The following is a 107,972-nucleotide window of genomic DNA, read 5'->3' on the forward strand; positions in this document are numbered from 1 at the left end:
TTCTCATGCTGGCCTTTGCCCTCTTGGCCCTGGGCTGGAAGGAGGACGCCAAGGGGTTTCTCCTGGGGGCGGTGCTGGGGATAGGGTTGGGCAAGGCCCTGCAGGGGGTGGGGCATCCCCAGGCCCAACCGCCCCGGGCCGAGGTCTTTGCCGCCGTGGCCCTGCTGTGGCTGATGGTGCCCGCCCTGGGGGCCATACCCTACTGGATCTCTGGGGGGCTGGGCTACCTGGATGCTCTTTTTGAGGCTTTTTCCGGCTTCACCACCACCGGGGCCACGGTGCTTGCGGATTTTGGGCAGTTTGGCCAAAGCCTCTTTCTTTGGCGGAGCTTTACCCAGTGGATGGGGGGCATCGGCATCGTGGTGCTCTTCCTGGGCGTCTTTCCCCAGCTTCAAGTGGCGGGTCGCCAGGCCTTCTTCGCCGAGAGCACGGGGGTGGAGAAGGAGAGGCTCACCCCCAGGCTTCGCCACACCGCCCAGGCGGTCTTGCGGGTGTACCTGACCCTTACCGCTTTGGCCTTTTTGGCCTACTGGTGGGCGGGCATACCCGTCTTTGAGGCCTTGGCCAACGCCCTCACCACCACCCCAGCGGGGGGGTTCAGCCCCAACCCGCAAAGCTTCGCCACCTACCCCCTCCTTGCCCAGTGGCTGGGTAGCTTCTTCATGTTTTTGGCGGGGGTGAACTTCCTGCTGCAGTACCGCCTTTTCTTCGGGCGGGAGATCAAGCCCCTCCTCAAGGATGCGGAGTTCCAGGCCTATGTGTTGCTGGTGCTCCTGGCGGGCTCGCTCCTATCCCTTTACCTGTATACCCACCACATGTATGGCCTCGAGGCCAGCCTCCGCCACGCCTTTTTTCAGGTGATCTCCATCATCACCACCACCGGCTTCGCCAGCGTGGACTTTGCCCAGTGGGTGGTACCGGCCCAGGCCATCCTGGTGATCCTGATGTTTGTGGGGGGAAGTGCCGGCTCGGGGGCGGGAGGCATCAAGGTGGTGCGCTGGCTTCTCCTCTTCGGCCTTCTCCGGCGAGAAATCACCCGCACCCTTCACCCCAGGGCGGTCCTTCCCCTGCGCCTGGGCCACCGGGTGGTTCCCGAGGAGGCCTTGTGGCAGGTTTCCGTGTTCATTTTCCTTTACACCCTTCTCTTTGGTTTCGGTACCCTGACCCTGGCGCTTTTGGAAGGGGATTTTGTGAAGGCTTTTACCGCCAGTGCCCAGGCCATCGGTAACATCGGCCCAGGGCTAGGTTCGGTGGGGCCTATGGGTTCCTATGCTGAGCTTCACCCCCTTTCCAAGCTGATTCTGATCCTGCAGATGTGGGTGGGCCGGATTGAGATCCTGCCGGTGGTGCTCCTCTTTAGCCCGGAACTATGGCGGCGCTTGCGCTAAGCGGGGAAGGCCTGCTGCCTGGAATAAGGCCGTTATGCTTCCCTAAGGGGGGCGTTGGAGCCTCGAGGAGGAGCGGGTATAATCCCCTTTGTGAAGGTACTGGGACACCTTACCGCTATGCCCGAGCTTCCCGAGGCCCTTAAGGGTTTAAGGAAGCTGGCCTATAACCTTTGGTGGAGTTGGAACCCAGAGGCAGCCGAACTCTTTCAGGAGATAAACCCCCAGCTTTGGAAGCGCTTCCGTGGGAACCCGGTCAAGCTTCTTCTGGAAGTGGACCCGCCCCGTTTGGAGGTCCTCACCGCCACCAGTTACCCAGCCCGGGTCCAGGCGGTGGTGGCGGCCTTGGACAGCTATCTAAAGGATCGGGAGAGGAAGGAAGGGCCGCTAGTGGCCTACTTCTCGGCAGAGTATGGGTTTCATAGCTCCTTGCCCATCTACTCCGGGGGGCTTGGGGTCCTGGCGGGGGACCACATCAAGGCGGCCAGCGACCTGGGCTTGAACTTGGTGGGAGTAGGGATTTTCTACCACGAGGGCTACTTCCACCAGCGCCTGTCCCCGGAGGGGGTCCAGGTGGAGGTTTACGAAACCCTTCACCCAGAGGAGCTTCCCCTTTTGCCTGTGCAGGATCAGGAGGGCCACCCCGTGAGGGTGGGGCTGGAGTTTCCGGGCCGCACCGTATGGCTCGGGGCCTATCGGGTGCAGGTGGGGGCGGTACCTGTCTACCTTCTCACCGCAAATCTGCCCGAAAATACTCCCGAAGACCGGGCCATCACCGCCAGGCTTTATGCCCCAGGCCTGGAGACGCGCATCCAGCAGGAAATGGTTTTGGGCATTGGGGGAGTGAGGCTTCTCAGGGCCTTGGGGCTTAACCCCCAGGTCTTCCACATGAACGAGGGGCACTCCGCCTTTTTGGGGCTGGAGCGGATACGGGAACTGGTGGCCGAGGGGCATCCCTTTCCTGTGGCCCTAGAGCTGGCCAAAGCGGGAGCCCTTTTCACCACCCACACCCCCGTGCCTGCGGGCCATGATACCTTCCCCTTGGATCTTGTGGGCCGTTACCTGCATGGCTTTTGGGAAAGAATGGGCACGGACTGGGAGGGGTTTGTGGCCTTGGGTTTGGAGGAGAAGCCCTGGGGCAAGGTCTTTTCCATGTCCAATCTGGCCCTTCGGACCAGCGCCCAGGCGGGAGGGGTTTCTCGTCTCCACGGGGAGGTTTCCCGGGAGATGTTCCACCATCTATGGCCGGGGCTTTTGCGGGAGGAGGTGCCCATTGGCCATATCACCAATGGGGTTCACACCTGGACCTTCCTGCATCCCAGGCTTCGCCGCCACTACGCGGAGGTCTTCGGCCCGGATTGGCTAAGGCGGCCCGAGGACCCAGCCACCTGGAAGGTGGAGGGGTTGGGGGAGGAATTTTGGCGCATTCACCGGGACCTCCGGGCGGATTTGGTGCGCGAGGTGCGCCTGCGCCTTTACGAGCAACGGCGTAGAAATGGGGAAAGCCCAAGCCGTCTACGCCAGGCGGAACGGGTTTTGGATCCGGAGGCGCTTACCGTGGGTTTTGCCCGGCGGTTTGCCACTTACAAGCGGGCGGTTCTCCTTTTCAAGGACCCGGAGAGGCTTCTAAAGCTTCTTCAAGGCCCTTATCCCGTACAGTTTGTCTTTGCGGGGAAGGCCCACCCCAAGGACGAGCCCGGTAAGGCTTACCTTCAGGAGCTGGTGGCCAAGATCAAGGAGTATGGCCTCGAGGACCGCATGGTGGTCCTGGAGGACTACGACATGTACCTGGCCCGGGTCTTGGTGCACGGCTCGGACGTCTGGCTCAACACCCCCCGCCGGCCTATGGAAGCTTCCGGAACCAGTGGAATGAAGGCCGCCCTGAACGGGGTCTTGAACCTGAGCGTTCTAGACGGCTGGTGGGCCGAGGCCTATAACGGCAAGAACGGCTTTGCCATCGGCGATGATCGGGTTTACGAGAACGAGGAGGCCCAGGACATGGCGGACGCCCAGGCCCTGTATGACGTGCTGGAGGGCGAGGTCCTCCCCCTTTTCTACGCTAAGGGTCCTGAGGGCTACTCTTCCGGTTGGCTTTCCATGGTCCACGAGAGCCTGCGCACCGTGGGCCCTCGCTTCAGCGCCGCCCGCATGGTGGGGGAGTACCTGAGGCTATACCGCCAGGGCCAGGTCTGGGCGGAGAGTGCACGGGGCCATGAGAGGGTGCTTCAAGCCTTTCATCGGGCATTTCCCGCCTTCTATACCCTGGGCCTCAGGGCCGAGGCCCCGGGGGACCTAACCCTAAACGGCGAGCCCGTGCAGGTGCGGGCCTATGTGGAGGGGGAGATTCCCGAGGCCCTAAGGCCTTTTTTGGAGGTCCAGCTGGTGGTGCGCCGTTCAGGGGGTGGGCTGGAGCTGATTCCCATGACCCAAGGGGAGGGAGGAAGGTACGCGGTTTCTTACCGGCCCTCGCGCCCAGGAAGTTATGCCTATGGGGTGAGGTTGGCCCTTAAGCATCCCATCACCCATCGGGTGGAGTGGGTGCGCTGGGCTTAACGGCGCATGGGAAAAGGGGCCTCGGTTGCCTCGAGGCCCCTTGGCCGTGGCCCCTTTTACTTCTCGGGGAGGGTTTGCAGGTAGGCAAGGAGGTCTTGAAGTTGGGACCGGAGGAGGAAGGAGAACCCAGGCATGACAAAGTTGCCAGGCTGGCCGTTGAGGATCTTGTGGAGGGTCTCCTGGGGATTTGCCTTGGCTAAGGTCCCCACGTATTCGGGGTTCTCCGGGGTGAGGAAGTTGATGGCCCGGCCGTCTTGACCATGGCAGGAGGCGCATACCCGGCAAGGTGCTTGTCTCTTTTCTTGACCCTCGAGGCCTAGCCGGTATAATCAGCCCGTGTTACAAAGGAGGTGGGGTGTGAAAAGGTGGCTTTTGGTGCTTGGGGTACTGGGTCTAGCCATGGGCTTGGCCCAGGTGCGCACCCTGGACCAGATTAAGCGTTCGGGGGAGATCCGTATCGGTACGGAAGGAGAGTTTCCTCCTTTCAACTACTTTGACCAGAAAAACCAGCTCACCGGTTTTGAGATTGACCTGGGGAACGCCCTTGCCAAGAGGTTGGGGCTAAAGCCCGTTTGGATTACCCAGGCCTTTGATAGCCTTCTCATTCAGCTGAACCAAGGGCGGTTTGACTTCGTCATTGCCTCCCACGGCATCACCGAGGAGCGGGCCAAGGCCGTGGACTTCACCAATCCCCACTACTGCACGGGCGGGGTTATCGTGAGCAAGAGGGGTGGGCCAAAGACGGCCAAGGACCTCCAGGGCAAGGTGGTGGGGGTGCAGATTGGCACCACCTATATGGAAGCAGCTCAGAAAATCCCCGGCATCAAGCAGGTGCGCACCTATCAGAAGGACCCCGATGCCCTGCAGGACCTGTTGGCTGGCCGCCTGGATGCCTGGATCACCGACCGCTTTGTGGCCAAGGAGGCCATCAAGGAGCGCAAGCTGGAAAATACCCTCCAGGTGGGGGAGCTGGTCTTCCAGGAAAGGGTGGCCATGGCGGTGGCCAAGGGCAACAAGAGCCTGCTTCAGGCCCTTAACCAAGCCCTTGCCGACCTGATGAAGGACGGCACCTACGCCCAGATCAGCAAGCAGTGGTTTGGGGAGGACGTGCGCTGCAAGTAGGCCTCGTGTGGGCCCGGGGTAGTAGGATGCCCTGGGCCCTTTTCCTGCCTTAACCATGCCCCTTTGGTTGCGGATTCCCCTGCTCCTTGCCCTCCTCATCGGGGGGTATTTCGGCTTGTTTGCCCTTTTGGGCGTGGCATTGGAGCGTTATTTCCTCCTCATGGGGTTTGGTCCCGAGCGGGCCGCCTCCGCGGGCGCGGCCATGGCCCTGGGGGCGGAGATCACCCTAAAGCTCACTTTGATCTCCAGCTTGGCGGGGCTGGTCATCGGTGTGTTTGCCGGGATGTTCCGCCTCTCTCGCCGCCTTTGGGTGCAGCTTCCCGCCAGCTTCTACATCTGGGTCACCCGCGGCACACCCCTTTTGGTGCAGATCCTCTTCGCCTACAATGCCTTGCCCCTTTTGCTTCAGCCCCTCTGGCCCGCGGCCCAGCAGGTTCTCACCCCTTACTGGGCGGCTTTCATTGCCCTTTCCTTCAACGTGGGGGCCTACAACGCCGAGGTGGTGCGGGCGGGGATCCAGGCCATCCCCAAGGGGCAGTGGGAGGCTGCCTGGTCCTTGGGGCTTACCCCAGCGGACACCATGCGCTTTGTGATCCTGCCCCAGGCCTTGCGCATCGTGGTGCCCCCTTTGGTGAACAACGTGGTGGCCCTTCTCAAGGACTCTTCCCTGGCCAGCGTGATCGCCCTCACCGAGCTAGCCCTTTCCGGGCAGCGCATCATCTCCGCCACCTTCCGGCCCGTGGAGGTGTACTTGGCGGTGGCCGCCATCTATCTGCTCCTCACCACCATCCTCACCTTTTTTACCAACCTCCTGGAGAAACGCCTCCAGGTGGCCACGCGTTAGGGCTTGCGGCCCGGGGGAAGGTATGGGTATACTGCCTTGGGCGTTAAGGAGGTGTGGGTTTATGCGGACACGGAACCTGTTGTTGGCAGGGCTTGCCTTTCTAGGTCTGGGCCTAGCCCAGGAGTTTATCACCATTGGCTCGGGTTCCACCACGGGGGTCTACTTCCCCGTGGCCACGGGTATGGCCAAGCTGGTGAACGATGCGGGTGTGGGCATCCGGGCCAATGCCCGTTCCACTGGCGGAAGCGTGGCCAACATCAACGCCATCGCCGCCGGGGAGTTTGAGATGGCCTTGGCCCAGAACGACATCGCCTACTATGCCTACCAAGGGTGTTGCATCACGGCCTTTGACGGCAAGCCGGTGAAGGGCATCCGGGCCTTGGCAGCCCTTTACCCCGAGGTGGTGCATATCGTGGCCCGGGCGGATGCGGGCATCCGCACCGTGGCCGACCTCAAGGGCAAGCGGGTGGTGGTGGGCGACGTGGGCTCGGGCACTGAGCAGAACGCCCGGCAGATCCTCGAGGCCTACGGCCTCCGCTTTGAGGACCTGGGCCAGGCCATCCGGGTGAGCGCCACCCAGGGCATCCAGCTCATGCAGGACAAGCGGGCGGATGCCCTTTTCTACACCGTGGGCCTGGGGGCTAGCGCCATCCAGCAGCTGGCCTTGACCACGCCCATCACCCTGGTGGCGGTGGACCTGGCCAAGGTGCAGGCCATCGCCAAGAAGTACCCCTTCTACGTGGGCTTCAACATTCCCGGGGGGACCTACAAGGGGGTGGACGTGACCACGCCCACGGTGGCGGTGCAGGCTATGCTCATCGCCTCGGAGAAGCTTTCCCCCGATACCGTATACAGGTTCATGAAGGCGGTCTTCGGCAACCCGGAGGCCTTTAAGAAGATCCATCCCAATCTGGAGCGTTTCTTCAGCCTCCAGAAGGCGGCGAAAGGTCTTCCCATTCCCTTGCATCCGGGGGCGGAGCGCTTCTACAAGGAGATTGGGGTCCTCAAGTAGGCGCTTGGCTAGACCCTGGGGGCCCCGCCTGGGGCCCCTTTTGCCTGGAGGAAGCATGGACAATGCCTCGTTGCTGGTGGAGGAAAGCGAGCTGGGGGGGCGGAGGCCCAAGGGAGGTAGCCGGTACCTCCTCTTCGGCCTGGGAGTCATCTGGAGCCTTTTCCAGCTTTGGGCCACCGAGCTGGGTACCCTGGACCCCATGCGGCTCAGGGCGGTCCACCTAGCCTTTGCCCTGGCCTTAGCCTTTCTCGCTTACCCGGGGAGGCGGGGTCCGAGGGATCGCATTCCCCTACTGGATTGGGTCCTGGCCCTTCTTGGGGTGGTGGGGGCCCTCTACGTGGTCTGGGATTACTACGGCATCACCCAGCTCAGGGGGGGTATTCCCAGCCACCGGGATGTCTACCTGGGGACCCTAACCCTTCTGGTCCTCTTCCTGGCGGCCTGGAGGGTGGTGGGGCCGGCTTTGCCCATCATCGCTTCGGTTTTCGTCCTCTACGCCCTCACGGGGCCCAAGGGGCTTCTGCCCTTTACCCTTCCTCCCTGGCTCCAGCTCCATGCGGGCAGCCAGTGGGGCCAGCTCATGGGGCAGCTTTACACCACCGCCGAGGGCATCTGGGGGGTGCCCTTGGGGGTTTCCGCCACCTTTGTCTTCCTTTTCGTCCTGTTTGGGGCCCTTTTGGAGAAGGCGGGGGCGGGGCACTTTTTCATACAGGTGGCCTATGCCCTTCTGGGCCACTTCCGCGGGGGGCCGGCCAAGGCGGCGGTGGTGGCCAGCGCCCTCACGGGGGTGGTCTCGGGGAGCTCGGTTTCCAACGTGGTCACCACCGGGACCTTCACCATCCCGCTGATGAAGCGGGTGGGCTATCCGCCGGAGAAGGCGGGGGCGGTGGAGGTGGCCAGCTCCTCCAACGGCCAGCTGATGCCCCCGGTGATGGGGGCGGCCGCCTTCATCATGGCGGAGTTTTTGGGGATTCCCTATAGCCAGCTGATCCTCATTGCCTTGATCCCCGCGGTGTTAGCCTACGCCACCTTGTTCATCACCGTGCACCTCGAGGCCCTTCACCTGGGCCTGAAGGGGGTGCCGCGTTCGGAGCTTCCTCCCGTGGGCCCCATTCTGCGTTCGGGTTTCCACTACCTGTTGCCCCTTGTCTACCTGATCTACGCCCTGGTGGGCTTGCGCCTTACGCCCGAGCGGGCAGCCCTGAACACCGTCTTTTTCATGCTACTTCTCATCCTTCTCCAGGAGGTGTGGCGGGCCCGGAGGAGTGGGGTGGGCTTGGGCTTTGGCCTGGTGCGGGGTGGGAGGCTCATCCTGGAGGGCCTCGAGGCGGGGGCCAGGGGCATGGTGGGCATCGCCTTGGCCACGGCCAGCGCCGGGGTCATCGTGGGCATCGTCACCATGACCGGGATTGGCTTTGGCCTCACGGACATTGTGGAGCGCCTTTCGGGGGGAAACCTTATCCTGGTCCTGATCCTGGCCCAGATCACCAGCCTCCTCCTGGGCATGGGCCTTCCCACCACCGCCAACTACATCGTCATGGCCTCCTTGGTGGTGCCGGTGGTGCTCCAGTTGGCGGAGAAGGCCGGGTATGCGGTGCCTCCCGTGGCCGCCCACATGTTCGTCTTTTACTTCGGCATCATGGCCGACTCCACCCCTCCCGTGGCCTTGGCCGCCTATGCCGCCAGCGCCATCGCCAAGTCGGATTTCTGGAAAACGGCGGTCCAGGGTTTCGTGTATGAGCTTCGCACCGCCCTGCTTGCCTACATGTTCTTCTTCAGCCCCAAACTTCTTCTTCTGGGGGTGGAAAGCCTGGGAGAGGGGGTGGGGATCGTCCTTTCCGCCCTTTTGGGCATGACCGCCTTCAGCGCCAGCCTGGTGGGCTTCCTGCACAAGCGCACCACCCTCCTGGAGAGGGCCCTTCTCATGGCGGCCGCCCTCACCCTGGTGGTGCCCGGCCTCCTTACGGATGCCATAGGCCTGGCGCTCTTCCTCCTGGTCTACGCCATACAGCGGGTGAGAAAATGAAAGCGGTGGACCCCATCATCCGCATCCACAACCTGCACAAGTGGTTTGGCCCCCTGCACGTGCTCAAGGGGATCCACCTGGAGGTGGCTCCTGGGGAGAAGCTGGTGATCATCGGCCCCTCGGGCTCGGGGAAGAGCACCCTGATCCGGTGCATCAATCGTCTGGAGGACTTCCAGGAGGGGGAGGTGGTGGTGGACGGGCTTAACGTGAAGGACGAAAGGGCCCTAAGGCAGGTGCGGCGGGAGGTGGGGATGGTCTTCCAGCAGTTCAACCTGTTTCCCCACCTGACGGTGTTGGAGAACATCACCCTGGCCCCCATGCGGGTGCGGGGGTGGCCGAGGGAGAAGGCGGAGGGCAAGGCCTTGGAACTTTTGGAGCGGGTGGGGATTCTGGACCAGGCCAGGAAGTACCCAGCCCAGCTTTCAGGGGGGCAGCAGCAGCGGGTGGCCATCGCCCGGGCCTTGGCCATGGAGCCCAAGGTGATGCTGTTTGATGAGCCCACGAGTGCTTTGGACCCGGAGATGGTGGGGGAGGTGTTGGACGTGATGCGGGACCTGGCCCGTGGGGGGATGACCATGCTGGTGGTGACCCACGAGATGGGCTTTGCCCGGGAGGTGGCGGACCGGGTGATCTTCATGGACGGGGGCCAGATCGTGGAGGAGGGGAGGCCGGGGGAGATCTTCACCCAGCCCAAGGAGGGGAGGACCCGGGCCTTCCTGGAGCGGGTGCTCCACCACTAGCCATGCCTGGTCCTAGGCTTGGCCAGGGGCTTTGGGAGGCCTTACGAGCCCTGCAAGACCCCAAGGCACCCCCGGCCTTGCGGTTAAGGGGACTGAGGCTCTATGCGGGATTTCTCCTCTCCCTTCAAGGGCTCTTGCTCCTCCTTCTGGCCTGGGTGCTTCCCCGGGCGGCGCACCCCTTTCTGTGGGCCTTGGCCTTAGGAGGAGGCGCATGGCTTCTGGCCCAGGCCCAGGGGACCTTGGGACAGGAGGAGCCCTTGGCTCCCTTGGTGGCCGTGGGTTTGGGGGCCGCCCTTTTCTTTTTCCTGGGGGTGATGGGCCTTCTTCTTTGGCCTGGGGGCTCCCTGCTTTGGGGATTGGGGATGGCGGGCTTCGCCTACCTCTGGCGCCGGGCCGCCTTAGCCTTAACCCAAGGGGGCTAAGGCCGGACCCTCAGGGCGAGGGCTAGGTCTTTTAGGCGAATCTGGGCTAAGGCGCGGATTTCCTTTAGGCGTTCCTGGGCCCGCTTTCTGCCAAGCTCATAGACCAAGGGGATTTTTTCGTGGTCAAAGGTGTCAATGGCCATGGGGGGATTGAGGGCCAGGACCAGGTCGGCCTCTCGCAGGGCCCGGTCCTTCAGCCGTCTGCGGCTGGCCTCGCCCGCAAGGAGGGCGGCTTCCAAGGCGGTCTTAGGGCCTTCCTGGGGTGGGGGGTTGGATACGTCCACGGCCACCACCTTGGGAAAGAGGGCCTTGGCCGCCCCTACGGGCACCTTCTCGGCCACATCCCCGTCCACCAAAAGCCTACCTTCCCAAGTTACCGGGGGAAAGAGGCCGGGTATGGCCATGCTGGCCAGGACGGCCCTCCACACGGGTCCCTTGCGGAGGACGATGGTCTCCCCGGTGAGGAGATCCGCCGCTTGGATGGCCAGGGGGATGGGGCTATCCTCGAGGCGGGCTTCCCCAAAAAGGCCCTGCAATCCCGTGGCGAGCCTTTCCGCTTCAAAAAGGTGGGGACGGCGGAAGGCGGAGAATAGCTTGGCCAGGGTCCGGAGGTTACCGCCTCGGCGGAGGCCGGCGATCTCCCGGTCAAAGATGGCCTCGTGTACCCTCCAGGGGTCCTTGTGGCCAAAGGCATAGGCGGCAGCGGCCAAGGCGCCCGCAGAGCTTCCCGCAAGCCCCCGGATGGGGATTCTGGCCTCCTCCAACACCGCCAACACCCCCAGGTGGGCGTACCCGCGGACACCACCGCCACCTAAGGCTATGGCTACGCCATACACGGCTAGTAACCAAGACCCAGTTCTTGGGCTTCCTCGGTCAGCTCCTTGAGGATTCTTTCACCTTCCTGCCGGCTCCTTTCTTTGTACGCCAGCAAATCCCGAGCTTTAATCCGCCTGTGGGTACCTACCTTACGGTACGGTATCTTGCCCTCTTCTAGAAGACGGATAAGGTAGGGCCGGGAAATCCCTAGCAAGTCCGCGGCTTGTTGCGTGGTGAGCTCAGCTTCAAGAGGGACGACCACCACGGGCTCTCCGCTAGCCAAGGGCTCGAGGTAGCGTTGCAGGGCCTCTAACAGGCCAGGGGTCAAAGGGAGGGTATAGTCGCTGATCCTAAGCGCGTTGCCTTGAGAAAGGGCGCTCAGAAGGGCGCGGATTTCCTTCTGTTCTGCTGGATTTACCGACACGGGCACCAACATAGCAACCCCATAGTAGCATATAAACGCAACAAACGCAACACCCTATCTAGAGCATATTGCGGAACTCCTTTACGGCCTGCGCGAAGCGTCTCAAGCCGGATCGCTCAAGGCTAGCCAGAAAATCCTCTTGGCTCAAGGGGGGGTTCTTCAGGTGCGCTCTTTGCTCCCTTAACACATCCAGGAGCTCTTTGGGGATTCCCCTTTTTCTGATGAGGAGATCCATAATCTCCATCAGGTATTCGTCGGGATGGTAGGCTATAAGGTCCCAACGTTCCAGAATCTCCTGGGGGAAATCCTTTGTATTAAAGGTCAGGATGGCCTCGGCCTTGCCCACTATGGCTGCGGCCACCACGTGGCGGTCGTTTTCGTCAGGAATATCAATGTACGCAAGCAGGTACTCGTAATCGGTTACTAGGGGCTCCTGACTTTCCAGCGCATCGGCCATTCGCAAGGGTATCTTCCTTAAGCCTTGTAAGCTGAGTTCGGGCCGCCTTTTTACAAGGTTTTCTATCCACTCATCGTGGACCTTCTGGTTCCAACGTAAGCGAATAAGGCCTTTTAGGGCCAACCGCATGAAAATGTCTCGGATAGGAGCGGGATAGAGAACGCACGCATCTAAAAAAACCACGTGGGGTAGGGGTGGGCGGTTCATGGGATTTATGATATAGGGGCATGCGTGGTCGGCCTAATCTTGACCAAGTGAGCGGAGTACTGGGGGCCATTGCCCGCAGGCGGGCCGAGGAGGTGGTGCCCCGCCCCCTTCCCCCTTTTCCCGAAACCCTGCCCTCCTTCCGGGAGGCCCTTCTCCAGCCAGGGCTTTCCGTCATCGCCGAGGTGAAGAAGGCGAGCCCTTCGCAAGGAGCCATTAGGGAGATAGACCCCGCCGAGGCGGCCCAGGCCTACGCCCGGGGTGGGGCCAGGGCCATCAGCGTCCTTACGGAGCCCCACCGCTTTGGGGGTAGCCTCGAGGACCTCCTTCGGGTCCGCCAGGCGGTGGACCTACCCCTTTTGCGCAAGGACTTCGTGGTGGACCCCTTCATGCTAAAGGAGGCCCGGGCCTATGGGGCCAGCGCCGTCCTCCTCATCGTGGCCCTCTTGGGGGAGCTCACAGGGGCCTATTTGGAGGAAGCAAAAAAGCTTGGTCTGGACGCCCTGGTGGAGGTGCACACGGAAGAGGAACTGGAGCTAGCCCTCGAGGCGGGGGCCAGTATCGTGGGCATCAACAACCGCAACCTCACCACCTTGGAGATTGACCTGGCCACGGCCCCGAGGCTCGGCCGTTTAGCCCGGAGGAGGGGGTTTAGCGGGGTCTTGGTGGCGGAATCGGGGTATTCCCGCAAGGCGGAGCTGAAGGCTTTGGAAGGGCTCTTTGATGCTGTTCTCATCGGCACCAGCCTCATGCGAAGCCCAAGCCTGGAGGAGGCCCTAAGGGCCTTGGTAGGATAACTCCATGTTGCTGATTCCCGCCGTGGACCTTAAAGGGGGCAAGGCGGTCCGCCTCTACGAGGGGGACCCTGAAAGAGAGACCCAGTACGGGGACCCGGTGGCCGCCGCCTTGCGCTGGCAGGAGGAAGGGGCTAGGCTTCTCCACCTGGTGGACCTGGACCGGGCCTTGGGGAGGGGGGATAACCTCGAGGCCCTTCGCCGCATCGCCCAAGCCCTCCGTATCCCCTTCCAAGTGGGGGGTGGGATCCGATCCTTGGAGGCCTTGCGGGAGATTCTCGCCCTGGGCGCTTCCCGGGTGGTGGTGGGTACGGTGGCGGTAAAGGATCCTGCCCTCTTGGAGGCCATGCTGGAGGCGGTGGGTCCGGCCAGGTTGGTGGTGGCCTTGGATGCCCGGGGCCTCGAGGTGGTGGTCTCGGGTTGGCTGGAGGCGGCCTCCCTTTCCGCCCTGGACCTCTTTAGGCGTTGGGAAGCCATGGGGGTGCGCACGGTGATCTACACCGATGTGCGGCGGGATGGGACGCTGAAGGGCCTGGACCTGGAGGTGGTGGCCCGGGTACGGGAGGCTTGGCCCCACGAGCTCATTGCGGGCGGGGGCATTGCTGGCCCGGAGGACCTTTTAGGCTTAAAGCGCCTGGGGGTGGAAGGCGCCCTTTTGGGCAAAGCCCTCTACGAGGGGCGGGTGCGCCTAACCGACTACAAGGAAGGGGTAATCTAAGGCCATGAAGCTGGCGAACTGGGTTTTCCTTCTGGCCACCTTGGGGGTGGCGGGTGCGGGATTTTACCTGTACCTGGCCTTTCCCTTCCTGGAGGTGCCCACGCCTTGGGGACCCTGGCCCCTTTACTATCTTCTTCCGGGGGCCTATGCCCTAGGCGTGTTGGTGGGGGGGGTTTATGCCCTTGCCCTTTGGCTATGGGGCGTGGGGGAGAGGCGCGCCCTTCTAAGGGAGGTGCGGCGGCTTCAGGGGGAGATCAACGCCTTAAAGCGGGAACGCATAGAGGAGATTCCCAAAATCCCCGATCGGGAAGAGGTATAGCCATCCCCGCGCTGCGGGGCTAGAGGAAGGAGGCTTAGGAGGTGGTATGAGGGATCGGGTGCGCTGGCATCTTCTTCCCCTGCCGCCTGTGAGGGAGTGGCGGGAGTTGATGGAGGCTTTGGGGGTGGGGCCTGAGGCCGCCTTGGCCTACTGGCACCGGGGCGTGCGCCGGCCGGAGGACCTGCAACCCACCTTGGGCCTTCTTCCCCTGCGGGGCCTGTCGGAGGCGGTGGAGCTTCTCCTGGGGGCGCTAAAGGGGAAAAAGCGTATTCGTGTCCATGGGGACTACGACGCCGACGGGCTGACGGGAACCGCCATCCTGGTGCGGGGCCTCAGGGCCTTGGGGGCGGAGGTCCACCCCTTCATCCCCCATCGCCTCGAGGAGGGGTATGGCATTCATCCCGCCCGTATTCCGGAGCACCGGGAAGCGGCGGACGTTTTCCTGACGGTGGACTGCGGTATCGCCAACCACGCCGAGGTTCGGGAGCTTGTGGAAAACGGGGTGGAGGTCCTGGTAACCGACCACCACGCGCCCCGCGATACCCCTCCTCCGGGCCTGATCCTCCATCCCGCCTACACCCCGGACCTTAAGGAGCACCCCACGGGAGCGGGGGTGGCCTTTTTGCTCCTTTGGGCCCTTTATGAAAGGTTGGGCCTGCCCCCACCCCTGGAGTATGCCGACCTGGCAGCGGTGGGCACCATCGCCGACGTGGCCCCCCTTTGGGGGTGGAACCGGGCTTTGGTGCGGGAAGGGCTTGCCCGCCTTAGGGAGTCCTCCATCCTTGGGCTTCGCCTACTGGCGGAAAGCGTGGGCTACACGGGGAAAGCGGTGGAGGTGGCCTTCCGCATCGCTCCCCGCATCAATGCGGCAAGCCGTCTGGGGGAGGCGGAGAAGGCCCTCAGGCTTCTCCTCACCGAGGACGAGGAGGAGGCCAGGGGCTTGGTGGAGGAGCTCCATCGGCTGAACGCCCGCCGCCAGGCCTTAGAGGAGGAGATGCTCAAAAGGCTCCTCCCCCAGGCGGACCCCGAGGCCAAGGCCGTCGTCCTCCACGACCCCGAGGGGCACCCGGGGGTGATGGGCATCGTGGCGAGCCGTATCCTCGAGGCCACCTTGCGCCCCGTCTTCATCGTGGCCAAGGGGAAGGGCACGGTGCGGAGCCTTCCGCCCATCAGCGCCGTGGAGGCCCTAAGGAGTGCCGAGGACCTCCTTTTGCGCTTTGGCGGCCACCGGGAAGCCGCCGGGTTTGCCTTGGACGAGGCCCGCTTCCCTGCCTTTAGGAAACGGGTTGAGGCCTTTGCCGCCTCCTTTTCCGACCCCGTGCGGGAAGTGCCTCTTGTAGGGCTTTTACCCCCTTTGGCGTCACTTCCGGACCTTTACCAAGCCTTGTTGGCCTTAGAGCCCTTTGGGGAAGGGAATCCCGAGCCCCTCTTCCTCCTCCAAGGCTCCCCGGAGGAGGCCCGCTCCATGGGGGAGGGGAAGCACCTCGCCTTCCGCCTGCAGGGGGTTAGGGTGGTGGCCTGGCGCATGGGGGAGCGGGTGGATTCCTTGCCCCCTGAACTTGAGGCGGCGGTGTTGCTTATGGAAAACCGCTGGAACGGCACCCTGTCCTATGAGGCCCAAGCCCTGGACTTCCGGGAGCCGGGGGATCTGGAAGGCGGGATACCCCCCTTTGCCTATCCCATCCTTTTGCCGGAGGCCTTGGCCAGGGCCAAGGCGGGGGAAGGGGTTTATGTGCCCGAGGATAACCTCGAGGGGCTGGAGTACGCAAAAAAGGCGGGGTTCCGTTTGCTGCCCCCCAAGGAGGCCTCCCTTTGGCTGGGCCTGCCGCCTTTTCCCGTGGAGATGTCCCCCGTTTACGTGGCCTTAGGAACGGCCACCCAGAGGCGACTCGCCGCTTGGCCTATCCTGGACACCCCAGAGGACCAGCTTAGGGCCTTGGTGGGGCAGAGGCTTCTCTTCGCCTACCAGAGGAAGCACGCCCCTCTTTTCAGCGAGGCCCTTTTGGCCTACTGGGCGGTGGGGCAGACGCTTTTGCCTGAAGAGGGGGTGAAGGGTGTATAAACAACCTCGGGAAGTACATGAGGCCAGGATCTACACCCAGGCCTACCGGGTCTACGGCCTCATCTACCTGGTACCGGGGGCCGGTACCGCGGATCTCCTAAACCAGGAGAGGTCCTATCTGCCGGTTACAGGAGCGCTCCTTTACGCCCCAGGCTATGCCCACCCCCCGGAGGCCAAGGACCTTAAGGCCAGCACGGGTTTTCTCGCCCTGCGGAAGGAGCGGATCCTGTGGGTGGTGGGTGGCAAACCCAGCGAACCCCGCACCAGCCCCAGCCTATTGGAAAGGCGGAAGCTTGCCTTCCTCTACGGGGACTACCTCCTTGCGGGCGATCTTCTGCTTCCCCGGGGGGTGCGGCTTTCCGACCACCTTTCCCAGGCTAAGCCTTTTCAGAGCCTTCTGGAGGCTAAACTCTACGCCCTCGTCCCCGGAAAACCCATTGTGGGCCTCGAGCCCACGGAGAGCTTTTCCTTCATCACCGTAAACCTACGCCTAGCCGAGGCGGTGGCCGAGGCCCCCGGGGAAGCCCAGGACCCCCGGCTCACCCTATTTGGCTGAGGGCTTCCCGGATCCGCTCCATCTGGGCCAGGTTTTCCCTAAGCCTTTCCTCCTCCGCCTCCACCACCTCCTTGGGGGCTTTTTCCCGGAAGCCAGGGGCGGAAAGCTTCCTCTGGCTCCTTTGCACCAGGTCCGTAAGCTCCTTAAGCCGCTTTTCCTGACGGCGCTTCCACTCCTCCACATCCAAGAGGCCTTCTAGGGGCATGCGCACCGTCACCTTGGGCATGGCCTTCACCAGGGCTTTCCCAGGACGGTTTTCCAGGAGCTCAGCCCGGGATAGAAAGCGGAACACCTCTAGGTTATCCCAAAGGGGTGCGGCCTCTCCTTCCACGAACACCCGCACCTCCTGGGCCAAGGGAAGCCCGGCTTCGGCCTTTAGGGCTCGTACGGCGGTCACTGCCTGTTTCAGGACTTCAAATCGGGCTTCGGCTTCCTGGTCCGTGGCCGTGGCCTGGGGCCAGGCCTCCAGGGCAAGCTCTTCCTTTCCGGTGAGGGCCTGGTAAAGCTCGCTGGTGAGGAAGGGCATGATGGGGTGGAGGAGCTTGAGAAGGGTGGCGAGGGCGTCCTGCAGGGTCATGAGGGTGTGGGCATTCCCTGCCCTGAGGGCTGGCTTGCTGGCCTCCAGGTACCAATCGCAGAACTCGCTCCAGACCAGCTCGTACACCTCCCGGGCCGCCTGGGCCAGGTCCAGGCTTTCGTAGAGGGCGGTGATCTCCCGCACACCCCGGCCTAGGCGGCTTTGCATCCAACGGTCCGCCAGGGTAGGGGTGTCGGTTTGCCCTTGGAAAGATTCCCGGCTTAGGAGGACGAAACGGGCGGCGTTGTAGAGCTTGTTAGCGAAGTTCCTGGCCATCTCCAGCCACCGGAGGTCCAGCCGGATGTCCTGGCCCCCCGTGGCCAAGTAGGTGAGGGCGAAGCGCAGGGCATCGGCCCCATAGCGCTCCACCATCTCCAAGGGGTCTATCACGTTCCCCTTGGACTTGGACATCTTCTGGCCCTTTTCATCCAGCACTAGGCCGTGGAGGAGCACGGTCTTAAAGGGCCGTTCCCCCCGGAAGTGGTAACCGGATACCTCCATCCGGCTCACCCAGAGGAAAAGAATGTCGTAGCCCGTCACCAGGACATCGCCCGGATAGAAGGCCTTGAGGTCTTCCGTCTCCTCCGGCCAGCCCAGGGTGGAAAGGGGCCAGAGGGCCGAGGAAAACCAAGTGTCAAACACGTCCTCGTCCCGCTTGAGGTTAGGGCTTCCGCAGGTTTCGCAGGTGCTGGGGTCTTCCAGGTAGCGCTCAGGGCGGGGGACGTTAACGGCACCGCAATCCTGGCAGTACCAGGCAGGGATCTGGTGCCCCCACCAAAGCTGGCGGGAGATGTTCCAGTCGCGCACGTTTCTCAGCCAGTCCAGGTTGACCTTTTTCCAGCGTTCGGGTACGAAGGCGATCTCATCCCTCTCCAGACCCCTTATCACCTTCTCCGCCAGGGGTTTCATGGAAAGCCACCATTGGGGGAAGATGGCGTACTCCAAAGGGGTGCCGCACCGGGAGCAGGTGGCCATCTGGATGGTGTACTCCTCCTCCTTGAGGAGGTGGCCTGCCTCCCGGAAAAGTTCCACCGCCTTTTTCCGGGCCTCAAACCGGTCCAGGCCCAGGAGGGCCTCCGGCACCCTTTCCCCTTCCATCCGGCCTTCCAGGTTGATGACGGAAACCGCCTTCAGTCCGTGCCGTTCGCCGATCTCGTAGTCCAAGGGGTCGTGGGCGGGGGTGACCTTAAGGGCCCCGGTGCCGAACTCCCGCTCCACGGCGCTGTCGGCCAAAATGGGTATCCAGATGTCCGTGAGGGGGATGCGGGCCCTTTTGCCGATGAGGTGCCGGTAGCGCTCGTCCTCGGGGTGGACGGCGATGGCCTGGTCGGCGAAGACCGTCTCCGGCCTCACGGTGGCGATGGCGATGCTTCCCCCTCCTTCCACCGGGTAGGCCAGGGTGTACAGCTTGCCCGGGGTGGGCTCGGTTTCCACCTCCAGGTCCGAAAGGGTGGTCTCGCACCGGGGGCACCAGTTCACCAGGCGGGGGGCGCGGTAGGCCAGCCCCTCGTGGTAGTAGCGGCTAAAGGCGTAGCGCACCGCCTTGGAGCGGGCCTCGTCCATGGTGAAGGCCTCCCGGCTCCAGTCGGCGCTGGCCCCCAGGCGCTTGAGTTGCTTCAGGATGGTTCCCCCGGACTCCTCCTTCCATTCCCAGACCCGTTTCAAGAAGGCCTCCCGGCCCAGGTGGTGCCGGGTCTTCCCCTCCTTAAGCAGAAGCCTTTCCACCACCACCTGGGTGGCGATGCCCGCATGGTCGGTGCCGGGTAGCCAGACGGCCTCGTAGCCCTGCATGCGCTTATAGCGGATGAGGGCATCCTGCAGGGAGTTGTCCAAGGCATGGCCCATGTGCAGGCTACCCGTAACGTTGGGAGGAGGCATGAAGATGACAAAGGGCGTTTTGCCGCTTTTGGGGTTGGCCACAAAGGGGTTGTTCGCCCACTTCTCCGCCCACTTGGGTTCCACGGTTTTGGGGTCGTAGGCCTTGGGTAGGTCCATGCTGTCGGATAGTTTACCCAAGCCGGGAAGGGTTTGGGGTGCGGGGATGGGGCCCATGGCAAAGGCCGCCCAGGCGCCCATGCCCTTTGCCACCTATTTGCGGGTTCCCCTCACGCTATGGCCGGGGCCAGGAAGGTCCCTAACCTCCTCCAGAACCTGGCCTGTAAGGAAGGGTGATCCTACCTTGCCCGGAAGCCACCCTGGACCTAATGGCCCCCTACGAGGGGGTGGAGCCCGAAAGGGCGTAGAGGTAGTAATGGCCCTCTCCCAGGTCAAAGAAGGCCTCCTCATAGGCTAGGCCTTCAATGGCGGTGTCTGGGGGGATGGTCAGAGGGGTTTCCCCCACCCATAGGCCCTCAGGGGTAAGGCGGAGGATGCCTTGGGCCAACTCCTGAGCCTCCGCCTCGGGGTCGTTGAGGGGCGTGTAGAGGAGGCGCACGGGAAGGCCTTCCAGGCTATGGAGCACGTTGCTCCTGTCTCGGAAGGGTGCCCGGTGAAGGAGGCGTTCCTCCACGGGGGCGATCTCGCCCAAAAGGGCGTAGCGGTCCAGGGGCAAAAGGGCCTTGCCGCTTTCCAGGAGGACCAGGAAGCGGGTACGGTCCTCCTCCGAGAGGAGGACCGGGGCTTTATGCGGGCCCACCTTGGGGTCCTGGTCCAGCCTCTCCTTTTGCAGGAGGGCTTTGGCGGCTTCCAGAGCCTCCTCGCGGGTTTTGTAGAGGCTATAGGGGTTTACCTTGAAAAGGAGGTCATAACCCCGGGGCCCCTGGACCAGCCAGGCCAGGTGGAGTTCATAAAAGGGTTGTTTTTGCCATTCAGGGTACATGCCGCCTCATTTTAGGCCAAGGGGGTCCTTTGGGTTAGAATCGTGAGTCCACCCCTTGCCCAAAAGCCTCCCCGGGTATACCCTGAGCCCGGTATGGCGCTTACGGAAGAAAGGGTCCTCGAGGCCCTGCGCACGGTGATGGACCCCGAGCTGGGGAAGGACCTGGTCTCCTTGGGCATGGTGGGAGAAATACGGCTGGAGGGAAGCCGGGTGGACCTCCTTATCCGCCTCACCACCCCCGCCTGTCCCCTAAAGGGCCAGATTGAGGCGGATATAAGGCAAGCCCTCCATCCCTTGGGAGTGGAGGAGGTGCGGGTGCGCTTTGGCGGAGGGGTGAAGGCCCCCGAGCAGTACCCCATCCCCGGGGTGAAGCACGTGGTGGCGGTGGGCTCGGGCAAGGGCGGGGTAGGCAAGAGCACCGTGGCCGCTAACCTGGCCCTGGCCCTTCTCCAGGAGGGGGCCAGGGTGGGGCTTTTGGATGCCGACCTCTACGGGCCCAGCCAGGCCAAGATGTTCGGCCTGGAGGGGGAGAGGCTTAAGGTGGACCAAAACCGCAAGATTCTGCCCCTCGAGGCCTTTGGCCTCAAGGTCCTCTCCATCGCCAACATCGTTCCTCCGGGCCAGGCCATGATCTGGCGGGGGCCCATCCTCCACGGCACCATCAAGCAGTTCTTGGAGGATGTGAACTGGGGGGAGCTGGACTACTTGGTGGTGGACCTTCCCCCTGGGACGGGGGATGTTCAGCTTTCCCTTACCCAGCTCACCCAGGTTTCGGGCGGGGTCATCGTCACCACTCCCCAGGAGGTGGCCCTGATTGATGCCGAAAGGGCTGCCGACATGTTCAAGAAGGTGCAGGTGCCCGTGCTGGGGGTGGTGGAGAACATGAGCCACTTCCTCTGCCCCCATTGCGGTAAGCCCACCCCCATCTTTGGGGAAGGGGGAGGCAGGCGGCTTGCGGAGAAGCTCAAGACCCGCTTCCTGGGGGAGATTCCCCTCACTCTGCCCTTGCGGGAAAGCGGGGATCGGGGAAGGCCCATCCTGGTGGAGGATCCGGAGGGCCTCGAGGCGGAGGCCTTCCGGAGGGCGGCCCGGGAGCTGGCTGCTGCCTTGAGCGTGCAGGCCTTTATCGCCCTGCCCATGGCCTAAGATGGCCTTAGTCCTGGAGAGCACCAAGGAGCGGGTTCTAGACCTCTTGAGGCTCAGGCCCCACACGGCCAAGGAGGTGGCGGAGGCTTTGGGGGTGAGCCGGGTGGCGGCCTTAAAGCACCTCCGGGACCTCGAGGCCCGGGGCCTGGTGCGCTCGGAGGTGAGGAAGTGCCTGGGCCGAGGCCGGCCCTACCGCCTTTACGTGGCCCAAGACAGGGAGGCCCCCTACGCCGCCCTGTGCGGGGATGTGCTTAAAGGGGTGGAAAGGGTTCTGGGCCGGGAGGGGGTGGTGCGCCTTCTCTTGGAAAGGAACCGGAGGCTGTTTGCCCCCCTGAATCTGGAGGCCCTGTCCTTACGGGATCGGCTTACCCGCCTGGCCCAGTTCCTTCGGGAGCAGGGCTACGAGGCGGAGGTGGTGGAGGACGAGGGGAAGCTGTACCTCTGCCAGAAGCGTTGCCCCAAGCTGGCCCTTTCCCGGGAGCACGAGGCCCTTTGCCAAAGTGAGCTTCTCGCCTACCAGGAGTTATTGGGCCTGCCTCTTCAGCGGGAGGAGAGGCTGGCGGAGGGGGGGAACTGTTGCCGTTACCGGGTAGAATAGCGGGGTGTGGGTTTACCGCCTCAAGGGCACGGCGGCAGAGCTGGACCCCCTGGTCCCGGAACTCTTCGATCGGGGGGCCCGGGGCCTCGAGGAGCGGGAGGGGGAGGTATGGGCCTATTTCCCCGCTCCCGTGGACCTTCCCTTTGGGGGGGTGTGGGAGGAGCTCCCCGACGAGGATTGGCTTGCTGCCTGGCGCAGGGACCTTAGGCCGGTAAGGGCGGGGCCCTTTTGGGTCTTGGCCCCCTGGCATTCCCCCGAAGGCCAAGGCATCCCCTTGGTGATAGAGCCGGGAATGGCCTTCGGCACCGGGCACCACGAGACCACCCGTCTGGCCCTTTCCGCCTTGGCCCGCCATTTGCGCCCTGGGGAGAAGGTGCTGGATTTGGGCACGGGCTCGGGCATCCTGGCCATCGCCGCCGCGAAGCTGGGTGGGGAAGCCTTGGGGGTGGACATTGACGAAGCCGTCCTCCCCCAGGCGGAGGAAAACGCCAGGAGGAACGGGGTTAGGGTGCGCTTCCTCCGGGGAAGCCTGGGGGAAGCCCTACCCTATGGCCCCTTTGACCTTTTGGTGGCCAACCTGTTTGCGGAGCTTCACCAGGAGCTGGCCCCCCGGTACCGCCAGGCCCTGGCCCCTGGGGGAAGGCTTCTCCTCACGGGGATCCTGGCGGAAAAGGCCTCCTGGGTGAAGGAGGCCATGGCGAAGGCGGGACCCACCTTTCTGGAAGAGGAGAGGGAGGGGGAGTGGGTCCTCTTGGCCTACAGGGGGTAAGGCATGCGCCCGCACCGCGCCTATAGCCCAGGCCTTACCGGGGTGCTCTCCTTGAGGGAAAGCCGGCACCTCCTCGAGGTCCTAAGGGCCCAGGTGGGGGACCGGTTCACCGTCTTTGATGCCGAACGGGAGGCCTTGGCGGAGGTGGTGGAGCTGGGCCCCCCGGTGCGCTACCGCATCCTGGAGGAGCGCCGCCCCGAAAGGGAGGTGGGGGTGGAGGTGGCCCTTTACCCCGCCCTCCTCAAGGGCGATAAGCTTTCCGAGGTGGTGCGCGCGGCCACGGAGCTAGGGGCCACCCGCATCCAGCCTCTTATCACCCGGCATAGCGTGCCCAAGGAGATGGGGGAGGGAAAGCTAAGGAGGCTTCAGGCCATCGCCGTGGAGGCGGCCAAACAGTCAGGAAGGCTTAGGGTGCCCGAGGTGCTGCCGCCCATTCCCCTAGGTTCCGTCCCTCCGGTGGAACAGGGTATGGTGGCCCATCTGGGAGCAAGAAGCCTGGTGCGGGAGGTGTTGGGCCTTGGAAAACCCCTGGCCTTGGCCGTGGGGCCGGAAGGGGGGTTTGCCGAGGAGGAGGTGGAGTTTCTTCAGGAAAGGGGCTTTACTCCGGTTTCCCTGGGCCGCAGGATTCTGCGGGCGGAAACCGCGGCCATCGCCCTCCTCGCCCTTTGCACGGCGGGGGAGGGGAGATGAGGCTAGGGTGGCTCTTGGGGGTTCTTCTCCTCCTGGCGGGGTGCCGCTACACCTTCTTGCCTCTGGACCCGGGTAAACCCTTGCCGCCGGAAAGGCCTTTTGTGGTGGCCCGCCTGGAGCAAGGCGCGGGCGAGGCCCACCTGCTGCTCCGCGTGGAACGCCTTCCCCGGGCGGGGTACCTTCACCTTAAATGGTTCCGGGAGGAGACCTTGGTTCAGGAGAGGGCCTTGTTCCTGGAGAAGGAGGGTCTTTATCGGTTGAGCTTTCCCCTGGGGGAGGGGTACCACCGCCTGGTGGGGCTTTGGGAAGGCGGGGTGCTCTTCCAGCTGGACCTGGGAACCCCCAGCCTACCGGACCCCGATCAGGAGGAGGAAAAGGGGAATCGTTAGGAAGGATAAAAAGGTGGAAACCACCACGCTCCTCGCCACCCGGTTGGCCTCGCTGCCGAACTCCCGGGTGAGGAGAAAGGCGTTCACCGCCACTGGGGTGGCGGACTGCAACACCAGGACCTGATGTTCCAGGCGGGGAAGTCCAAGGGCGAGCCCGACTCCAAAGGCTAGAAAGGGTGCCAAAAGGAGCCTTAGGAAGCTGGTTAGGCCCTCAAAGGCCCCGATGGCAAAGCGGGTTTGGCCCATTTGCATTCCCAGGGTCAGGAGAAGGACGGGGATGGCGGCCTGGCCCATGAGGCGCACCCCTTCATCCAAGCGGAAGGGGAGGCTAATCCCCAAGGCTTTTAGCATCAGGCTCAGGAAAAGGGCGTGGAAAAGGGGTAGGCGTAGGGTGAAAAGAAGCCCCTCCCTAAGGCTTCCGCCCCGGATAAAGGCCGGTCCCAGCCCGAACATCACCACGCTGGAGAGGATGAAGTAGACCACGGCCCGCCTTAAGCCCTCCTCCCCTAGGGCGAAATAGACCAGGGAGAGGCCCATGTTGCCGGAGTTGGGGAAGAGGCTACTCACTAAAAGCCCCTTGGTGACGTCGGGGGAAAGGCGGAGGAGCTTTCCCGCTCCCTGGATGGTCAGAAAGAGGAGAACGTAGGTAAGGGTAAAGCCTAGGGTCAGTCCCCAAAGGCCTTCCCGGGAGTACTCCGCCCGGTACATGGCGTCAAAGATGAGGGCCGGCACCAGGAGGTATAAGGTAAGGCGGCTTAGGGTGGTGAGGTCCATGGGGATGCGCTTGCCCAACAGGTAACCGGCCAAAACCACCAAGGCCACGGGGAGCACGGTGTTGAGGAGAGCCTGCATGTGGGGCATTCTAAAGGCATGGGATACCTGGCTCTTTCCCAGGCCCTAAGGAAGGTCCTCCTCCGGGGGGGGGTGGCCCCCAGGCGCCAGGTTCTAACCCTTCCCCAGGGGCAGTTTCTGGTGATGCCCGCCGCCGACCAGGAGGTGGCCCTTTGCAAGCTGGTTACGGTGGAGGCTTCCCGAAGGGAAGAGGATGGGCCTCAGCGCCGGCCTTCGGTGCAGGCGGAGGTCTGGGCCAAGAGGCTGGATACCGGGGAGGTCTTCCACCTGCCGGGAGAGGAGATCACGAAAAGGCGCACTGCCGCCCTTTCCCTTTTGGCGGCTAGGCTTCTTGCGCCGAGGCAAGAGGGGGCGCTTCTTTTGCTGGGGCCTGGAGCGCAGGGGGAAGCCCACCTCGAGGCCTTCGCCGAAGGTCTTCGCCTGACCAGGGTCTTTGTGCGGGGAAGGAGTCGGGACAGGTTGGAAGTTTTTATGCGGAAGGTCCGAGAGATAGGCCTTTCTGTTGAAGAATGGTTGGGCGAGGAAGTGCCCGAGGAGGTGGCCTTCATCGTCACCGCTACACCCAGTCCCGCCCCGGTACTACCGGAGAGGGTACCGGAGGGCGCCTTCATCGCCGCCGTTGGCAGTTTCCGCCCGGAGATGCAGGAGGTCCCCCGGGCCCTGGTGGAAAGGGCTGCCGTCTACTGCGACACGGAGGACGCCCTCGTGGAGGCGGGGGAACTTCAGGGCCTTTCTAAACCCGTGGTCACCTTAAGGGAAGCCCTCTTGGGCAAGCGGGCGGAAGGGGATCCCGTGCTGTTTAAGAGCGTGGGCCACGCACTTTTTGACCTGGCCGCGGTGCGGCACCTCATGGGCTTGGATTAGAAGCGAACCACGATCTTTCCGGTATGACCCCGGTCTATGAGGGCCTGGAAGGCGGCCTCAGCCTCTAGGAAAGGGAAAACCGCCCCCACCACGGGCTTGAGCTCACGGCCCAACCGGGGCAGGAGAAACCCCAAGGCTTCCTGCACCAAGGCCTGTTGCCTGAGGAGGGGAGCCAGCCAAAAGCCCGTGACCGTAAGGTTTCGGCGCATGAGGCGCAGGGGATTCAGGGAAGCGGCCTCCCCCTCTGCGGCCCCGATATAGACCAGCCTTCCTCCCGGGTTCAGAAGGGCCAGGCTTTCCTCCAGAAGGTTGCCGCGCACCTCCAGAAGGATGTCCACCCCGCCGAAGGCCTTGGCCTTTTCCGTAAGCTCCCCATAGGTGGCGGTGGCCTCGGCGCCTAGGGTTTGGGGGAGGGCCAGCTTCTCGGGCCTCGAGGCGGAGGCCAGCACCCGCAAGCCCATGGCCTTGGCCACCTGCACGGTGGCAGTTCCCAAGGCCCCTGCCGCTGCCTGCACCAGGACCTTTTCCCCGGGCTTGGCCCCCGCCTGCCGCAGGGCTAAATAGGCGGTGAGGAAAGAAACCGGGTAAGCGGCGGCTTCCTCAGGGGAAAGCCCCTCTGGCACGGGGAGAAGGGCCTCCCTGGGCACAGCTATCCGCTCTGCTAGAGCCCCATGCCCCATTAAAGCGGCAAAGCGCTGGCCTGCCACCCGACCTACGGCCTCCATACCGGGCACGAAGGGCGGGTGGACGCGAGTGAGGTACCCACCAAGGCGCATAAGGTGGTCGGCAAAGTTCAGGCCCACCGCCTCCACCTCCAACACCACTTCTCCAGGGCCCGGTGTGGGGTCGGGAAGCTCTTTAAGGACCAATGGACCACGCAAGCGTTCTTGCACCCAGGCGCGCATGGGGGGAGTTTACCCCTTTACGGAACCAGCTAGAAGGCCCCGCAGGAAGTACCGGCCCAGGAAGATATAGACGAAGAGGGTAGGTAGGGCAGCCAGGATAGCCCCGGCCATGGGCAGATTCCATTTCACGGCTTCACCCCCTGCCAGCTGGGCCAGGGCCACAGTGATGGGCTGGCTTTCCGGCCGGGTTAAGGTCACGGCGAAGAGGAACTCGTTCCAGATCTGTGTGAACTGCCAAATGGCCACCACTACGAAGGCGGGAGCGGAAAGAGGTAGGATCACGTGCCGAAAGATACCGAAGAATCCCGCTCCGTCTATGCGGGCTGCCTCTACCAGCTCATCCGGGATTTCGCTGTAGTAGTTCTTGAAGATCAGGGTGACGATGGGAATTCCGTAGACCACGTGTACCAGGATGAGGCCCCAGAGGGTGCCATAGAGGCCTATGGCCTTCACGAACTGGAAGAGAGGGATCAGGATGCTTTGGTAAGGGATGAACATGCCGAAGAGCATGAGGGCAAAGAGGAGGTTAGATCCCCTGAAGGGCCATTTGGCCAGGACGTAGCCGTTGAGCGCTCCCACTACAGCAGAGAGAACGGTGGCAGAAAGAGCCAGGATCACGCTGTTTTGGAACTTGGGGCGGAAGGCCTCCCAGGCCACCCTGAAGCTTTCCCAGTATACGGGATTGGGCCAATGCCAGACCGTGTCCAGGGTGATTCTGGCAGGCTCCTTTAAGGCGGTGAGGATCACCAGGTAGACGGGAAGGAGGAAGAAGAGGGTGGCAAGGAGGAGAAAGGTGTATAGAAGAATCCGGCCCATCAGCGCCTGACCTCCTTCTTCAGCTGGCTCGCCAGGTAGGGGATGACCACCATGGCCACCAAAAGCAATAGGAGTATGCCGATGGCAGCACCCTTGGCAAACTGGTTGCCTCGGAAGGCCAAAAGGTACATGTAGATGGCTGGCACGTCGGTGGGAGCATAGTCTAGCCCGGCCATAGCGAAGATAAGGTCAAAGATCTTCAAGGCAATGTGGCCTAGGACGATCAGGGCGGAAAGTGTGATGGGGGCGAGGAGGGGAAAAATAACGTACCGATAGGTCTGCCACTCGCTGGCCCCATCCACCTTGGCGGCCTCCAAAATTTCCACGGGGATGCCCCTCAGGCCCGCCAGGTAAAGGGCCATGGTGTAGCCCGACATCTGCCACACCGCTGCCAGGATCACCCCCACCAAGGCCAGGCTGAAGCCGTGGGGCTCGGCGTAGGGAAGAAGGCGGATGTTCCGACCCAGGGTTAGGGCCCAAAGGAGAAGCAGCCCACTGGATAGGAGACTCCAGAAAAGACGCTTTCTTTCGCCTCCGCGGTGGGCTTGCCAGGCAAGGTACAGAAGGGTTAGACCCACGGCCAAGGCTGTGTAGAAGGGGAGTTGATTCCAGTCGAAGACCAGCACCTGTTGCCTTGTGGTGAGCCAGGGAAAGTTAAAGGGGGGAAAGCCAAAGAGAGTGGGTAAAACGTTGACCCCACCTTGGGGTTGCAGAAGCCAACGCCAGATGGTGCCTGTTACCACGAAGGAGAGGGCCATGGGAAAAAGAAAAACCGTGCGGAAAAAGCCTTCCCCCTTAGGGCCTCGGTCTAGGGCTATGGCCAATAGAAGGCCTAGGCCCAGGGTTCCCGCCATGAAGAAGAGGGTAAAGAAGATCAAGTTGACCACGCTCTGGCGGAACCGCACGTCCACAAAGCCGCTAAAGAGCTCGCGGTAGTTCTCCAGGCCCACGAACTGGAGCTCAGGTCTCAGGGCCAAAGCTTGAGTGGGGTTCTTACCCCAGTCGCTGAAGGAAACCCAGAGGTTTTGCCCGATGAAGCCGTAGACAAAGACGCCTACCGCCACCAAGGAGGGGAGGAGGACCAAGAAGGCTGTGATACGGTCACGCATGCCATCTCCGGAAAAGCCCGTGGGGGCTTTAGCCCCCACGGGCCGAGAGGCGTTACCGGCCCAAGCCCACCTGGTTGGCGATGGCCTGGGCGGCGTTGGCTGCCGCTTGCGGGTTCTTGCTCTGCAAGAAGATCTCCATCACCGTGCCGAACTGGCTCATGAAGCTTTCGGGTGCCACGGCTCCGTGCACCAAGGAGCCCACGATGCGATTGGACTGCCAGTCCTTCATGGCCGACTGACCATAGGCGTTGTATTTGGCAGGGTCAGAGTCCAACCGGGCGGCGATGGAGCCTTTTAAGGGGTTAAAGGTGTCCTGACCTTCCTTGGAGCCCACCAGCTTGAGCCAGTTGATGGCGTTCTGCCGGTTCTTGGCTCCCTTGGGCAGGCCGAAAGAATCGGAGAGCATCATGAAAACCCCGGAGGTGCCTGGAGAGGGTGCCCAGGCGAAGTCGGTGCCGGGCTTGAGCTTAAGGGTGGTGCTCATGTAGCCAGCGGCCCAGTCGCCCATGATGTTGAAAGCAGCTTTACCCTGGACTACCCGGTCCACCGCCTGCTGCCAGGACAGGCCTGCGGCGTCCTTGTTGGCGCAATCCAGCACCTTGCCGAAGGTGTCCCAGACCGCCACCGCCTTGGGGTCGGTGAACTTGAGCTTGCCGTTCCAGAGGTTGGCCCAGCCGTCAGCCCCCAGGGTGGCCAGGGCTACGCTTTCCCAGAGGTGTTGTTGGGTCCAGTTCTCCCCCAGGGCTAGAGGTGCCTCCAGGCCTTTCCGCTTTAAGGTCTGGCAGGTGGCGAGAAAATCCGCCCAGGTCTTGGGTGGCGTTACCCCCCACTCCCTCAGCTTGGCAGGAATGTACCACATGACGTTGGAGCGGTGGATGTTGACAGGCACGCTCCAGATACCTCCCTTGTAGGAAAGGAGATCGATAAGACCCTTGGGGAAGGCTTGGAGCCAGCCCTCCTGCCGGAATAGGCTGGTGAGGTCCTCCATGCGGTCTGCCACCACCCAGGTGCCGATGAGCTCCTGCCCCGCGTGCACCTGGAAGGTGTCGGGTGGATCCCCACCCAGCATGCGGGTTTTCAGTACCGCCTTGGCGTTGACCCCAGCTCCTCCCGTCACCGTAGCGTTGATGACCTCCACGCCGGGATACTTTTGCTTGTAAAGCCGGATGAGGGCCTCGAGGGCTGGTCCCTCGTCCCCTGCCCACCAGGAGAAGATCTCCAGCTTACCCGTCTGGGCCAGGGCGCTGAGCCCCAAGGCCACGCCGATCGCCAAAAGCCACTTCCTCATACCTACCTCCATTGCGACGTGGGCTTTCCGCCCACAGGCCGCCCAGCTCAAAAAACCTCACCAGAAAGAGGCTAGCCCCACCCACCGCTGGGGCCAGGTGGCCATAGACGGAAGGTTGGACGGGTAAGGAGCGGTGGGCCTCCAAAAAGGCGTGGGCCTCCAAGGACTGGCGCATGGGGTGTTCCAGATGGGGGAAGAGCTCGGCTGCCTTGCCTCCCACCACCACCCGACCCGGGTCGTAGGCTACCGCCAGGTTGGCGAGGAACCGCCCTAAGACCTCGCCCAGATGGTGGATGGCCTTGAGGGCCAAATCCTCCCCTTGCTCGGCCAGGTGGAGGAGGGCCTCCAGAACTTCGGCCTTGCCCCCAAGGGCCCGGTAATGCTCCAGAAGTGTTCCGAGGCCGAGCTCAGTTTCCAGGCACCCTATCCGGCCGCAGGCGCAGGTTTTATTCCCCTGGCCGAGCCAATGTCCAAGTTCCCCAGCAGCCCCGCTGGCTCCGCGCAAAACCCGGCTTTCCGATACCACCCCAACCCCCAGGCCCGTGCTGAGCACCAGATAGGCTAAGTTTGCCTCCCCGTGGAAGAAGACCTCGGACAAAGCCGAGGCCTTGGCATCGTTTTCCAGGGCCGTGGGCAAGGGGAAATCGACGAGCAAGGGCCTCAGATCCAGGTTTCTCCAACCCAGGTTAGGGGCTAGGAGGAGGCGGTCTTCCACCACCACCCCGGGCAGGGTTAGCCCCAGGCCCAATGGGCCAGGCACATGGGCAAGCACCTCCTGTAGAAGCCGTTCCAGCCGTTCTTTGGGCCCGGCCTCCCGGGAGTGGTTCCACTCCTTGGCCCAAAGGACCTCCCCCCGCCAGTCCAGGGCCAAAAGGACCGTTCCCTCCACCCCTAGCTCCGCCCCTAGGGCGAAGCGGGCACCGGGGCGCAGGTGTAGCAAGGTGCCGGGTCGGCCCACAGGGGGAGAGGTAAAGGCCCCTTCCTCCAAGAGGCCTTCTTGCAGGAGTTCGTCCACCAGGCGGCTTACGGCGCTTTTAGCCAGGCCCGTAAGCCGGGAAAGGCCTGCGCGGGTAAGGGGACCCCGCCTCAGGTGGGCCAGAATGGCCCGGCGGTTGAGTCTGCGGATTTCTTGCGTATCCCCTTTGCGCATCCCGATTCCTTTGCCAAGCCTTTTAGTTCGTTCTCAGGACTAAGTAAATCACCCGGCCCCGGATCTGTCAAGCCCTTGTCTTTTCGCTCCCTAGGGTTTAGGCTGCCTTTAAGGCCCGCTAGGGCCCAAAAGCCAGGTCCGTTGCCCTGGTGCCTGGGCGCGTAGTCCAGGCTTAAAGTGGGGAAGTCCGGTGCAACTCCGGCGCTGTCCCGCAACGGTAACCGGTCCCGCTTCGCGCCCTTCTTTGCAGACCGGAAGCCCGAATACCTGCCAGGGCCGCCCGCAAGACCCCTAGGCGGGCACCTCACGCGGATGGGGGAGCGATAGGGGTTTGCAAAGCCATTTGCACCCCTGCCGCTTTCCGGCAGGGGTTTTCCCTACCTCCCCCGGGCCTGGCCCTAGCGGCCTTAGGGAGGTAGGTATGAGGAGAGTTTTTGCGGCAATAACGGTCCTTTTGGCCCTGGCCTTTGCCTTTCCCCTCACCTTCACCGACGACCTGGGGCGCACGGTTACGCTCAAGGCTCCTCCCAAGCGCATCGTCACCATGCTCCCTTCGGTGACGGAGACGGTTTGTGCCTTGGGGGCTTGTGAGCGGATCGTGGCCACCGACGACTACTCCGATTGGCCCGAGAAGGTGAAGGCCTTGCCCAAGGCGGGGGGGCTTTACAACCCGAACCCCGAGCTCATTGTGTCCTTAAAGCCGGACCTGGTTTTGGTCTCCAAATACGGCCGGCTTTATGAGACCTTGGAGCGGGCGGGGCTGGTGGTCTTTGCGGTTAAGACGGAAACCTATGAGGACATCTTCCGCACCACCCGTACCCTGGGCAAGCTTCTTGGCCTCGAGGGCCAAGCGGAACGCCTGGTGGCCCAGATCCAGCGGGAGGTGTACCAGGAGGAGTCCCGGGCGGCCAAGGCCAAGACCCGGCCCCGGGTGTACTACGAGATTGACCCCACCCCTTACACCGTGGGTCCCGATAGCTTCATCGGCGTCCTGATCCAAAAGGCCCGGGGTGTGAACATTATCCCTAAGGAGCTAGGCCTTTTCCCCAAGATCGCTCCGGAGTTCGTGGTGGAGAGGAACCCCGAGGTGATCGTGGCCACATACCCGGGTGCTCTGGAAACCATCCGGGCCAGGCCTGGGTGGAGCCGGGTGCAGGCGGTCCAGACGGGGCGCATCTGCGTGTTCACCGGGGGCCAGGATAACCTTCTCTCCCGCCCGGGCCCCCGGGTGGCCCAGGGGCTTAGGCTCTTGGTGGATTGCTTCCATGGGCGTTAGGCCATGATCCAAGCCCTCCCCCTGGCCTTTAGGCGGAGCCTGGTCTTCCTCTGGTTACTTTTCCTCCTTCTTCTGGCCCTGGTGCTAGGGGTGGCCCTGGGGGCGGTGAACCTGCCGCCAGGCGAGGTGCTCCAAGCCCTTTTGGGCCTCAAGGAGAATCCCATCGTCACCGAGATGCGGCTTCCCAGGGTCTTAGGGGGAATGCTGGTGGGGGCGGCCTTGGGCGTGGCGGGGGCCAGCTTCCAGGGGCTCTTCCGCAACCCCTTGGCCGACCCCTACCTCATGGGCTCGGCGGCAGGAGCGGCTTTTGCCGTGACCCTGTTGGCCTCCTTGATGGGGGGATTGTCTCCCGCCTTTGCCCAGCACGCCATCTTTCAGGGCTTGCCCCTCTCCGCCACCCTCTTCGGGTTCCTGGGAGCCCTTTCCGCCACCCTCCTTACCCTGGTCCTGGCGGGGGGGGCGGCCCGGACGGGGGAGCTGGTGCTGGCGGGGGTGGTGGTGGGGAGCGTCCTGACGGGGGCCACCACCTACCTGATGCTGCAGGATGCCGACCGGGTGCGGGCGGTCTTTGCCTATACCCTGGGCAACCTGGCCTTTTTGGGCTGGCCCGGGGTGAAGGCCCTTCTTCTTTTCTTCCTGCTGGCCCTTCCTCCCCTTTTGCTCCTAGGCCGGGTGCTGAACGCCTTGCAGCTGGGGGAGGAGGTGGCCAAGAGCCTGGGATTGCCCCTCGAGGGTCTTAAGCTCCTTCTCCTCCTTGCCGCAAGCCTTTTGGTGGCCGCTGCCGTGGCCCAAGCGGGGATCATTGGTTTCGTGGGCTTGATTACCCCGCATCTCCTTCGGCGCATCTTGGGGGAGGACTACCGCCTGCTTTTGCCCGCTTCCGCCTTGGGGGGAGCGGCCCTCCTCGCGCTGGCGGACCTTTTGGCCCGCACCCTTACCCGTCCGGCGGAGCTTCCCGTAGGGGTGGTGACCACCCTTCTCGGGGGCCCCTTCTTCCTTTACCTCATGTGGAGGCGGCGTGGAAGGGCTTGAGGCTAAGGGCATCGTGGGCCCCTATGCCCTCTTGGGGGTGGACCTGGCCGTACGGCCGGGGGAGTGGGTGGCCCTTTTGGGCCCCAACGGATCAGGGAAAAGCACCCTTTTAAGGGTTATGGCGGGGCTGCTGCGGCCCAGGTCGGGGAAGGTGTTGCTGGAAGGCAGGCCCCTTTGGGCCTACGGTAGCTATGCCCGGGGCCAGCTCCTTGCTTACCTGCCCCAGGGGGGTCCCTACCCCGAGGGGCTTTTGGTGGAGGAGGTGGTGCGCCTGGGGAGGCTTCCCCACCTGGGCCTCTGGGGAAGGGAGGGCAGGGAGGACCAGGAGGCGGTGGCCTGGGCCCTGGAGGCCACGGGTGCTTCCCGTTTTGTTGGCCGGTACCTGGGTAGCCTTTCCGGGGGAGAACGGCAAAGGGTCCTTTTGGCTCGGGCCTTGGCCTCGAGGCCCCGCTACCTGCTCCTGGACGAGCCTACCACTTACCTGGACCTGGAGTATCAGGGGGGGCTTTTGGCACTGCTCCGAGGGTTAGCCGCCAAGGGCATGGGAGTCCTTGCCGTTCTCCACGATCCCAACCAGGCGGCCCTGGCCGACCGGGTGGCGGTGCTCAAGGGGGGAAGGCTTTTGGCGGAGGGAGGGCCGGAGGCGGTTCTTGCCGAGCCCCTTCTCCAAGGCCTCTATGGCCATGGGGTTCGGGTGGCCCACCTTGGGGGGAGGCCCCATGTCTACCTGGACGGATAGGGCGAGGCTTTTCATCCGCGGCCAGGCCTTGTTGTTAGACCTAGGGGAGGAGCTGGCTTTCTATACGGAGTCTGGGCCTAGGAGGGCCCGGTATCTTCTGGTGGGCAGGCTGTCCCTTCCGGAAAGGTTGCGGCTCGGCCTACCCTGGGAAGGGGTTCTCCACTACCCCTTGCCGGTGGATCCCTTGGCTTTTGAGTGGGAGGTGCAGACCCTGGTCCTACCGGGGCTTAGGGTGTACCTGGGGGGGCCTCCCCTTTTCGTGGAGACCCCCTACTACGCCTGGCGGCTTTAGGCGACCTATGGGCGGGGCCTTTTGCCCTTGACAGGGGCTAGGGGTGGGAGTAGGGTAGACCTACCAACCGTTCGGTCGGGATCGGGAGGTGGAGGATGCGGCTTAAGGACAAGGTGGTGGTGATCACCGGGGCGGCCCACGGCCTGGGTCGGGCCACCCTGGAGCTGTTCGCTCGGGAGGGGGCCAGGCTGGTGGCGTGTGACCTGGAGGAGGCCCCCTTGCGGGAAGCGGCGGAGGCCACGGGGGCCTTGCCCATTCCCATGGATGTGGCGGATCCCCTTTCGGTGGAAAGGGGGTTCCGGGAGGCCCTTCAGGCCATGGGCCGCCTGGATGGGGTGGTGCACTATGCCGGCATCACTCGGGATAACTTCCATTGGAAAATGCCCTTGGAGGACTGGGAGACCGTCCTAAGGGTAAACCTCACGGGGAGCTTCCTGGTGGCCAGGGCGGCCTCCGAGGCCATGCGGGAGAGGAACCCGGGCTCCATCGTCCTTACCAGCTCCCGGGTCTACCTGGGCAACCTGGGGCAGGCCAACTATGCCGCTTCCAAGGCGGGGGTGGTGGGGCTTACCCGTACCTTGGCCCTGGAGCTTGGGCGGTACGGCATCCGGGTCAACGCCCTGGCCCCTGGCTTCATTGAAACCCGCATGACCGCCAAGGTGCCGGAGAAGGTGCGGGAGAAGGCCATTGCCGCCACCCCTTTGGGCCGCTCGGGGAAGCCTTTGGAGGTGGCCTATGCCGCCCTCTTCCTGGTCTCCGACGAGTCCAGCTTCATCACCGGCCAGGTGCTCTTCGTGGATGGGGGGAGGACCGTCGGGGCGGCTCCCGCTTGAGGGGGAAGCATGGACTTTGCCCGACTGGAGGCCTTTTTGAGGGGGCAGGTGGCCGAGGGGCGGATCCCCGGGTATGTGGCCCTGGTGGCCCGGGGGGGAGAGGTGTTCTACCAAGGCGTCGGTGGATACTTAGACCCAGGAAAGGGCCTTCCCATGCGGGAGGAGGCCCTTTTCCGCATTTACTCCATGACCAAACCCTGGGTTTCCGCCCTGGCCCTCACCTTTGTGGAGGAAGGCCTCCTTTCCCTTCAGGACCCAGTGGAGGAGTACCTTCCCGAGTTTTCCCGCCTTCAGGTGGGGCGGGAGGTGGGGGGGGAGGTGGTCCTGGAAGCGCTAAAGGCTCCGGTTACCGTCTACGACCTCCTCCGTCACACGGCGGGCTTCACTTACGGGGTCTTCTTCCGCTCCCCGGTCAAGGGGCTCTATCTGGAGGCGGGGGTGGACCGGTTTGACCTTTCCCGGGAGGAGTTCTTGAAGCGGCTTTCTGCCCTACCCTTGCGCTTCCAACCGGGTGAGGCTTTTGAATACGGCCTTTCCAGCGATGTACTGGGGCACCTCCTGGAAGCCCTTTCTGGGAAAAGTCTGGCTGAACTTCTGCGGGACCGGGTGTTTTCACCATTGGGCATGCGGGATTCTGGTTTCCAGGCCCACGACCCCGCCCGTTTGGCCCAACCCTTTTCCAAAGACCCGGAGACGGGTAGGTCTATCCGCCTCATCCCCGTGGAGGCGGAGCCGCCCCGGTATGCGGGGGGCTTGGGTGGCGTGAGCACGGTCTTGGACTACCTGCGGTTCCTGGAGGCCCTACGCACGGGCCGGGGCCTCTTACATCCCCGCCTTTGCCGCCTTATGACCCAGGACCACCTGGGCCCCCTGTACGAGGCGGGGTTGCGGCGGGGCCTCGAGTACACCCCTGGCCCCGGCTACGGGTTTGGCCTGGGGGTGGCGGTCAGGTTGGGTCCGGCGGGAATGGCCCCGGGCAATCCAGGAGACTTTTACTGGTGGGGGTTTGCCGGTACCTACTTCTTCGTGGACCCCAGCCAGGGCCTTTCCGCCTTGCTTTTCACCCAGGCTCCAAACCTGCTGTCCATCTTGGAGCCGGAAAGGGCCTTGCACTCCCGCCTAGGGCAGAGGCTTCACCTGGCCTTCCGCACCTTGGTTTACGCTTCCCTCTAGGGGCTCCACCCCTACGCATGCGGCCAGTTCTTGGGGGAGCAAGTAGTCTTGTCCTTCTACCCGCACCCGCACGCCTTCCTCCTGGGCCATCACCCGGACCCGGGCCCCTGGCACCAGGCCGAGTCGGGCGAGAAGGTTTAGGGTGCCTCGGTCTTGGACTAGGGCCCGGACCACCCGGGCTTCCCCTAGGGGGGCCTGGGAGAGAGGCCGGGTTGAGGCCTTGGGCAAGGCCAAGTCCTTGGTGGGGATGGGATCCCCATGGGGGTCAAAAAGGGGGTGGCCCAAAAGCTCCGCAATCCTTTCCTCAAAGGCCTCGCTGATCACATGTTCAAGCCTTTCCGCCTCCTGATGGACCTCCTCCCAGCCGTAGCCCAGGGCCTGGTGCAAGTAGGCCTCGAGGAGCCGGTGGTGCCTTAGGACCTCCAGGGCGATCCGCCGCCCGGCCTCGGTGAGCCGGGCCCCCTGGTAGGGGGCGTGCTCCACCAGGCCTAAGGCGGTGAGCTTCTTAAGCATCTCCGTCACCGAGGGAGGTTTAACCCCCAGGCGCTCGGCAAGCGCCTGGGTGGGCACCGGGCCTTGCCGCTCCGCCTCCAGGAGGAAAAGCTGCTTCAAGTAGTCCTCCTGGGCCTCGGACAGGGGAGGGCGTCCCATCCTCCCCAAGGTAGCACGAATCCCCCAGGTTAAAGGAGCTGCTCAGCCCAGGGGGGTGGACCCAGACCCAAAAGACCCTTAAGCCCCATGGCCGCTTCCACCCCCTGGGTGCCGTAGTTGTTGTTAAAAATGACGAAAACCGCTTTGGCCTTCTCCGCCAGGGTACGGGTGGCCTGGGCGAGGTCTTCCAGCTCCTCCGCCGAATAGCGCCAGTTGAAACGCTCGTAGGGCTTGAGGTGGGGGCCCTTCCAGGATGCCACGTTTCTTCCGTGGCAGCGGAGCACCGCCACGGGATGGGTGGGCTCCAGGACCCGAGGTGGGGCCTCGGGGTGGGGTGGCGCGTCCACGCTCACGTGGATGAGGCCCAAGCGCTCAAGCTCCTTCTTTACAAACCCCCAAGCCACATACCACTTGGGGTTGCGGAACTCCACCGCCACCCGGTAGCCTTGGGTCCTTTCCGCCAGGTGCTCCAGGTACTGGAAGCTTCGGGGCTTGGGTTCGGTCCAGGGGGGGAGGCCAAAGTGCAGGTAGCCCAGCTTGCCCGCCTCCCGTAAGGGTTCTATGGCGGCAAAGAAGCGGTTCCACGCTTCCTCCACCACCTCCTTGGGCACTTCCCGTTGGGAGAGGTGGCCTTCCTGCCGGGGCAACAGGATGCGGAGGTCCTTGGAAAGCGCAGGGGCCTCGAGGCCGTGCCCCGTGAAGGCAGAAAAGGCCTTCACGTGGAAGAGGAAGCCCGGTGGGGTCCTTTCCGCCCACTTGGCCACCACCTCCCGTCGGGGCAGGGCGTAGAAGGTGCTGTCCACCTCCACGGTATCAAAGTGTTGGGCGTAGTAGCGGAGGCGTTTTTCCGGATGGTTTCGCACCTCAGGAGGGTACCAGCCGGAGTTAAGAAGGGTCTCATCCGTCCAGCTGGCGGTGCCTACCCGAACCTCCCCCATGCCTCCATGGTGGCAGGAGGGGCGTCCTAGGGCAAGGGTTCAGATTGCCTTGGCCGCGGCCCTTTGCGCCTGGCGGGCCAGGTTGAGGAGCTCGTAGGCCAGGGCTTCTAAGGCGCCAGGTTTTAAACGGAAATGAGTCCAGCGTCCCACGCGCACCCCCTCTACCAGCCCCGCCTCGCGCAGGATCCTGAGGTGGTGGCTCACCGTGGGCCCGGAAAGCCCAGTCTTCTCCTTCAGGTGGCAGAAGCAGACCCCGTAGGCGCTTCCGCACCGGGGGTCAAAGGCGGTGTGCTCGTCGGGAAGCTCAGCCAGAAGCCGAACGATGGTGAGGCGGGCGGGGTGGGCCAGGGCCTCGAGGCGGCCTTGCACGAGAGCCTGCTCCATGCCTTCCAGAATAGCAAAAGGGCTTCTTTGACAAGGTAAAGGAAAACGGGTTATGAATGCTAGGGGTGTATTTTTATGTGTGAAAACTGCCCTTCGGGACGGGCTTAAGGCCGTGATACCCCTGAGAAGTATTTGAAACCGTTTGCTTATGGGTTGACAAATGTCCCTGACATTTGATAGCTTTCAATTGCACCCAAGGAGGTGTAGCTATGACACAAACCCTTTCCCGTAGGCGGTTTGTAAAGCTCACGGCGGCGGCCACCGCTCTCTTCACCGCAGGGGGCAAGGCCCAGTTGGGGTACGCCCCCAGCCTCACCTACCCGGCGGTGAAGGTGGCCAATGTTTCCCAGGTGAAGACGGGCCAGCCCGTTACCTTCAGCTACCCGGATGCGTCCAGCCCCGCCATCCTGGTGAAGCTGGGCAAGCCGGCTGTTGGGGGTGTGGGTTCTGCGCGGGACATCGTGGCCTTTTCCGCCCTCTGCACCCACATGGGCTGTCCCGTCCAGTACGAGGGGGGGAGGTTTATCTGCCGGTGCCATTACTCCATGTTTGACCCCGCCAAGGCCGGCCAGACCTACCAGGGCCTGGCCAGCTCCTGGCTCCCCCAGATCCCCCTTCGTATTGACGGCAAGGGCGACATTTATGCGGTAGCGGTGGCCGGCCTTATTTGGGGCCGTGTCAAGAACGTTTAGGAGGTATAGAGTATGGCGCTCATTCCAAGAAGGGACCAGCTTCCCATCCCCCCCAAGAACGCTCGGGTACACAACACCGTCTGCCAGTACTGCAACGTGGGTTGCGGCTACAAGGTGTACGTTTGGCCTGTGGGGCAGCAGGGCGGCCTGAAGCCTGACCAGAACGCCTTCGGCCTGGATCTTTCCCAGGCCCAGCCGCCTTTGGCTGGTCAGAGCTACACGGAAACCATGCATGCCGTCACTGTCGGCCGGGATGGCCAGCAGTACCACGTGGTGATTGTGCCGGCCAAGGATAGCCCCATCAACCGGGGTAACTACTCCATCCGTGGCGGCACCAACGCCGTTACCGTTTGGAGCCTGGACCGAGGCACCCAGGACCGGCTTGAATACCCTCTCCTTCGGATTGGGGATCAGTTCCAGGCCATCACCTGGCAGGATGCCCTCACCTTGGTGGCCGGGGTCATCAAGGGCATCCGCGACCGGGACGGCAACGACGACAACATCGCCGTGAAAGCCTATGACCACGGGGGCTCAGGCCAGGGCTTTGAGGACAACTACGGTCTAGGCAAGTTCTTCTTTGCCGCTCTTTCCGTGAAGCACATCGCCATCCATAATCGCCCCGCCTACAACTCCGAGGTCTGGGGAAGCCGCGAGCGGGGTGTGCACGAGCTTAACTACACCTACGAAGATGCTCGCCTGGCCGATACCATCGTTCTCTGGGGGGCTAACACTTATGAGACCGCCACGGTTTTCTACGCTGAGCACATGCTCCCCAACATCCAGGGGAACACGGTGGCGGAGAAGCAGCAGGCCTTTGAGAAGGGAGAGCCCGCCGAACCCGGTTACCTGATTGTCGTTGACCCCCGGAAGATCTCTTCCTACACCATCGCTGAGACCGTGGCCAAGGACCGGGTTCTCCTCCTCCGGCCCAACCTGGGCACGGACTACATCCTGGCCAACGCCATCGCGCGGGTGGTTTGGGAGCGGGGTTACTACGACATGGCCTACCTGCAGGCCCGCACCGACATGGGGCTCTTTGAGGAGTACAAGCAGAAGAGCCTCAAGCTCCAGGTGCCCTACGCCGAGTTCATGGCCCAGGTTGAGCGGATTACAGGGGTGCCCCGGGCCCAGATTGAGAAGGCCGCCGACTGGATTGCCAAGCCAAAGGCCGGCAAGTTCAAGCGCCGCACCCTCACCATCTACGAGAAGGGCGTCATCTGGAACATGAAAAACTATGACCAGGTGGCGGCCATCGTGCAGCTGGCGGTCCTCACCCACAACATCGGCCGTCCGGGCACGGGTTGTGGCCGCCAGGGTGGGCACCAGGAGGGCTACGTGCGGCCCCCTGCTCCCACGCCGGGTTCCATCTACCGGGGCGGCCCTCCTGTAAACGTGGACAAGTTCCTGGTGGAGGGTAAGGGCAAGTTCTACTGGGTGGTGGCCACGGATCCTTACCTTTCCACCCCCAATGCCCAGGTCTTCCGCAAGCGCATCCACGAGCGCACGGAGAAGCTCACCAAGGCCTTGGGCCAGGGGGGGGAGCCCGGGACCATAGGGGAGCGGGTGAAGAAAATCCTGGACGTGCTCTACTCCGATCCCGATGCCCTCTTCATGGTGGTCCAGGACATCTACATGACGGAGGTTGCCCGCGATGCCCACCTGATCCTTCCTGGTGCAGCTTGGGGTGAGGCTAACGACACGTCCATTAACTGCAATAGCCGCTTGCTCCGCCTTTACGAGAAGTTCATGGACCCTCCCGGCGAGGCCAAGCCCGACTGGGAGATCTTCAAGCTGGTGGGCCTCCGCCTTGCTGACCTCTACCGGGCCGAGGGCAAGGCCCAGGAGGCGGCCAAGTTTGAGTTCGGCAAGAACTGGAAGACCGATGAGGATGTCTTCCTGGCTGGGGCGGAAGAGTTCGGTGATAATCGTGTGAGCGAGGAAGACGAGGCCAAGCTGGAGCCGGAGAACTACAAGGGCGTCACCTATAAGTTCCTTAAGGAGGTGGGCCAGCAGGGCATCCAGACCCCCGTGCGCCGGGATCCCAAGACTGGGAAGCTGGTGGGTACGGTGCGCCGTTACACCCACAAGTTCGGTACCTCCGACGGCAAGTTCAAGTGGTACGGTACCGACGACTGGGAGGGGTATCCCGCCGAGGTGGCCAAGTACCTTGAAGGGGAAAAGGCCAGGCAGTATCCCTTCTGGGTCACCACCGGGCGGGCCCAGACCATCTGGCAGACGGCCTACCACGACCGCCGGTTGCCGGAAAAGGCCGTGGCCTTGCCCCTGCCTTATGTGGAAATCCACCCTGAAGACGCCAAGCGGCTTGGCCTCCAGTCCGGGGACCTGGTGGAGGTGTACAACGAGGAGGGGAACGGCACCTTCATGGTCTACGTGACGGACGCCGTCAAGCCGGGCTTGATCTTCTTGGTGATGTACCACTGGCGGGGTACGTCCAACTCCCTAATCTCCGGCTACACCGATCCCAAGACCACCATCCCCTGGTACAAGGGGACCCGGGCCAACCTGCGCAAGCTTGCGGGAAGCATCCCCTCGGTGCAGCAAACGGCAAGCCTCCTGCAGCAGAACAAGTTTGACTAACCCCTAACGCTCGCCTATCCCCGCCCCGAAAGGGGCGGGGGCCTCCTTTTCCTCAGGGCCCAACCTGGGGGCGCCAGGACTTGGCCATAGGGCGGCCCAGGTTTTGCGGGATCTCCGCAGGCTGCTTTCCGGGTGGATTCAGGTTGATCCCAAGGGTGAGGATGGAATCCCGGGGGAAAAGGTCGGATGGGCGAGGGCTGAGGGATAGCCCGTCAGGAGGGGGGTTCTGAAGGGCCAGGGCTACGTTCCCCCTATGGGTTCCGTGGGACAATGGGCGTATGGGAGCCTTTTGGCCTCGGCCGAGGGTGGTGGTGAGCGCCTGCTTGGGCTTTTCCGCCGTGCACTATTCGGGGGAGCTGATACCGGATCGGATTGTGGCCGCCTTGCGGGAGCATGTGGACTTCATTCCCGTGTGCCCGGAGGTGGAGATCGGCCTAGGGGTCCCCAGGCCCACGGTGCGGCTGGTGCGAGGGGGGGAGGGGGTGCGCATGGTCCAGCCCCTTACCGGGGAGGACCTCACCGGGAGAATGCAGGCCTTTAGCCAGGGGTTTCTTGCCTCCTTAGGCCAGGTGGAGGGGTTTATCCTCAAGAACCGCTCTCCTTCCTGTGCCCTTAAGGACGCCAAGGTCTATGCCTATGCGGACCGGGGTGGGGCGGTGGCCAGGGGGCCGGGACTTTTCGCAAAGAGGGTGGAGGAGGCCTTTCCCCTCCTGCCCAAGGAGGACGAGGGTCGGCTCACCAGTGCCCGGATCCGGTCCCACTTTCTCGCGCGGATTTTCGGTTTGGCCCGGCTTAGGGAGGTACGGGACCTGGGAGGCCTTATGGCGTTTCATGCCCGGTATAAGCTCCTGCTCCACGCCCACCACCAAGCTGAGACTCGAGGCTTGGGAAGGCTCTTGGCGGAGGCTAAAGGGAGACCCTTCCAGGAGGTGCGTGGAGCCTATGAGGAGGGGTTTATCCGAACGACCCGGCATCCCTTTCGCCTTCCCTCCATGGCCGATGCCCTGCTCCACGCCTTTGGGTACTTCAAAAGGGCGCTTTCTCCCAGGGAAAAGGCCCATTTTCTGGACCTCTTGGCGGACTTTCGGGGAGGGAGGGTGCCCCTCGAGGCCCCCTTGGCCCTCCTCCGTTCCTGGGCCGTGCGCTTTGGGGAGGATTACCTGGAGGCCCAGGCCCTTTTTGAGCCCTACCCCAGGGCCCTCATGGACCTGAGGAGCTCCTAGGCTCAATGCGTCCCCGGGCTTCCTTTGGGCCCTTGGCCCCGATGGCGAAGAGGGCGGTGCGCATCTCCCCTAGGTAGTCCTCCAAGAAGGCCTGCACGGCCTTAGGGCCCTCTAGGGCCGGTTTTAGGAGGGGCCTGGCCACGGCCACCAGGTCCGCCCCCAAGGCTAGGGCCTTCACGGCGTCGGTTCCCGTGTACACCCCTCCAGAGGCCACCAGGGGGATGTGGGGGAGGACCTCCCGCACCTCCTGGATCGCTTGGGCCGTGGGAATGCCGATCTCGCAGAGCTCGGGGTGGCGCACCTCCCCGTAGCGCACCCACTCCTCCACCCGGGCCCAGCTGGTGCCCCCGGCCCCGGCCACGTCTATGGCGGCGAGGGGAAGGTCCTTAAGGGCCTTGGCGGCTTCGCGGCCGAGGCCGTGCCCCACCTCCTTCACCATCACCGGGAAGGGGAGGGGAAGAAGGCTCTCCAGCAGGCCAAGAAGCCCCCGGAAGTCCGTATCCCCTTTTTGCACCGCCTCCTGGAGGGGGTTGAGGTGGAGGGCCAGGGCGTCCGCCTCCAAAAGCTCCACCAGCCGAACCAAGTCCTCCCGGCGGTAACGCCTTAGCTGCACCACTCCCAGATTGGCCACAAGGAGGGCCTTGGGGGCTACCTTGCGCACCCGAAAGCTCCTTAATGCTTCGGGCCGTTCCAGCACCACCCGGCCCGAGCCCAGCATCATCCCCACCCCCAGGGCCTCGGCGGCCTCGGCTAGGGCCAGGTTGATGCGTTCCCCAAGGGCTTCCCCCCCGGTCATGGCCCCGATGAGGAAGGGGGCCTTTAGCTCCTTGCCCAGGAAGGGGGTGGTGAGGTCCACCTGGGAAAGGCTTAGGCCCGCCAGGGCGTGGTAGAGGAGGTGGTAGGAAAAGTCCCGCCAAAGGAGTTCAGAAACCCCTTTCCTCGCCCCTTTCCCATCCCGTTTTAGCGCTTCCCAAGCGGCCTGTCGGGGGGAGAGGACTCCCAGGGTGAAGTAGGGGGAGAGCCTCGAGCCCCCCTCCCCATCCAGCCGGTCCCGCTTTAGGTGGTAGACCTCAATCCCCTTCTCCAGAAACCGGCGAAGCCTCTCCCAGGCGGCGCTTTCCCCGGGCTCGGGCAGGGAAAGTCCCGGGTCTTCCTTAGGGATCTCCCCTTCCTCTGGGGCTCGAGGCAAGGCCTCCGGGGCGGGAAGGGGGGGGTCTATTCCCTGAAAATGACGGCTAAAGGGGGTGTAGACCCGGTAGGGCCGGGGGAGGTCAGGAGGGATCAGATGGGGGGCAGGGAGGAGGTGAAGGGGAACGGAAAGGGCCTCCCGCACCCGGGCATCCCGGTACCGCCCGTACGGGGTGTAGGCCTTCAGGGCATACACTCCTTTGGCCCGAAGGCGGCGGGCAATCTCCGGGACCCTTTCCCAAGGGTAGCCCTGGACCACCCATAGGCTTCCCCCACGCCGGTGGTACTCCTCCCTGAGGGCGCGGACGTTTTCCAGGAACCAGGCCCGGCGCCGGGGCGTGGTCTTTAGGTTATTGGGGTCCAGGACCACCAGGCCCACCACCGGCCCCTGGGCTAGGGCTTCCAAGAGGGCGGGGTGGTCGGCGAGCCGCAGATCCCCTCGGTGCCAAACCAGGTATATGGGAGGAGGCTACCCTTCCCTGGGTCAGAGTTCCGTGGCCAGGGACGCTTTTTGCGACATCCTGAAGGCCTGGGGTAGAAGCCAAAGCCTTTCCCAAGGCTTTAGATGGGCCCTTTGGCGCAGGTTGTCGTATCCGGAAAGCCTTAGCTTGTCCAAAATGGCTTGGTACTGCAAGGCGGCGAGGGCTACGGCTCCCTTACCCACCCGAAGGCCAGAAAGGCCCTTAAGCCCCTCCTGGTAAAGGAGGCGGGCCCGGCTTTCCAGGTGGGCCATGAGGTTTTGGTACTCGGGTGTAATCCGGCCCTCCTCCAAGTGGACCAGGGATACGCCAAAGCGCTCCAGGAGTTCTGCCGGAAGGTAGACCCGGTCCCGCCCCAGGTCTTCCCCCACATCCCGGAGGATGTTGGTGAGCTGCATGGCCTGGCCCAGGAGGATGGCCCTTTCCTCCACCTCTTACCACCAGCGATAGGGGCCATCATCCGGCCCACGGTGCCGGCCACCTGGTAGCAGTAGCGCAGGAGCTCCTCCTCTGTTTTTAGGCGCACGGGCTTCAGGTCTAGGCGGAAACCTTCCCGCATGTGCGCAAAGGCCTCTTTGGGTATAGGCTAGCGGGCTAGGGCCCAGGCCAAGCCCTTTTCCCATTCCGCCCGAGGTGTTCCCGAAAAGGCGTGTTCCACTCCCTGCCACCAGGCTTCCAGGGCCTCCTTCCCAGCGTTGGGCCCGTCCACGGCTTCATCCCCCAAGCGGCAGGCGGCGTAGACGGCCCACGCCCCTTTGCGCTCCTCCTTGGGGAAAAGGAGGCTTCCCCAGTAGAAGGTGGCGGAATGGCGGCGGAGGACGTGGGCTAGGGCCCTCCAATTAGGCTCCATTAGGCTCCATAACCTTTTTACCATAATTCCACAAGGGAAGAAAGACTTTTGTCCCTGCTACACTTTGCAAGTGGACAGTACCTTGACAAAATCTATACATCCCCTTATTCTAAGGACATGACCCAGGCTGGGGTGTACACCATCGCCCAAGTGGAAGCCTTGACCGGTCTTTCCGCCGAGGTGCTGCGGCAGTGGGAGAGGCGGTATGGCTTCCCCAAACCCGAGAGGACCCCTGGGGGCCATCGCCTCTACCGGCCAGAGGAGGTGGAGGCCCTTTTGGTGATCCGCCGCTGGCTGGAGGAGGGGGCCTCCCCCCAGGCGGCCATCCGGCGCTACCTGGCCCAGGAGTCCAGACCTGAGGGGCTTCCCCAGGAGCTCCTTTCGGCCCTTTTGGAGGCGGATCTCCCTCGGGCTGAGGCCCTTTTCCGCCGGGGAGTCAAGCTCCTGGGGCCAGAAGGGGCCTTGAGGGGCCTCCTGGTGCCGGTGCTCAAGGAGGTGGGGGATCGGTGGCATCGGGGAGAGGTGAACGTGGCCCAGGAACACCTGGCCACCCAGTTCCTCCGCTCTAGGCTCCAGGAGCTTTTGGACCTGGCGGGGTATCCCCGGGGCGCACCCCTTCTGGTCACCACGCCCCCTGGGGAGCGGCACGAGCTGGGGGCCATGTTGGCGGCCTACCACCTCAGGCGGCGGGGATTTCCCGCCCTGTACTTGGGGCCCGATACCCCCCTCCCTGACCTCAAGGGTCTGGCGCAAGAGCTTAGGGCGCGGGCGGTGGTGCTTTCGTGCCTGCTTCCGGAGACCCTTAAGTCCCTTCCCGAGGGAGCCCTCGAGGATTTGGCCCCCCTGGTTTTGGTGGGCGGGCCGGGAGCGAATCCCGAGGAGGCTAAACGGCTTGGAGCCTGGTATGTGCAGGACCTGGAGGCCTTGCCCCAGGTGTTGGAGGAGGCAGCATGAAGCGGTTTAATCGTAAGGAGACGGTGTTTTTGGCCGGGGATCGGGCGGACACCCTGTACCGTCTGCAGTCGGGGTTGGTGCGCATCGTGGAGCTCCTGCCCGACGGGCGCACCCTCACCCTGCGCCATGTGCTTCCCGGGGACTTTTTCGGCGAGGAGGCTTTGGAGGGGAAGCGTTACCGCTATGCCGCCGAGGCCATGACGGAAGCGGTGGTGGAGGGCATGGACCCCAAGGGCATGGACCATGAGGCCCTGCACCAGGTGGCCCGCAACCTGGCCCGGCAGATGCGGCGGGTACAAGCTTATGAAGCCCACCTTCAGTCGGGGGAGCTTCGGGCTAGGATTGCCCGTTACCTCCTCTTCCTCTCGGACACGCCGGCCTTCTTCCGCGATGAGCACGGGCTTTTCGTAACCGTTTCCCATGAGGAGATCGCCGATGCTACCGCCTCCACGCGGGAGTCCGTTTCCAAGATCCTTTCGGACCTGCGGTACGAGGGGCTCATCACCACCGCGTATCGCAAGGTGTACCTCCTAAACCTGCAGGCCCTGGAAAGGGAGGCCCAGGGGATCCTCGAGGCGGCCTAGATGCGGGTCCTTGTGGTGGGGGGTACAGGGTTTGTGGGCCGCCACCTGGTGGCCCTCCTTCTGCAAAGGGGCCACATCCCCCTGGTTCTCTCCCGCACCCCCCGGCACCTTCCCCCTGGGGCGGTCCACCTCCCGGGGGACATCACCCGGCAGGTGCCGGACCTGGGAGGGGTGGAGGCCGGCATCTACCTGGCGGGGATCATCCGGGAAAGGGGCCAGACCTTCCACCAGGTTCATGTGGAAGGAGTAAGGAACCTCCTGCAAGGTCTAGAGCGAGCTGGGGTGAAGCGGGTTCTCCACATGTCGGCCCTAGGGGCCAGGCGGGGGACGGGTAGCCGTTACTACGAAACCAAGGCCGAGGCGGAGGAGCTGGTGCGGGAAAGCGGCCTAAGCTACGCCATCTTCCGCCCGAGCCTGATCTTCGGTCCAGGGGATGAGTTCTTCGGCCAGGTGCTTAGGGGTTTGGTGTGCGGGCCCTTGCCCTTCGTGCCCCTCATCGGGGATGGGCGGTTTCCCTTCCGCCCGGTGTACGTGGGGGATGTGGCCGAGGCCTTCGCCCAGGCCTTGGACAGGGGCCTCGAGGGCACCTTTGAGCTGGTGGGGCCCAAGGAGTATACCTTCCGTGAGCTTCTTATGCTCACCATGGAGGTCCTGGGGCGGAAAAAACCCCTTTTGCCCATCCCCTTGGTCCTCATGGACCTCGTGGTCCCCCTGCTTTCCCTCCTTCCCTTCTCCCCCCTCACCCGCGACCAGTACCTTATGCTCAAAGGAGGGAATACCGCTCCCTTCCCCGAGTACTTAAGGGACCTCCTCCCTTCGCCCAAGGCCCTAGGGGAGATCCTACCCACCTACCTCAGGTGCTAGGCAACCCGGTGGGTCTGCTTTCGTTTTCCAGCCGGCAGGCGGGGCGGAGGCGGACTCCTAAGGCTGTGCCTAAGAGGGCGAATACTCCCCAAAGGGGACCGTGCAGGCTAAAGGAGGCCGTGCCCCCCAGATAGGCCCCGATGTTGCACCCTCCGGAGAGCCGGGCGCCGTAACCCATCAGGACCCCCCCGAGAAAAACCCCCAGGTGGGTGGTCCAGGGGATTTGGCGCAGGTCCCGGAGCCGGAAGGCTCCGCCTAGGACAGCTCCTAGGAAAGCTCCAAGGAAGACTCCGAAGTTGGTGACGCTGGTGGGATCCTTGAGGAGGCTTTGCTCCAGCCTTTCCGCAAAGGCAGGGTTGTGGAAAAGGGCCCAGTCCAGCACCGGAAGGCCCATGGCCTGGGCCAGCTTTCCCCCCCAAAGGGCAAAGGCAGCCGTGATGCCCCAGGGCCGGCCCAAGAGGAGGAGGATGCAGAGGCTACCCAAGGCTAAAACGCCTGCCCCCACCACCAGGCTCCATGGACCGAAGAGGGGATGGGTGGCCTCCCTTCGCCACAGGGGTTCCACCCGGCCCGTCCGCTGTCTTTCCACCCAGCTAACCCCAAGGTAGAGGAGGGACAAGAAGCCTAGCCATAGGACCAAACCCAGGAAGGGGGAAGGAAACCAATGCAGGGCGCTTCCCGGATTCCAACTGGGAAGGGTTTGCCAGTAGGGCAGGTGGTAGACCCCCAGCAAGGACCCCACCATGAACCCCAGCAGGACCAAAACGCCTCGGCTGTCTCCACTTCCCGTGTGGTAAAGGGTACCCGAGGCGCAGCCATCCCCCAGCTGCATGCCGACGCCAAAAAGGAAGGCCCCCACCGCCAGGGCTATGCCTACGGGCATCACAAAGCCCTGTACCGCCTGGCCAAGAGCTTCGCCTTTTGCTAGAAAGGGGAAGAAGAGGAGGCTAGTGAGGGCAAAGAGGAGGAAGTGAGCCCTTAAGAGGCGGCTTTCCCCCGTGAGGAGGAAGCGGCGGAAGCCTGAGGCGAAGCCGAACTTAGCGTGGAAAAGGGCAAGGCCCAGGAGTATCGCCACCCAGAAAGCCAGTAAGAGCCGGGAGCCAGAGGCTTGGAGGATGCTGTAGGAGAGGCCTAGGGCCGAGAGAAGAAAGAGGCTGAGATAGAGGTTTCGGCTCGATCGTAGGCCGCGCATGCGTTACAGTATACCTATGAGTATATAAAAGTCAAGGGTATAAATAGGCTGGCAAGGGGATGTAGGAGAGGCCTCTTTTGGGCCCTTTTGCCAAAGGCATGGGTATCGCGGGCCCTTTAGAGAGCCCGCGGGAGCGCGTGCGGCATAGCCATGAGTTCAGGGTTCGGAGTCCGAGTAAGGATTAAAACGCGAAGTCTTCGAGATACCACCGCTCGGTCTTCTTGTGCTCCTCCTTGGGGTCCATTTTCCCAGCGTAGGCCAACATGACGATCACCTTCTTCCCGGGTACAATCTCCACGTCGGTGGGTTCTCCGGTCTTCAGCTTGCGGCTGAACTCCACCACCCAGGTATCGTTCTCATAGGTGGCCGCAGCGGCCAAGATGGAGTTTTTACCCCCCTCTTTTTCGTCGGCCACAGGGGCTCCTGTCCGCTTGGTCTGGTACATATCCAGGGCCACCAGCTTGCCCCCATCCATGTAGAAGATGTATTGGTCGCCCCCCTTCTTCTTGTCGGTCTTTTCCGACAAGAAGCCGATGCCAATCCAGCCCTTGCTCTTGCCCTCGAGGGCCAGGTAGAGGGTATCCCCTACGACGCTCCAGTAGAGGGTAATGCCGCTTTTCTCGTGCTTATAGGTTTTGGCGTACTCCCCGCTTGCAATCCTTCCATCCACCTTGGGAGCCTGGGCTCCCGCCACGCCTAGGGCCAACACCAAAAGCCAGATCCATCGTCTCATCTTCCCATCACCCCCTTAGTCCTTTATGGTGATCCCCACCACGAAGGCTACCGCGCCCACGTGGGTGTGGGCCAAAGCTGCTAAAACCGGCCGGCTTCCCTTGAAGGCCTCGAGGAAACCGGAAAGGCTCCAGAGGCTTACCTCGGCATCCTGGGCGTTCCAAACCAGGTGGTAGTAGGCCCCGATGATGCCGGCGAGCACGCTCACCAGCATCCAAAGCAGGAAGGGATAGCGCACCCACTTGCCCCGGTGGAAGAACATGAGCAGGGTCAGGGGAAATCCCACCAGGGAAACAAAGAAAGGAATTCGGCTCTGCCAGCTATCCGTCCAGTGGTCCAAAACCCAGTGCTCCATGCCGTAGAAGACAAAACCCACCATGGCGATGAGAAGAAAGGTGGAGCGAAGAAACTCCAGAAGCCTTTCCTCCTCGGTTTTGGCTTTGATCAAGGCTTCTACCATATCCCCCTCCTACCTGGCCCGGTAGATGGCCAGAAGCCCGGTTACCCCCATATGGGTGAAGGCCATGGCCGCCAGCACCGGGCGGCTTCCTGCCATGGCTTGCATGGCGGCTTCAAAGTTCCAAGCCACCTCGCCCTCAAAGTTCCAAAGCAGGTGAAAGTAGGCCCCCAAGACCCCTGTGAACACCGAGGCCCACATGGTAAGGATGAAGGCCCAGCGCACCCAGGGAGTCCTACGGTCAAAGAGCATCCACAGGGTGAAGACAAAGCCGGGGATAGCGACAAAGAAAGGGATCTTGCTCTGCCAACTTTCCGTCCAGTGGTCCAGAAGCAGAAGCTCCACCGGATACATCACCCATCCCACCAGGCATAGGAGGAGCATGACCAGGCGGATGAACTCCAAAGCCCATTGGGTTGTGGTGTTTGCGCTTCTAAAGGCGGGTATCATCCTTCACCTCCTTAAAGGTTATCCTGGGTAGCCCAGGAAGGATGTCCCCCGGGAGCAATCCCGGGGGACATTCCTAGACGGGAATCAGGTTAACCCGCGTTTCGTAGAAGACCACGCTCCCTCCCACCACGTCGGTGAGGGCCATGTCCTTGAGGTAGGGGTCCAGGCGCATGGCGGCGTTGGCGTGAATGCCCTTGGCCCGCCTGGGGTCTCCTTTCACCACCTGGCCGTTGATCACGATGTCGCTGGCGCCATAGGCCCAGTGGCCAAAGCCTAAGGGGAAGGCCACGCAACCGGGCCTAAGCCCTTGCACCACCTTGACCTTCCCCACCATAGGCTTCTTGCCGAAAGGCCCCAGATCCCATTCCCCTTTGGGGTTGGTGGCGGAGACCACCTTGACCAGCTGGCCATCCCGTAGACCAAGGCGTGCCGCATCCTGGGCGTTGACCAGGATCTCGTTCTCGGGTTTGATGGCCAGGAGCCAGTAGTTGCTGATGGTACGGCTCTTGGTCTGGAGGATGTTCTTGTGGGTGAGGAGGGTCAGGCCATATCCAAGGTCGCGGAGCTGGTTGCCCAAGACATCCTGGTAGGGGAGGAAGTAAGCGGGCAAGGGCCAGTAGGGCTTCCCCGTCATGGGGTGGAGGGATAGGGCCTGCTTTTCCAGGAAGAGGTTGACCTGCTTTCCGTAACGGTTGGCCACCAGATCGCCTGGGGCGTAGGCCTTGTGGAACTCCTGGAAGCGCCCGCCCCGGTTCAGGAGGTAGACGGTGCGGCGGAAGAGGCTCTCGTCGCCGATGGCCTTGCGCCAGCGTTCCTCAGCAAAGACCGTGGGGGGAAGGTGACGGCGGGCTTGGCGGAAGACCTCGAGCTCCTCCTCACTGGCCTCAGGAAGGGCATCCGACCCATCCGCTTTCTCCCCAAAGGCCAGATTGGCGGCCAGCTTCAGGTAGAAGTGGTCGGGGTGGGTGAAGGGCATGCCATTGGCGAACCCCTTTGCCCCGAAACCGGGCAAGCCTAGGTGTTCCGCCAAGGCCATGAGGAAGCTTTCCAGGGAGATGGGCATCTTTTCCCCGAAGACTTCCACTTCCTCGGGAATGGGGGCAATGGTGGGCTGCCGCACGGGCTGCACCTTCCAGATGATGGAGGGGTGGCTCCCGTGGAACTCCCAGCGTTCCAGGTAGGAGAGGTCGGGGATGATGTAGTCGGCGAAGAGGTAGGTGTCCCCCACCACGATGTCAAAGGCCACGATGAGGGGGATCTTGTCCGGGTCCAGCATGGCCTGGATTTGTTCGCTACCCCCGGGGAGGGCGTAGGCGGGAGAGCCCATGTAGTGGAAGAGGATCTTCACCGGATAGGGGTAGCCTTGGGCTGCGGAGGGCAGGATTTCCTGGTAAACATCGGAGGCATGGGGATACCAGGGCCGCTTGGCGGGGAAGCCCGCAAAGAGGGTGGTGTCCTCATACTTGACCTCATGGCGGATGAGGCTAATGCCGAAGGGAGAGAGGGGCTTGGGATGAAGCTTGCCCATGGGGAAGGGACCGCCCGCCCTGCCCCCGGTGATGTCGTAGGTGCTGGCCTGGACAAACCCGCCTTGGTGGTCGATGTTGCCCAGGAGGGCGTTCACCGTGAACCAAGACAGGGCATTGTAGAAGCCGTTGGTGTGCTGGCTGGCTCCTCGGTGGACGTCCACTACGGCCTTCTTGCCATATTGGGCAAGTTTTTCTGCCAGGAAGCGGATGTCCTCCTCCTGTACCCCGGCGAAGGCTGCCCAGGTCCTCACCTGGTGGCGGAAGGCTTCCTCTTTGATCAGCTCGAGGGCGCTCTTCACCGGAATGCCGTTCAAGGTGGTGTTCACCCAGAGGTCGCCAAAGACCGGCTGGCCCTCGTCGTTGGGGTTGAAGGCCGCGGGCCGGCCCTCCTGTAGGACCACAGGAGCGTCCAGCTCCACCTCCTTATCCCCCACCTTGGCCTTAGGCTTGGCGAGGCCCAGGTCGCTGGCCCTAAGAAGCCTTTCTGGCTTGCCGTCTTTGAGTTTCACCAGCCAGGTGGCGTTGGTCCAGCTGCTTTCACCAATGGCCTTGGCCGCGGCCCTATTGGCAGCGGAGAGGAACTTGCGGTCTATCTTGCCCCACTCCATTAGGAGCCGGATCACCCCCATGGCGATGGCGGCGTCGTGGCCGGGTTTGGGAGCGATCCAGCGGCTGGCACCCTTTACCGCCTTTTGCGCCCACGGGTCCACGATGGCGTATTCCAGTTCCCCCTTGCTGGCCCGTTCCGTGATCCAGCCCACCCTTAGGGGAGGGCCATAGTTTCCCTCAAAGACGTTGGCCCCCACGAACACCACGAAGCGGGCCTTGGATAGGTCCGCTTGCCAGTAGAACTTGGCCCCACCCGACCAGGAAAGCTTCCCGGTGGTATCAAAGGTGGGTTGTTCGCTCATGGCCTTGCCGGTGAAGTACAAGGAGCCCTGGCAGACGGTGGTGTGGCCGTGGAGGTTTACGGTACCGAAGCTTTGCGAGAAGAACCAGCGAATGAAGTCCGAGCGGCCTGCCTTGAGCCGGCCCCAGGCGAAGACCACCTGGTTGTTCTTGGGGCCGAGGTCGGGGTGATCGGGGTCAATGAGGGTGTGGAGATGCTCCTTGAAGTCTTCCTTGAACTTCTCCACCAGGGCCTTCTTCTTCTCCCGATCCTTTTCCGCCCAAATGGCCCTCACCGCCTGGGCCATCCGCTTCATGATCTCCGGGTCCCTGAGGGCCCAGAGGTCCTTAAGGCCAGGGTAGACCCGGTCATCCCCCAGGTGGGCAAAAAGTTTCCCACCTTCCACTATTTCCTTAACCGCTTGGTGGAAGGGAATCTCTTCCCACTTGCCGCTTCCCCTGGGGCCTGCCCGTTTGAGCACCTTGCGGATCCGGTAAGGATCGTAGGTGGTTTGGATGCCCGCCTGGCCCTTGGGGCAGAGGGCCCCATCCACCTTGGCCAGGGTGTGGATATCGGTGTTGAGGGACAGATGGGGGCGGAAGGTCCAAGGGGAGAGGGGGTTGCCGTCAATCTTGGCGGCCACGCCCTCGTAGAGCTTCACCTTGATGGGGCAGCCGGTGTTGCACTGGAGGCAGGTAGAGTAGATGGTGTTTTCTGGAAGTTGGATCTCGTAGGCTTCCATGCCTTGGGCGCTTTGCTCCTGCAGTGCCAGGCCCACAGGTCCCAGCAGAGCGCCTGCGCTGGAAAGTTTCAAAAGCTCGCGCCGGGAAAGCTTTTCCATGCTCACCTCCTAAACCAGGTAGTAGACGCGGGGTTTGGTGCCCGCTTCTTCCTTTAGGCGCATCACGTTGGGTTTTCTGATAAGTTCGGAGACTAAGGAGGAAGGGTCCTCGAGGTCCCCAAAGTAGGTGGCCCGGCCGATACACGTGACCACGCACTGGGGTAAAAGGCCCCGCTCGATGCGGTGCAGGCAGAAGTGGCACTTGCGCACCTTGTCCATGGGGCCGGCCTCGTCATCCCGGTTGACCTTCTTCCCCCACTCGTACACGGGTAGCTCCTCGTAGGGCATCTGGCCTTGGCCCGGGGTGTTTTCCGTCCAGAAGTAACCGTCATCCTTGTGGCGGGAGTTGTAAGGACATGGGGGGATGCATTTTTCACATCCCACACAAAGTTCGTAGTCAATTTCCACAATCCCGTCCTCACGTTTCCAGGTGGCGTCGTAGGGGCATGCGGGAACGCAAGGGGGTTCATCGCACTGCATGCAAGGTTGGGGCACGAAGCGGTAGGTGACGTTGGGGAAGGTGCCGATCTCTTCCTCGCTCACTGGCCGGTAGACCACCCCTGGCGGCAAGCGGTTTTCTGCCATGCAGCTCACCGTGCAGGCGTGGCAGCCCACGCATTTCCGCAGGTCTATAACCATCCCCCAGCGGCGGTTGGGGTTTTTGAGGGCCCGCCCCAGCTCCTTTTGCATGCGAAGAAGGGCGTCCTCCTCTTCGGGTGTAAGGGGTGTGGTTGGAGCCTGGGGAAGACCTTGGGCTAGGCCGGGTGCCACCATGGAGGCGAAGACAGCGCTGGCCATCTTGGCCAAAAAACGCCGCCGCTCCAGGGAAGCGTCCGGTCCTGCTCGCATTTCCTTATCCATCCTCCACCTCCTCTCGCCCTTACGCTAAGGCGGATGAGTTGGGCCAGGTAGCGGGGTATGGACGGACAACTCTGTCGGGTGGGTTTCCGACAGTCCTGGGGACATCTATACTCCTGGGTGCTCACTATCTTGGGGGTAGTGAGGCCAGCCTGGTTTGGGCTTGTTTTCCTGGCGGGTTGCCATGGGCTTCCGGATGTGGCTTTGGGGCCGCCTTATGCCCCCAAAATCCAGGAGGCGGATGTGCGTGTGGTGGTGGCAGGAATGCTGTCACCTGCAGAACAAGAGCCCTACCGGGTTTTTCTGCAGGGTTGGGGCAGGGCCTTGGGCCTAAGGGTAGAAGTGTTTGGGCGTCGCACCTATGCTGAGGTCCTCGAGGTGTTGCGCCAAGGGGAGGCCCACCTTGGGTTCCTTTGTACCCTGGCGGCGGGACTGGGGGTGGATAAGGGATTTGTGGAGCCCATCCTGGAAAGCGATGCCCTTTTCCCATACCAAAGCGTGGTCGTAGTTCGCAAGGCCGATCCCTATGTTGCCCTGCAGGACCTTAGGGGTCGGCCATTTGCCTTTACTGATCCCCTCTCAAACACCGGCCACGCCTGGCCGAGGATCCTAGCCTCGGGACTAGGTGAGGATTTCTTCTCGCGGGCCTTCTTCACCTACAGCCACGACCGGGCCCTTGTGGCCGTCTTACAGGGCTTGGCAGAGGGAGCGGCGGTGGACCGGATCCGGTATGAGACCTTAGGCCTTAGGGGCCTCAGGGTGTTGGCTAGCGGACCGAAGGATCCTGCACCGCCAGTGGTGGTGCCCGCGGGGTTGCCACCAGAGGAAAAGGAGCGTTGGGTAGCGTCCTTGTTGGCATATGCAGGTACGGAGGAAGGCAAAAGCGCTTTGAGGGCTCTGGGGCTTAGGGGCTTCCGCAAAGCGGAGCCCGATCGGTACCGGGCCGTATATCTAAGGGCCAAAGGGGTTTTGCCATGAGGCTTAGCCTCCAGCTCCTGTTCACCGTGCTCTTGGCCGCCACGGCCACGGGAGGAGTTCTGATTGTGGGAGGAGGGGCCTTCCTTTATACCGAAGGGGAGAAGACCCTCCGGCAGGAGGTGCGCCTGGCAGCTCGGGACTTGGCCACCCTAATAACAGACGATGTACTTTTGCGTGACTTCCTTGCCATCCAGAGAAAGCTTTCCTTACTCCAGGAAAGATACCCGGCTTTCGCCTATGCCTACGTCCTAGACCCCCAGGCCAGGATTATGGCCCATACCTTTGCGGATGGTGTTCCCCAAGCGTTGACTGCTTGGGGAGGGGAGGTGGTGCTAAGGCTTGGGGGGAAGGTGGTATACCAGGCGGAGGCTCCCCTCTACGGGGGTGAGGCCGGTTGGGTCCGCTTGGGGTTGTACCAAGCTCCCCTGTGGGAGCAGGTGGGGCGAGTTGTGCGCACGGGCTTTTTCGGTCTTCTTTGGGCCGTGGGCCTGGGCGTAGGGCTTGGGTATTTTCTTCTAACCCGGACCCTCGAGCCCCTTTACCAGATGGCGGAAGGCGCGGCCCGTTTGGGTAAGGGAGAAATGGTCCGGTTCCCCGAACCTGGAGGGGAACTGGGTTTACTGGGTCGGGCCCTGAACCGCATGGGGGAGGAGGTGAGGAAGCGGCAGCGAGAGCTTACCCTCCTCAACCGGATCCTGGCGGAAAGCCATGCCCTTCGGGTGGAGGAGCTGGTGGACCGGGTCCTTTCCCTTTTGGTGCGGGAGTTGGCCTTTACCTGCGGGGAGTTTTGGCTGGAGGGGAGGGTGCTGAGGAGCCGGGGCTGCCCGGAGGCCTGCCCCGCCGGCGAGGCCGGGGGTTTGGCGGAGGAGGCCTTGCGGCGGGGGCAGGTGGTGGGTACAAGGGGCGCTTTGGCGGTGCCGGTGCCTCCCAGGGGAGCGTTGATTCTCTATGGAAGCCCCCAGGTGGAGCCTTGGCTGCAGGGTCTTCTGACTGCCCTTTCGGGCCCCCTTGCCACCGCTTTGGAGAATGCCCGCCTGTATGAGCTTTTGGAGGAGAAGGATAGGCAGCGGGCTGAGCTTTTGCGGGCATGGCTGAGAACCCAGGAGGAGGAGCGGAAGCGTATCGCCCGGGAACTGCACGACGAGGTGGGCCAGGCCCTGACGGGGATTATCCTGGGCTTGGAGGGGCTCGCGGGGGAAAAGGCATCGGCTTTAAAGGAGCTGGCCCGTTATACTCTGGCTGAGGTGCGGCGGCTGGCCCTGGACCTCAGGCCCAGCGTTTTGGACCACCTGGGCCTCGAGGCGGCCCTGCGCCGGTATGTCCGGGAGTTTAGCGAGCGCACGGGTATTGCGGTGGACCTTTCCTTCCACTTGCGTAGGCCCCTATCCCAGGAGCTGGAGATCGTCATCTACCGGGTGGTGCAGGAGGCCCTCACCAACGTGGCCCGCCACTCTGGAAGCCCCAAGGCGGCGGTGGGGGTGTTGGAGATGGGCGGGGAGGTCCGGGTTTTTGTGGAGGACGAGGGGAAAGGTTTTGAGCCCGAGTCGGTGGGTCTAGGGCACCAGGGCTTACTGGGCATGCGGGAACGGGTGGAGCTGATTGGGGGTAGGCTTCTTCTGGAAAGTGCCCCTGGAGAGGGCACCCGTATCCAGGTGCGGCTTCCCTTGGAGGTAGTGGCGTGATCCGGGTGGTGTTGGTGGAGGATCATGTGTTGGTGCGTTCGGGCATCCGCCATCTTTTGGAGGCTCGAGGGCCCATCCGTGTAGTGGGGGAGGCCAGTACGGGACAAGAAGCTTTGGCCCTTTTGGAAACGTTGGAGGCGGATGTGGCCATTTTGGATGTCTCCCTTCCCGACTGCACGGGCATTGAGCTTTGCAGAACGATGCATCAACGTTTGCCCCAGCTCAAGCTTCTCGCTCTTTCCATGCACGAGGACCTGGAGTATGTGCGGGGATTCCTACAGGCGGGGGGCTACGGGTATGTGAGCAAGGCGGCGGTAGATAAGGAGCTTTTGGATGCCGTGTTGGCCGTGGCCCGAGGGGAACGGTACCTTAACCCCAGCCTGGCCATGCGCCTGGCCATGGAGATGGTGCGGAAGGAGGAGGAGGAGGGAGCCCTTTCTCCCCGAGAGGAGGAGGTGCTCCGCCTCCTGGCCCAGGGGCTTTCCCATAAAGAGGTAGCGGAGCAACTCGGCATCTCAGAGAAAACCGTGGCCACCTACCGAGAGCGAGGCATGGAGAAGCTGGGGCTGAAAAGCCGAAGCGACCTCCTACGGTATGCGGTCAAAAGGGGTTGGTTGCGGGGCCCGGCATAGGGGTTGCCCGGAGGAGGGCCAGGGCCCCAGGGGGCAGACCCTTCTCCTTGCCCTTGGCTTCCACCATCACGTGGGCGGGCCGGGGAAGGGCTTGGAGGAGCCTTTCCCAATCCTCCTCCTGCACCTGAAAGGCGTGGGCCCCCGGGCGCTTTTTGGGGTCCTGGCTGGAGAGGTGAACCTTGGGCGTCCCCTTCCAGGTGGCGAAGGCTAGCCTCAGCCCTTCCTCCAGGGAAAGCCGCCCCGGATTTAGGGTGTGGTGGAGGGTATCCACCACCACGGGCACCCCTAGGGCCTCGGCCGCCCTCAGGACCTCCTCCACGGTCCAGAGGCGCTCGTCGTTTTCCAGGGCGAGGAAGCGGAGGATTTCCCCCTCCCCCTTGAGGTTTTCCACGAAGCGGCGCAAGGTGGCGTCACGGTCCCCATAGGCTCCGCCTAGGTGGAGGACCAGTACCCCGTCTTGGGCCTGGAGGAGGTCTAGGACCTTCGCCGAGTAGCGGAGTTCCGCCAAGGAACGGGCCACCACCTCCGGGTTTGGGCTTCCGGGATTCACATACTGGCCGGGGTGGAAGGAGAGGCGCTGGCCCAGGGTCTGGGCAAGGTTTCCTAGCCGGGCGAGCTCCTCCCCATGAACCCTTTCCCAGTCGTAGGGAAAGCGAGGATGGGAGGCAAAGGGGATGAGGTGCTGCCTGATGCGGAATAGGCGGAAGCCCTCCTGGTGGTTCCAGCGCAGAATCCTTTCTAGATCCCTAAGATTCGCCGCCACCTTGGTCCGCACCCGGGCTTCCTCCAAGGAGGCCAGGAGCAGGGTGTGGTTGGTGCTGGCCCTAAGGGTTAGGTTCTCGCACGGGTAGCCGAGGCCTATCATCGCCTTACCTGGGCTTGCAAAAAGACTTCCACCTCGTCCCGGACCTCTAGGAAGAGGAGACGGGGCCTTTCCAGCCCCCACTCGGAGAAGCGGGTGCGAAAGCCTCCTCGGAAGGTCCCGTTCTCAGGGCTTCCCTCCGGTACCCCCTCCAGGCGCACGGGAAGCTTCCTGCCGGCCATTTCCAAGTCCCCTTCCACGAGGAAACGCGCTCCTTGATAATAGGCCCGTTTTGGGTAGGGGCAGGCCTGGGGAAAAGCCTCCGCCTTGAGGATTTCCTTGGCCTTCTTGTCCCTCTCCCCATTGCCGGAATCCCAGGCCTTCCGTTCCAGGCAAACCTGGCCTGAGGCCTTATCCCCATCCCAAAGCACCACGCCCCGGGCCGTGGGGTTTTTCCCTTCCCAACTTCCCAAAGGGTAGTATCCCCGGTAGCGAACCTCCCCCATGACCTGGTAGGGGGCTTGGGCCAGGGTGAGAAGGGGGAGGAGAAAGGGAATAAGCCGCCTCATGGCCTGAACCTCCAGGTTTCCCCTAAGGTGGCGTAGTCCCGAAACCCTAGGAAGAGGATGGGCCTTTCCTTGGCCTTGGGGCTGCCCTCCACGTGGACCACGTCCCCTAGGAAGAGGGCATGATCCCCTTCCAGGGGCCATTCCGCCACCTGCAGCTCAAAGGTGGCCAAGGCTTTTTCCGGCACCCAGGTGTGGGCCAGGTTCCTGGCCTTGCGTAAGGCCACCCCAAGCTTTTCCGCCTTTCGTACCTTGCGGCCGGAAAGGTAGCCGGATCGCACCACCCATTCCCGCTCCTCCCAAGGGAGGAAGCAAAGGGCCCCTTCCCCGAGTTCCCTCAAGAGGGTCAGGGTGTGGTTTCCCCGGTCCATGGCGAAAAGGATGCGGAAGGGTTTCTTGGAAACAGGGGTCCACCAGGCCAGGGGCATGAAGTTCTCCCCCACCGAGAGGAGGGCCAGCCGCATGGGGTAGAAGAAGGCGCGATAGGTGGCCATGGGCTATACCTCCAGAACCTCGGGGGGCGGCTCCCTTAGCACCCCTTCCACCACTTTTTGGGCTGCCTCTTCTGGGGTAAGAGCCCCTTTGGGCGGACCTCCCAGGGGAGCCCAAAGCCCTGTGGCCACCGCGGGGAGCCGGACCAAGACCAGCCGGACCCCTTCCCGTCTGAGCTCCTTTCGCGCCGCTTCCAGATACCACTCCAAAGCCCCTTTGGCGGCGGCGTAGGCGGCAAAGCCAGGCACCTGGACGTAGGTGGGGTAGGCGCCGAAGAACACCGCCCTCCCCCCCTGCCGGAACCGGGCGTGTTTCAGCAGAAAGGCAGCGGAGAGGAAAGGGTTTGCAGCATGCGTTCCAGGAGGTCGCGCCCCGTGTCGCGTACCGGGCTCCTGGCCGCTAGGCCCACGGCATGGAAGAGCATGTCCAGCTCCCCCGCCTCCGCCAATAGGGCCTGGGCCTCGAGCTCATCGGTAAGGTCTGCGGGTAAGGCCTTTCCCCTTACCCTTTCCACCAAGGCCTGAAGTTCCCGGGCCTTCCGGCCCGATAGGAGAAGCTCGTGGCCCTGAAGGGCCTGGGCGAGGCCTGTACCCAGCCCGCCTGTGGCGCCCAGGATGAGGATGCGCATGGCACCACCCTACCTCCTTTCCAAGTAGGCCTCTGTGGCCCAAAGAAAAAAGGGCCCTGGGCCCTCCCAGGTGGATGGGACCCATGCCCTAGGCAGCCTTGGCCTCGGCCGCGAAGCCCTCCTCGAGGCTCTTGGCGCGAGCGATGGCGTAGACCAAAAGGCCGTAGATGGGCTTAGCCGTAAGGTCGGCTAGGTTGTAGCCCACCTGGATGGCCACCTCCTGGCCTGCCCCGCCCGGCAACCAGGTTCCCAGGGCATAGGCGATGGGGTAGAAGCCCCAGGACATCAGGGCGTGGGATCTGGGGAACCGTGTGGGCGGAATGGGGGTGGGGGCTACCTCTATAGCTTGGGCCAAGGTCTCCTGGGGGAAAGCCCTATAGCCTAGGGGGCGTGCGGGCGGTGGTGGTGGGGGCAGGGATCGGGGGACTGGTGGCGGCGCGGCTCTTGAGGAAGGCGGGCCTTGAGGTGGTGGTCCTGGAGGCTCACACCTACCCGGGTGGCTTAGCGGGAAGGTTTTACCACAAGGGCTACCGCTTTGATGCGGGGGCCACCTTGCTCTCCGGCCTAGCGCCCGGCGCCCCCCTGGAGGTGGTGGGCCGCCTCGGGGGGCTAAGCTGGCCGGTGAAGCCCTTGCCCCAAGGCTTCCCCCTCATGGAGGTTCACCTGCCTCAGGGCAAGGTGGTGCGCCCCGTGGGCCGTGAGGAGGAAAAGCTTGCCCAGAAGGAGGCGTTTGGCCCCAGGGTCCTGCCCTTTTGGGATTGGCAGGAGGACAGGGCGAGGAGGCTTTTGGCCCTGTCCCCGTGGCTGGCCTGGCCTCCAGAGAGGGAGGAGGTTCTCCCCTTGGCCCGCCTCCTCCCGGGTCTTGCCCACCTTCTTCCTGACCTATGGCGGCGGGTTTCCGCCCGGGCCACCGACATCCTTGGTTTTCGGCGTTTCCTCGAGGCCCAACTTCTCATCAGCGCCCAATCCCAAGACGCCTATGCCCTGTACGCGGCCATGGCCCTGGATCTTCCCCACCTAGGCCCCGCCCTGGTGCTAGGGGGCGTGGGCCAGGTGGCGGAGGCCTTGGCGGAGGGTTTAGAGGTGCGCTACCGGGCCCGGGTCCTCCGTCTCCTGCGGGAAGGGAGAAAGGTGGTGGGTGCGGAGGTGGCCTATGGGGGCCGGAGGCGAGGGGAAAGGGAGGTGGTGAAAGGGGAGGTCTTTCTCCTGAACGTGCCCCCAAGGCCCCTTTTGGGTTTGCCCGAGGCGGTCCCCCGGGATGCCTGGGGGGCTTTTGTGGTCTATGGGGTCTTGCCCTTCGCGGTCAACCCTCCCTTCTACCGGCAGAATGCCAAGGAGAAGCCGTTTGCTTTCTTGTCCCTGCGCCCAGAGGGGAAGAAGACGGTCTTCTCCCTCTCCCTCCACACCCCCTTGGACCCCTGGCTGGGTGTTTCCGCCCCGGAGTACGCACGCCTGAAGGCCCTCTGGCAGGAGAGGGCCCTTTCCTTGGGGGAAGGGCTTTTGCCGGGGTTGAGGGAGGCGGAGCTCCTCTTTGCCGCCACTCCCCATACCTACCGCCGCTTTGTGGGCCGGGCCTGGGTGGGCGGGTATCCCCAAACCCATCCCTGGCGGTTCCCTCGGGTGCGGGTTTTGGAAAACGCCTTCCGGGTGGGGGAAGGGGTGTTTCCCGGGCAGGGGATTCCCGCCGCAGCCCTCTCTGGCCTGCGCGCCGCCCGGCTGGCGTTAGCCCATTTGGGCTTCAGAGAAGCCCTAGCCCCCTTAGATATGCCAGGATGGCCTGTGCCGTCCGGCCCTCCCGCTCCGTAAGGATGTCCAGGTGGGTCAGGCCCTCCAGCACCCACACCTGGGCTTGGGTGCCAGGGAACACCTTTTCCAGACGAAAACCCTGGGGGTTAGGGACCAGGCCCCTTCCCGCCCCCAGGGCCAGGATGGGGTAGGGGAGGGCCTTGGGGACAAGCCCTAGCCCCGTGTGGGGATACCCCGCCGTTTCCAAGAGGAGGCGGAAGGGGAAGTACCACTCGGAAAAGCCTGTCTGAGGGCGGGCATAGGACCGCAGGAAGGCCCGGGGGTCCGTGGCCTCCTCGGTGTCCCGCCACTCCACCACCCATCCCCTAGGACCCCGAACCGTCTGCACCAACCTTCCCTGGAGAAGGCCAAGGAGGCTCAAGCCCTCCCGGGCCCAGGCCCGGCCTACGCTCACGCTGAAGGTGGGAAGGAGGCTATAGTGGTCGTCCACCTTGATGAGGGCCTGCGCCTCCCGGGTGGCCCGGTAAGGGCCCCAAGGCACCACCTCCAAGGGTCGTTGGGCCGCCACGAAGGCCTCGGCCTCCGCCAGGGCCAGGTCCTTGGGGGAGAGAAAGGGGAGTCTAAAGACGGGGTCCGCTTGGCCCGAAAGGAGGGCCCTAAGGCTAGGGAAGGGGCCGAAGGGGGTAGAGGTTCCCTCCCAGAAGGCTTCCGGGGAAAGAGGGGTATCGGGTAGGCCGCCATCCAGGAGCACGAGGCCCGAGAGCCTCTCCCCATGGGCCCAGGCATAAAGGGTAGCCAGGCTGGCCCCCAGGGAGTGGCCGGCCAGGACCACCGGGGCCCTCTGACGGGCGGCCTCCACTGCCAGGTCCGGGTCGTTGAGGTGCACCTCCAGGCCCCATTGGCGCAAGGGGGTCAGGTCGGGCTGGGGAAGGTTTCCGTAGTAGGCCAGGGGGTCCTCTTGGAGAAACCCCTGGCGGTCCTCCAGCCCATTCGCCCGCCTTTCCCAGGCCCAGACCTCGAGGCCAGGGGCCTCCCGCCGCAGGTGCTCAGCCAGGAGGGCGAAGTTGGTGCTTCCCCCGAGGAGGCCGGGGATCATGAGGAGTACGGCCTTCGGGTTTTCGGCCTTGTAGACAAGGGCATAGCTTTGGTCGTAAAGGCCGTGGCCGGTAGGGGTTCCCGGCAGGGGGAGGTATTCTTGAGCTAGGGCTAGGGAGAAGGCCAAGGCCAAGGGAAGGCCGCGCATGGTCCTATTTTCCCTTCAAACCGGGTCCCCCTTATCGCGCTGGGCCACAGGTCAGCGGGCTTCGGCCAAAAGTAGGCCCAGAGCTCCCAGCACCCTTAGTTCGGCCAGGAAACCCTGTTCCTGTACCAGGGCCAAGAAGGCCTGGGGTTCTGGCCGCCAAAGCCCAAGGGAGGGCCCAGGGCCCAGGAGAAGCATCCCGAAAAGCCGTCCTCGCGACCGGAGGACCCGCCGGGTTTCCCCAAGGGCCCTTACGGGGTCATAAAACTCGTTCCAGGTGGGGCCTATGGCTACTCCGCCTAACGAGGCGCTACGGAAGGGCAAGGCCTCCCCGTGGGCCAGGAGGTAGGGGCCGGGGCGCTGCCGCCTCGCCACCTCGAGGAAGACGGGGGAGGGGTCCACGCCTATGGCCTCATCCCCCAGCGCTGCCCGGTAGAGTCCTGTGCCGGTGCCCACATCCAAGAAGGGGGGTCCCGTAGGGAGGAGCCAGTCCCGAAGGAGCGCCAGCTCCTCCCCAAAGGAGAGGCGGCCACGGGAGAGAAGACCCGTGGATCGCATCCGCCAAAGGTCGTAGAACTGGGCTACGGGAGGGAGGCGGTTCAGGGCCCAAAGGTGAGTCTTTCCCGCCCACCCCTTAGGTCCAGGAAGCCTCGGGCTACGGGGAAATGGAGGTGGCAGGCAGGGCATCGGCTGGTCTCTTCCGTCTGCAACCGGGTACGGCAACGGGGGCAGGCCAAGAGGGGGGAAAGCCAGGGGGGAAGGCGAGGCTGTTTCATAGAAAAGGCCGCCCCTTTTGGGGAAAGGGGCGCCGGGCTATTCCGTCCTAGCGATTTCCACCCAAGGCAGCGGCGTCCACCACCGGCACCACGGTGAGGGTGCCTGTCCGCGCACTACCCACGGCGAAAACCGTGTAGGTTTTGCCGCTCTCCAGCGTGACACCGGGTAGCTCAAGGGCCACGGTGGCCGTTCCCGTCACCCGGACCTCGAGGTCGTACGTTCCAGCGGCCACCACCAGGTACTGGCTGGCCCGGGGGAAGGGCAGGTTAGGGAAAAGAACCGGGCCCCCTTTCACCGCCACGTCCACCGCTGGGGCGTCCGGGGAGGTGTGCACCACCCGCACCCGGGCAAAACCGGCCCGGGGGAAGAGGCCAGCTAGGGCATCGGTGTAGACCTGCGGCCGGATATTGGCCAGGAAGCCTGTGGCGGCCACGGTGTAATAGATGCCTTCTTTGAGGTCCAGCTCGGCATCTATGACCACGGGGGCCTCCTGTCCAGCGGGGACCACCTGGACCCGTACCCGGGCTGCGGGTAGGGGGATATAAGGGGTAACCTCCTTAAAGGCCAGGCCGGTTATGGCCCGCTGCCCGTTTACCAACACGTCCACGGCCGGGGCATCCGGGGACAGGTGGGCTACCCTCACCATAGCCCCCTGGGCCAGGCCTAGGCCCTGGGTCGCTACCGCCATCGCCAACAGAAAGAGGATCTTTTTCATGCGATTACCTCCCATAGCAGTATCGGGTTTTGCCGGCCGTATAATCTTTGTCCAAGATACAAATAGCTTTCGCGCCCCTTCCCTAGGGAAGGGGCGGAGGACTTTTGCTGGGTTAAAGGGGCTTGGCCGCCTGCATCTTGGCGTAGAAGGCGTGGGTTAAGGCGATGGCCAGAGCATCCGCCAGGTGGCTGGGTTTGGGGGCTTCCTTGAGGCCTAGGATGCCCCGCACCATCAGGGCCACCTCCTCCTTCCCCGCATGCCCATGTCCGGCCAGGGCCTGCTTCACCTGCATGGGGCCATAGGCGTAGACGGGAACCCCGGCCTCAAAGGCCGCCACCAGCACCGCCCCCAGGGCCCAGCCCACCTTGTAGGCCAGCTCGTTTTGCCGGTAGAAGTACTGCTCCTCCACCGCCAGGGCTTGGGGGTGGAAGCGAATGAGGGCCTCCTTCACCCGGGCGTGGATGCGGCCCACCCGTTCCTGGGCGGGTTCCTTATGGGAAGTCCGCACCACCTCCCCGTGGAGGAGACGGGCCTTGAGGCTTCCCTTGGGCTCCACCTCCACCACCCCCAGGCCCAGATGGGTGATGCCGGGGTCTATGCCCAAAACCACCATGCCCTAGGGGCCTTAGTTGCCCTTTCTGGGAGGGTAATCCGCATCCCCGTAGCGGATGAAGGCGGGGATGTCAAAGTTGTAGGGGTCGGCGTGGGTGGGGAAGTCCACCGGCCTAAGGGGTTTGGGTACCACGGTGCTTTCCCCAAAGCCTGCGGCGATCAGGATCACCCTCAGCTCATCCTGGGCCCGTTCATCGTAGGTGACCCCATAGAGGATGTCCACATCCTCGTTGCCCGTGGCCTCCCGCACCCGCTCCACCACCTCTGCGGCCTCCATAAGGGAGAGATCCTCTGAACCCACCACGTTGAGGAGAAGCCTTTTGGCGCCCTCAATGGAGCGTTCCAGGAGGGGGCTATGGGTGGCGGTCTTGGCGGCCTCCTCCACCCGGTTCTCTCCCCGACCTGCCCCAATGCCCATGAGCACCTGGCCCGCTCCCTCCAGTAGGGTTTTTACATCGGCGAAGTCCACGTTGATGAGGCCCGGGAGGTTGATGACGTCGGTGATGCCCTTGACCCCGTGGTAGAGCACCCGGTCGGCGATGAGGAAGGCATCCCTTAGGGTCACCTTCTTGTCCACGGCGGCGAGGAGGCGGTCGTTTTGCACCACCACCATGGCATCCACCCGTTCCCGAAGGCGCCTGATACCCTCTTCGGCGGCTTTTAGGCGCTTGGGGCCCTCAAAGCTAAAGGGCCGGGTGACCACGGCCACGGTGAGGGCCCCAAGCCTTTTAGCGATATCCGCCACCACCGGGGCGCTTCCGGTTCCCGTCCCGCCCCCCATGCCCGCGGTGAGAAAGACCAGGTCGGCCCCGTCCAGGGTCTCGCCGATAAGGTCCTCGGCCTCGAGGGCCGCCTTCTCCCCAATCTCGGGGTTGGCTCCAGCCCCAAGGCCCCGGGTGAGCTTCTCCCCCAGCTGGATGCGCACGTCCGCCAGGCTTTTGGCCAGCACCTGGGCGTCGGTGTTGGCGGCGATGAACTCCACCCCCATGAGCCCCGCCTCAATCATGCGGTTCACCGCATTGTTCCCCGCTCCCCCGAGACCGATGACCTTGATGACGGCTCCTTCCATCTCTGCCTCCTCTTCCCAAACCGAAATCAGAATAGGTTGTTCAGAATCTCCTTGATCCGCGCCCAAAGGCCCTCACCCTTCGCCTTTTCTTCACGCTTTTCCCTTCTTTCCCTGGCCCTTCGGGGCTCGGGTGCGGGCATGGGCAAGGTGGTGGCGTAGCGAACCAGGCCCACGGCGGTGGCATGGCCAGGGGTGGCCACCACGTCGGTGAGGCCGGAAACCCCAAGGGGCTTGCCTACCCGTACGGGAAGGCTATACTGCTGCCTTGCCAGGAGGTCAAAGCCCTTAAGGAGAGCGCTACCTCCGGTGAGGATGACCCGATTCACCTTGATCTCCAAGGGCCCTAGGGCCTCGTCCACCGACTGGCGGGCCAGGTGCAGAATCTCCCGCAAACGGGGGCGGATGATCCGGGCCAGTTCAGGAGCGGGTACCTCGCCCAAGGACCCACCTTCCTGATTGATCTCCAGCACCAGTTCGGGATCAGCTAGTTCAGGCAAGGCGGCCCCGTACTTGCGCTTCACCCTTTCCGCCTCCTCAAAGGGGATCTTCAGGAGCTGGGCGATGTCCTGGGTCACGTGGTCCCCACCCAGGGGCAGCACGGAGGAGTGGGCCAGACGGCCTTCGCGGAAGACGGCCACCTCGGTGGTGCCCCCGCCCACGTCCAGAAGAAGGACCGTCATGTGTTCCTCTTCGGGGCCTAGCACGCCGAGGCCGCTGGCCAGGGGTTGGGCCACCAGGGCCTCGATCTCCAGCCCAGCATCCTCCACCGCCCGGCGCAGGTTGGCCAAGGGTCCCCGGCCTGCGGCCACCAGGTGCACGTCCACCTCGAGGCGCACCCCGGCCATGCCCACGGGATCCCGGATCCCCTCCTGGCCGTCCACCTTGAACTCCAGGGGAAGGGCATGGAGGAGTTCCAGCTCGCTGTCAAAGGGATAGGCCTTGGCCTGCTCTATGGCCCGCTCCACGTCGGCCATGCCGATGCTTTGGCCTCGGCGGATGGCGGCTAGGCCATGGCTGGTCACGCTTTTCAGGTGAGGGCCCCCCACTCCGAGGATGACCCGCTCCACCTTGACCCCCGCCACCCGCTCCGCCTGGTGCACGCTTTGGCGGATGGCCTCCGTGGTGCGCTCCAGGTTAACCACCACGCCCCGCTTCAAGCCCTGGGAGGGCACGCTGCCCTCGCCGATGATGTCCAAAACGCCGTCGGGGGCCAGTTCCCCGATCACGGTGGTGACCTTGCTGGTGCCGACGTCCAATCCAGCGATAATCATGGGCTTTCACTCACCCCCCAAGAATACAGGTAAACCTTCCCCTTTGCTCGGCCCGCCTGGGCATACTCTACTAGAAGTCGAGCCTCCGGAGCAAAGGCCACGCCCTGCGGTGTTTCCACCCAAAACCCGGCGGGGGTGTAGCGCAGCCGGGTGGCCTCGGGGTAGGCGCGGGCCAGGGCCAGCAGGTCCTGGACGGGCAGGGGGCCTTGGCCCTCCACCTGGGGACCCTTGGCCACGTGGGCCCCTCCGGGAAGCACCGTCCCGTCGGTGGCCAGGGCGTTGCCGTCCGCCAGGGGGAGGAGGGGTTCCCGCTCCCTCAGGATCAGGCGGACCTCCCCTATCCGGGGCTTCTCCAGCCGGACTTCCGCCACCCAGGGGTCCTTACGGAGGGCCTCCAGGCGGCCATTCCCCACCCAAAGCCAGGGTTCGCCGGCATAGAGCCGGGTGCGGGCCAGGATCTCCTCTTTTTGGAGGTGGCGGTTGCCTTCCACCACCACCTTGTCCACGGGGAAGAGCACCAGGCTGGCCACGTAGAGGGTGGCGGCGAAAAGGGAGGCCAGCACAAGCTTCATCCTTACCATCCTAACCCCCCGGTGTGAAAAATCGGATAAGGGTTACGGCCATACCTCCCACTCCAGCTCTAGGGGCAGTTCCTCCTGGATGCGCTTAAGGAGTTCCAGCACGTCCTTGGCGGTGGCTTGCCCGAGGTTAACGATAAAGTTTCCATGTTCTAGGGATACCATGGCGTCGCCCACCCTTAAGCCCTTGAGCCCCCTCTCGTCGATGAGCCGGCCCGCGGAGTGGCCCGGTGGGTTTTTAAAGGCGCAGCCGGCGCTTTTGCGCTTGGGTTGGCCTTTTCTGGCGGCGTCCACCTCGGCCATGCGCCGCCTTATCTCCTCCAAGGGGCGTTCCTTGAGCCTCAGGCGCACCCGGGTCACGATCCCTCCCTGAGGAAGGCGGCTTTGCCGGTAGCCGAAGCCCAGCTCCTCAGGGAGATAGATGTGGAAGCGGCCTTCGTGGAAGATCTCTACCGCTTCCAGGGCCTCCGCCATCTCCCCGAACCGGGTCCCCGCATTCATCTTGACCGCACCCCCCACCTGGGCGGGGATGCCGAGGAGGCCCTCCAGGCCGGAAAGCCCTTGGCGGGCTGCTTCCTGCACCAAGAGGGGAAGGAGGACCCCCGCCCCCACCCAGCCCTTTAGGTCGTAGGTGGCAAACTCCCCAGCCAGACGGATGACCCTTTCCGGGACCCCTTCGTCCATCACCAGCAGGTTGGAGCCATTGCCTAGAATCCGGTAAGGGGCTTCCGTGGCCTGTAGGAGGTCCTCACGGGTCTCCACGGTCCAAAGCTCCGCTGGCCCTCCGATGCCCAGCGTAGTGTAATCCTTAAGAAGAACCCGTTCCACCCTCATGCGCAAGCCTCCAGGCCAGCTCCGTCACATCCCCTGCCCCCAAGGTAAGCCAAAGGTCCTTTGGGGTGGCGCTGGCTTGGGCGTAGGCCAGGGCCTCCTCCTTTTCCAAGAAGCGGGCGTTCGTTCCCAAGAGGTGGAGGCGCTGGACAATCCTTTGGGAAAGTTCCTCGGGGGAGAGGCCCACCCTTTCCCCGGCGGTGTACACGGGAAGCACCACCACCTCCTCCGCCAGGGCCAGGGCCTCGGCGAAGTCCTGCCAAAGCTCCAGGGTACGAAGGAGGCGGTGGGGTTGGAAGAGGACCCGCACCCGCCGCCCCAAAAGCCTGGCCGCTTCCAAGGTGGCCCGTACCTCCGTGGGATGGTGGGCATAGTCGTCCACCACCCAGGCCCCCCCCACCTCGCCCACCTTTTGGAAGCGCCTTTCCACCCCCGGAAAGCGGGCCAGGCCCTCGAGGATGGCCCCCGGTTCCACCCCGAAGGCCAAGGCGGCCAAGGCAGCGGCCAGGGCGTTTTTCACGTTGTGCTGGCCGGGAACCTGCAGGCGAGCTTCCCCCAAGGCCTCTCCCCGGTAGACCAAGAGGAAGCGGCTCCCGTGGGGGCTAAGCTCCAGCCCCTCGGCCCAAAGATCCCCTCCTTCCCCGAAAAACCTTCGGGGAAGCCCCTGGGAAAGCCGGCGTAGCCTGGGGTCAAAACTGGGAAGGATGGCCAAGCGGGCCTTCTCCAGATACCCCCGCATGGCCTTCTCCAACTCCTCCAGGCTTGTGTGGTAGTTGGGGGCCCTTTGCCCGGGGGGGGCGATGTGGTCCGCCTCCAGGTTGGTGGCCACAGCGATATCCACCCGCACCTCCCGGAAAAGGGGGTCGGACTCGTCCACCTCCGCCAGGCGGGGGCCAAGGCCGAAGCGGGCGTTGCCGGGAAGGAGGGAGAGTTCACCCCCGAGGAGCACCCAGGGGTCCAGCCCCGCAGCCAGGAGGATGCTGGCCAGCATTCCCGTGGTGGTGGTCTTGCCGTGGGTGCCGGTGACGCCCAAGGAGGGTGTTTGCCCCAGGAGATGGGCTAGAAGTTCCATCCTGCGCAAGACCCCCATTCCCCTGCGCCGGGCCTCGGCCACCTCCGGGTGGTCCAGGGGAATGGGGGTGGGGACCACCAGGGTATCCTCCCCTTGGAGGTGGGCCGGATCATGGCCCCTATGGACCGGGACCCCCAGGCTCTCCGCCCGCCGGCCGGGAGCCAGGTCGCACCCGGTTACCTCTATGCCTTCCCCCAACAAGAGGCGGGCCAAGGCGCTCATGCCCACCCCCTCGAGGCCCATAATGTGTACCCGCTTCATAGGAACTCCTCCAACCAATCCGCCAGCCTTACCGCCGCACCCTCAGGGGAAAGCCGGGCCATGCCCTCCCGGTAGGGTTCGGGATGGGCCACGATCCTTTCCACCTGCTTGCCCAGCTCGGCCAGCTCCCCAAGCTCCGCCCCCCCCGCCTTTTGGTAGGCGTGGGCGTTGGCTACCTGGGCGCCCCCGTCCAGGCTGGGGGAAAGGGGAAAGAGCAAGGCGGGCAGTCGGTGGTAAGCGGCCTCCGCCAGGGTGCCCGCCCCGGCCCGGGCGAGGAGGAGGTCGGCGGCGCTCATGGCCAGGGGAGCGTCCACGAAACCCGCGATCCGATAGCCCGCTGCTTCCAGGTGCCGGTAGCGCTCCACCCAGCGCTCGCCCACCTGGTGGAGCACGGGAAGGCCCAGGGGCTTCAAGAGGGGCGGAAGCTTTTCGTTGAGTTCCAGGCTCCCTTGGCTTCCCCCCAGGACGAGGAGGAGGGGTTGGTCCTGGGGAAAGCCTAGCCGGGCCCTGGCCTCCCCTTTGGGGTAGCGCACCTCCCGCACGGGGTAGCCCGTGACCCGGGCCTTGCGGGCCAGCCTAAAGTCCAGGGGCACGGGCACGGATAGGGCCAGCCCCTGGGCCAAGGGCGCGAGGAGGCGGATGGCCAGACCTAGCTTGGCGTTTTGTTCGTGAAGGAGGACGGGAATCCCCTTGAGCTCCCCCACCATGGCCCCGGGAAACCCGGCGTACCCCCCCGTGGAGAGGATGGCTTGGGGTTTTTTCTCGCCCAAAAGCCGCCAGGAGGCCTTGAGGCCTTGGAGGAGTCTCCAGGCTTCCTGGGCGCGAAGGGCGCTGCGGTCCAGCTTGCCTGTGGGAATCAGGGCGTGGGGAAGGGAGGTTTGCGGGAGGAGGCGGGCCTCGAGGCCCCCTTGGCTTCCCAGGTAGAAGACCTCCCGGCCCCGTTTCCTGAGCTCCTCCGCCACCGCCAAGGCGGGGAAAAGGTGTCCCCCGGTTCCACCCCCGGTCAGGAGGACCACGGCTGCACCCCCTTTCGCGGCGCTTCCCGGGCCAGGCGCATCATCACGCCCACGGCGAAGCCGGAAACCAAAAGGGAGCTTCCCCCATACGACACCAGAGGAAGAGGAACCCCCGTGACCGGCAGAAAGCCCACGGTAACCCCGATGTTGAGGGCAGCCTGCAGGGTGAGGTCAAGGGTAAGGCCCAGGGCCACCAACCCCAGGGGCCCGGGGAGCCTAAGGGCCAGGGAAAGGCCCCGGGCGAAGAGGAGGAAGTAAAGCAGGAGGACCATGAGCCCTCCCAGCCAGCCGGTGGCGAAGACCACGCTGGCGAAGACCATGTCGTTGTGGGCCTCGGGCAGGTGGGGCAGGTTGCCCGAGGGACCCTGGCCAAAGGGGCCGGCCAGGACCAAGGCCTTCTGGGCCTGGAGGACTTGGTAGGCGGTCTGGGTGGGGTTGGCTTCTCCCTGAAGATAATCCAGGAAGCTGGTGAAGCGTTCGGAGACGTAGCGGAAGCGGGCTAAGTAAACCCCGGAAAAGGGGGCCAGGGCCAAGGCCCCTGCCAGGCTTACCATGATGAGCCGCCGCCAGGGCACCCCCGCCAGGATGAAGAGGAGGGCCCCCAAGGTGACCAGGAAAAGGGCGGTGGCAAAATCGGGTTCCACCAACACCAGGCCTGCGGTGAGGCCCACCAGGGCTGCGGCCCCCACGATGGGGTAGTCATTCCCCTTCCGCCCCACAAAGGAGGCCAGGTAGAAGACCAGGGCCACCTTGGCCAGTTCCGAGGGCTGGAAGTTCAAAGGCCCCAGGTCCAGCCACCGCCGCACCCCGCCCGGCCCGTTGCCCACGAAAAGGACCAGGAGGAGAAGGCCCAAGGTGGCCAGGAGGAGGAGGCGGGCGTGGCGAAGAAGCTTCTCAGGAGGCAGGACGAATCCCAAAGCCAGGGCAACTAGGGCCAGGGCGATGCGCAGAAGATGGTTCGGGAGAAGGTCAGGCTCGGCAACCCCCACGCCCAGGAGGCCGAAGGCCAGGAGGAGAAGGGTGCTCAGGAGGAGGATGGGGTCCATGGCTCACCTCCCAGAGCATAGACGGCCTCCCGGAAAGCCTGGGCACGGTCCTGGTAGTCCTTGAACTGGTCAAAGCTGGTCGCTAAGGGGGCTAGGAGAACGCTCCCTTTGTCCAGGCGCTTGAGGGCTTCCGCCACCGCCCGTTCCATAGCCTTGCGGCCATCCGCCTCGAGGATGGCCACCACCTCCACCCCGTCCCCCAAGGCTTGCGCCATCTTGGGACCATCCCGGCCGATGGCCAGCACCACCCGTACCCGGGAAAGCAAGGGGCGCAAGGGGCCTAGGTCCGCCCCCTTGTCCTCCCCCCCCAGGATCCAGGCAATGGGCGAGGGGGCGGCTTCCAGGGCCGCCTGGACGGCGGGGGTGCGGGTGGCGATGGAGTCATCGATAAAGACCACCTCTCCCTTGCGGGCGAAGGCCTGAAAGCGGTGGGGAGGCGAGGGAAGGGTCCTTAGGCTAGCCTTCAGGGCCTCCTCGTCCAAGGGCTTTCCCAGTAGCTCCAGGTAGGCCCGGGTGGCGGTGAGGGCCGCTTGCAGGTTGGTTTCCCTAGGGCTTTCGGCGGGCAGGAAGGGGTAGAGCCGGGCGGGGGAAGCCTCGGCCGCCTGGCGCACCCGGGGGTCTTCCTGGTTGTACACCAAGGCATCCCCTGGGGTCAGGTTTTTGAGGAGGTTGAGCTTGGCCCGGTGGTAGGCTTCCAGGCTCCCGTGCCGGTCCAGGTGGTCCACCCCCAGGTTGAGGAGGACCGCCACCCGGGGGCGAAAGGCATGGATCCTTTCCAGTTGAAAACTGGAAAGCTCGGCCACCGCCACCTCGGCTTCGTCCACCACGCTCACCAGGGGGGGGTCCACGTTGCCGCCCTCCAAGGCCTTCAGCCCTTGCCCCCTTAGCAGGTGGGCAGTGAAAAGCGTGGTGGAGGTTTTTCCGGCGGTACCGGTGATGCCGATGATGGGGGTGGAAGAGAGGCGGTAGGCCAGCTCCGCCTCCCCGAGGATCCGGGCCCCGCGTTCCCCCAAGGCCCTCAGCCGGGGATGGGAAAGGGGTACCCCGGGGGCGGCCACCACCTCGCGGTAATCCCCTTCCAACTCCCAGTCGGGGGTGAAACCCAAGGCCATGGCCTCTTGGACCTCTTCTACCTTCGGGTGGTCGTCGTAAAAGCGGGCGGGAAGGCCCCGTCTTTTTAGGTAACGCAGCACCCCAAGCCCGCTTCGCCCAAGGCCGTAGACCAGGATCATGCCCCACCTCCCATAAAGGCCAAGGCGGTGGCCAAGGCGGTGAGGATGGCGAAGCGGAAGACGATCTTGGCCTCCTCCCAGCCGGATAGCTCCAGGTGGTGGTGCAGGGGGCTCATGCGCAGAAGCCGCCTTCCCGTCTTGCGAAAGTAGAGGACCTGGATCACCACCGAGAGCACCTCCAGCACGGGCACGATGGCCGCCAAGGGTAGGAGCCAAAGCTTGCCCGTGAGGGCGAAGAGCCCCGCCACCATCCCCCCCAGGGCCTGGCTTCCCGTGTCCCCCATGAAGACCTTGGCCTTGGGGGCATTGTGCCAGAGGAACCCCAAAAGGCTCCCCAGGAGGGTTTGGGCGAAGGGGTAGGGGTAGAAGGGGAGGAGGAGGATGGTGGTGATGCTGGCCAAGAGCCCGTCCAGGCCGTCGGTGAAGTTGAAGGCATTGGCTGCGCCCACCACCGCCAGCAGGATGAGAACCACGTCCAGGATAGGCCAAGGGGTGTAGGCCACCTGCCGCACCGCCCAAAGGGCGAAGACCAGGGCCATGAGGGTTTGCAGGGCCAGCTTTTCCCGCGCCCGCAGGGGGCGGGCCAGGCTTCCCCCTAGGTCGTCCAGCAGTCCAAGAAGGGCAAAGCCCAAACCCAAAAGCCAAAGGCCAAGGAATCCATCCCTCCCCAGAAGCCAGTAGGCCAGGAAAGCGGCCAGGAGGAAGGCCACCCCTCCCATGCTGGGGGTACCCTCCTTGGCCAGATGGCTTTGGGGCCCATCCGCACGCACCTTCTTGCCTAGGCCCAGGCTTCTCATGAATACGATCCAAACCGCCGTGAAGAACCAGGAGAGGAGGAGGGCTAGGGCCATACCACCTCCTTGCAGGAGGCCGTCCGCATGCTGGGAACGAGGTAGAGGGTTTCCTCCCAGGTGGCGACATCTTGGGCTTCCGCCACCGGTTTGGCCCCCTCGGGCCGTACCACATAGACCCGGTTTCCTATAAGGGCCACCACCCCGCAGATCCCTGCCTGGGCCTTGCGGGCGGGGTGGGGGAGGGAGAGCCTGTGCCCATCAGGATAGAAGTAGGCTTCCTCTCCCAGGGCCACCACCCGTCGCTCCCAGACCACCACTTGCTGGAAAGCGCCTTGCCTGAGGAGCTCCCCTTCCCGGTAGAGGCCGGTTTTTCCCACCCAGAATAGCCCTTCTTCCGTCCAGACGCCATCCCTTGCGGGATAGGGAAGGAGGTTTCCCTCCGCATACACCGCTTCCCCCAGACCCACTACCCCTTTCCCCCCCGAGGCCCTTAGAAAGCGGGGGACGCTGGGCAGGGGTAGGCTTTCCAAGTGGCCGTCCTGGTAGCGTAGGAGTTGGTAAGGGTAGGCGGCGTAAAGGCTGGTGGCGTCGGCATCCAGGAAGAGGGGAGATCCTGGCAGGGCCACCTGGAACCGGCCCGTGACCAGGCCCCCTTGGGCAAACCCTCCGGGATACGGCAGCACCGGGGGTGGGGCCTGCAAGGGGGCACAGGCGGGAAGCAGGGTTAGGGGAAGCAACGCCGTCAACCGTCCCATAGTTCCAAAAGCCTTTCCAAGCCCACACCTCTTGAGGCCTTCAGATAGACCAGGTCGCCGGCCTGTACCCTCTCCTTGAGCCACAGAAGGGCCTCCTCGAGGGTTTCCACCGCCTCGCCGCCCAGGGCCGCCTGGGCCTTGGCGTAGCTTCCCACGTAAAGGGGGCTAAGGCCCAGCCGCAAGGCTTCCTCGGCCACTTCCAGGTGGAGCTTCAGGGCTTGGTCACCCAGCTCCAGCATCTCCCCCAGCACCGCCCACTTGCGCCCAGGCTGGGCGGCAAGCCAGGCCAGCCCCGCCCGCACCGACAGGGGGTTGGCGTTGTAGGCGTCGTTCAAAAACACCACTCCGTCCTTCTCCCGCCGCTCCATCCGTCCAGGGGGGAGGACCAAGTGAGCGAGGCGCTCGGCCACCTCCGTGGTATCCTGGCCCAGGACCTCCGCCACCCCCAAGGCAGCCAAGGCGGCCAGGGCCGGGCCCATGCCGGGATAGGGCACCCGCACCTCCCAGGGGCCGTAGCGGAAACGGCTTTCCGTGGGGAGGAGCCGCAAGTCCTCTCCCCGGAAGGTGGCCTCGCCAAAGCCGTAAGTGGGGAGGTCCTGGTCCAGGCCAAAGCGGCCCAAAACCTCAGCCGCTTGCAGGCTCACCACGGCCTGGGGAGCGGAGAGGAGGCCTACTTCCTCCCGCACCACCCCCTCGAGGCTGCCAAAGGCCAGAAGGTGTTCCTCCCCTAAGGCGGTAAGCACCGCAAGGTGTGGCTTGGCTAGGCCCATGAGCTCGGCCATTTCTCCCACCCGGTCCACCCCCAGCTCCACCACGCACCCGGGGGCCTTTGGGTCAAGCCCCAGGAAAAAACGGGCCAGGGGAGGGGCCGTGTTCTGGTTTCCCTGGGGCGCAGGGAGGCCGAGGGCCTGGGCGATGGCCTCCTTGGTGGTGGTTTTACCGGAGCTTCCCCCCACGGCCACCACCGTTCCCGGAAAGAGGTCCCGCAACCTTTCCCCGAGGGCCAAAAGGGCCCGGTAGGTGTCCTTTACCTCCACCGTGGCCGGTCCGGGTTGGTCGGAGAGGACCAGGTGGGCGCCTCTAGCTAGGGCTTCTTCCGCAAACACCCGGCCATGGGTGTTCCTTCCGGGTAACGCCACAAAAAGGCTTCCCGGCTGGACCTCCCGGCTGTCCCAACGGAGGTCGTGGACGGGTTTTCCGCCGGGGTGAAGCCTTCCCTTTGTGGCCCCGGCCACCCATTCCGGCGTTATTTCCCTAACATGATGTACATACACAAGCTACTCACCGCCCTTCAGCATAGGGGGGTACGCCGCGGTATGCCAAGAGCCCGGCGGCCACCTCCCGGAAGATGGGGGCCGCCACCTGGCTGCCGTAGACCTCCCCCTTGGGGTAGTGGATGGCCACCACCACGGTGTATAGGGGCTGGTCGCCGGGTACGAAACCGGCAAACCAGGCGGTAAAGACCTCCTGGGAATAGCGGCCATTCACCACCACCTGGGCCGTGCCGGTTTTCCCCGCCAGGGGATAGCCGGCAAGCCGGGCCCGGGGCGCAAGCCCCTCCTGTAGGGCCTGGCGGATGGCCCGAGCGGTGGCCTGGGAAAAGACCTGTTCGGACCTCGCTTCCTGGTGGGTAAAGAGCCGGGGGGAGCGGTAGGTGCCATCAACCAAGGCGTTAAAGGCGGCTGCCAGGTGCAAGGGGGTTACCAGGAAACCCTGGCCGAAGCTGTGGTTGGCGTAGGCGGCGGGGCTCCAGGCGTTAGGGGGGTTAACCACCGGAGCGGCCACCCTTACCCCGGGGAGGGGAGAGGGATCGGTGAGGTGGAGCCTCTCCATGTACCGGTAGAACACCTGCTTGGGCAAGGCCTCGGCCAGCAGGCTGATTCCCACGTTGGAGGAGTAACGAAGCACCTCGGCCAAGGTGAGGACCGGGGGATGGGGGACGGCGTCCCGGATGCTCCATCCGTCCACCACCCGGTGCATGGGGGCTTCCACCCGGGTGGCCAGGGTGGCCTTGCCCTCTTCCAGGAGCATGGCCGCGGTGAAGGGTTTCATGGTGGAGCCCACCTCCAGGGGTACCAGGAAGGCGTGGTTTCGCCAGGAAACGTCCTTGGCCGGGTCCTTCCTGGGCGCTAAGGGGTCAAAGGCGGGCCCGTTGGCCACGGCCCTGAGATTCCCGTCCCGATCCATGACCACAAGGGCGCCGAAGGCTCCCCGGCTTCGCGCTAGCCCTTCCCATAGCGCCCTTTCCGCCATGGCCTGGATCCAGGGATCCAGGGTGAGGGTGAAGGACCGGCCCGCCTCGAGGGCCGCGTTTAAGTCCCGCTCCAGCCCCTCCAAGCCCCGGCCCGAGCCCCGTTCCCCAAAGCCCAAAAGTTGGCTGGCGCTTGTCCCCAAGGGGTAGTAACGCCCCTCCTTTAGGCTTAGGGCCAGGGGGGTACCGTCCTGGGCGTAGAGGGTACCCCTGAGCCCAGGGGCTGGAGGTGGAGGCGTGAGGATCCTGGGGGGATGGGTTACCAGGCTGTAGAGCCCTAGGGCGAAGAGCACGAGCCAAAGGGCCAGCCCTAAAAAGACCCAGGATACGCGGCCTAGGCTTAGGGTCACCGCACCCACCTCCCCTGGCTCATGGGCAGGAATCCCTCTTTCTTAGCCCAGGAGAGCACCCGGTGGGGCTGGTTAGCTTGCCACCTTTCCTTGAGCAGGGCTTCCTCCTGGATGCCCAACTTGGCCAACTCCTCCTCCATCTTGGCCAGGTGGGCCTTTTCCAGCTGGTTGCGGTGGCCCAGGGCGAAGACCAAAAGGAGGGCCAGGAGGTAAAGGAGGCCGAAGCGCAGGGCTGTGGCTGGGCTTCCCTGGAGGCGCATCAGGCCACCTCCTTTTCCGCGGCCCTGAGCTTGGCGCTGCGGGACCGGGGGTTTCCGGCTATCTCCTCGGGGCTCGGGGTGATGGGCTTTTTGGTGAGCACTTTCAGGTTGCTTTCCTTCAGAAAGCGCTTTACCAGACGGTCTTCCAGGGAGTGGAAGGTAATGACCACCAGCCGTCCCCCAGGGGCCAGGACCTCCTCGGCTTGCCTGAGGAATTCCTCCAGCGCACCCAGCTCGTCGTTCACGTACATGCGAATGGCTTGGAAGGTCTTACGGGCGGGGTGGCCGGCCTTGCGGAAGCCCACCGCCTGCCGCACGGTCTCGGCCAGCTCCAAAGTGGTGCGGATGGGGGTTTTGCGCCTTCTTTCCACGATGGCCTTGGCGATGCGGTAGGCCTGCTTCTCCTCCCCCAGGTCCCGCAAGATGCGGTGGAGGTCTTCCAAGGGCAGGGTGTTCACCACCTCGTAGGCGGTGGGGCCTTCCTCCCCCATGCGCATGTCCAGGGGGCCTTCCTTCTGGTAGCTGAAGCCCCGCTTGGGATCTTCCAGGTGGAAGCTGCTTACCCCCAGATCCGCCAGGATGCCCGCCACCTGGTTAACCCCGGCCTCTTCGAGGACCTCCTTTAGGTGGCGGAAGTTGCGCTGAAAGACCCTAAGCCCAGGAAGGTTCAGGGTCCTTGCCCGGGCCACGGCCTCGGGATCCTGGTCCAGGCCGATGACCAGGCCCCCCCGCTCCAGGATGCCCTTGGCGTGCCCGGCTCCCCCCAAGGTGGCGTCCACGTAGACTTCTCCAGGGCGAATCTGAAGCCAATAGAGAGCCTCTTCGTACAGAACGGGAATGTGCTGGGTAATGGCGTTCATAATCTCCTATCCAATAAGTCCTCGCAAGGCCTCGGGGGCCGGTGGGTTTTGCATGATCTCCTCTATGGTCTTCCACCAGCGCTCCTGGCTCCAAATCTCCAGCCTCCCCGGGGCTCCGGCGATCACCACCTCACCCCCTTCCTGGAGGCCGGCGAACTGGCGGAGGGGAGGGGGAATCAGGACCCGGGAAGCATTGTCCATGCGGGTCTTATAGGCTCCGGAGTAGAAGAAGCGCACGAAGGCCCGGGCCTGGGCGTCGGTGAGGGGGAGGTTGACCAGCTGCTCCTCAATCTTCCGCCAGCGATCGGAGGGGAAGACATAGAGGCACCCCTCCATCCCCCGGGTGAGCACCAGGCCGTCCTCGAGGAAATCCCGGAAGGGGCCGGGGATCACCACCCGCCCCTTGTCGTCCAGGCTGTACTGGTACTCGCCGAAGGGCATTTCCCACCTGGTCCCACCCTCTGGGGCTTTTGGAGGTTCGGGTTACCCAAAAGGTCCTTACCCACAAGAGGGTTTTCCTTAGGGAGTATAGCATAGATCTCCCACAGTTTTCCACCATCTCCCACCCTGGTCCCACTTACGTCCCACTCTTGCCACCAGAAAAAACCCCAAGCCGAAGCTTGGGGAGCCCCAGGACAGGGCGTAAGCCGGGTTCTGTTTTCGGCGGTCATCTCTCTGGGACCGGCGTCGCCGCCGGCCTCAAGCAGCCCATCCCAGGGGTTCTGGCGGGCCGGGCAAGCCCTTCCCCTCTACTGGGCCTTGCACCGGGTGGGGTTTGCCGTGCCGCCCCTGTTGCCAGGAGGCGCGGTGGGCTCTTACCCCACCGTTTCACCCTTGCCCGCACCAGGCCTAGCCTGGCCGCTGGCGGTCTTTTCTCTGTGGCACTTTCCGTCGGGTTACCCCGCCCAGCCGTTAGCTGGCACCCTGCCCTATGGTGCCCGGACTTTCCTCACCCGGGAGGTTCGGCTCCCGGGCGCGACCGCCCCCCTGTCCTGGGGCATCCTCCATTCTAGCCCGGTTTTGGGGTAAAGTGAAGGGGTGCGGGTTCCTTGGTATTGGCCCTTAGAGCAAAGGGGGGTGTAGGGGGTTATAATCCCCCGGTTTTTGGACCGGGGATACATGGGTCAGCGAAGCTACATTAACTCCCCCACGTGTCCCGCAGAGGCACATGGCACATTTTGTGGTAGGTGTGCTATGATATGCCCGTGGACCGGAAGCACCGTCCACCCGTGGCAGAGCTTGAGCATTGCGCTCGCCTGCCGATACGGAGTCAAGGTTTTTTCTGGGCTCGGACGGAGCCTTCAGGGATGGGCACTGTGCAAGCAGTCTCATCATTCCTGAGAAGCCTCGTTCTTCAGAACGGGGAGTCGTCACTGCTCCTTCTCCTGGCCTTGGTGGGGCTTGGGGTTTTGGGGGTGATCTGGCTTCTTATGGCCCTGGCCGTAGGCCTCGGGGCGGCTTGGGTGGCCTGGGAGCGCCTCCGCCGAAGTCTCTTCGGCCCCAGGTGGCGGCGTCTGCCCCCGCCGTAGGCTTGCGGCAAGCCAGGGCAAGGGTTAAACTAGGAGGCGGTTTTGCGCACGGCCAAGACCGTGCGAAAGGAGGCGAAACGTGAAGGAAGGCATCCACCCCAAGCTGGTTCCCGCCCGCATCATCTGCGGTTGCGGCAACGTCATCCACACCTACTCCACCCGGCCCGAAATCCACGTGGAGGTTTGCAGCCACTGCCACCCCTTCTTCACGGGGCAGCAACGCTTTGTGGACACGGAAGGCCGCGTGGAGCGTTTCCAGCGCCGTTACGGGGATTCCTACCGCAAGGGGCGCTGAGGCTACGCTTACGTTGGGGAAAGACGAGGCCCTTCGGGGCCTCGTTTCCTCTTCCTAAAAGCTTCAGGAAGAGGGTTTCCTTGCTTGGTCCTCCCTGGCGTACCTCCAGGGGAAGCTGGGCCCAGGGGTCCTAATGGCCCCCGGGAGCAGGCGGTCTTCGCCCTCGGGCAGCTGCCTGCCTTCTGGGCCGGGGCCAAGGTGGCCTTCTGCCGCATGCCCTGGAGGTGCTGGTGGACACCTTGACCTGAGGTTCAGGGGCGTGGCCTGGGGTTACCCTATCCCCGGGTAAAATCCAGGGCAGGATGCCTCCGGTAGTGCACCGCCAAGGTTGGATTGAGGTCATAGCCGGGCCCATGTTCTCCGGCAAGAGCGAGGAGCTCATCCGCCGGGTCAAGCGGGCCCTTATCGCCCGGCAGCGGGTTTTGGTGTTCAAGCCCAGGCTGGATACCCGCTACCACGAAAGCCAAGTGGTGAGCCACGACGGCCAGCGGGTGGAGGCCATCCCCGTGGGCGAGGCCAGGGAAATAGAGGCGTACCTATCCCCCTGGCCCCAGGTGGTGGCCGTGGACGAGGTGCAGTTTCTGGATGCCGGCCTTTTGCCCTTGGCGGAGGGACTGGCCCGGCAGGGGGTGCGGGTGATCCTGGCGGGGCTGGACCTGGACTTCCGTGGGGAACCCTTTGGCCTCATGCCGGAGCTTCTGGCCCGGGCGGAGTTCGTGGAGAAGCTCACCGCCATCTGCGCCCAGTGCGGAGCCCCGGCCACCCGTACGCAGCGCTTGGTGGACGGCAAACCGGCCCGGTACACGGACCCCATCATCCTGGTGGGGGCCAAGGAGCACTACGAGCCCCGGTGCCGGGCCTGCCACCAAGTGGACTACTGAGAGAGGGGCAGGCTGGCCCCCTGGCGCTTTTTAAAGCGGACCTCCAGAACCCCCTGGCGCAGGCTGGCTTGGGCGGTGCCTTCCTCTATGGGCCCGGGGAGGTCCAGGGTACGGCGGAAGGTGCCCATGGGCCTTTCCTCCAGGAGGTAAACCCCAGGCGAGGGGTGGCGGATGCCCGCCAGGGTGATGCGGCTTCCCTCCTCCAGAAGCTCTAGGTCTTCGGGACGCACGCCAGGTAGGTCCACCAACAGGATATAGTGCTCCTCGTCTTCCAGGAGGTCCACCCTAGGGGTCCAGGCGGCGGGTTCCTCCCCGGTGAGCTGGTAGGCCAGCTCGGCGATGCGCTCCTGCAGCTCTTTTAGCTTACGCAGGGTTTCCAGGCGGTCTAGGCGCTCCAGCATGCCCTTAGCATAAGGGATGTGCAGGCGATACCGGTTCTGGCGGGGCCTACGGGAAGCGGTAAGACCCTCCTGGCCTTGAGGCTTGGGGAGGAGCTTCCCCTCGAGGTGGTTTCCGCCGACGCCACCATGGTCTATCGGGGTCTGGACATCGGCACGGACAAACCCACCCCGGAGGAGAGGCGGAAGGTGCCCCACCACCTGGTGGACATCCTGGATCCCTCGGAGGTCCTGAGTGTGGTGCGCTGGGTGGAGCTGGCGGAAACGGCCATCGCCGATATCCTGGCCCGGGGAGGCATCCCTTTGGTGGTGGGGGGGACGGGGTACTACATCCGGGCCCTTTCCCAGGGGCTTCCCACCCTGCCGCCACCCGATCCCCAGGTGCAGGAAGCCCTTTGGCGGGAGCTGGAGGAAAGGGGTCTGGAGGCCTTGGTGGCCGAGCTTTACCGGATGAGCCCGGAGGATGCCCTGCGGGTGGATAAAAACCCCAGGCGGCTGGTGCGGGCCTTGGAGGTGGTGAGGCGCACGGGAATCCCCCCTGCCCGCTTTCCCCCTCGCCCGCCCCGGTTTGCCTACAGGAAGCTGGTTCTCTGGCCCGAGCGCGGTTGGCTTTTCCCCAAGCTGGAGGAAAGGGCCAAGCGCCAGTTCGCCCGGGGCTTGGTGGAGGAGGTAAAGGCCCTTTTGCAGCGGTACCCCACCATGCCCACCGCCCTCCAGGCCATTGGCTACAAGGAGGTGGTGGGGTACCTGAGGGGGGAGTACGGCCTGGAGGAAGCCCTGGCCCGGGATATCCAGGCGGTGAAGGCCTACGCCAGGCGGCAGTACACCTGGTTCCGGCGCGAGCCCGGCCACGTCACCTACTTGCCGAGGGGTGGGGAGGAGGCCTACCTAGGTTTTCGCGACTGGCTTAACCTTCACTTCCGGCTATAGTAGGGGCATGTTGGCCCACGAGATCCGCGCTAAGGTGGCGCAAGGGGAGGTATCCCCCCTGGAGGTGGCCCAGGTTTACCTGGAGCGGATCCGCTCCTTGGACCCAGGACTGGGAGCGTTCCTTACCGTAAACGAGGGGGTACTGGAGGAGGCCCGTGCCCTGGACCCCCGCCTTCCCCTTGCCGGCCTTCCCGTGGCCGTGAAGGACAATATCGTTACCAGGGGGATGCGAACCACTGCGGGAAGCCGGCTTTTAGAGGGTTTTCTACCCCCTTATGAGGCCACAGCGGTGGCCCGGCTAAAGGCCCTTGGCGCACTGGTCATAGGCAAGACCAACCTGGATGAGTTCGGGATGGGTTCCTCCACCGAGCACTCCGCCTTCTTCCCCAGCAGGAATCCCTTTGACCCTACCCGGGTGCCCGGCGGGTCCAGTGGGGGAAGTGCGGTGGCGGTGGCGGCGGATCTGGCCCCTTTGGCCCTGGGCTCGGACACGGGGGGAAGCGTGCGTCAGCCCGCGGCCTTCTGTGGGGTTTACGGCCTCAAGCCCACCTACGGCCGGGTAAGCCGCTATGGCCTCATCGCCTACGCCTCCAGCCTGGACCAGATCGGTCCCATGGCCCGCTCGGTGCAGGACCTGGCCCTCCTCATGGACGCCATCTCCGGCCCCGATCCTTTGGACGCCACCAGCCTGGACCTCAGGCCCAGGTTCCAGGAGGCTCTGGAAGCGCCCCTGCCCTCCCTGCGGCTTGGGGTGGTGCGGGAGGGGCTTTCCGGGAACAGCCCCGGGGTGGAGGGAGCTTTGGAGGAGGCCTTGGCGGTTTTCCGGGGTCTGGGGTTTTTCGTAAAGGAGGTTTCCTGGCCTTCCCTGCCCCTGGCCCTCAACGCCTACTACATCCTGGCTCCCGCAGAGGCCAGCTCCAACCTGGCCCGCTACGACGGGACCCTTTACGGTTTCCGGGCGGAAGGGGAAGAGCTTTGGCGGGTGGTGGAGGAAACCCGGGCCCGGTTTGGCCTCGAGGTCAAACGCCGCATCCTGGTGGGCACCTTCGTGCTCTCCAGTGGCTACTACGAGGCCTATTACGGCCGGGCCCAGGCCTTCCGCAGGCGGATTAAGGCGGAGGCCCAGGCCCTTTTCCAAGAAGTGGACCTCCTCCTTCTTCCCACCACCCCCCACCCTGCCTTTCCCTTGGGGGGGAGGCCCGATCCCCTGGCCATGTACCGGGAGGACCTCTACACCGTGGGGGCTAACCTGGCGGGCCTTCCCGCCTTATCCTTCCCCGCGGGTTTTGAGGATGGCCTTCCCGTGGGCCTCCAGCTTTTCGCCCCCTGGGGTAGGGATGAGCTCCTCCTGCAGGTGGCCCTGGCTTTTGAAAAGGCTACGGACCGGGCTTTCCTTCGTACCCCTTTAGGCGAGGCTTTCTAGTGGATGCCTTCTTCCGCCACCGCCTGGCTACCCGCCTAGCGCGAAGGCTTCGGGCCGAGGGCAGGCCCTTGCCCCTTCCCGTCCTGGGGGAGGCCCTGGGCCTTAGGGGTCCGGTGGAGCCGGTGGTGCGGCCCCTTTTGGACGGGCGCTTCCTCTTGGGGGAGGAGGTGGGGCTTTGGGAATGGCATTACCCTTTTCCCCATCCTGGGGAGGCGGTGGTGGTCTTGGACCTGGAGACCACGGGGCTTTCCCCTGGCCTCAACGAGGTGATCGAGCTGGGCCTGGTGCGGCTGGAGCGGGGAGAGCGGAGGAGCTTTCAGAGCCTGGTACGCCCAAGCCGCCCTCCCAGCCCCTTCATTGAGAGGCTTACCGGGATTCGCGCCTGGCAGCTGGAGGAGGCCCCTTCCCTCCAGGAGGTGTTGCAGCAGGCCTACCCCCTTTTGCAAGGGGCCACCTTGGTGATCCAGAACGCCAGCTTTGACCTGGGCTTCTTGCGGCCCGCCTTGGAGGGCATGGGCTACGCCCTGGAGAACCCGGTGGTGGACACCATCCGCCTGGCCAAAAGGGCCATGCCCGGCCTCAAGCGCTACGGCCTGGACGCTCTTTCCCAAGTCTTGGAGCTTCCTCCTAGGGAAGCCCACCGGGCCCTGGGGGATGTGGAGCGCACCCTTGCCGTGGCCTTTGAGGTGTATTATATGCTCACTTCAGGGATTCCCCGCCCTTTGACGGACTTTGGGAGGTGATATGACCGCGCGCTATGTGCTGACCAGCACCTGTATTCAAACGGGCACCATGGCCTTGACCGTTTCCCTCCGTCAGCATCTCCTCGGCAAGGAGCGGGTGCGCTTCGTGGACGAGGATGGGGAGGTGTACGAGGGGGAGGTGGATTGGAAACAGGGGGTGGTGCGGGGGCTTTTGCCCTACTATCAGAAACGCCGCCTTGCTGTGAACGAAACCATCCTCCTCCACTTCCGCGGCGAAGAGGTGGAACTTAAGGCCGCTCCCAGGGGCCTGCCCCGGCTCGGACAGGCGGAGTCCAGGGAAGTGGCCCCGCCCGAGAAGCGGGAAGCCAGGCCGGTCAACTCCGGGAAGGACCCCAAGGAGATGGGGGATCCCAAGCCGGAGAAGCGGCGGGTGCGGGTTACTCCCTATCCCAGAGAGGTTCTTTTCCCCAACGAGCCGCAAAGGGCCTTGGAGCCTCCGGGGGTTACCGAGGAGTTGAGGCGGCTGGGCTTCCTCCTGGAGGGAGGCCCGCCCTGGGTATACAAAGCCCCTTTGGGGCGCCGCCAGGTGCATTTGGTACTGTTGCGTCCAGGGGAGGGGGAGCCGGCCCTGCTGAAAACCTTCCGACAGCAAGGGGCTTACGTGGCCATTTTGGCGCCGGAGTCGCAAAAGGAGGGGGTGCCGGAAGGGGTAGGATACCTTTCCCCGGAGGCGGTGAGCCGCCTGGTGCGTCTCAAGGCCCGCTTCCCCCTTTCCCCCTTGGACCTGGAGGATCTGTTGCGGGAAGGGTTTGTGGACCTCGAGGCGGTGGAGTCCCTGGAGGACCGGCTGGTGGCGGAGCTTTCCGAGCGCGGAGCCTTCGCCGCCTTCCTCCTTTTGCTCTCCCGGAAGTCCATGGGGGAGGTGTTTTTGCTGGCGGACTTGGAGGCGGAGGCCCTGGAGGAGGGCCTTGTCCCCGAGGTGGTGCGCCAGGGGGTGGAGGTACTTTCCCAGCCTCCCTTTCTCCTGCTCAAGCGCCTCTCCCCAGGGGAGTTCCTGCTCAGACAGGGGGTGGAAGAGGCGCTTTCCGACCTCCAGGCCTTCGCCGAGGGATTGAAGGGCCGGCTCAGCCGTGTCCGTGGGGTTTTTTGACGGGGCTGGCCTCGCCCAAGGCCAGATCAAAGCTTTGCCGGGCCCTCTCCTTTAGGGCGGCCACCTTGTCCCAGTCGGGGTAGCGGCCATACATGGCGGCCTTGGAAAGCTTAATGGGGTCGCCGGGAAGCTCTTGGTAGTAGGCGCCGGTTTCCTTGGCGAAGGCGGCCACTTTGGGGTCGTAGGAAAGGGCCGCGAAGGGGGTGCCCGCGGCTGCCGCCAGGATAAGGCCATGGAGGCGCATGGAGATCACGTACCCCGCCTGAGCGGCCAGGTAGAGGACCCGCCTGGGGTCCGAGGTGGCCTCAATACGGTGGAGATAGAACACCTTGGCCACCTCGTCGTCGTAGCCGGGTTGGAGAAGTAGGACCAGGACCCTTTTCCCCTCGTGGAATAGGTGGTTGGCGGTGATGTAGAGGTTTCTTAGGGCTTGTTCCCCCACCCCGGCCCTAGGGATAACCAGGACCAGGTCCTCCTCCCGCTTTACAGGGGGTGGGGTAAGGAGAAGGGCGGGGTCGGCACCCAGGGTGGGGGATAGGCCCAGGCGCTTCGCGTATTCCCAGGAATCCTGGTCCCGAAGGATCAGGGGTACCCCTCTTAGGGCCCGCGCCACCTGCTTTTCCCCCCAAGGGGAGAGGGGGCCTAGGGACTGGTTGAAGACCACCACCTTCTTGCGGAAGAAACGCGCGGCCCGGAGCACGGACAGGTAGTAAAGAAGGCTTAGCGAGCTGGTGGCGTCCTGCAAAAGCCCGCCCCCGCCCAAAAGCCAGAGGTTCGCCTGGAGGAGGGCTAGGGGATTGAGCCTGTGGGCGGCCCGGATACCGTGCTCCTTGGCGGTTTGCTTGGGGTCGCCGGAAAGGGCCAAGACCCGGTGCCCCCGGGCCTTCAGCTCCCGGGCGATGGCCTCGAGGATGGCCTCGTCCCCCGCGTTCTTGAACCCGTAGTACCCCGCTACCCCAACCACCATGCCCGAAGCCTCCTTACCAGCATAACCCCGAGAAGCCCTAGGAGGAGGCCCAAGAGGGCACCGTTCACCACCCGGAAAAAGGAAATGGGAAGGGGGGTGTGGAAGTGGCTGAAGGTGTTCAGGATAGAGGCCACCCCCAGGGCGGCGAGGAAGAGGAGGCTGTTTTGCACCCACCTGGGCCAGGGGAGGAGGAGGGCTAGGGGAAAAAGGGCGTGGCCGAAGACCTCTTTGAAACGGGGCCGGACCATGACGTCCTGGAGCCAACTTCTAAGCTTGAGCTCCAGTTCGGGAACGAGGGGGGCATCATTGCCCCGGCGCAGAAGGGCCAGGGCCAGGAGAAGAAGGGCGAGCCCTGCCAAGGCCACCTCTCCCAGGCGCAAGGGATGGAGGAAAAGCCGGGTTAGGGTTTCCTTGTAGTTCCCCCTCATGAAGCTAAAGGCCACCAGGAGGGGGGGCGCCAGAAGGGTGAGGGAAACGCCCCTGAAGGCTTGAAGCCCCAACACTGTTTCTGGAGTGGAGCCCAGGGCCGAGAGGAAAACCGCCCCCGCCAGGGCGTAGCCTAAGGCGCGAAGCCACATCCATAGGCCATTCCGGGGGCCGAGGAAGCCCAGCACGGGGAAAACCAAGGCGGCGAGAAGGGCCCCCGCTTGGCTCCCCGCATACCCCAGGGCCAGGAGAAGGAGAAGGAAGGCCACCCAGGGCCCGTAGATGGGTAACCCCAGGGCCAGGAGGCCTAGCCCCGAGGCTACCCCCACCCAGGCGGCATGGCGAAGGGGGCTTGGGGTGAATCCCCGGACCCGGGGCTGGCCCAGGGGGATGTGGCTGGCTTCTAGGCCCTCCCGGATCCGCTTGAGGAAGCGTTCCGTGTCCTGGCGGTAGGGGTAGGGCCGGAGGTAGAGGAGCTGGTGGCCCCGTTCCCGAGAGGCCAGCACGTACTTGTCCGCAGCCTCCTCGGGGGTTAGGGTGAGCTGCCACTCGTATCGGAGGCTGAATAGCCTAAGGGTGCCTTTCTCCTGGTAGGCGGTAAGCCCCGGCTGGGGAGTCCCCTCAATGAGGGCCACGGGGACTGGGACTAGGTCCTTGGCATCCTCCAGGCGGTGGGGATAGCCCAGGGCCTCGAGGCCCGCGAAGACCACGGCATCCGCCTCCTTGGGGACGAGGGGCAAGGAGGGGTCCAGGCGCCGGTAGCGCTGGTTGATGGGACGCACCACCACAAAGAAGCCTGCCTCCTTGGCGGCCCGGATCTCCTCCAAGGGATAAAAGGCGGGGAAGGCCTGGACATCCAAGGGGAATCCCAGCCAAGGGCCAAGCCGTTCGGTAGGTAGGTCATAGGCTGTGGCCAGATGGGTTACGAGCCAAGGCTCCCCCTTGAGGTAGAACCACCCGGGTTTAGCGGGAAGGCCTGCCTCCAAAAGCTCTCTCCCACCCCGGTAGAGGAGTACCCCTTGGCTTACCCAGTCCTTTACAAAACGCTCCGGGAAGGCCACACCCCCGATTCCCAAGGCCCGGTAAGCCTCCAGCACCTCCAGAAGGCTTTTCCCTTGGCTTTGGGCTTCTTCCCGCAGGGCCTCCGCATCCACCACCAGCACCACGGGGCCGGGGCGCTCCGCCTGGAGCCGGGGTTTTAGGGCCAGGAGGGAGGGGATGAGGGCCAGCAGGAGGAGGGCATTGAGGAGGAGTTTCATAGATCCCCCAGGGATGTTGGGTGGGCCCAGGCCTGGGTTAGGGAGCAAGCCAAGGTGGTTCTGCTGCTGGTGTTTCCGTTGGTAATGCCTCCAATAAAGAGCTTATCCCGTCGGCTCACCCTTTCATGATAAAGGGCGGGGAGGGTTTCTCCCCACCCCCTCTCCGTCCCAGAACTAGCGGCTCACGGTAGCCTTTTCCTGGGCGTGGCCAATGGTCTCGTCGCTTCCCGCGTCAAAGGCGTGGAGGCGGGAGGTGTCGGCGAGAAGCTCCACCCGATCCCCAGGCTTCACCGGGGCGTGGCCGTCCACCTTGGCCACCAAAACGGTTCCGTCCACGCTCACGTGGATCTCCGTTTCTGCTCCCAGGGGCTCGGCCACCTCCACCTCGCCCCAGATGACGTTCTCCTCCTCGGGGATCACCGTGTAGCCCTTAAGACCCAGGTGCTCGGGGCGGATGCCCATCCAGACCTCCTTGCCCCCGTAGGGCCTTAGAGCCTGGGCCAGGACGGGATTGGCCCGGACCCGGAAGCCTGGGGCCACCAGATACACCCTTTCCCCCTGCACCTCCACCCCAGCCCGGATGAAGTTCATGGAGGGGCTGCCAATGAAGCCGGCCACGAAGCGGTTCGCCGGGAAGTCGTAAAGGTTCAGGGGGGTGTCCACCTGCTGGATCTCCCCATCCTTCATGACCACGATGCGCTGGCCTAAGGTCATGGCCTCCACCTGGTCGTGGGTCACATAGATGGTGGTGACCCCAAGCCGCCTTTGCAGCTTGGCGATCTCCGCCCGCATCTCCACCCGGAGCTTGGCGTCCAGGTTGGAGAGGGGCTCATCCATGAGGAAGACCTTGGGCTCCCGCACGATGGCCCGGCCCATGGCCACCCGCTGGCGCTGGCCGCCGGAGAGCTCCCGGGGCTTGCGGTTTAGGAGGTGCTCAATCTTGAGGATGCGGGCGGCCTCCTTCACCCGGCGGTCGATCTCCTCCTTGGGGTAGCGCCTCAGGCGGAGGCCAAAGGCCATGTTCTCGTAGACGTTCATGTGGGGGTAGAGGGCGTAGTTCTGGAAGACCATGGCGATGTCCCGGTCCTTGGGAGGGACGTCGTTCACCAGGCGGTCGCCGATGTAGATGCGCCCCTCGGAGACCTCCTCGAGGCCGGCGATCATGCGCAGGGTGGTAGTCTTGCCGCAGCCCGAAGGGCCCACGAAGACCACGAACTCCCCGTCTTCGGTTTCCAGGTTGAAGTCCTTTACCGCCACCACCTTGCCGAAGCGCTTCCAAACGTGCTCCAGTCTAACCTTGGCCATGCTTTACCTCCTAGGCCCCGCGCTTTGAGCCCGCAAGGTAGCCCTTTGGGCTGACCTTGGCCCATCGGGGGTTCTTGGGCATTCTACACCACCCCAGGGGCCTCGTACGGACCCTGGGGGAGCTCCAGCATCTTTTTACAGAACTTTCACACACGGGTGGATAATGTAAGCTGGTCCGCGGACTCCGACCGGTGCGATTCTCTGATTCTGGAGGTGGGAGGATGTTAAAAGGTTTTCGGGACTTTATCATGCGGGGCAACGTGGTGGATCTGGCGGTGGCCGTGGTCATCGGCGGCGCCTTTGGCCAGGTGGTGAACTCCTTGGTGGCGGATGTCCTCACGCCTTTGATTGGGGCGTTGGGTGGTGCTCCGGATTTTTCCGCCATCAAGCTGGGGCCTATAGCTCTTGGGAAGTTCATCAATGCGGTGGTGAACTTCCTGGTGGTGGGTGCCGCCATCTACTTCTTGATCGTGGTGCCCATGCAGGAGCTTGAGAAGCGGCGCAAGAAGGCGGAGGAGGCGGCGCCACCCTCTCCTCCTGAGCCCCCCGAGGAGGTCAAGCTTCTTCGGGAGATTCTTGAGGAGCTAAGGCGGAAGGCCTAAGCCGGTTCCAGAGAAAGAGCGCCAGGTACCCCAGGCCGATCTCGGGCCTGGGGTTTGCCGTTACGGTGAGGGCAAAGGCGTGAAAGAGGAGGCTTTCTATGGCGTGGCGGGGGGATCGTAGAAAAAGGGCTTTTAGGGCAGGGCCTTGCCGCCAGGCGAGGAGCCCCAGGTAAGGCAGGTAGGGCCAGGGCCCGGTGGGGTAGCCCAGGGCGGAGAGGCCCAGGGCGCCAAAGGCCAGGCCCCGGAGGAGGGGCAAAGGGTCTTTGGCCAGGGAATGGAGGGTGTCCCATGGGAGGGTTTCCTCTCCTGGCCAGGGCGTCTTTAAGAGCAGCAACCTTTTTCCCTCGTGGCCTCCCAGGTAGGTGAGGGGATCAGGGGCTACGCCGAGGGGAAGGAGTTGGCCTGGGTGCTCCAGGAAGGCTTGGTACAGGAAAGGGTCTAGGGGCGTGCCGTCCACCAAGAACCAGGTGTGGGGCTTTCCGGAAAGGAGAAAGCCTAGGGCCCGCTCTACCTTATGTCCTCTGCGGGCCAGGATACCCGGCCAGGCCTCTGGGGGTTCCCCAAGAAGCACCTTGCGCCAGGGAGGGGCGGGGTTCAGGGGATAGGTATCCAGGTGGAAGCGGACCTCCACCGCCTCTTCCGCCTCGAGGGGAAACCGGGCCAGGAGGTTGCCCCGGTCCTCGTACATGGCTTCGGCTCGCCGGGATAGGAAGAGATCCCCGACCTTTTGCCCGGGGAGGTCCTGGGGCAGGGGAAGGAGGTACGTGTCGGAAGCAGGGGCCCGGAAGCGCAGGCGGAAATACGGCATACCCTGAGGGCCCATGGTACCACGTGGGGCTTGACGAGGGTGGACCAGGGTTTTAACATGGCCATATGTTACTTTACACATATGCACAAGGAGAGGGATATGCCAAGCGCCCTGCACCGCTATAAGGCGGCCTTCTTCAAGGCCTTGGCCCATCCCTTGCGCCTGGCCATCCTGGACGCTTTAAGGGAAGGGGAGAAGAGCGTTTCCGCCCTCCAGCGGGAGCTTGGGGCGGAGCAGTCCGTGCTCTCTCGGCAGCTTTCCCTGCTTCGGGAGCGGGGGTTGGTGGAGGCCAGGCGGGAGGGGCAGATGGTTTACTACCGCACCCGGGATCCGGAGGTCTACGCCTTTTTGGACCTGGGACGGCGGATCTTTGAACGCCACCTCGAGGCGGAGAGGGAGCGTCTGGACGCCCTTAGGGAGGAGGAATGAGCCCCCTTTGGACCTTCTTGCCCCTGGGCTTGGCCGTGGTGTCCGCTGGGACCCCCTGGCGTTTCCGGGGGCTTTCCCTCTCCCTGGGCTTGGCGGGCCTAGCGTGGGTGGCGCTGGGGGGGATGGGTTGGGCTTTGGGATGGGGTGCTCCTTTCCTCTACCTCCTCCTCCTCGGGGCCCTGACCCTGGGCCTTGCCCCTTACCTTCCTGCGTATTTAGCCCATCACCCTCGTGAGGCGCACCTCTATAGCCTTCTTATTCCCCTTTTCTTGGCTAGCATGGCGGGGGTGGCCTTGACCTCCCCGGGGTTCGGCTTCCTCTTTTTGTGGGAGGGCATGGCCCTCTTGGGTTATTTCCTGGTTGCCCTCGAGGGGCCGAACGCCCTGGTGGGGGGCCGGGCCTTTTTCCTGGCTAGCCGGCTTTCTGGGGCTGGGCTTTACCTGGCCTTCCTGGGGCACGGGCATCTGGGGGCTGACTGGGTCTGGGCGGGGCTTCTTTTAGGCTTTGGGGTGAAGGCAGCCCTCTTCCCCTTCCATGCCTGGTTGCCCCAAGCCCACCCGGTGGCCATCAGCCCGGTGTCGGCCCTGCTCTCTGGGGCCATGACTAAACTGGGCCTTCTGGGGTTGTACCAGTCCCAGTACTGGTTCGGTCCCCCTCCGCCTTGGGTGGGATGGGCCTTGGTTCTTCTGGGGCTTTTGGGTGCGGTGTATGCCCTGGTGCGGGGTCTGGGGGAGGAGGACCTAAAGGGGGCTTTGGCCTACTCCAGCGTGGAAAACCTGGGCCTCATGCTTTCCGCTTTGGGGGCGTATTTTCTTAAGCCTATGCCCTTGCTCCTGGGGGCCTTCTTCCTCCAGCAGGTGGCCCACGCCTTGTTCAAAGGGCTTCTTTTCCTGGGGGCAGGGGCTCTGGAGGAGCGGCGGATTTCCCACCTGGGTGGGCTTTTCCGTAAGGCCCCTGGTCTCGGAGCTTTGGCCTTAGGGGGGATGGTGGCGGGGGCTGGCCTGCCTCCTGGCCCTGTTTTTCTTGCGGAGTGGCAACTTTACCAAGGCTTTTTGCAGGGGCCTTTCCTGATGCCCCTGGCCGCCGGGGCCTTGGCCTTGGTGGGGGCCTTGGCCCTTTACTTTTACGTGCGCCTTTTCGGGCTGGCCTTTTTGGGGTTGCCTCGAGGCGAGGCGGGGCTCCACTGGGCCAGGGGGATGCGCCTGGGGCTTGGCGCGTTGGCAGGGCTTCTCCTCCTTGTGGCCGTGGCGCCTGGGCTGGTATTGGATCCCCTGGGGATCCACACCTATCCCAACGGGTTTCTCTTGGTCCTCCTTGGCCTTTTGGCCGGTGTCTTCTACCGTAGGATTCGGCAACTGCCCCAGCGGGTGTACGGCACCTGGGACTGCGGTTTCCAGCCCCTAACCCCCAGGATGCAACCCAACGGCCTGGGTTTTGCCGAGCCCGCCCTGCGCCTGTTCCCCTTTCTTCGCCTTAGGGTGGGGGAACATCCCCGCTTGGAGGAACCCTTGGCCGAGGTATACGCCGGCGTGGGGCGGGCCTATAGCCGCCTTGCGGCCTTGGTCCAGACCCTTCAGTCGGGGAGCCTGCACCTTTACCTTCTTCTGCAGCTCCTTACCTTGGTGGTGGTCCTGGGGGTGGTTTTGCTATGACGGCTCTTTTGGCCCTCCTTTTGGCTCCCCTCTTTTCGGGAACCGTCAAGTGGCTCAAGGCTAGGCTTACCCATCGGCAGGGGCCAAGCCCCCTCATGGAGTACCGGAATCTGGCCAAGCTCTGGCGCAAGGTCTGGGTGGTGCCCCACCCCACCACCCCTCTATTCCTTCTCGGGCCCATCATGGCCCTACTGGGTACCCTTGGGGCCTTGGCCTTGTTGCCCGTGCTCCCTGGGTTGGCCTTCAGGGGGGATTTTCTCCTCGCCCTCTACCTGCTGGGCTTGGGCCGCTTTTTTCAAATGCTGGCGGCTTTGGATGCGGGTAGCAGTTTTGGGGCCCAGGGAAGTTACCGGGAGGGTGTGGTCACGGTGTTGGCGGAACCAGGAACGCTTATGGCCTTGGCGGGGGCGGTCCTTCTGGGGGAGGGGTTTTCCCTGAGCGGCCTGCCCCAGCTTGGGGTGGAGAACAGCTTGGTGTTGCTGCTGGCCCTGGCCTCGCTGGCCCTGGCCCTTCTGGCCGAGGGGGCCAGGATGCCGGTGGACGACCCCACCACGCACCTGGAGCTCACCATGATCCACGAGGCGCAGGTCCTGGACCATAGCGGGCCTCTTTTGGCCTTGTACGAGCTTGCTGGCTCGCTTAAGATGCTCTTTTACGCGGGGTTGATGGCCTTGTTGTTGCCGGGGTCCAAGCCCCTGGTCTTCCTGGGGGTGGTGGGGGCCTGGGTCTTGGTGTTGGCCTACCTGGAGACCTACGGGGTAAAGCTTCGCTACCTCAGGCTTCCTGACTTTCTCTCGTACAACACTCTTTTCGGGGTTCTGGCGCTTTTGGGGGCAATATGGCGCTTCTAAACACCTTGGTCCTGGCCATTTTGGCCACCGGTTTTCTGATGGTAAGCCGCCGTAGCCTGGACGCCATCATCCGGCTCTACGCCCTGCAGAACATCCTCTTGGCCTTGGTTTCCTTTGCCCTTGCGGGAGGCGAGGTGCACTTTATCGTGGCAGGCCTGGCCCTTTTCGCCGTCAAGGGGGTTCTCATACCCTGGTACCTGTTCTGGCTTATAGACCGCCTCGAGGTGAGCCACGAGGTGGAGGGGTACCTATCCGTTTCGCTGTCCCTTCTTCTGGCTGGGCTCCTTACCGCCTTGGCCTTCCGGGTGGGAAAGGTGTTCGTCCTTCCTGAAGCTTCCTTGCCCCAAGGGGTGCCCGTGGCCTTGGCCCTGGTCCTGTTGGGGATTCTTTCCATGGTTAGCCGGAAAAAGGCGATCAGCCAGGTTCTGGGATTTCTGGCGTTGGAGAATGGGGTTTTCCTCATGGCCCTTTCTGAGAGCCACGGCCTTCCCCTCTTCGTGGAGCTGGGGGTGGCCTTGGATGCCTTTGCCGCCGTGTTTTTGGCGGGGATCCTCATCTTCCGCATCAAGGGGGAGATGGGGCATGTGGACACGGCTCGGATGCGTTCCTTAAGGGGGTAGGGGTGCTGTATCTTCTGGTCTTCTTGCCCTTGATGGTCTTTTTGGCTCGCAGGGAAACCACCTTGCTGGTGCAGCTTTCCGTTCTGGTCCCCTTCCTGGGCTTGCTCCTTGCCCCTTTCCTCTTGGGTACGGCGGCGGGCCCTTTCCGATTGGATGGGGTGGGGCTCTTTTACCTCCTCCTGACGGACCTCATCTACGGGTTGGTGGCCCTGTTCGCCCGGGGCTACTTTCCCCGGGAGGAGGCTTGGCGGTTCTATTGGGCGGGCGCCTTTTTCCTGGTCTCGGCCCACGGGGCGTACCTGGCCCACAACCTAGGGGTGCTTTGGATCTTCGTGGAGGGGAGCACCCTGGCCTCGGCCCTTCTGGTCTACCACAAGGGAGGGGCAAGGGCCCTGGAGGCCACCTGGAAGTACCTCATGCTGGGCAGTGTGGGCATCGCCATGGGGCTCATTGGGGTCATCCTGGTGTACGCCTTGGTGGGCGGGGCCACCTTGGACTGGGGGGAGGTCCGGTCCTTGGTGGGGGAGGCCAATCCCGAGGGGCTTAAGGTGGCCTTTGCCCTCCTCTTGGTGGGCTTCGGTACCAAGGTGGGGCTTTTTCCCCTCCAGGCCTGGCTCCCCGATGCCCATGCCGAGGCCCCGGGGCCGGCCTCCGCACTCCTTTCGGGAACCCTTCTCAACGTGGCCTTTTACGCCCTTTTGCGCTACACCGCCCTTATGCAGGCGGCGGGGCTTTTCCCTTTTGCCTCCGGGCTTCTTTTGGCCTTTGGCCTTTTGAGCCTAGTGTTTGGGGCCTTGTTTCTCTTTGGGCAGAGGGAGTACAAGAGGCTTCTCGCCTATTCCAGCATGGAACACATGGGCCTCGCCGTTTTTGCCCTGGGCCTGGGTCTTCCCTGGCTTGCCCTTTTCCACACCCTGGCCCACTCTTTGAGCAAGACGTTGGCGTTTTTGGGAGCCAGTGGGATTCTGGCCCTGAGCCATGCCAAGGAGGTGGGGCGGGTGGGAGGCCTGGTCCTCCATACCCCTGCCTTGGGTGTGCCCTTTATCCTTTCCCTGGTGGCCTTGGGGGGGCTTCCTCCCTTTCCCCTGTTTTTCGCCGAGTTCAAGGCGGTGGAGGTAGCCATGAAATCGCCCTGGCTGGGGGTTCCCTACCTGGTGGGGCTGGGGCTGGCCTTTGCTGGTCTCTTATACCCCATGGCCCAAATGGGTTTTGGTCAAGGAAAACCCTTAGGGGGAAGGGGGCTGGACCTTTGGTTGCTCTGGGTTTTGCTTCTCCTGCTCCTTCTTCCTGGGGTCTCACCCCCGGTGGAGGTGTTTAAGGCGCTGGAGGTGGTGTTGTGGAAGCCGTAAAGGAGGCCCTGCAGGAGGGTAGGTCCGTGGCCTATTTCCCCTACGGCGAGGGGGCGCTTTTGCTGGTGGAGCGCAGGCGGAGCCTCGAGGCCTTCCGCCTGGGCCAGGGAAGGCGTTTACCTAGTTTGGCCGCGGAGTTCCCCTCCCTGGATTGGTTTGAGCGGGCCCTTTGGGAAAGGGGATTAGAGCTGGTGGGGCATCCCGGGCTAAGACCTTTAAGGCGGCACGACCTTCCCTATGCTTTCCGGGAGTTTCCCCACCTGCACGGGGTGCCGGTGGGCCCGGTGCATGCGGGGATCATTGAGCCCGGCCACTTCCGCTTTAGCGTTCTTGGGGAGCGAATCCTTAACCTGGAGATCCGCCTGGGCTACCAGCACCGGGGCCTCCTCGGGATCATGCCGGGCAAAGGTCCAGAGGCGGCCCTGCTCCTGGCGGAACGGGCGGGGGGTGAGCCTGTGGCCCACGCCCTGGCCTTTGCGGAGGCTTGGGAGAGGGCCTTGGGGATAGAGGTTCCCCCCCGCGCGCAGTACCTGCGTCGGGCGGCCTTGGAGCTGGAGCGGGCCTTTGGCCACCTGGGCCACCTGGCGGGCCTTTTCACCGATATCGGCTACGCCTACGGCGCCACCCAGGTGGGGCGGATACGGGCCCTTCTGCAAGGGGAGGTGGACCGCCTCACGGGCCACCGCTATGGCCGCAACTTCATCCGGGTGGGAGGGGTGTGGCAGGAAGGCAGGCCGGACCTCGAGGCCCTATCGCGGTACCAAAAGGAGTTGGATTGGCTTTTGCCCCGGCTTCTTAAGCACCCCCAGGTGCTGGATCGCATACGCTACGTGGGGGTGGTGCGGCGGGTGGAGGCGTTGGCCTTGGGCTTCGTGGGGCCCACGGCCCGGGCGAGCGGGGTGGGGCGGGACCTGCGCCAGGATGATCCCCTCTACCCCTCCTTTGCTCCTGTGGTGCGGCAAGGTGGGGATGTCTTGGCCAGGGCCCAGGTGTATGCGGAGGAAGCCCTTCAGGCTTTGGATTACGCTCAGCACTTTCTGCGCCAGTTGCCCGAAGGGCCTTTAGCTGTGGAGGTTCCTCCTGGGGACGGAGAGGGAATCGCTCGGGTAGAGGCGGGCCGAGGCGAGGTCTTCTGGTTTGTGCAGCTTGCGGGAGGAAAGGTGGTTCAAGCGGAGGGGGTGGACCCTAGCTTTAAGAACTGGAGGGCTTTGGAGTTGGCGGTGCGGGGTGAGGGTCTGCCCGATTTCCCCCTATGCAACAAATCCTTTGACCTTTCTTACGCAGGGAATGACCTTTAGGGGGTGGCATGAGCTTGTGGCACACGCTTAGAATCGGGGTTTTGGCAAAGGGCCTGGAGGAGATTCTCCAGATACCCCCGCATGCCTTCGGATATCCCCTTTTGAAGCCCGAGGGGCTCTCTCAGAAAGCCCGGGAGGGACTGGTGGGCCTGTGCCCTAGCGGGGCCTTCTTTGAAGAAGAAGGGGTTTTCAGCTTGGACCTAGCCCGCTGCGTGGGGTGTGGGCGGTGCGCCCTGGTTTACCCCGAGGCCGTGGGGGAGATGAAGACCCTGGAGGTGGCCGTGGTTCGCCGGGAAGACCTGGTGCAACGGGTGGACCTGGCGGCCCAAGCCTTCCTGGACCCTGGGCCACCCCCGCCACCACGGCCCGAGTTGCGCCTTCCCACCCTGGCCTTCCGGGAGGTGAGCGCCGGGGACACGGGGCTTACCGATTCCGAGATTGCCCTTTTGGGGAACCCCTTTAACGACATGGCCCGGTTTGGCTTCCAGGTGGTGGCCTCGCCCCGCCATGGCGATGCCCTGTTGGTGACCGGCCCCGTGAGCCGCAACATGGCCGAGGCCCTAGAGCGCACCTACCAGGCCATGCCGGAGCCGAAAGGGGTGGTGGCGGTGGGCAACGAGGCCATCGCCGGCGGGGTTTTTGCGGAAAGCCAGGAGGTGTGGGCGGGGGTGGATAGGGTGGTTCCCGTGGATGTCTACGTGCCTGGGGACCCACCCAGGCCCGGGGCCATTCTCCACGGCCTCTTACTCCTCACGGGGCGGGTGGTCCAGCGCCTGGTAGGGGGCGTGGTACGCTAAACTTTTCCCATGGAGTGGCTCCTCACCCCTGGACCCGTTCGGCTTCACCCTAAGGCCCTGGAGGCCTTGGCCCGCCCCCAGCTCCACCACCGCACGGAGCCGGCCCGGGAAGTTTTCCTAAAGGCCAGGGACCTTCTCAAGAAGGCTTTCCAGACCCAAGGGGAGGTTCTGGTCCTTACGGGAAGCGGCACCTTGGCCATGGAGGCCTTGGTGCAAAACCTCTTCGCCCCCGGGGAAAAGGTGCTGGTACCGGTCTATGGGAAGTTCTCCGAGCGTTTTGCCGAGATCGCCGAAAGCGCGGGGCTAAGGGTGGACCGGCTTTCCCTAGCCTATGGGGAGGTGCCCCACCCCGAGCACGTGGCGAGGCCCGGGTACCGGGGGCTTCTTCTGGTCCATTCGGAGACCTCCACCGGGGCCCTGGTGGACCTGCCCGCCCTGGCAAGGGCCTTTAAGGAGGCCAACCCTGAAGGCTTGGTGGGGGCGGACATGGTGACGAGCCTCCTGGTGCGGGAGGTGGCCCTCGAGGCCTGGGGGGTGGACGCCGCCGCCTCCGGTAGCCAGAAGGGCCTCATGTGCCCGCCGGGCTTGGGTTTCGTGGCTCTAAGCCCCACGGCCCTGGAGGCCCTCCGCCCCCGAGGGTACTACTACGACCTTTCCCGGGAGCTTAAGGCCCAGGGGGAAGGGGAGAGCGCCTGGACCCCAGCCATCAACCTGGTGGGGGCGGTGGCCGCGGTGCTGGAGGAGGTGGTGCCCAGGCTTGCTGAGCACCTGGCCCTTAAGGCTTGGCAGAACGACCTCCTTTACCGGGTGGGGGAGGAGCTTGGGCTTAGGCCGCTGCCCAAGGTGCCAAGCCCAGCGGTGGCCGCCTTCCATCTGCCGGATGGGGTGCCCTACCGGGCGGTGAAGGAGGCCTTTGCCAAGAGGCAGGCGGTGATCGCTGGCGGGCAAGGGGCGCTCAAGGGACGAATCTTTCGCCTTTCCCTCATGGGCCATTACGACCGTTACGAGGCCCTGGGGGTTGCGGCCCTTTTCAGAGAGGCTTTTGCCGATATTCTTCCAACTTCGTAAGCATCTCCTCCCTGGTGTAGACGGCCCGCGCCCCGCCCACCAGCTTAGGCCTGGTCTTGGCGGCGATCAAAACCGCCTCCCCGATTTTGCGTAGGGAAAGCCTCAGGGGCACGGCCACCGGCCGGAGGTGCATACCGATGAGGACGCCCCCAATGTCCAGGCCCCCGTGGGCCTGGGCCTTAAGGGATTCCACCATGACCGGCTCCTTAAACCGGAGAAAGGCCATGGTGGCCAAGCTTCCTCCCGCCTTGGGGTGGGGGAAGACCGTGACCTCCTCTAGCCCGTAAACCCGGGCGGCCTCCCTTTCCACCACCAGGGCCCGGTTCAGGTGCTCGCACCCCTGGACCGCCACCCACACGCCCCGTTCCAAGAGCGGGGGAAGGAGGCCATTCAGGATGGCCTCGGCCACCTCGAGGCTGGGCCTTGTGCCCACCTTTTCCCCTAGGACCTCGCTGGTGGAACCCCCCAGGACAAAGAGGCTTCCCTTGGGCATGGGGAATGCCTCCAGGAAGTCCAAAATCGCCCTCTCTGCAGCCTTGCGAATGCCTTCCATGTTTCAAGCCTACTCCTCCCCGCGGGGCGATGCATCCATCCTGCCCTAGGTTGGCGTAGTAAACGATGAAAGGAGGTGGAGGGTATGCGGTGGCTGCGGGGATTGGGGCTAGGGCTTTTAGCGCTGGGGATTTTGGTTTTGGCTTTGGGCCAAGGGGGAAGGAAGCCCGAGGTCTACCTGGCTGACCTTGCGGGTCAAGGCCTTAAGGGGCGGGCGGTGGTGTTGGTGGAACCCCAGGGGGGGCTGGAGGTGTTTGTCTTTTTAGAGGGCCTAAGGCCAGGGTCCGGAACCTATGCCAACCATATACATTTCAATCGCGGGGGCAACGCCACGTGCAAGGAGCAGAACGGGGACCAGATTCTCGGGCTAACTTCCTTGGTGGCTGATGCTAACGGTCGGGCGGTGGCCTATACCCGGCTGCCTACTGCCTCGCTGCCGGAGGGAAGCACCTACGTGAACGTCCATGCCAATACCCCGACGCCAGTCGGTGCGACTTTGGCCTGCGGTGATCTCCGGCTCTGGGCAACCGGGGCTCGTTACTGAGAGGTCTGTATGCGTTTGCTGTGGATAGGCTTGCCTGCCGCCCTGGTACTGGCCGGATGTTATCCCCGTACGGGAGGGGGAGGGAATGGGACCCTCGAGGCTTGCCCGTCCGTGATTCAGATCCAAGGGTTTACCTTCCACCCTGCCCGCTGTTTTGTGGCCTTGGGGGGTAGCCTGAGCTTTGAGAACCAGGATGCGGCACCCCACACCGCCACCGCCGACGGTGGGGCCTTCGATACCGGAATCCTGAACCAGGGCCAGACCTCTACTCCCATCACCTTTAACCAGGCTGGGATCTACAGCTATTTCTGCCGGGTACATCCGGGTATGCGAGGAGAGATAGAGGTTAGGTAGGGGGGTTAATGGTGAATCATCGGGGATGGTGGTGAAATCCAGTGGGCGTTTGGCCCCTGGGAAATGACCCCCAATAGGATAACCTCACCGGGGCTTTCGCCCTGGTGGGGAACTTATTACGGTAAGGTTAAGCGGGCGAGGAGGTGGGTTGGAGGGGAGGGTCTGGATTTTCCAGAGGCCGTGCGCTCGGGCTCAGGTTCCAGACTGAGGACCAACGTTCGGAAGCGACCATAGTCGGCCTCGAGGATGCGGGTCCGTCCCCCGGCCAAGGGATACAGCAGGCCGCCTTCCTCGCCCCAAAGCTGGTAGGCCAAGCTAGGGGGAGGAGGCTCCCGCAGCAGCACCAGGCAGCGGCCGTCCTCCCGCCATAGGAGGAGGCCTAGGTTTTCTCCCTCGACGCTCAGCAGGCGCCACTGGGCTTCTGGATCGCTAACCCAATACGCCACCTTTTCCAGGGTTGCTGCTTGGATTTGGGTCATCTGACCCAGGTGGGCTCCCAAGATGAAGACTCCAGCCATAATAGCGGCAAAGAGAAGAGCCCGGATTGCCCACCGTTTTCGCCGATCCCAGCGGAGACGGGCCTTGATCTTGCTCAGGCCTTCTGGGGGCGGTGGAACTGGGGTCAAGCTTTCGGCCAAGGCGTAGAAGGCTTGTTCCAGGGAGCCTAGCTCACCCTGGCATCGGGGACACGTTCGCAGGTGGGTTTCCACTCGCGCTTGTTCCTCCGCCTCGAGGCCCCCTGTGACGTAGTCGGTTAGTAGCTCTTCCACGTGTTCCATCTATGCCTTCCCTAGCTTCTCTTTTAGCTTAAGGAGTGCTCGGCGGATGCGGGCCTTGACCGTTCCTAGGGGTAGCCCGTGGCGCTCGGCTAGTTCCCGGTGAGTTAGTCCAAGGTAGAAGGCCTCCTCCAGGAGGAGGCGCTCTGGGGGAGATAGGCCCTCCAGGGCTTGTGTTATGCGCACCTTGTCCTCCCGGCCTTGAGGCTGGATTCCCCAGGTGGCTTCCCGATCGCCCCCGGGATCGTGGGGATCCAAGGTGGGGTCTTTAAGGGGTTGTCTCCCCTCTCCACGCAAGCGGGTAAGGGCGAGATTGCGGGCTATGGCAAAGACAAAGGTAGTGGGTTTCCCCCTTGTGGGATCGTAGCGCCACGCCTGTTGATATACCCTCAAGAAGGTATCTTGCAAGACCTCCTTAGCTATCTCCGGGTTGTTCAGGATTCGCCGTATCAAGGCAAGCACCCGGGGAGCGAGGGCGTGATACAGAGCCTCCAAGGCCTCTTCTTCCCCGCGGGCCATCCGTAGGAGCTGGCATTGGAAAAAGACCTCCTCCTTCTCGTTCACTTCCCCTCTTATCGCTACTGGACGGGGCCTCCTGCAGCTTTATCCGCTCTTGCATCTACCCCTGGGGGAAAACCATGGAGATGTGGGATGGAAATAACCTGGAGTAAGATTATGGAATAGGCTTGGCTTTTGAGGCAAGCCATTGGGAGGGCCTGGATTTGTTTGAGCGAAATCACAGCCCTGATGGCATCAGGATAGGCGCCTACGTTCTGGCCGTCAAGTTCCTTAGCCCCCAAAGAGATCCAGCACGATAAACAGGAACATCCCCAGGCTCACCCCCACGTTGGCTTGGAAGAAAGCCAGGTCCACCCGGCTCAGGTCCCCGGGGGTCACCAGGCTGTGTTCGTAAGCTAGGAGAAGCCCCACCAAGGAAAGGCCCAGGTAGTAGAAGGGCCCCGCTCCATAACTAAGGCCAGCCAGGAGGAAGGAAAGCCATGCGAATAGATGGGAGGCGCGGGCGATGCCCAGGGCCAGGGGAATGCCAAAGCGGGCGGGGATGCTCTTCACCCCATGGGAGCGATCAAAGCTAAAGTCCTGGGTGGCGTAAAGGATGTCAAACCCCGCGATCCAAAGCCCCACCCCGGCCCAAAGCCAGTAGGCGGTGGGGTGGAAGCTCCCGGTGACGGCGATCCAACCCCCTGCCGCGGCCGCCCCGATGGTGAGCCCCAATACATAGTGGCAAAGCCAGGTGAAGCGCTTGGTGTAGCTGTAAACGGTTAGGAAAAAGACCGCCACCGGAAGGAGCCTTGCGGTAAGGGGGTTTAGGGAAAGCCCCGCATAAACCAGAAGGGTAAGGCCCAGGCCGGCAAGGAGGAGGGTTTCCCAGGGCTTGACCAGACCTTTGGGCAGGTGGCGGTTCTGGGTGCGGGGGTTTAGGGCATCCAGCCGCCAGTCAATGAGGCGGTTCAGGGCCATGGCCATGGTCCTGGCCCCCACCATGGCCAGGGTGACCAGGAGGAAGGTGCGAAATCCGGGCCAGCCCCCGGCTGCCAGGAGCATCCCTCCGTAGGCAAAGGGAAGGGCGAAAAGGGTGTGCTCGAAGCGGATTAGGTCCAGGTAGAGCCGTAGCCTGGTCATCCCCGGCGCACCTCGAGGATCCTGTTTCCCTCGTCCAGCAAAACCACGGTGGGCTTAAGGTTTCGGGCCTCTTCCTCCTCAAAGATCCCGTAGGCCACCAGGATCACCAAGTCCCCCGGGCGCACCAGGTGGGCGGCGGCCCCGTTCACCTGCACCACCCCCGAACCCCTCTCCCCGGGAAGGGCGTAGGTGGTGAGCCGGGCTCCATTGGTGATGTCGTAGATATCCACTTGCTCGTAGGGCAGGATGCCGGCGGCATCCAAGAGGTCCTGGTCCACGGTTACCGAACCCACGTAGTGAAGGTCGGCATGGCTCACCGTGGCCCTATGGATCTTGGCGTGGAACATCACCCTTCTCACAAAAGCCAAGTCTACCCCTCTACGGCCTCTTGGGGAAGCGACCCCTCCACGAAGAGGGTCTTGGCGTGGGTGTAGAGAACCTGGCCTGGGGCGGCCTTGCGCGGTCGCCAGACGTGTTTTTTGCGGGTGTAGTCCACGGGAACTTGGTTTTCTCCGCGGGCCTTGGAGTGGTAGGCGGCCAGCCTGGCGGCGAAGAGGAGGTCTTCCAGGGGCGGGCTCTTCCCTTCCGCCTTGAGGATCACGTGGCTTCCCGGCACCCCTTGGGCATGGAACCAGAGGTCCTCGGAGTGGGCGGTGCGGGTGAGAAGGTCGTTTTCCTTGGCGTTCCTGCCCACCAGGACTAGGAATCCGGAAGGGGAAGTATAGCGGAGGCCCAGCCTGGGCCCCTTTTGCCCCTTGGGGTGCCGGGAGAGGGCGAGGAGTTCCGCGAGTTCAGCCTTTTCCACCCGCCGGACCTCCTCCTGTAGGGCCTGGAGCTGGGCCTCCAGCTTAGGGATCAGGGCGAGGGCCCGCTCCGCCAGCCCCTCGAGGCGCCGCGCCCTTTCGTAGAGCCTCTGGGCGTTCTCCTGGGGGGAGAGGGCGGGGTCTAGGGGGATTTCCACCGGCCTTCCCTCAAAATCCTCTAAAACCACCTTTTCTGCCCCTTTGGGCACCTCCCTAAGCCGGGCCAGGAGGAGGTCGGCCTGCCGGCGCAGGCCTTCCGCTTCCTCCAGCCTTTCCAAAGCCCTTTCCTGGTCAAGAAGCCGGGCGCGGAGGGTTCGCTCTTCCCTTCTAAGGGCCTCGAGGAGGGGCTTTCTCAAGGCCTCTTTCTCTTCTTCCCGCCACCTTACCTGAAGCTCCTGGGAAAGGGCAGTGCCCAGGTGGGGGTGTTCCAGCACATCCTTGAGGGCCTGGTATACCTGGGCCAGGGCTTCCTCATCCAAGGGGGTTTCCGGGGTGAGGCCCGCTCTTTTGGCCAGCTCCCGCATGAGTTCCAGGCCTATCCCGTCCACATGGCGCACCACCTCCTTCAAGGATTTCCCAAGGAGGATGTGGAGGTCTTCTAGGGTAAGGGTGCGGGGGTCCAGCTTCTCGTAGGGGGGTGGGGGCATGTAGGGAAGGCCCGGGCGGAGTTCCCGGTAGCGGTTCACCTCCTTGGTGATGGGCCGGTCAACCCCGAGGATCAGGCCTTCTTCGTCCAGGAGGAGGAGGTTAGCGTTCCGTCCCGTGGCCTCCAGGACCAGGGTGGAGGGGGGCGTGTCCACAAACCCCTTTTCCCCGGCAAAGCGGAAAAACACCACCCGGTCCAGCTTGAGTTGCTCAGCTTCCAGCAAGGGTCCCTTTACCCGGGCCTGCAGCTGCCGTTGGAAGGGGGTTTTGGGCTCGCCCAAAAGGGTGCCTTCCTCCTGGGCTAGGCTAGGGGAGGGAGGGCGGTAGCGGAGAACCAGGTTGAAGATCCGGCCCGTCCTGCCCTTGAGGAGGAGGGCCAGGCTTCCCTCGTCGGGGAAGGCCAGGCCCAGGTTAAGGGCCGGGAGCTCCCCCGTTAGCTCCCGCAAAAAGGCGTGGATCAGGAGGCCTTCCATTTCCTAAAGACCGCCAAAAAGGCCGTGTGCCCCACCTGCTGGAAGCGGGGATGGGCCACGGGTAGCCTTATCTCCCACTCCCGCCAGGAAACCTCCAAAACCCGTTCCAGCCTGAGGGGAAGGCCCTCGGCCCTTTGCACCAGTTCCAGCACCTGGGTGATGTTGGGGAGGTAGGCCACCAGGAAGCGGTCCAGCATGAGGGCCTCCGTGGCCTTGGCCAGCACCTTCCAGGGTTCCATGAGGTCCAGGGCCACCCCGTGGAAGCTCTCCCTTTCCAGGGTGGCCTCCTCTAGGCTTCCCAGGTGGAAGCGCACGTTCTCCACCTGCCAGAAGGCCTTCACATTGGCCTCTGCCTGGGCCAGGTGCTGGGGGCGCTTCTCGTACGTTTCCACCAGCCCCATAGGCCCCACCGCCCGGGCCAGGAAGAGGGTGAGCCCCCCGGAGCCCGTGCCCGCCTCGAGGACCCGCATCCCCGGGGCCAGGTCCAAAAGGGTTACCATGGCGCTGGCATCCTTGGGGTAGGTGGGGGTGGCGCTTCGCCGCATGTGCAGGAGGTACTCCTCCAAGGTGGGCCGGTGGACGGAGAGGGCCTCTCCCAGGTGGGTGTAGACCCTTCCCCCTGGGCCCACTTGGGCGATGGCCTCATGGGGCACGGTGCCCCGGTGGTGGTGGAAAACCCCACCCTCCTTGAGGCGGATCAGGAAGGCTCGGCCTTTGCCATCCTTGAGAAGGAAGAGCTCCCCTTCCATCCCGCCCACTTTAGCGGGCCAGGGCCAGATAGTCCAGGACCTGCTCCAGGTCAAAGGGGTTGGGGACCCGGTAGGGTCCAGCGAAGGCGGTGGGGGTTCCCCTAAGGCCCAGGCGGAGGGCCAAGGCCCGCTCGGCCTCCACCCGCTGGGCCACCTGGGGGTGCTTGAGGCAGCTGGCAAAGGCCTTCAGGTCCAGGGAGAGGGAGCGGGCCAGGCCCAGGTAATCCCCAAGCCTCCCCCCCATCAGGAGGTCGTGGTAGGGCCAAAAGCTTCCTTGCGCCCCGGCGCACTCCGCGGCCATGGCGGCGGGGAGGGCTTCGGGATGGATCTCCTTGAGGGGGAAGTGACGGTAGCTGATCCGGAGTTCCCCCTTGAGGGCCCGGGGTTTCAGCTGGGGAAGCACCTCACGGGCCAGACGCTGGCAGAAGGGGCATTGGAAGTCCGAGAAGATGCGCAGCACGGGGCCCTTTTCCCCTAGCACCCAGCGGTCCTCGCCCAGGGCCGCTTCCCGAGTTTCCCTGGGGCCTATCCGGGCCCGCATGGGCTCCGTGAGGACGAGGTCCACAAGAAAGGCCTCTCCCAAGTTCAGGCTGACCCGTTGCCCCTTAAGGTTCCCCGCGTTTTTCCCTACCCACTCCTTAAGAGGGGCCCCGAAGGCCATGCCCGTGGTCCTGTCCACCAACTGGGCCAGAAAGGAGGCGTCCAGGGGGCCGGTATAGCTCACCGCCAGGAGGCGGCCGTTTTTCTCCTCCACCCGGACCTCGCTTCCCGGAGGGGGTGCGATACCCTGGAGAAACCCTTCCACCGGCTTGCCGATCTGGGCCAGGGCCGCGCCCAAGAGGATGAGGAAGGCCAGGCTCCTCATACCTTGAAGAAGCCTTCCACCGGCAACACGAAGACCACGGCCCCCCCCACCTGCACCTCCACGGGTTGGGCCAAAAAGGGGTCGGGAGCTTCCGACAAAGGGAAGCCCCGGGTGACCAGGCGGGTGCGGGTGCGGCACTTTTCCCGGATCAAATCCAAGACTTCGGGAACCCTATCGTCCTCGAGGCCGATGAGCAAGGTGGTGTTCCCTTCCCGCAAAAAGCCGCCGGTGGAGGCCAGTTTGGTGGACTGCAGCCCCCGCTCCAAAAGGGCCTTGGTGAGGCCAGGGGCGTCCGTATCCTGCACGATGGCCACGATGAGCTTCATTGCCCTTCATTGTACACGGGAGGGCCTACCTGGCCTTAGGCTTTCTCCAGGATGCCGTGCCACTCCTGAAGGCTTTTGACCGTGGTGCCCTTCTCCCGGACCCTCAGGATGGCCTTTAGGCTCCACCAGGCTCCCTCCAGGGTGGTGATGAAGGGAAGGCCCTTCTCCACCGCCCGCCTCAGCTCGGGATGAGGGATAGGGCCGATAAGCAGATCGTAATCTTCGTGGGAAAGGGTGAAGCCGGCATCCAAGTAGGCCCGGCGCACTTCCTCTAGCCGGGCCCGCTCCTTTTCGGGAAGCCCTTCCTCCAAGAAGCGGACCCGTCCCGAGAGGGGGAGCCTTTGGCCTGCCCCCAGCTGGGCCTTGTAGTAGGCCAGGTAGGGGTCCTGGTCCAGGCCCATGCTCTCCCCGGTGGAGCGCATCTCGGGCCCCAGGACCGGGATGACCCCCGGGAACTTGAGCCAGGGGATGACCACCTCCTTCACGGCATAGTAGGGGGGCACGGGTTCCAGGTTCCGCACCCCTAGCTCCTTGAGGGTTTTGCCCACAGCGATGAGGGCGGCCAGTTTGGCCAGGGGAACCCCGATGGCCTTGGAAACGAAGGGCACGGTGCGGCTTGCCCGGGGGTTGGCCTCGAGGATGTACACCTCTTCCCCAAGGACCGCATACTGCACGTTCAATAGCCCCTTAACCCCCAGGGCCAAGGCCAGCTTCCGGGTGTAGGCCTTCACCTTTTCCAAGGCGGCAGGGGAGAGGTGCACGGGGGGTAGCACCGTGGCCGAGTCCCCTGAGTGCACCCCGGCCCGCTCCACGTGCTCCATCACCCCGGCGATCATCACCTCTTCCCCGTCGCAAAGGGCGTCC

Annotated in this window: 114 protein-coding genes, 1 other RNA gene, 2 pseudogenes and 1 riboswitch (2 of these 118 cut by a window edge); of the genes and pseudogenes, 52 read left to right on the forward strand and 65 right to left on the reverse strand. The window is 64.0% G+C overall.

Going from position 1 to position 107,972, the window contains the following annotated elements; genetic code table 11:
- Together L0D18_RS00570 and glgP are read left to right on the forward strand one after the other, a co-directional pair.
- On the forward strand, positions 1-1,388 hold the 3' portion of the coding sequence (locus L0D18_RS00570) for a TrkH family potassium uptake protein (RefSeq protein ID WP_243026723.1). The gene continues 85 nt to the left of window position 1, outside the view; 1,388 of the gene's 1,473 nt are visible here — the last part of the coding sequence; its start codon lies off the left edge, out of view; it ends in the stop codon at positions 1,386-1,388.
- Positions 1,389-1,478: 90 nt separating this feature from the next.
- On the forward strand, positions 1,479-3,938 hold the full coding sequence (gene glgP / locus L0D18_RS00575; RefSeq protein WP_243026724.1) for an alpha-glucan family phosphorylase: 2,460 nt from the start codon (positions 1,479-1,481) through the stop codon (positions 3,936-3,938).
- Positions 3,939-3,994: 56 nt separating this feature from the next.
- Here glgP and L0D18_RS11995 read toward each other — a convergent pair.
- A pseudogene (locus tag L0D18_RS11995) lies at positions 3,995-4,204 on the reverse strand (c-type cytochrome); the annotation flags it as partial.
- Positions 4,205-4,337: 133 nt separating this feature from the next.
- On the opposite strand from L0D18_RS11995, the gene L0D18_RS00580 reads away from it, so the two are divergent.
- The 6 genes from L0D18_RS00580 (at position 4,338) to L0D18_RS00605 (ending at position 10,104) form a co-directional block, all read left to right on the forward strand.
- A complete protein-coding gene (locus L0D18_RS00580) occupies positions 4,338-5,060 on the forward strand; it encodes an ABC transporter substrate-binding protein (protein ID WP_279232090.1) in 723 nt (240 codons plus the stop codon).
- A 55-nt stretch (positions 5,061-5,115) separates the two neighbouring features.
- Positions 5,116-5,904 (forward strand): amino acid ABC transporter permease, encoded by a 789-nt coding sequence (locus L0D18_RS00585; protein ID WP_243026726.1) that lies wholly within the window; start codon positions 5,116-5,118, stop codon positions 5,902-5,904.
- A gap of 61 nt (positions 5,905-5,965) precedes the next feature.
- Complete coding sequence (locus L0D18_RS00590; protein ID WP_243026727.1) at positions 5,966-6,916, forward strand: TAXI family TRAP transporter solute-binding subunit; 951 nt, start codon at positions 5,966-5,968, stop codon at positions 6,914-6,916.
- Between the two features lie 55 nt (positions 6,917-6,971).
- Positions 6,972-8,942 carry a TRAP transporter permease gene (locus L0D18_RS00595; protein WP_243026728.1) on the forward strand — a complete coding sequence of 657 codons (1,971 nt, stop codon included), beginning with the start codon at positions 6,972-6,974 and terminating at the stop codon, positions 8,940-8,942.
- The gene (locus L0D18_RS00600) at positions 8,939-9,682 is read left to right on the forward strand and encodes an amino acid ABC transporter ATP-binding protein (RefSeq protein WP_279232065.1); all 744 of its coding nucleotides are present in this window, start codon (positions 8,939-8,941) and stop codon (positions 9,680-9,682) included. The genes L0D18_RS00595 and L0D18_RS00600 overlap by 4 nt, the downstream gene beginning before the upstream one ends.
- Positions 9,683-9,684: 2 nt before the next feature.
- Complete coding sequence (locus L0D18_RS00605) at positions 9,685-10,104, forward strand: hypothetical protein (RefSeq protein WP_243026729.1); 420 nt, start codon at positions 9,685-9,687, stop codon at positions 10,102-10,104.
- On the opposite strand, the gene L0D18_RS00610 is transcribed toward L0D18_RS00605, so the two are convergent.
- From L0D18_RS00610 to L0D18_RS00620, 3 genes are read right to left on the reverse strand one after another with little or no spacing between them, the layout of a single operon-like run.
- A complete protein-coding gene (locus tag L0D18_RS00610; RefSeq protein ID WP_243026730.1) occupies positions 10,101-10,940 on the reverse strand; it encodes a patatin-like phospholipase family protein in 840 nt (279 codons plus the stop codon). The genes L0D18_RS00605 and L0D18_RS00610 overlap by 4 nt on opposite strands.
- 2 nt (positions 10,941-10,942) lie before the next feature.
- Complete coding sequence (locus tag L0D18_RS00615) at positions 10,943-11,356, reverse strand: helix-turn-helix domain-containing protein (protein ID WP_243026731.1); 414 nt, start codon at positions 11,354-11,356, stop codon at positions 10,943-10,945.
- A gap of 46 nt (positions 11,357-11,402) precedes the next feature.
- A complete protein-coding gene (locus L0D18_RS00620; RefSeq protein WP_279232066.1) occupies positions 11,403-12,008 on the reverse strand; it encodes a PIN domain-containing protein in 606 nt (201 codons plus the stop codon).
- Positions 12,009-12,028: 20 nt separating this feature from the next.
- Here L0D18_RS00620 and trpC point away from each other — a divergent pair, with 20 nt between their 5' ends.
- Genes trpC through L0D18_RS00645 form a run of 5 tightly spaced genes read left to right on the forward strand, consistent with a single transcriptional unit; the run spans position 12,029 to position 16,454 of the window.
- On the forward strand, positions 12,029-12,802 hold the full coding sequence (gene trpC / locus L0D18_RS00625; RefSeq protein ID WP_243026732.1) for an indole-3-glycerol phosphate synthase TrpC: 774 nt from the start codon (positions 12,029-12,031) through the stop codon (positions 12,800-12,802).
- Positions 12,803-12,806: 4 nt separating this feature from the next.
- On the forward strand, positions 12,807-13,517 hold the full coding sequence (hisA, locus tag L0D18_RS00630) for a 1-(5-phosphoribosyl)-5-[(5-phosphoribosylamino)methylideneamino]imidazole-4-carboxamide isomerase (RefSeq protein ID WP_243026733.1): 711 nt from the start codon (positions 12,807-12,809) through the stop codon (positions 13,515-13,517).
- Between the two features lie 4 nt (positions 13,518-13,521).
- On the forward strand, positions 13,522-13,836 hold the full coding sequence (locus tag L0D18_RS00635; protein WP_243026734.1) for a LapA family protein: 315 nt from the start codon (positions 13,522-13,524) through the stop codon (positions 13,834-13,836).
- A 46-nt stretch (positions 13,837-13,882) separates the two neighbouring features.
- Positions 13,883-15,898: a single-stranded-DNA-specific exonuclease RecJ gene (locus tag L0D18_RS00640; RefSeq protein WP_243026735.1), complete on the forward strand. Its 2,016-nt coding sequence runs from the start codon at positions 13,883-13,885 to the stop codon at positions 15,896-15,898.
- Entirely contained in the window at positions 15,891-16,454 is a 564-nt protein-coding gene (locus tag L0D18_RS00645; protein ID WP_243026736.1) for a DUF6812 domain-containing protein, read from the forward strand. The genes L0D18_RS00640 and L0D18_RS00645 overlap by 8 nt, the downstream gene beginning before the upstream one ends.
- Here the strand turns inward: L0D18_RS00645 and L0D18_RS00650 are convergent.
- Positions 16,438-19,026, reverse strand: coding sequence for a valine--tRNA ligase (locus tag L0D18_RS00650; protein ID WP_243027030.1), 2,589 nt, complete (start codon positions 19,024-19,026; stop codon positions 16,438-16,440). The genes L0D18_RS00645 and L0D18_RS00650 overlap by 17 nt on opposite strands.
- 217 nt (positions 19,027-19,243) lie before the next feature.
- Complete coding sequence (locus L0D18_RS00655; RefSeq protein WP_243026737.1) at positions 19,244-19,849, reverse strand: hypothetical protein; 606 nt, start codon at positions 19,847-19,849, stop codon at positions 19,244-19,246.
- 93 nt (positions 19,850-19,942) lie between these two features.
- On the opposite strand from L0D18_RS00655, the gene L0D18_RS00660 reads away from it, so the two are divergent.
- Genes L0D18_RS00660 through L0D18_RS00680 form a run of 5 tightly spaced genes read left to right on the forward strand, consistent with a single transcriptional unit; the run spans position 19,943 to position 23,441 of the window.
- A complete protein-coding gene (locus L0D18_RS00660; protein WP_243026738.1) occupies positions 19,943-20,995 on the forward strand; it encodes an Mrp/NBP35 family ATP-binding protein in 1,053 nt (350 codons plus the stop codon).
- A gap of 1 nt (position 20,996) precedes the next feature.
- Positions 20,997-21,593 (forward strand): helix-turn-helix transcriptional regulator, encoded by a 597-nt coding sequence (locus L0D18_RS00665; RefSeq protein ID WP_243026739.1) that lies wholly within the window; start codon positions 20,997-20,999, stop codon positions 21,591-21,593.
- Between the two features lie 4 nt (positions 21,594-21,597).
- Positions 21,598-22,362 carry a 50S ribosomal protein L11 methyltransferase gene (locus L0D18_RS00670; protein WP_243026740.1) on the forward strand — a complete coding sequence of 255 codons (765 nt, stop codon included), beginning with the start codon at positions 21,598-21,600 and terminating at the stop codon, positions 22,360-22,362.
- A gap of 3 nt (positions 22,363-22,365) precedes the next feature.
- On the forward strand, positions 22,366-23,052 hold the full coding sequence (locus tag L0D18_RS00675) for a 16S rRNA (uracil(1498)-N(3))-methyltransferase (protein WP_243026741.1): 687 nt from the start codon (positions 22,366-22,368) through the stop codon (positions 23,050-23,052).
- Complete coding sequence (locus tag L0D18_RS00680; RefSeq protein ID WP_243026742.1) at positions 23,049-23,441, forward strand: hypothetical protein; 393 nt, start codon at positions 23,049-23,051, stop codon at positions 23,439-23,441. The genes L0D18_RS00675 and L0D18_RS00680 overlap by 4 nt, the downstream gene beginning before the upstream one ends.
- On the opposite strand, the gene L0D18_RS00685 is transcribed toward L0D18_RS00680, so the two are convergent.
- A complete protein-coding gene (locus tag L0D18_RS00685; RefSeq protein WP_243026743.1) occupies positions 23,400-24,302 on the reverse strand; it encodes an AEC family transporter in 903 nt (300 codons plus the stop codon). The genes L0D18_RS00680 and L0D18_RS00685 overlap by 42 nt on opposite strands.
- 9 nt (positions 24,303-24,311) lie before the next feature.
- On the opposite strand from L0D18_RS00685, the gene L0D18_RS00690 reads away from it, so the two are divergent.
- The gene (locus L0D18_RS00690; RefSeq protein ID WP_243026744.1) at positions 24,312-25,157 is read left to right on the forward strand and encodes a Rossmann-fold NAD(P)-binding domain-containing protein; all 846 of its coding nucleotides are present in this window, start codon (positions 24,312-24,314) and stop codon (positions 25,155-25,157) included.
- Here L0D18_RS00690 and L0D18_RS00695 read toward each other — a convergent pair.
- Genes L0D18_RS00695 through L0D18_RS00715 form a run of 5 tightly spaced genes read right to left on the reverse strand, consistent with a single transcriptional unit; the run spans position 25,154 to position 30,425 of the window.
- Positions 25,154-26,062, reverse strand: coding sequence for an NADPH:quinone oxidoreductase family protein (locus L0D18_RS00695; protein ID WP_243026745.1), 909 nt, complete (start codon positions 26,060-26,062; stop codon positions 25,154-25,156). The genes L0D18_RS00690 and L0D18_RS00695 overlap by 4 nt on opposite strands.
- Before the next feature lie 9 nt (positions 26,063-26,071).
- Positions 26,072-26,878, reverse strand: coding sequence for a carbohydrate ABC transporter permease (locus tag L0D18_RS00700; RefSeq protein ID WP_243026746.1), 807 nt, complete (start codon positions 26,876-26,878; stop codon positions 26,072-26,074).
- Positions 26,878-27,987, reverse strand: a complete 1,110-nt coding sequence (locus tag L0D18_RS00705) for a carbohydrate ABC transporter permease (RefSeq protein WP_243026747.1) — start codon at positions 27,985-27,987, stop codon at positions 26,878-26,880. The genes L0D18_RS00700 and L0D18_RS00705 overlap by 1 nt, the downstream gene beginning before the upstream one ends.
- 52 nt (positions 27,988-28,039) lie before the next feature.
- Entirely contained in the window at positions 28,040-29,275 is a 1,236-nt protein-coding gene (locus L0D18_RS00710) for an ABC transporter substrate-binding protein (protein ID WP_243026748.1), read from the reverse strand.
- Positions 29,211-30,425, reverse strand: coding sequence for an ROK family transcriptional regulator (locus L0D18_RS00715; RefSeq protein ID WP_243026749.1), 1,215 nt, complete (start codon positions 30,423-30,425; stop codon positions 29,211-29,213). The genes L0D18_RS00710 and L0D18_RS00715 overlap by 65 nt, the downstream gene beginning before the upstream one ends.
- Before the next feature lie 130 nt (positions 30,426-30,555).
- Positions 30,556-30,714, forward strand: a riboswitch (cobalamin riboswitch).
- A gap of 132 nt (positions 30,715-30,846) precedes the next feature.
- Here L0D18_RS00715 and L0D18_RS00720 point away from each other — a divergent pair.
- From L0D18_RS00720 to L0D18_RS00745, 6 genes are all read left to right on the forward strand, one after another.
- Positions 30,847-31,701, forward strand: a complete 855-nt coding sequence (locus tag L0D18_RS00720) for an ABC transporter substrate-binding protein (RefSeq protein ID WP_243026750.1) — start codon at positions 30,847-30,849, stop codon at positions 31,699-31,701.
- 3 nt (positions 31,702-31,704) lie between these two features.
- Complete coding sequence (locus tag L0D18_RS00725) at positions 31,705-32,733, forward strand: FecCD family ABC transporter permease (protein WP_243026751.1); 1,029 nt, start codon at positions 31,705-31,707, stop codon at positions 32,731-32,733.
- Positions 32,720-33,472, forward strand: coding sequence for an ABC transporter ATP-binding protein (locus tag L0D18_RS00730; protein WP_243026752.1), 753 nt, complete (start codon positions 32,720-32,722; stop codon positions 33,470-33,472). Before L0D18_RS00725 ends, L0D18_RS00730 begins: the two co-directional genes overlap by 14 nt.
- Positions 33,453-33,764: a hypothetical protein gene (locus tag L0D18_RS00735; RefSeq protein ID WP_243026753.1), complete on the forward strand. Its 312-nt coding sequence runs from the start codon at positions 33,453-33,455 to the stop codon at positions 33,762-33,764. The genes L0D18_RS00730 and L0D18_RS00735 overlap by 20 nt, the downstream gene beginning before the upstream one ends.
- Positions 33,765-33,859: 95 nt before the next feature.
- Positions 33,860-34,597, forward strand: coding sequence for an SDR family oxidoreductase (locus L0D18_RS00740; RefSeq protein ID WP_243026754.1), 738 nt, complete (start codon positions 33,860-33,862; stop codon positions 34,595-34,597).
- A gap of 9 nt (positions 34,598-34,606) precedes the next feature.
- On the forward strand, positions 34,607-35,770 hold the full coding sequence (locus L0D18_RS00745) for a serine hydrolase domain-containing protein (RefSeq protein ID WP_243026755.1): 1,164 nt from the start codon (positions 34,607-34,609) through the stop codon (positions 35,768-35,770).
- Here L0D18_RS00745 and mntR read toward each other — a convergent pair.
- From mntR to L0D18_RS00760, 3 genes are read right to left on the reverse strand one after another with little or no spacing between them, the layout of a single operon-like run.
- Positions 35,717-36,421 carry a manganese-dependent transcriptional regulator MntR gene (gene mntR / locus L0D18_RS00750; RefSeq protein ID WP_243026756.1) on the reverse strand — a complete coding sequence of 235 codons (705 nt, stop codon included), beginning with the start codon at positions 36,419-36,421 and terminating at the stop codon, positions 35,717-35,719. The two genes, L0D18_RS00745 and mntR, sit on opposite strands and share 54 nt — an antisense overlap.
- Positions 36,422-36,450: 29 nt before the next feature.
- Positions 36,451-37,359 (reverse strand): DUF72 domain-containing protein, encoded by a 909-nt coding sequence (locus L0D18_RS00755; protein WP_243026757.1) that lies wholly within the window; start codon positions 37,357-37,359, stop codon positions 36,451-36,453.
- Between the two features lie 39 nt (positions 37,360-37,398).
- Entirely contained in the window at positions 37,399-37,743 is a 345-nt protein-coding gene (locus tag L0D18_RS00760) for an ArsR/SmtB family transcription factor (protein WP_243026758.1), read from the reverse strand.
- Between the two features lie 209 nt (positions 37,744-37,952).
- Here L0D18_RS00760 and L0D18_RS00765 point away from each other — a divergent pair, with 209 nt between their 5' ends.
- The 3 genes from L0D18_RS00765 to L0D18_RS00775 all read left to right on the forward strand — a co-directional run bounded on the left by L0D18_RS00765 (position 37,953) and on the right by L0D18_RS00775 (position 42,256).
- A complete protein-coding gene (locus L0D18_RS00765; RefSeq protein ID WP_243026759.1) occupies positions 37,953-38,435 on the forward strand; it encodes an arsenate reductase (azurin) small subunit in 483 nt (160 codons plus the stop codon).
- A gap of 12 nt (positions 38,436-38,447) precedes the next feature.
- Entirely contained in the window at positions 38,448-41,033 is a 2,586-nt protein-coding gene (locus L0D18_RS00770) for an arsenate reductase (azurin) large subunit (RefSeq protein ID WP_243026760.1), read from the forward strand.
- Between the two features lie 278 nt (positions 41,034-41,311).
- Positions 41,312-42,256, forward strand: coding sequence for a YbgA family protein (locus L0D18_RS00775; RefSeq protein WP_243026761.1), 945 nt, complete (start codon positions 41,312-41,314; stop codon positions 42,254-42,256).
- Here the strand turns inward: L0D18_RS00775 and fni are convergent.
- Entirely contained in the window at positions 42,234-43,904 is a 1,671-nt protein-coding gene (gene fni, locus L0D18_RS00780) for a type 2 isopentenyl-diphosphate Delta-isomerase (RefSeq protein WP_243027032.1), read from the reverse strand. The genes L0D18_RS00775 and fni overlap by 23 nt on opposite strands.
- Positions 43,905-43,928: 24 nt before the next feature.
- Positions 43,929-44,773, reverse strand: a pseudogene (locus tag L0D18_RS00785) (phytoene/squalene synthase family protein).
- A 117-nt stretch (positions 44,774-44,890) separates the two neighbouring features.
- On the opposite strand from L0D18_RS00785, the gene carH reads away from it, so the two are divergent.
- The 3 genes from carH to L0D18_RS00800 are packed head-to-tail and all read left to right on the forward strand — an operon-like array spanning position 44,891 to position 47,175.
- Positions 44,891-45,727, forward strand: coding sequence for an HTH-type transcriptional repressor CarH (gene carH / locus L0D18_RS00790; protein WP_243026762.1), 837 nt, complete (start codon positions 44,891-44,893; stop codon positions 45,725-45,727).
- The gene (ldrP, locus tag L0D18_RS00795) at positions 45,724-46,311 is read left to right on the forward strand and encodes a transcriptional regulator LdrP (protein ID WP_243026763.1); all 588 of its coding nucleotides are present in this window, start codon (positions 45,724-45,726) and stop codon (positions 46,309-46,311) included. Before carH ends, ldrP begins: the two co-directional genes overlap by 4 nt.
- Positions 46,312-47,175, forward strand: coding sequence for an NAD-dependent epimerase/dehydratase family protein (locus L0D18_RS00800; RefSeq protein WP_243026764.1), 864 nt, complete (start codon positions 46,312-46,314; stop codon positions 47,173-47,175).
- Here the strand turns inward: L0D18_RS00800 and L0D18_RS00805 are convergent.
- The 6 genes from L0D18_RS00805 to L0D18_RS00830 form a co-directional block, all read right to left on the reverse strand.
- Positions 47,165-48,367, reverse strand: a complete 1,203-nt coding sequence (locus L0D18_RS00805) for a YeeE/YedE family protein (RefSeq protein WP_243026765.1) — start codon at positions 48,365-48,367, stop codon at positions 47,165-47,167. The genes L0D18_RS00800 and L0D18_RS00805 overlap by 11 nt on opposite strands.
- A 181-nt stretch (positions 48,368-48,548) precedes the next feature.
- Positions 48,549-49,100, reverse strand: a complete 552-nt coding sequence (locus L0D18_RS00810; RefSeq protein WP_243026766.1) for a DOMON domain-containing protein — start codon at positions 49,098-49,100, stop codon at positions 48,549-48,551.
- A 15-nt stretch (positions 49,101-49,115) separates the two neighbouring features.
- On the reverse strand, positions 49,116-49,559 hold the full coding sequence (locus L0D18_RS00815) for a hypothetical protein (RefSeq protein ID WP_243026767.1): 444 nt from the start codon (positions 49,557-49,559) through the stop codon (positions 49,116-49,118).
- A 9-nt stretch (positions 49,560-49,568) separates the two neighbouring features.
- Positions 49,569-50,006, reverse strand: a complete 438-nt coding sequence (locus L0D18_RS00820; RefSeq protein WP_341474576.1) for a hypothetical protein — start codon at positions 50,004-50,006, stop codon at positions 49,569-49,571.
- Between the two features lie 73 nt (positions 50,007-50,079).
- Complete coding sequence (locus tag L0D18_RS00825) at positions 50,080-53,265, reverse strand: molybdopterin-dependent oxidoreductase (RefSeq protein ID WP_243026769.1); 3,186 nt, start codon at positions 53,263-53,265, stop codon at positions 50,080-50,082.
- A gap of 9 nt (positions 53,266-53,274) precedes the next feature.
- Complete coding sequence (locus L0D18_RS00830; protein WP_243026770.1) at positions 53,275-54,126, reverse strand: 4Fe-4S dicluster domain-containing protein; 852 nt, start codon at positions 54,124-54,126, stop codon at positions 53,275-53,277.
- A gap of 138 nt (positions 54,127-54,264) precedes the next feature.
- Here L0D18_RS00830 and L0D18_RS00835 point away from each other — a divergent pair, with 138 nt between their 5' ends.
- The 3 genes from L0D18_RS00835 to L0D18_RS00845 are packed head-to-tail and all read left to right on the forward strand — an operon-like array spanning position 54,265 to position 57,415.
- Positions 54,265-55,101 carry a PhnD/SsuA/transferrin family substrate-binding protein gene (locus L0D18_RS00835; RefSeq protein WP_243026771.1) on the forward strand — a complete coding sequence of 279 codons (837 nt, stop codon included), beginning with the start codon at positions 54,265-54,267 and terminating at the stop codon, positions 55,099-55,101.
- A complete protein-coding gene (locus L0D18_RS00840; protein WP_243026772.1) occupies positions 55,098-56,783 on the forward strand; it encodes a histidine kinase in 1,686 nt (561 codons plus the stop codon). The genes L0D18_RS00835 and L0D18_RS00840 overlap by 4 nt, the downstream gene beginning before the upstream one ends.
- Positions 56,780-57,415: a response regulator gene (locus tag L0D18_RS00845; protein ID WP_243026773.1), complete on the forward strand. Its 636-nt coding sequence runs from the start codon at positions 56,780-56,782 to the stop codon at positions 57,413-57,415. The genes L0D18_RS00840 and L0D18_RS00845 overlap by 4 nt, the downstream gene beginning before the upstream one ends.
- Here the strand turns inward: L0D18_RS00845 and uvsE are convergent.
- From uvsE to L0D18_RS00870, 6 genes are all read right to left on the reverse strand, one after another.
- Positions 57,384-58,280, reverse strand: coding sequence for a UV DNA damage repair endonuclease UvsE (gene uvsE / locus L0D18_RS00850; RefSeq protein ID WP_243026774.1), 897 nt, complete (start codon positions 58,278-58,280; stop codon positions 57,384-57,386). The genes L0D18_RS00845 and uvsE overlap by 32 nt on opposite strands.
- Entirely contained in the window at positions 58,277-58,786 is a 510-nt protein-coding gene (locus tag L0D18_RS00855) for a YceI family protein (RefSeq protein ID WP_243026775.1), read from the reverse strand. The genes uvsE and L0D18_RS00855 overlap by 4 nt, the downstream gene beginning before the upstream one ends.
- Positions 58,783-59,277, reverse strand: a complete 495-nt coding sequence (locus L0D18_RS00860; protein WP_243026776.1) for a flavin reductase family protein — start codon at positions 59,275-59,277, stop codon at positions 58,783-58,785. Before L0D18_RS00860 ends, L0D18_RS00855 begins: the two co-directional genes overlap by 4 nt.
- Positions 59,278-59,280: 3 nt before the next feature.
- The gene (locus L0D18_RS11840) at positions 59,281-59,556 is read right to left on the reverse strand and encodes an SDR family NAD(P)-dependent oxidoreductase (protein WP_341474577.1); all 276 of its coding nucleotides are present in this window, start codon (positions 59,554-59,556) and stop codon (positions 59,281-59,283) included.
- 32 nt (positions 59,557-59,588) lie between these two features.
- Complete coding sequence (locus L0D18_RS11845; protein ID WP_279232067.1) at positions 59,589-59,903, reverse strand: SDR family NAD(P)-dependent oxidoreductase; 315 nt, start codon at positions 59,901-59,903, stop codon at positions 59,589-59,591.
- 88 nt (positions 59,904-59,991) lie between these two features.
- On the reverse strand, positions 59,992-60,189 hold the full coding sequence (locus L0D18_RS00870) for a bacteriorhodopsin-like (protein ID WP_243026777.1): 198 nt from the start codon (positions 60,187-60,189) through the stop codon (positions 59,992-59,994).
- A gap of 104 nt (positions 60,190-60,293) precedes the next feature.
- Between L0D18_RS00870 and L0D18_RS00875 the strand changes: the two genes are divergently transcribed.
- On the forward strand, positions 60,294-61,709 hold the full coding sequence (locus L0D18_RS00875) for a phytoene desaturase family protein (protein ID WP_243026778.1): 1,416 nt from the start codon (positions 60,294-60,296) through the stop codon (positions 61,707-61,709).
- On the opposite strand, the gene L0D18_RS00880 is transcribed toward L0D18_RS00875, so the two are convergent.
- The 21 genes from L0D18_RS00880 to rnpB form a co-directional block, all read right to left on the reverse strand.
- Entirely contained in the window at positions 61,642-62,892 is a 1,251-nt protein-coding gene (locus L0D18_RS00880; protein WP_243026779.1) for an alpha/beta fold hydrolase, read from the reverse strand. The genes L0D18_RS00875 and L0D18_RS00880 overlap by 68 nt on opposite strands.
- A gap of 51 nt (positions 62,893-62,943) precedes the next feature.
- On the reverse strand, positions 62,944-63,447 hold the full coding sequence (locus tag L0D18_RS00885) for a class I SAM-dependent methyltransferase (RefSeq protein ID WP_243026780.1): 504 nt from the start codon (positions 63,445-63,447) through the stop codon (positions 62,944-62,946).
- Between the two features lie 41 nt (positions 63,448-63,488).
- The gene (locus L0D18_RS11940) at positions 63,489-63,665 is read right to left on the reverse strand and encodes a Trm112 family protein (protein ID WP_341474578.1); all 177 of its coding nucleotides are present in this window, start codon (positions 63,663-63,665) and stop codon (positions 63,489-63,491) included.
- A gap of 47 nt (positions 63,666-63,712) precedes the next feature.
- Complete coding sequence (locus L0D18_RS00890; protein ID WP_243026781.1) at positions 63,713-64,381, reverse strand: DUF4397 domain-containing protein; 669 nt, start codon at positions 64,379-64,381, stop codon at positions 63,713-63,715.
- A gap of 112 nt (positions 64,382-64,493) precedes the next feature.
- Positions 64,494-64,994 (reverse strand): crossover junction endodeoxyribonuclease RuvC, encoded by a 501-nt coding sequence (gene ruvC, locus L0D18_RS00895; protein ID WP_243026782.1) that lies wholly within the window; start codon positions 64,992-64,994, stop codon positions 64,494-64,496.
- Positions 64,995-65,006: 12 nt separating this feature from the next.
- A complete protein-coding gene (gene ftsZ, locus L0D18_RS00900; protein WP_243026783.1) occupies positions 65,007-66,062 on the reverse strand; it encodes a cell division protein FtsZ in 1,056 nt (351 codons plus the stop codon).
- A gap of 26 nt (positions 66,063-66,088) precedes the next feature.
- On the reverse strand, positions 66,089-67,333 hold the full coding sequence (gene ftsA / locus L0D18_RS00905) for a cell division protein FtsA (protein WP_243026784.1): 1,245 nt from the start codon (positions 67,331-67,333) through the stop codon (positions 66,089-66,091).
- The gene (locus L0D18_RS00910; protein WP_243026785.1) at positions 67,330-67,914 is read right to left on the reverse strand and encodes a cell division protein FtsQ/DivIB; all 585 of its coding nucleotides are present in this window, start codon (positions 67,912-67,914) and stop codon (positions 67,330-67,332) included. Before L0D18_RS00910 ends, ftsA begins: the two co-directional genes overlap by 4 nt.
- A gap of 33 nt (positions 67,915-67,947) precedes the next feature.
- Complete coding sequence (locus L0D18_RS00915) at positions 67,948-68,745, reverse strand: UDP-N-acetylmuramate dehydrogenase (RefSeq protein WP_243026786.1); 798 nt, start codon at positions 68,743-68,745, stop codon at positions 67,948-67,950.
- Positions 68,720-70,075, reverse strand: coding sequence for a UDP-N-acetylmuramate--L-alanine ligase (gene murC / locus L0D18_RS00920; protein WP_243026787.1), 1,356 nt, complete (start codon positions 70,073-70,075; stop codon positions 68,720-68,722). Before murC ends, L0D18_RS00915 begins: the two co-directional genes overlap by 26 nt.
- Positions 70,072-71,091, reverse strand: a complete 1,020-nt coding sequence (locus L0D18_RS00925; protein WP_243026788.1) for a UDP-N-acetylglucosamine--N-acetylmuramyl-(pentapeptide) pyrophosphoryl-undecaprenol N-acetylglucosamine transferase — start codon at positions 71,089-71,091, stop codon at positions 70,072-70,074. The genes murC and L0D18_RS00925 overlap by 4 nt, the downstream gene beginning before the upstream one ends.
- The gene (locus L0D18_RS00930; RefSeq protein ID WP_243026789.1) at positions 71,079-72,137 is read right to left on the reverse strand and encodes an FtsW/RodA/SpoVE family cell cycle protein; all 1,059 of its coding nucleotides are present in this window, start codon (positions 72,135-72,137) and stop codon (positions 71,079-71,081) included. Before L0D18_RS00930 ends, L0D18_RS00925 begins: the two co-directional genes overlap by 13 nt.
- Positions 72,116-73,369 carry a Mur ligase family protein gene (locus L0D18_RS00935; RefSeq protein WP_243026790.1) on the reverse strand — a complete coding sequence of 418 codons (1,254 nt, stop codon included), beginning with the start codon at positions 73,367-73,369 and terminating at the stop codon, positions 72,116-72,118. Before L0D18_RS00935 ends, L0D18_RS00930 begins: the two co-directional genes overlap by 22 nt.
- Positions 73,366-74,220, reverse strand: coding sequence for a phospho-N-acetylmuramoyl-pentapeptide-transferase (locus L0D18_RS00940; protein WP_243026791.1), 855 nt, complete (start codon positions 74,218-74,220; stop codon positions 73,366-73,368). Before L0D18_RS00940 ends, L0D18_RS00935 begins: the two co-directional genes overlap by 4 nt.
- Positions 74,211-74,918, reverse strand: a complete 708-nt coding sequence (locus L0D18_RS00945; protein ID WP_243026792.1) for a hypothetical protein — start codon at positions 74,916-74,918, stop codon at positions 74,211-74,213. The genes L0D18_RS00940 and L0D18_RS00945 overlap by 10 nt, the downstream gene beginning before the upstream one ends.
- Positions 74,906-76,153: a UDP-N-acetylmuramoyl-tripeptide--D-alanyl-D-alanine ligase gene (locus L0D18_RS00950; RefSeq protein WP_243026793.1), complete on the reverse strand. Its 1,248-nt coding sequence runs from the start codon at positions 76,151-76,153 to the stop codon at positions 74,906-74,908. The genes L0D18_RS00945 and L0D18_RS00950 overlap by 13 nt, the downstream gene beginning before the upstream one ends.
- Positions 76,154-76,199: 46 nt before the next feature.
- Positions 76,200-77,528: a peptidoglycan D,D-transpeptidase FtsI family protein gene (locus L0D18_RS00955; protein ID WP_423247879.1), complete on the reverse strand. Its 1,329-nt coding sequence runs from the start codon at positions 77,526-77,528 to the stop codon at positions 76,200-76,202.
- Positions 77,516-77,779, reverse strand: a complete 264-nt coding sequence (locus tag L0D18_RS00960; protein ID WP_243026794.1) for a hypothetical protein — start codon at positions 77,777-77,779, stop codon at positions 77,516-77,518. The genes L0D18_RS00955 and L0D18_RS00960 overlap by 13 nt, the downstream gene beginning before the upstream one ends.
- The gene (rsmH, locus tag L0D18_RS00965) at positions 77,779-78,639 is read right to left on the reverse strand and encodes a 16S rRNA (cytosine(1402)-N(4))-methyltransferase RsmH (protein ID WP_243026795.1); all 861 of its coding nucleotides are present in this window, start codon (positions 78,637-78,639) and stop codon (positions 77,779-77,781) included. The genes L0D18_RS00960 and rsmH overlap by 1 nt, the downstream gene beginning before the upstream one ends.
- A 6-nt stretch (positions 78,640-78,645) precedes the next feature.
- Positions 78,646-79,080, reverse strand: a complete 435-nt coding sequence (gene mraZ, locus L0D18_RS00970) for a division/cell wall cluster transcriptional repressor MraZ (protein ID WP_114313287.1) — start codon at positions 79,078-79,080, stop codon at positions 78,646-78,648.
- Between the two features lie 186 nt (positions 79,081-79,266).
- Positions 79,267-79,634: RNase P RNA component class A (rnpB, locus tag L0D18_RS00975), an RNA gene on the reverse strand.
- A 312-nt stretch (positions 79,635-79,946) separates the two neighbouring features.
- Between rnpB and L0D18_RS00980 the strand changes: the two genes are divergently transcribed.
- The 3 genes from L0D18_RS00980 (at position 79,947) to L0D18_RS00990 (ending at position 81,344) form a co-directional block, all read left to right on the forward strand.
- Positions 79,947-80,168: a hypothetical protein gene (locus L0D18_RS00980; RefSeq protein WP_243026796.1), complete on the forward strand. Its 222-nt coding sequence runs from the start codon at positions 79,947-79,949 to the stop codon at positions 80,166-80,168.
- A gap of 79 nt (positions 80,169-80,247) precedes the next feature.
- The gene (gene rpmE, locus L0D18_RS00985; RefSeq protein WP_243026797.1) at positions 80,248-80,463 is read left to right on the forward strand and encodes a 50S ribosomal protein L31; all 216 of its coding nucleotides are present in this window, start codon (positions 80,248-80,250) and stop codon (positions 80,461-80,463) included.
- A gap of 302 nt (positions 80,464-80,765) precedes the next feature.
- Positions 80,766-81,344, forward strand: coding sequence for a thymidine kinase (locus tag L0D18_RS00990; protein WP_243026798.1), 579 nt, complete (start codon positions 80,766-80,768; stop codon positions 81,342-81,344).
- Here L0D18_RS00990 and L0D18_RS00995 read toward each other — a convergent pair.
- Positions 81,338-81,745, reverse strand: coding sequence for an Hsp20/alpha crystallin family protein (locus L0D18_RS00995; protein ID WP_243026799.1), 408 nt, complete (start codon positions 81,743-81,745; stop codon positions 81,338-81,340). The genes L0D18_RS00990 and L0D18_RS00995 overlap by 7 nt on opposite strands.
- 18 nt (positions 81,746-81,763) lie before the next feature.
- Here L0D18_RS00995 and miaA point away from each other — a divergent pair, with 18 nt between their 5' ends.
- From miaA to L0D18_RS01015, 4 genes are read left to right on the forward strand one after another with little or no spacing between them, the layout of a single operon-like run.
- Positions 81,764-82,672 (forward strand): tRNA (adenosine(37)-N6)-dimethylallyltransferase MiaA, encoded by a 909-nt coding sequence (miaA, locus tag L0D18_RS01000; protein WP_243026800.1) that lies wholly within the window; start codon positions 81,764-81,766, stop codon positions 82,670-82,672.
- A gap of 7 nt (positions 82,673-82,679) precedes the next feature.
- Positions 82,680-84,095: an Asp-tRNA(Asn)/Glu-tRNA(Gln) amidotransferase subunit GatA gene (gene gatA / locus L0D18_RS01005; protein ID WP_243026801.1), complete on the forward strand. Its 1,416-nt coding sequence runs from the start codon at positions 82,680-82,682 to the stop codon at positions 84,093-84,095.
- On the forward strand, positions 84,095-84,838 hold the full coding sequence (locus L0D18_RS01010) for a 3'-5' exonuclease (RefSeq protein WP_243026802.1): 744 nt from the start codon (positions 84,095-84,097) through the stop codon (positions 84,836-84,838). The genes gatA and L0D18_RS01010 overlap by 1 nt, the downstream gene beginning before the upstream one ends.
- A gap of 1 nt (position 84,839) precedes the next feature.
- Positions 84,840-85,949 carry a hypothetical protein gene (locus L0D18_RS01015; protein ID WP_243026803.1) on the forward strand — a complete coding sequence of 370 codons (1,110 nt, stop codon included), beginning with the start codon at positions 84,840-84,842 and terminating at the stop codon, positions 85,947-85,949.
- Here the strand turns inward: L0D18_RS01015 and csaB are convergent.
- The 3 genes from csaB to L0D18_RS01030 form a co-directional block, all read right to left on the reverse strand.
- The gene (gene csaB, locus L0D18_RS01020; RefSeq protein WP_243026804.1) at positions 85,924-86,916 is read right to left on the reverse strand and encodes a polysaccharide pyruvyl transferase CsaB; all 993 of its coding nucleotides are present in this window, start codon (positions 86,914-86,916) and stop codon (positions 85,924-85,926) included. The genes L0D18_RS01015 and csaB overlap by 26 nt on opposite strands.
- Positions 86,901-88,601: a DUF5693 family protein gene (locus L0D18_RS01025; protein ID WP_243026805.1), complete on the reverse strand. Its 1,701-nt coding sequence runs from the start codon at positions 88,599-88,601 to the stop codon at positions 86,901-86,903. The genes csaB and L0D18_RS01025 overlap by 16 nt, the downstream gene beginning before the upstream one ends.
- A gap of 174 nt (positions 88,602-88,775) precedes the next feature.
- Positions 88,776-89,906 carry an ABC transporter ATP-binding protein gene (locus L0D18_RS01030; protein WP_243026806.1) on the reverse strand — a complete coding sequence of 377 codons (1,131 nt, stop codon included), beginning with the start codon at positions 89,904-89,906 and terminating at the stop codon, positions 88,776-88,778.
- Positions 89,907-90,127: 221 nt separating this feature from the next.
- Between L0D18_RS01030 and mscL the strand changes: the two genes are divergently transcribed.
- The gene (mscL, locus tag L0D18_RS01035) at positions 90,128-90,508 is read left to right on the forward strand and encodes a large conductance mechanosensitive channel protein MscL (RefSeq protein ID WP_243026807.1); all 381 of its coding nucleotides are present in this window, start codon (positions 90,128-90,130) and stop codon (positions 90,506-90,508) included.
- Here the strand turns inward: mscL and L0D18_RS01040 are convergent.
- Positions 90,462-91,316, reverse strand: coding sequence for a hypothetical protein (locus L0D18_RS01040; protein WP_243026808.1), 855 nt, complete (start codon positions 91,314-91,316; stop codon positions 90,462-90,464). The genes mscL and L0D18_RS01040 overlap by 47 nt on opposite strands.
- A gap of 99 nt (positions 91,317-91,415) precedes the next feature.
- Here L0D18_RS01040 and L0D18_RS01045 point away from each other — a divergent pair, with 99 nt between their 5' ends.
- Genes L0D18_RS01045 through L0D18_RS01080 form a run of 8 tightly spaced genes read left to right on the forward strand, consistent with a single transcriptional unit; the run spans position 91,416 to position 99,380 of the window.
- Positions 91,416-91,745 (forward strand): ArsR/SmtB family transcription factor, encoded by a 330-nt coding sequence (locus L0D18_RS01045; protein ID WP_114311451.1) that lies wholly within the window; start codon positions 91,416-91,418, stop codon positions 91,743-91,745.
- Positions 91,742-93,397 carry a proton-conducting transporter transmembrane domain-containing protein gene (locus L0D18_RS01050; protein ID WP_243026809.1) on the forward strand — a complete coding sequence of 552 codons (1,656 nt, stop codon included), beginning with the start codon at positions 91,742-91,744 and terminating at the stop codon, positions 93,395-93,397. Before L0D18_RS01045 ends, L0D18_RS01050 begins: the two co-directional genes overlap by 4 nt.
- Complete coding sequence (locus L0D18_RS01055) at positions 93,394-94,248, forward strand: respiratory chain complex I subunit 1 family protein (protein WP_243026810.1); 855 nt, start codon at positions 93,394-93,396, stop codon at positions 94,246-94,248. The genes L0D18_RS01050 and L0D18_RS01055 overlap by 4 nt, the downstream gene beginning before the upstream one ends.
- Positions 94,236-94,868 (forward strand): hypothetical protein, encoded by a 633-nt coding sequence (locus L0D18_RS01060; protein ID WP_243026811.1) that lies wholly within the window; start codon positions 94,236-94,238, stop codon positions 94,866-94,868. The genes L0D18_RS01055 and L0D18_RS01060 overlap by 13 nt, the downstream gene beginning before the upstream one ends.
- Positions 94,869-94,870: 2 nt before the next feature.
- Positions 94,871-96,217, forward strand: coding sequence for a proton-conducting transporter transmembrane domain-containing protein (locus tag L0D18_RS01065; protein ID WP_243026812.1), 1,347 nt, complete (start codon positions 94,871-94,873; stop codon positions 96,215-96,217).
- Entirely contained in the window at positions 96,205-97,515 is a 1,311-nt protein-coding gene (locus L0D18_RS01070) for a hydrogenase large subunit (protein WP_243026813.1), read from the forward strand. The genes L0D18_RS01065 and L0D18_RS01070 overlap by 13 nt, the downstream gene beginning before the upstream one ends.
- Before the next feature lie 8 nt (positions 97,516-97,523).
- The gene (locus L0D18_RS01075) at positions 97,524-98,312 is read left to right on the forward strand and encodes an NADH-quinone oxidoreductase subunit B family protein (protein ID WP_243026814.1); all 789 of its coding nucleotides are present in this window, start codon (positions 97,524-97,526) and stop codon (positions 98,310-98,312) included.
- A 9-nt stretch (positions 98,313-98,321) separates the two neighbouring features.
- Positions 98,322-99,380, forward strand: coding sequence for a pyridoxal-phosphate-dependent aminotransferase family protein (locus tag L0D18_RS01080; protein ID WP_243026815.1), 1,059 nt, complete (start codon positions 98,322-98,324; stop codon positions 99,378-99,380).
- Here the strand turns inward: L0D18_RS01080 and L0D18_RS01085 are convergent.
- Positions 99,343-99,933, reverse strand: coding sequence for a TIGR01440 family protein (locus tag L0D18_RS01085; RefSeq protein WP_243026816.1), 591 nt, complete (start codon positions 99,931-99,933; stop codon positions 99,343-99,345). The genes L0D18_RS01080 and L0D18_RS01085 overlap by 38 nt on opposite strands.
- A 654-nt stretch (positions 99,934-100,587) precedes the next feature.
- Here L0D18_RS01085 and L0D18_RS01090 point away from each other — a divergent pair.
- Positions 100,588-100,830 (forward strand): plastocyanin/azurin family copper-binding protein, encoded by a 243-nt coding sequence (locus L0D18_RS01090; protein ID WP_243026817.1) that lies wholly within the window; start codon positions 100,588-100,590, stop codon positions 100,828-100,830.
- Positions 100,831-100,946: 116 nt separating this feature from the next.
- Here L0D18_RS01090 and L0D18_RS01095 read toward each other — a convergent pair whose 3' ends face one another.
- From L0D18_RS01095 to carB, 9 genes are all read right to left on the reverse strand, one after another.
- Positions 100,947-101,609, reverse strand: a complete 663-nt coding sequence (locus tag L0D18_RS01095; protein ID WP_243026818.1) for an anti-sigma factor — start codon at positions 101,607-101,609, stop codon at positions 100,947-100,949.
- On the reverse strand, positions 101,610-102,170 hold the full coding sequence (locus tag L0D18_RS01100; RefSeq protein WP_243026819.1) for an RNA polymerase sigma factor: 561 nt from the start codon (positions 102,168-102,170) through the stop codon (positions 101,610-101,612).
- Positions 102,171-102,395: 225 nt separating this feature from the next.
- On the reverse strand, positions 102,396-103,247 hold the full coding sequence (gene mqnP, locus L0D18_RS01105) for a menaquinone biosynthesis prenyltransferase MqnP (RefSeq protein WP_243026820.1): 852 nt from the start codon (positions 103,245-103,247) through the stop codon (positions 102,396-102,398).
- Positions 103,244-103,594, reverse strand: coding sequence for an aspartate 1-decarboxylase (gene panD, locus L0D18_RS01110; protein ID WP_243027036.1), 351 nt, complete (start codon positions 103,592-103,594; stop codon positions 103,244-103,246). Before panD ends, mqnP begins: the two co-directional genes overlap by 4 nt.
- 23 nt (positions 103,595-103,617) lie before the next feature.
- Complete coding sequence (locus tag L0D18_RS01115; protein WP_243026821.1) at positions 103,618-105,168, reverse strand: Rqc2 family fibronectin-binding protein; 1,551 nt, start codon at positions 105,166-105,168, stop codon at positions 103,618-103,620.
- Positions 105,153-105,917: a tRNA (adenine-N1)-methyltransferase gene (locus L0D18_RS01120; RefSeq protein WP_243026822.1), complete on the reverse strand. Its 765-nt coding sequence runs from the start codon at positions 105,915-105,917 to the stop codon at positions 105,153-105,155. Before L0D18_RS01120 ends, L0D18_RS01115 begins: the two co-directional genes overlap by 16 nt.
- A 10-nt stretch (positions 105,918-105,927) precedes the next feature.
- On the reverse strand, positions 105,928-106,782 hold the full coding sequence (locus tag L0D18_RS01125; RefSeq protein ID WP_243026823.1) for a DsbA family protein: 855 nt from the start codon (positions 106,780-106,782) through the stop codon (positions 105,928-105,930).
- On the reverse strand, positions 106,779-107,108 hold the full coding sequence (locus L0D18_RS01130) for a cyclic-di-AMP receptor (RefSeq protein ID WP_243026824.1): 330 nt from the start codon (positions 107,106-107,108) through the stop codon (positions 106,779-106,781). The genes L0D18_RS01125 and L0D18_RS01130 overlap by 4 nt, the downstream gene beginning before the upstream one ends.
- Positions 107,109-107,143: 35 nt before the next feature.
- Positions 107,144-107,972, reverse strand: partial view of a carbamoyl-phosphate synthase large subunit gene (gene carB, locus L0D18_RS01135; RefSeq protein WP_243026825.1) — the 3' end only. Its footprint extends 2,279 nt past the window's final position; the window shows 829 of its 3,108 coding nt (coding positions 2,280-3,108); its start codon lies off the right edge, out of view; its stop codon occupies positions 107,144-107,146.

Origin of the sequence: Thermus albus (assembly GCF_022760855.1) — a bacterium.
Lineage (GTDB): Bacteria > Deinococcota > Deinococci > Deinococcales > Thermaceae > Thermus > Thermus albus.

Excerpts from the sequence above, each read along its gene's own strand:
- L0D18_RS00580 (WP_279232090.1), top strand. The coding sequence starts at position 4,338 with ATGGGCTTGGCCCAGGTGCGCACCCTGGACCAGATTAAGCGTTCGGGG.
- L0D18_RS00585 (WP_243026726.1), top strand. The coding sequence starts at position 5,116 with ATGCCCCTTTGGTTGCGGATTCCCCTGCTCCTTGCCCTCCTCATCGGG.
- L0D18_RS00590 (WP_243026727.1), top strand. The coding sequence starts at position 5,966 with ATGCGGACACGGAACCTGTTGTTGGCAGGGCTTGCCTTTCTAGGTCTG.
- L0D18_RS00595 (WP_243026728.1), top strand. The coding sequence starts at position 6,972 with ATGGACAATGCCTCGTTGCTGGTGGAGGAAAGCGAGCTGGGGGGGCGG.
- L0D18_RS00600 (WP_279232065.1), top strand. The coding sequence starts at position 8,939 with ATGAAAGCGGTGGACCCCATCATCCGCATCCACAACCTGCACAAGTGG.
- L0D18_RS00605 (WP_243026729.1), top strand. The coding sequence starts at position 9,685 with ATGCCTGGTCCTAGGCTTGGCCAGGGGCTTTGGGAGGCCTTACGAGCC.
- L0D18_RS00615 (WP_243026731.1), bottom strand. The coding sequence starts at position 11,356 with ATGTTGGTGCCCGTGTCGGTAAATCCAGCAGAACAGAAGGAAATCCGC.
- L0D18_RS00620 (WP_279232066.1), bottom strand. The coding sequence starts at position 12,008 with ATGAACCGCCCACCCCTACCCCACGTGGTTTTTTTAGATGCGTGCGTT.
- trpC (WP_243026732.1), top strand. The coding sequence starts at position 12,029 with ATGCGTGGTCGGCCTAATCTTGACCAAGTGAGCGGAGTACTGGGGGCC.
- hisA (WP_243026733.1), top strand. The coding sequence starts at position 12,807 with ATGTTGCTGATTCCCGCCGTGGACCTTAAAGGGGGCAAGGCGGTCCGC.
- L0D18_RS00635 (WP_243026734.1), top strand. The coding sequence starts at position 13,522 with ATGAAGCTGGCGAACTGGGTTTTCCTTCTGGCCACCTTGGGGGTGGCG.
- L0D18_RS00640 (WP_243026735.1), top strand. The coding sequence starts at position 13,883 with ATGAGGGATCGGGTGCGCTGGCATCTTCTTCCCCTGCCGCCTGTGAGG.
- L0D18_RS00650 (WP_243027030.1), bottom strand. The coding sequence starts at position 19,026 with ATGGACCTACCCAAGGCCTACGACCCCAAAACCGTGGAACCCAAGTGG.
- L0D18_RS00655 (WP_243026737.1), bottom strand. The coding sequence starts at position 19,849 with ATGTACCCTGAATGGCAAAAACAACCCTTTTATGAACTCCACCTGGCC.
- L0D18_RS00660 (WP_243026738.1), top strand. The coding sequence starts at position 19,943 with ATGGCGCTTACGGAAGAAAGGGTCCTCGAGGCCCTGCGCACGGTGATG.
- L0D18_RS00665 (WP_243026739.1), top strand. The coding sequence starts at position 20,997 with ATGGCCTTAGTCCTGGAGAGCACCAAGGAGCGGGTTCTAGACCTCTTG.
- L0D18_RS00675 (WP_243026741.1), top strand. The coding sequence starts at position 22,366 with ATGCGCCCGCACCGCGCCTATAGCCCAGGCCTTACCGGGGTGCTCTCC.
- L0D18_RS00680 (WP_243026742.1), top strand. The coding sequence starts at position 23,049 with ATGAGGCTAGGGTGGCTCTTGGGGGTTCTTCTCCTCCTGGCGGGGTGC.
- L0D18_RS00685 (WP_243026743.1), bottom strand. The coding sequence starts at position 24,302 with ATGCCCCACATGCAGGCTCTCCTCAACACCGTGCTCCCCGTGGCCTTG.
- L0D18_RS00690 (WP_243026744.1), top strand. The coding sequence starts at position 24,312 with ATGGGATACCTGGCTCTTTCCCAGGCCCTAAGGAAGGTCCTCCTCCGG.
- L0D18_RS00695 (WP_243026745.1), bottom strand. The coding sequence starts at position 26,062 with ATGCGCGCCTGGGTGCAAGAACGCTTGCGTGGTCCATTGGTCCTTAAA.
- L0D18_RS00700 (WP_243026746.1), bottom strand. The coding sequence starts at position 26,878 with ATGGGCCGGATTCTTCTATACACCTTTCTCCTCCTTGCCACCCTCTTC.
- L0D18_RS00705 (WP_243026747.1), bottom strand. The coding sequence starts at position 27,987 with ATGCGTGACCGTATCACAGCCTTCTTGGTCCTCCTCCCCTCCTTGGTG.
- L0D18_RS00710 (WP_243026748.1), bottom strand. The coding sequence starts at position 29,275 with ATGAGGAAGTGGCTTTTGGCGATCGGCGTGGCCTTGGGGCTCAGCGCC.
- L0D18_RS00715 (WP_243026749.1), bottom strand. The coding sequence starts at position 30,425 with ATGCGCAAAGGGGATACGCAAGAAATCCGCAGACTCAACCGCCGGGCC.
- L0D18_RS00720 (WP_243026750.1), top strand. The coding sequence starts at position 30,847 with ATGAGGAGAGTTTTTGCGGCAATAACGGTCCTTTTGGCCCTGGCCTTT.
- L0D18_RS00725 (WP_243026751.1), top strand. The coding sequence starts at position 31,705 with ATGATCCAAGCCCTCCCCCTGGCCTTTAGGCGGAGCCTGGTCTTCCTC.
- L0D18_RS00735 (WP_243026753.1), top strand. The coding sequence starts at position 33,453 with ATGTCTACCTGGACGGATAGGGCGAGGCTTTTCATCCGCGGCCAGGCC.
- L0D18_RS00740 (WP_243026754.1), top strand. The coding sequence starts at position 33,860 with ATGCGGCTTAAGGACAAGGTGGTGGTGATCACCGGGGCGGCCCACGGC.
- L0D18_RS00745 (WP_243026755.1), top strand. The coding sequence starts at position 34,607 with ATGGACTTTGCCCGACTGGAGGCCTTTTTGAGGGGGCAGGTGGCCGAG.
- mntR (WP_243026756.1), bottom strand. The coding sequence starts at position 36,421 with ATGGGACGCCCTCCCCTGTCCGAGGCCCAGGAGGACTACTTGAAGCAG.
- L0D18_RS00755 (WP_243026757.1), bottom strand. The coding sequence starts at position 37,359 with ATGGGGGAGGTTCGGGTAGGCACCGCCAGCTGGACGGATGAGACCCTT.
- L0D18_RS00760 (WP_243026758.1), bottom strand. The coding sequence starts at position 37,743 with ATGGAGCAGGCTCTCGTGCAAGGCCGCCTCGAGGCCCTGGCCCACCCC.
- L0D18_RS00765 (WP_243026759.1), top strand. The coding sequence starts at position 37,953 with ATGACACAAACCCTTTCCCGTAGGCGGTTTGTAAAGCTCACGGCGGCG.
- L0D18_RS00770 (WP_243026760.1), top strand. The coding sequence starts at position 38,448 with ATGGCGCTCATTCCAAGAAGGGACCAGCTTCCCATCCCCCCCAAGAAC.
- L0D18_RS00775 (WP_243026761.1), top strand. The coding sequence starts at position 41,312 with ATGGGAGCCTTTTGGCCTCGGCCGAGGGTGGTGGTGAGCGCCTGCTTG.
- carH (WP_243026762.1), top strand. The coding sequence starts at position 44,891 with ATGACCCAGGCTGGGGTGTACACCATCGCCCAAGTGGAAGCCTTGACC.
- ldrP (WP_243026763.1), top strand. The coding sequence starts at position 45,724 with ATGAAGCGGTTTAATCGTAAGGAGACGGTGTTTTTGGCCGGGGATCGG.
- L0D18_RS00800 (WP_243026764.1), top strand. The coding sequence starts at position 46,312 with ATGCGGGTCCTTGTGGTGGGGGGTACAGGGTTTGTGGGCCGCCACCTG.
- L0D18_RS00805 (WP_243026765.1), bottom strand. The coding sequence starts at position 48,367 with ATGCGCGGCCTACGATCGAGCCGAAACCTCTATCTCAGCCTCTTTCTT.
- L0D18_RS00810 (WP_243026766.1), bottom strand. The coding sequence starts at position 49,100 with ATGAGACGATGGATCTGGCTTTTGGTGTTGGCCCTAGGCGTGGCGGGA.
- L0D18_RS00815 (WP_243026767.1), bottom strand. The coding sequence starts at position 49,559 with ATGGTAGAAGCCTTGATCAAAGCCAAAACCGAGGAGGAAAGGCTTCTG.
- L0D18_RS00820 (WP_341474576.1), bottom strand. The coding sequence starts at position 50,006 with ATGATACCCGCCTTTAGAAGCGCAAACACCACAACCCAATGGGCTTTG.
- L0D18_RS00825 (WP_243026769.1), bottom strand. The coding sequence starts at position 53,265 with ATGGAAAAGCTTTCCCGGCGCGAGCTTTTGAAACTTTCCAGCGCAGGC.
- L0D18_RS00830 (WP_243026770.1), bottom strand. The coding sequence starts at position 54,126 with ATGGATAAGGAAATGCGAGCAGGACCGGACGCTTCCCTGGAGCGGCGG.
- L0D18_RS00840 (WP_243026772.1), top strand. The coding sequence starts at position 55,098 with ATGAGGCTTAGCCTCCAGCTCCTGTTCACCGTGCTCTTGGCCGCCACG.
- uvsE (WP_243026774.1), bottom strand. The coding sequence starts at position 58,280 with ATGATAGGCCTCGGCTACCCGTGCGAGAACCTAACCCTTAGGGCCAGC.
- L0D18_RS00855 (WP_243026775.1), bottom strand. The coding sequence starts at position 58,786 with ATGAGGCGGCTTATTCCCTTTCTCCTCCCCCTTCTCACCCTGGCCCAA.
- L0D18_RS00860 (WP_243026776.1), bottom strand. The coding sequence starts at position 59,277 with ATGGCCACCTATCGCGCCTTCTTCTACCCCATGCGGCTGGCCCTCCTC.
- L0D18_RS11845 (WP_279232067.1), bottom strand. The coding sequence starts at position 59,903 with ATGCGCATCCTCATCCTGGGCGCCACAGGCGGGCTGGGTACAGGCCTC.
- L0D18_RS00870 (WP_243026777.1), bottom strand. The coding sequence starts at position 60,189 with ATGTCCTGGGGCTTCTACCCCATCGCCTATGCCCTGGGAACCTGGTTG.
- L0D18_RS00880 (WP_243026779.1), bottom strand. The coding sequence starts at position 62,892 with ATGCGCGGCCTTCCCTTGGCCTTGGCCTTCTCCCTAGCCCTAGCTCAA.
- L0D18_RS00885 (WP_243026780.1), bottom strand. The coding sequence starts at position 63,447 with ATGCGATCCACGGGTCTTCTCTCCCGTGGCCGCCTCTCCTTTGGGGAG.
- L0D18_RS11940 (WP_341474578.1), bottom strand. The coding sequence starts at position 63,665 with ATGAAACAGCCTCGCCTTCCCCCCTGGCTTTCCCCCCTCTTGGCCTGC.
- L0D18_RS00890 (WP_243026781.1), bottom strand. The coding sequence starts at position 64,381 with ATGAAAAAGATCCTCTTTCTGTTGGCGATGGCGGTAGCGACCCAGGGC.
- ruvC (WP_243026782.1), bottom strand. The coding sequence starts at position 64,994 with ATGGTGGTTTTGGGCATAGACCCCGGCATCACCCATCTGGGCCTGGGG.
- ftsZ (WP_243026783.1), bottom strand. The coding sequence starts at position 66,062 with ATGGAAGGAGCCGTCATCAAGGTCATCGGTCTCGGGGGAGCGGGGAAC.
- ftsA (WP_243026784.1), bottom strand. The coding sequence starts at position 67,333 with ATGATTATCGCTGGATTGGACGTCGGCACCAGCAAGGTCACCACCGTG.
- L0D18_RS00910 (WP_243026785.1), bottom strand. The coding sequence starts at position 67,914 with ATGGTAAGGATGAAGCTTGTGCTGGCCTCCCTTTTCGCCGCCACCCTC.
- L0D18_RS00915 (WP_243026786.1), bottom strand. The coding sequence starts at position 68,745 with ATGAGGGTGGAACGGGTTCTTCTTAAGGATTACACTACGCTGGGCATC.
- murC (WP_243026787.1), bottom strand. The coding sequence starts at position 70,075 with ATGAAGCGGGTACACATTATGGGCCTCGAGGGGGTGGGCATGAGCGCC.
- L0D18_RS00930 (WP_243026789.1), bottom strand. The coding sequence starts at position 72,137 with ATGGACCCCATCCTCCTCCTGAGCACCCTTCTCCTCCTGGCCTTCGGC.
- L0D18_RS00935 (WP_243026790.1), bottom strand. The coding sequence starts at position 73,369 with ATGATCCTGGTCTACGGCCTTGGGCGAAGCGGGCTTGGGGTGCTGCGT.
- L0D18_RS00940 (WP_243026791.1), bottom strand. The coding sequence starts at position 74,220 with ATGGCCCTAGCCCTCCTCCTCTCCTGGTTCTTCACGGCGGTTTGGATC.
- L0D18_RS00945 (WP_243026792.1), bottom strand. The coding sequence starts at position 74,918 with ATGGGACGGTTGACGGCGTTGCTTCCCCTAACCCTGCTTCCCGCCTGT.
- L0D18_RS00960 (WP_243026794.1), bottom strand. The coding sequence starts at position 77,779 with ATGCGCCTCCAGGGAAGCCCAGCCACAGCCCTGCGCTTCGGCCTCCTT.
- rsmH (WP_243026795.1), bottom strand. The coding sequence starts at position 78,639 with ATGAACGCCATTACCCAGCACATTCCCGTTCTGTACGAAGAGGCTCTC.
- mraZ (WP_114313287.1), bottom strand. The coding sequence starts at position 79,080 with ATGCCCTTCGGCGAGTACCAGTACAGCCTGGACGACAAGGGGCGGGTG.
- L0D18_RS00980 (WP_243026796.1), top strand. The coding sequence starts at position 79,947 with ATGGGCACTGTGCAAGCAGTCTCATCATTCCTGAGAAGCCTCGTTCTT.
- L0D18_RS00990 (WP_243026798.1), top strand. The coding sequence starts at position 80,766 with ATGCCTCCGGTAGTGCACCGCCAAGGTTGGATTGAGGTCATAGCCGGG.
- L0D18_RS00995 (WP_243026799.1), bottom strand. The coding sequence starts at position 81,745 with ATGCTGGAGCGCCTAGACCGCCTGGAAACCCTGCGTAAGCTAAAAGAG.
- gatA (WP_243026801.1), top strand. The coding sequence starts at position 82,680 with ATGTTGGCCCACGAGATCCGCGCTAAGGTGGCGCAAGGGGAGGTATCC.
- L0D18_RS01015 (WP_243026803.1), top strand. The coding sequence starts at position 84,840 with ATGACCGCGCGCTATGTGCTGACCAGCACCTGTATTCAAACGGGCACC.
- csaB (WP_243026804.1), bottom strand. The coding sequence starts at position 86,916 with ATGGTGGTTGGGGTAGCGGGGTACTACGGGTTCAAGAACGCGGGGGAC.
- L0D18_RS01025 (WP_243026805.1), bottom strand. The coding sequence starts at position 88,601 with ATGAAACTCCTCCTCAATGCCCTCCTCCTGCTGGCCCTCATCCCCTCC.
- L0D18_RS01030 (WP_243026806.1), bottom strand. The coding sequence starts at position 89,906 with ATGGCCAAGGTTAGACTGGAGCACGTTTGGAAGCGCTTCGGCAAGGTG.
- mscL (WP_243026807.1), top strand. The coding sequence starts at position 90,128 with ATGTTAAAAGGTTTTCGGGACTTTATCATGCGGGGCAACGTGGTGGAT.
- L0D18_RS01040 (WP_243026808.1), bottom strand. The coding sequence starts at position 91,316 with ATGCCGTATTTCCGCCTGCGCTTCCGGGCCCCTGCTTCCGACACGTAC.
- L0D18_RS01045 (WP_114311451.1), top strand. The coding sequence starts at position 91,416 with ATGCCAAGCGCCCTGCACCGCTATAAGGCGGCCTTCTTCAAGGCCTTG.
- L0D18_RS01050 (WP_243026809.1), top strand. The coding sequence starts at position 91,742 with ATGAGCCCCCTTTGGACCTTCTTGCCCCTGGGCTTGGCCGTGGTGTCC.
- L0D18_RS01055 (WP_243026810.1), top strand. The coding sequence starts at position 93,394 with ATGACGGCTCTTTTGGCCCTCCTTTTGGCTCCCCTCTTTTCGGGAACC.
- L0D18_RS01060 (WP_243026811.1), top strand. The coding sequence starts at position 94,236 with ATGGCGCTTCTAAACACCTTGGTCCTGGCCATTTTGGCCACCGGTTTT.
- L0D18_RS01075 (WP_243026814.1), top strand. The coding sequence starts at position 97,524 with ATGAGCTTGTGGCACACGCTTAGAATCGGGGTTTTGGCAAAGGGCCTG.
- L0D18_RS01080 (WP_243026815.1), top strand. The coding sequence starts at position 98,322 with ATGGAGTGGCTCCTCACCCCTGGACCCGTTCGGCTTCACCCTAAGGCC.
- L0D18_RS01085 (WP_243026816.1), bottom strand. The coding sequence starts at position 99,933 with ATGGAAGGCATTCGCAAGGCTGCAGAGAGGGCGATTTTGGACTTCCTG.
- L0D18_RS01095 (WP_243026818.1), bottom strand. The coding sequence starts at position 101,609 with ATGGAACACGTGGAAGAGCTACTAACCGACTACGTCACAGGGGGCCTC.
- mqnP (WP_243026820.1), bottom strand. The coding sequence starts at position 103,247 with ATGACCAGGCTACGGCTCTACCTGGACCTAATCCGCTTCGAGCACACC.
- panD (WP_243027036.1), bottom strand. The coding sequence starts at position 103,594 with ATGTTCCACGCCAAGATCCATAGGGCCACGGTGAGCCATGCCGACCTT.
- L0D18_RS01115 (WP_243026821.1), bottom strand. The coding sequence starts at position 105,168 with ATGGAAGGCCTCCTGATCCACGCCTTTTTGCGGGAGCTAACGGGGGAG.
- L0D18_RS01120 (WP_243026822.1), bottom strand. The coding sequence starts at position 105,917 with ATGGAAGGGGAGCTCTTCCTTCTCAAGGATGGCAAAGGCCGAGCCTTC.
- L0D18_RS01125 (WP_243026823.1), bottom strand. The coding sequence starts at position 106,782 with ATGAGGAGCCTGGCCTTCCTCATCCTCTTGGGCGCGGCCCTGGCCCAG.
- L0D18_RS01130 (WP_243026824.1), bottom strand. The coding sequence starts at position 107,108 with ATGAAGCTCATCGTGGCCATCGTGCAGGATACGGACGCCCCTGGCCTC.